Source organism: Acidimicrobiia bacterium (assembly GCA_036396535.1).
Classification (GTDB): Bacteria; Actinomycetota; Acidimicrobiia; order Spongiisociales; family UBA5794; genus DASWKR01.
Genome location: DASWKR010000051.1, coordinates 1 through 108,592, shown reverse-complemented (window position 1 = coordinate 108,592; position 108,592 = coordinate 1). Strand labels below are relative to the sequence as shown.

The window sequence follows — 108,592 nt, the reverse complement described above, 5'->3', positions numbered from 1 at the left end:
GCCGCCGTTACCCAGGCGAGGTTGCTCGTAGCGGTCGGCGACTAAAGGGCCATCACCAAAGGTCAGCCGGTTTTCCACTATCGAGCATACGAATCGGCAGAAAGACAGCCGTCAACGTGCGGTCGCTGCAGAACTGCTGTGATCTGGGTCTGCTGGGTACGGATTGCTCTACTCGCTGCCGCCCATCACGGGCTGTTGTTGGTCATCGACGTTGGCTTTTTCGACCGTGTCGCTATCCAGACTCGCTGCGCCTCCTTGAATCCTTTCAGGGAGATCTCACCTCTCGGCTGGAACTCGAACTCCTTGCCAACCGCAAGCTGACGGACGCTGTCGGACACGATTACTTCCCCGGCTCTCCTGAGATTCCGGCACCACGCGGGTCGAATCTCACCACGCGGAAATACCTGGCGAGCTCAAGATAGAACGCCGCCATCGACGGAACAGTCCACTCCAATTCGGCATGGCTGAGACTTCTGTTATGGGCGAGGAGAAGGGGAGGGCCGGAGCCAATCTCCCAGAACCCGATGTCGACACCATCTTTTGAGGTGGTGAATCGCACGGTGGGTCGGGCGAGCGTCACGAACGAAGTCTACCGGGAATTCCTTTCGTCGGCTCGTGGGCGATCAGCAAGATCGGCCTATTCGGCCATGTCCATGATCAGAGATGATCCCTCCACCCCTATCCCTCCCCACCAGGGGCGATCACACGCGCTCGTACCCCTCACCAGAACCGGCTCTGTAAGCCATGAGGGGTGACGGAGACCAGTGGAGGAGTGAGCCCCGGGAGAGCCGATCTCGGTGTCCGCAGCGCCCGGCCTGACGGCGACCTCTGGACGGACCCGAAATCGGGTAGAAATCCCTGGTGGGCGAGGGGGGACTTGAACCCCCACGATCTTGCGATCGCAGGAACCTGAATCCGGTCACGCCCGTGCTAAGAGGTATCAGGCTGTAGTGAAAAGTCCGTGTTTACGGGCATTCTTGCCAGTTCGGGGTCCGGCTCGTATCAGGCTCTGTCGGCCCCTGTTAGCCCGTTGGGTTGCAGTTTGGCTGCAGTCGAAGTCGGTTCGAGCGCGCCCAGGACCGTCGGCCGTGGGACGAGCAACGTGTTCTGGCGAAGGTCGACCTCGAGTCACTCATCGCCGACGAGCACAGTGACACGAAGGCGAGCAGACTCCTCACGAAGAGTGGCGAGGATCACCTTCCAACACAACCCTGCACGGGCAGCACCCCGCTATTGACACATGGGTGGTTTGCCACCAGATACGGGTGTTGGTTCCGCGCCAGAATCTCAGGCGAGAAGAGACGGGACGCCGCTTGGAGATCTACGGATCAGAAGGTTGGGGGTTCGAGTCCTTCAGGGCGTGCCGTCGAAACCCTTGTGTGGCAAGGGATTCTGTCGGATTGGAGCTAGTGAACCTTCTGACGGTGAGTCATCCCGTGTCGCCGCGTCTCGATGACTCACCACTTGAGCCGCCCGGTTGGTGGATCAACTCTGTTTAGTGAGCGTGAGATCGGTTGTCATGACGACCGCCCCGTCAGCGTGCTCGATCACGCGGGCGACGATTCGATCGGGCCCTTCGAAGTCGACGGTGATCTCTTCTGTGATCTCGCCGAGTCCGTGCGTTCCCTTGTAGCGAACTTTGAGCTGATCATCACGGGTCCAATCTCCCAAGTGGTCCCTGATCGCGTACTTGTTGGCGCTGAACATGTGGATCTGTCCTCCGACAGTGTCGAATCTGATCAGCTCGCTCTCCTCGAAGGTATCCATTCCTTCGATATAGGTGTCCATGATCCCGGAGATGCCCCACCCGTCGATGGCTGGCTCGAATCTCCATCTTCCGAAGACTGCGGCCTGGGATTCTCTGTTTCGCAGTGTTCCCTCGACCCTCCATTGTCCGAGGAAGGCCGTCAGTCTTCTTGCCTCTTCCGGACGATGGTCGTTGGCAGCGGTCGTCACACGCCTCACTCTGCTTTCTGGGCGGTGTAGTACAGATTGAGGAAGTCGCCGTCGATCCGGTTGGTCTCGACTTTGGTGAAGCCTGCCTCGGCCAGTTTGCTTCGGGCCAACTGTTCGCCCCAGGCGGTACCGAGTCCTTCCCCTCCGTAGGCGAGGGAGACGGTGAGACAATGGAAGACCGAGAAGGCAAAGATAGAGGGGGCAAACAGGTTGCCCACATTGTCTTCGAGGTTCGTCGAGAAGTTGATGTCGCCCATGAGAAACACGCCGTTGGGGTTGAGTGCGTCTGCGATCGATCGGAGCGCCGCGGTCGGATTTGCTTGGTCATGGATCGTGTCGAAGGCGGTGATCAGGTCGTATCGGCCGGTGGTGCCGGCGGTGTCTTCGAGGTCGAAGCCCACGTTGGTGAGTTCCCAACTCTCTGCTTCCGCTATGGCGAGGTCGATACCTTCTTGGGAGATGTCGGTCCCCCGGAACGAACTCTCCGGGAACGCACGAGCCATGACGTTGATTGCGTGACCCGCTCCGGTTCCCACATCGAGGACACGGATCCCGTCGTCGAGTCGCTCCACCAATCCGGGGACCAGGGGGAGGATCCCTTCGACAAGCGCGGCGTCGTAGACGCGGGCGGTCTCCTCTCGTTGCAATGACTGGAATCGTTGGTACGACGTGTAGGGGACGCCACCGCCTTCGCGGAACACCCGGACGATCTCGTTCTCGATCTCGCCCATCATCGAGATGTACTGGGTGAAGAAGCCGATGTTGTCTGGCCCCGCGGCAGTGGTGGTAAAAGCAGCGTGTTCGGGAGGAAGTGCGTAGCGGCCTGTGTCAGGGTCGTAGTGGACGACCTCGGTGACCACCATGCCGCCGAGCCATTCTCGAACATAGCGCTCGTCAAGGGCGGCGGCGCGGGCGATCTCTTCGCTGGTTGACGGCGGAAGCTCGGCCATGGAATCGAACAGGCCCGTGCGGTGCCCAATGCTCGTGAGGAGTGACAGGGACGCTCCGTCCACGGCTTGCAGCAGTTTCTTGGCGAATGCTTCTGCTTCTGCCTGATCGAGTTCCATCTCCACTCCTGTCGTTGAAAGGGTTACGTCTCGGCTGGCTGCCTGGTCGCATCGCCGAACGTACGAGATATGGCCCGGTTCGGCATCGGTGCTGACACGCAGATCCGTAATTACCACACGCAAACTGGACTACGTGATCCCGTGGGTGTGGGCGTAGGCGGCGGCGGCAACACGACCGGATCGGCCGCAGACGCCAATCTTGGCGTAGATGTTGGAGACGTGTCGTTCAACCGTTCGTACCGAAACGAACAAATCCTCGGCCATCTCCGAATTCGACTTCCCGGCAGCCAGCAGACGGAGAATCTCCACCTCGCGGCTAGTTAGGTCTTCGAAACCGGCAGGAGGTTCCCGGAGACCTGAGAGAACATGAGCCGCTCGAGCAACATCAGCAGCAGCTCCCAAACGTGAAGCTCCCTCCCTCGCGACTTCGGCATCGCGACCTGCAGCTTCAGGATGGCCCATCAGGATCAAGGTTTCGGCCAGCTCGAGCCGAGTTCGGACCACCTCATGAGCCGCCCCGCCGGCGTCCAACAGTGCTATCGCTTCCTCAAAAGCCCGCCGGGCCCCGTCCAGCTCGCCCGAAGCCCGTGTCGCCACTCCGCTGGCGGCACGAGCGGCGCCCTCGACCGCATCTGTTGAGATGGCTGCGCCGATGTCGGCGAGCTCGCCGGCAGCCCTCATGGCCGGCTCCTGCTCGCCCAGGCTGGCTCGGGCTCGAACCAGGATCTCGAGGGCTTCGATGCGTTCCATCGGGTCATCCATCGACACGGCCAGGAGATACCGCTCCGCCATGTCGGCAGCAGCCTGGGGATCCCCGCGGTCGAGGTCGAGGGCAGCTCTCGCGGTCAGGACCAAATGCCGGACGCCGCTCCGATACGGCTCACGTTCAGCATGGCGTAGCAGTTCGTCTGCTTCCTCGAAGTTGCCCTGCCGTCGTTTCAGCGACGACAGCTGAACCAGGGCCATGGCTGCGGTCAGGGGACGATTCGTCGTGTCCTCCACAAGCGAAGCCAATTCATGTTCGGCTTCGACCCATTCGCCTCTCCAGATCAGAACGTTGGCGTACTGGGTCCGTGCGAATACGGCAAAATCCTCCCTCCCCATGTCGGTGGCGAGAGCCACCACGTGTCGTGCCCATTGCGCCACCCGCTCGAAGTCACGAACCCGCTCACAGGCCGTGATCAGGAAGCAGTAAGTCTGGACGGCCCCGTGCCGATGGAGTTCTCCGGCGACGGCCGCAGCCGTGGCCTCGTCAAGCAGCCGCATCCCCTCCCTCATATCCTCCTGGCTTACCCGAATCAGGCCCAACTGCGCTTTCGCCATGATCTCGACGCTCTCATCTCCGAGCCGTTGCGCCGGCGCCAACGCTGCTTCCGCCAAGCACCGTGCCTTAGGTGGGTCTTTGTCATATGCGAGCGCAAGGTAAGCCTCCATGCCCGCAAGGATCACCAAAGCCGGGTGGTCGGGTTCGGTCTTCAGCCTGTGACGAGCTCGCTGTAGCCATCCGGATGCGACCGCGGGCTCACCCCGGTAATCCAGGAACAGTTCGGCCAGCCAGACAGCGGCATTGGCGGCGTCGACGCTCGCTTCGCTCTCGACGTAGGCGCGGTAGGCACGTTGCATCGAGGTGATCGCAGCATCGATGTCATCCAACCAACGAGAGGCCGTCGCCGACCCTGCCAGCGCCTCGGCGCTCTCTGTCGTGCCCATCGCTTCCTCAAACGCCTGCCTAGCCTCCTCCCACCGGCCCTTCTCCAATAGCGTGTTGCCTCGGGTCACGAGATCCGCGGTCATGGCGAGAAGCCTACGAGGGAGGCGCCGAGGTTGCTCGGGACAGTGATCCCGTGACGACAACAGCCGGCGCGAGAGTGCCCTGGAGGGGCTGAGTGGGAACGGTTTTCCTCCTCCACCCTCCCATTGGAGTTGGGCTGAGTGTGCTGACTCCGAGGTCCGGGACGAACCACCGGCATGGCCTTACGATCTGGCAGGAGGGCCGGGACCAAGGCCCCGAAGCTATCGAAGCAGCGAACCAGCCCGCGAAAAGCGAGGAACAAGTCGTGCTGGCACCGCTCCCGGTATCGGTTGCGGGTGGCTCTCACGGGTCACAGCATGCAGCATGCGATAGGCAAGCTGCGAGGTGGGCGCGTTGCCGGAACGAACGAACAGTCACGACCCATTCAGCCAGCCACGGAACAGAGCGACCTCGACGGGACTTTCGCTTGGTTTCAGGCTTGAGCAGAGGAGTGAGCCGAGTCCGTAGGAGCAAAGGATCAGCACTTGGCCCATGCGACGGCGGTGGGAGCCAAGTTGGGAGCCATTCTCTGTGGACCCGACCGGACACCCATGGACGCCGGTGGACTCGACAGCCCATCGCTGCAGGCTCTGCGGACCCCTGTGGACACCCATGGACACCGCTTGGAGATCTATGGATCAGAAGGTTGGGGGCCGAACACACCGAACTCGCCGAGTCACCTCCGAGCGTGCCAATGAGACCCTGCTGAAGCGGGGGTCACAGGTCCACCTCCCCACCCTTACCGGCTGACCGTCTGGGCCAGGTTCGCCCCGAAGAGAGCCTTCAGGGTCGAACGTAGGGTAGAGGGATGCGACCGGCTCACCGGAGGAGTTCAGCGGCGAGAAGTGGCGCGGTGTTCGCGGCGATCTTCCTGGCGTCCTGCAGCAACGCCGGCAGCCCGGAAACAACCGATGCGGCGACGTCCGCAACCGGAAGACATGAGACACCGTCCACCACGGCCACGACCACCACCACGACGTCGAGCTCGCCGGCCGTCCATCTCGCGGCTCGGCCCATGATCTGGTTCGCGCCGCATCCCGCGGTAGACCTACCCGGGTTCGTCAAGGGGTCGGACGACTACTTCGACCTCTTCGCTGCCGGGTCGGACTGGTCGTCGGCCGCCGACCAGTTACACGCCTTCAAGATCTACGACCAGATCGGGCTGGCCCGGGAGCCAACCAACGAGGAGTTCCTGCGGGTGATCGACGGCCTCCGCGACCGGGGCATTCCGCTCGCCATGGAGTTGGGGGCGTTGCCCCCGCACCCCGGTTTCGGCCCGATCGGTGCCGCTGGCGAGTGCGGCGAAGGCATCGAAGGGTTCGCCGGCGTGGTGGCGGTGCAGACCGTGCAGCGGATCGCGGATCTCGGAGGCTCGGTTGCCCTGGTCGCCTTCGACGAGCCGCTGGCCCACGGCCACTTCTACGAGGGCGAGAACGCCTGCTCCTGGTCGGTGGAGCGTGTCGCCGCGGAAGTCGCCGCCTTCGTGGCAATGCTCCGAGAAGTGGAGCCCGGAATCGTGGTCGGCGACATCGAGCCGGCGTGGGTGGGGCCGGAGATCAACGCCGACGATATCGCGGTGTGGTTGGACGCATACGAGGCGGCGGCCGGGGAGTCGTTGGGGTTCTTCCACCTCGACGTCGACTGGACCCGACCCGGCTGGCCCGAGGTGGCACGTGAGATCGAGGACGTGGTTCGGTCACGCAATGTCCCGTTCGGCATCATCTACAACGGCGGTGACGACACCGGTTCGGACGCCGAGTGGGTTCAGCTCAGCGCCGAGCGTGCGCACACCTATGAGCAGGAGTGGGGCGGCCTCCCCGATCACGTTGTCCTCCAGTCGTGGCAATTCCATCCGCAGCGGGTCTTGCCTGAAGACGATCCGGCCACCTTCACCGGCCTCATCGGCCGCTACCTGGGGCGCAGGACCGCCGTTGAGGCCGAGGTCGGCGAGGGCACGGTGAACGGCCGAGTGGTCACCATCCAGGGCGACCCAGTTCCGATGGCCTCCGTCTCCGTGACGGCACAACCCCTCGACGGAGCCCGCCAGATGTTGGTCATCGAAGGCGTGGTGCCGGAGGGTGCCGAGCTTGGCGAGGTGGGGATCCGCATCAACACCGAGGGGGCAGGACCGGGCCCCGCCGACCTGCGGATCTACCAGGTCGGCTACACGGAAGCCGATGAGCCGGGCAACCGGGTGTCAGATCCCGACTTCGGGTACCTCGCTCAGTTCGATATCGACGGTGTCGACGTCGTCGCCAGCGACACCGGTGACGGCACGATGTTGAGGCTGGCAGCCGACCCGGACGCAGAGATCAACCTCGGCAGCGAGCGCTTTGCTGTGAATCCCGGTGCCCAGTACCGGTTCATTGTCGAAGCCGCCGTCCCCGAGGGATCCGCGGGCGCCGGTTATGCCGGCGTCGTCTTCCTTGCCGGCGCAGAGCTGGAGCGCCACACCGTCCCGCTAGCGCCAGTAGCCGAGACGGTCGGCACGGTCACGGCCGACGAGGAGGGGCGCTTTCGGGTCGCGGTATCCGACCTGGCGCCGGGCCGTCACCGCATTGTCGCCTCCTACTCCGGTGACCTCAGATCGTGGCCCTCCACCACGAACCTCGTGCTGACACGATGACTCCGGATCGCACCAGCCTCACATGTTCGACACCTGATGGACACCAGGGCGCATGGCCAGCATGTGCGCGATGGAGATGCTGCGTGCATCCAGTTCTCGTCCGCTAATCCAGCTGAGCATGCCCAGACCTGCCCAACCCATTCCGGCGGCGATGATCAGGGCGCCGAAAAGTGCGGTGATCCGGGGTACGTCGTCGGGTCCGACAGGGACTCCGTTGGCGTAGAGGACGGCACCGAAGAACCAAAGGACTCCTGCTCACCGGGGCAGGACACCGGCATGCCACGTGACGATGGCGAGGATCAAGCGCCCGGTGAGCCAGAGAACACCCCCGATCGGTCCCAGCGTGGGCTCGGGGATGGCTGCGGTCCAACCGCCGATCACGTACCCGATGAAGATGGCCACACCGAAGAACGTCAACAGGAAGCCGACCAGACCCCAGACCCCGACCCGACCCGCTTGGACCAGGTAGATGTTGACGAGACCCAACAGCATGAGGATGTGAGCCGGGACCGCGAGCCATCGGGACACCTCCACGCCACCCAGCATCGGCTCGCCCAGGAACATCTCCGACGCCCACGCCATGAGGAACAGGCCGGCGCCGAGAACGGTGAGGGCACCACCGACCGCCTGCAGCGCGTTCGAGCTCACCGGACGGAGCCCTCACCTGTCGACCCTCGAGCTGCTGTGGCAAGCGCGCCAGCGGCGATCACTCCGGCCCCGATGTATGTGCCTCCAAGTACACCATCGCCGCTTGACAGGGAGACCGCCGCCGCACTCAACAGGGTCGCTGGGAAGAGCCAGAGGGCCTTGGCCGCCCACGGGTCGCGTCGTAGCGGTCCCGACACGGCTGCCGCCCACCGGATGTTGCGGCTAGCTGGGCATCACGCCCGACAAGAGGTTGGAGCCGGAGGGTCGGCTTCGGCTGCCGGTGACCACCCGGGAACCTGCTGTCCTCGGCGCGCCGCGGCCGGCGCAGGTTAGAGTCGCGGGGCGAATACGGCCTCGCCGACAGTGATTTCCCAACATGAACCGGGGATGCGAGTGGCTGTCACCCTGCAACACGAGACGGCGATCGCCGCCGAGCCCGAGGCGGTATGGGAGGCGCTGGTCGACGTCGATCGCTGGCCGGAGTGGAACCCGACCCTGTCCTGGGCCGACAAGCCGCTCGTGGAGGGCGATTGGGTCAAGATGGTGCTGCATCTGGGGAAGCGCCGGATGAACATGCACCAGCTCATGGTGACCGTCGACCCGCCGCGCATACTGGCTTGGCGGTCGCGCAACCTGCTGCCCGGGCTGATGGACGTCGATCGCGTCTTCAGAATCGAGATGAAGGCCGATGCAGGCGTCGTGCTCGTGCAGACCGAGACGGCCCATGGCCTGGCACCGGTGGTGATGCCGTTCCTGAGGAGGAAGATCGTCGACGGCTACGTTGCGTTGGGCGAGGCGCTCCGCCGACGGCTGGAGCAACCGTCTGCACCCGGAGCCGTGGGCAGCGGCCCGGACCCATGACCGACATGAAGCCGGCGGGCAAGACCGCGTGGCGCAGAGCCATCAACCAGCACGAGACGTTCGTCCACGACTCGATCGACTCCCTCTTCTACGACTGGGACCGGATTGGCGACCCGGGCGGTCCTCCCCGCTCGCCGCTCAAGTTCTACGTACCCCGGACCACCGACGACGTGGTGAGGTGCGTCCGCGAGTGCGTCCAGTTGGGCCAGGTCCTCACGGTGCGCAGCAAGGGTCACTCCAGCAACGACCTGGTCACTCCCGAGAGCGGTGCCGTGCTGCTCACCGAGAAGCTCTACGGGGTGCTCGAGGTGGACCAGCAGGCGATGACGGCGACCGTCTATGCGGGCACCCCGTCGGCCGACGTCGACGAGCACCTCGCCCCGTTCGGCCTGGGGTTGCCCGTCATCGGCGACCACGCCCATATCACCGTTGGGGGTTTCGCCTCGGTGGGTGGCATCACCCCGTCCTCGTTCCGATACGGGCTCTTCGCCGACACGGTGCAGCGCCTCGAGTACGTCGACTGGTCCGGCGGCGTCCACACCGTCGACCGGGGCGACGGTGCCGACGAGCTTCATCGTCTCCTCCTCGGCCTGGGCCGCCATGGTGTGATCACCAAGGTGACCGTCACCATCATGAGGATCGACAAACACTCGACGTATTGGCGCAACGACGACACCCGCTATGACGACCTGGACTCGTTCATCGTCGCCTCACGCGACCTCTGCGCCGCTCCGCCCGACGACGCCAGGTTCATGAGAGGGATGTGGGTCGACTTCCCGAGGGGGTCGGGCAAGAGCCTCGAGCTGGGGACGTTCTCGGTCTATCGCGACGCCGACCCCTCGCCGGCCCGGCGTTCGATCGAGTCCGTCGCCTACGGGAGCCTCCATCGCCTCGGTTGGCTGGCGGGGCGGCTGCCCCGGCGGGTCGACGAGCTCGTCAAGATGGCGGGCATGGCCGGCGTGGTGAGGGCTCCGAAGTACGCCACCGTGAAGAACGCCGAGTTGTTCACCGAGAAGATCCTGGATGCTACCGTCGGCGACCCGCAGCGGTTCCTGGTCGTGCTCGCGCCCATGCAGGTGTACGAGGAGATGGTCCGGCGGATGTGGGATGTCGTCACCGACTACCGGGAGCGCTACCGGTGCTTCACGTTCATCACCCTCTACGTCAAAGGCATCACATCGGCGTACCTCGCGCAGGGTGATCCCGAGCGGGAGCACTGGGCGGAGTTGCTCTTCTACGTCGGAGTCGACCCCGACCTGCTCACCGAGTCCCTGCTGCGCCAGATCGTCGGCGACCTCGACCAGGCCTGCATCGAGACCGGCTCGTACCGCTACATGCACACCCGCACCGGCCGTGATCCCGAGCGGTTGGCGAAGATCGACCCCAATGCCCCCTACAACGGGGGACGCTCGGTACATCCGGCCGACCGCACCAGGAGTGACGCCGATGCGTGAGATCCCGATGTACACCCTGGAGGGCGTGAAGGACGCCGACGTCACCACCCACTGGTTCCAAACCGAGGACGGGCTGGGCCTCTCCTTCCTACGCTTCAACCGCGGGCCGGCGGACGAAGCCGTGGTCATCATCCACGGGCTGACTACCTCGACCGACATGTTCATCATGCCCGAGCACGAGAACCTGGTCACCCACCTGCTCGACCGGGGTTACAACGACGTGTGGTGCCTCGACAACCGCATGAGCAACCGCCACTCGTACAACCTGTTCAAGCACCGTTGGACGCTCGACGACGTGGCCCTCTACGACTATCCGCCGGCTCTGGCGACGGTGCGCGACCACGTCGGCGACCGTCCGATTCACGTGATCAGCCACTGCCTCGGTGCGACGTCGTTCTCCATGAGCCTGTTCGCCGGATTGGTCGACGTCACCAGCCTCGTCGTCAACAGCGTCTCGATCACCCCGCGGGTGCCGACGTGGTCGCGCCTCAAGCTCACCTTCGCCCCGGCCATGGTCGACCACGTGCTCGGCTTCCCCTACCTCAACCCTCGCTGGAGCGAGGATCCCGGGTTCACCCGGGGAGAGCTGTTCTCCCGAGTCGTGTCCTTCTTCCACCGTGAATGCGACGTCCCCGCCTGCCACATGCTGTCGATGATGTGGGGCACTGGCTGGCCGGCGCTCTATCACCACGAGAACCTGGCTGACGTGACCCATCGCCGCGGCGCCGATCTCTACGGCGCCACCTCCATGAACTACTACCGCCACGTCGGCAAGATGCTGAGGGCCGGTCAGGCCGTGAAGTATGCGGTGGGCGATCCGACCTACGACCGGCTCCCCAACAACTACTTCCGCGACGCTCCGGACGTCACCACCCCGATCCTCTTCATGACCGGTGACGAGAACCGGGTGTTCAGCGACTCCAACGTCGTCGCCTTCGAGCGGCTCGACCGCATCGTCCCCGGGCTCCACGAGCTTTCCGTGATCCCGGGCTACGGTCATCAGGATCCGTTCATGGGCAAGAACGTGGCGCACGACATCTTTCCACTCATCATCGAGTTCCTCGACCGTCACAGGGACGGGAGCGTGCGCCGGTCGGTCAGGGGGCCGGTTACCGCCTGAGCGGCTCCAGCCGGATCGGCGGCTCGATCAGCTTGGGGTCGGGAGGATCGGTCTTGGGGACGAACCACGGGGCGTGGTCGTCGCCGTCGGGGGCGAACTGCCAGCGAACCACCTTCTGGATCCGTACCGGGTGGAGGGTGAGGCTGCCGTCGGTGGCGATGTGCATCCGGACGAAGTTGTTGTAGCCCTCGATGTGCTGGGCGGCGAACACCTCGTTGATGTTGCAGCGGAAGTGGTCGGCCACGAGGAGGTAGATGGCCACGAGCCACGAGCCGAGCAACCCGCCGACGGTCCCGAGGACGAGGGTCACGCCGAGGAGGAGCAGGCCGTCTCCGAGGTCGGCGAACAGTCGTGCCGCTGCCAGGATCGTCGCCAAGACGAGCATGAGATGGGCGACGCCGTGCCCGGCGCCGAAGGCCCAGCGCTTCACCTGCTGGGGTGACTGGTTGAAGGCGGCGAGGCCGGCGATGAGGCCGATCGCCATCACGAAGCCGACCGGGCGGGCGAAGAGCCCGCTCACCAGTGAGCTCCAGTGCACGCTGCGCAGCAGGTCGGCGAAGCCTTCGGCGCCGACCCGGAGGCCGAGGATGACGCTCCAGCCGACGATCAGGTAGGTGAGGGCGACGAGACCCCAGAACGATCCGTTCTGGAACGGCAGGCGCAGAACCCCGATGCGGAGACGCCGCGACGTCGCCTTGGCGGGATACGCCTTGGCGAGCTTGTACTTGGTGGGCGCCGACTTCTCCATGTCGGTCGAATCCGGGGGAGGGACCTCGATCGACTCGGGGAGCTGGTGGGTGGCGGCCAGGTAGGCGCCCCCGCCACCCGACGTGATCCGCTGTGAATCCCCTTCGGCGGCCGCGTACCGGGCGTAGTGGTGCTTGTCGCCGGCGATCACGAGCCGAATGGCGGCACCCCGGGGCTTCACGATCTCGCGTTCGAGGAGGTCGATGTTCTCGTACGCGTCGGGCTCGCCGGTGTTGGCGTCGACCCAGCTCGGTGTCGCCGCACACACAATGACCGAGTCGCCCGGCTGCAGTTGGCTCCCCACCCTCTCGCGGAAGTACAGGAGCTGCGACGGGTCGAGGTACGACTCGAACTGGATGTCGATGCCGCACAACCACCATCGATGGGGCAGCTGGAGCGCGAAATAGCTGCGTCGCTGGCGCGTTTGCCACCCGCCGATGGCTTCCCCTTGGCAGAACACCCGGAGGAACGCGGTCAGCCCGTCGTACCAGTCGTGGTTGCCGGGGATGGCGAAGAGGTCGGGCGCCCGCCCGTTGACGGCAGGTAGCGCTGCCCGGTAGGGCCCGATCAGGCGGTTGCGGTAGTTGCGATAGTCGGCGCTCGGATACACCTGGTCGCCACCCATCACGAGCACGTCGCCGCGCCGCGTCCGATACGAGGGTCCCTCGGGCGAGGCGAGGTCGATCTCGGGCGAGGCGAGCACCGAGGCCACCGTAATCGTGGCGTCGAATCCGTCGGCGACGTCGGCGACGTAGTCGATCCAGAGATCCTCGCGACTCGAGTAGTCGAGCGCGTCGCCGAGCGGCCAGACACCTTGCAGCTCCCGCTTGTCGGCATAGGCCCCGAAGACCGACGAGAGCATCACACGCAGCGCCGCGCTCAGCAGCTCCCCGGGCGACAGCCACTCGACCATCGGCTGGGGTACGAAGCCCAGGTCGCTGGGACGATCGGATGCGGGGCGGCGAGGAGCCGTCACGACGTCCCCCGGTCGTCCGCCCCCTCCATCGGTGGCCCGTAGACGTCCCACAGCTCTCCGAGGAAGAGACGCCCGAACGCCGTGAGCGCTCCCATCCTGGCTCCGGCGCCGGGACCGGACACGCGGAACGTGGTGAGCTGCTGGGCGAAGTCGAGCAAGTGGATCCTCAGTACGCCCGTCGCCACCACCTCGGCGTCGTCGTCGTCCTCGGGGCGGATGCGGCCTTGCAGGACCTTCACGTAGAGCGTCGAGGTGTCCGACCAAGTGTCGAAGCCGGGGTCGTCGCGCACTGTCTTGAATCCCGTGAGGGTCAGGGGGTTGCCGACGCTGTCTGCGAACCACAGGCGATACAGCATCCGGCTCACGCCGGGGTCGGCGGCGTCGACGAACAGGTTGAACACGCCGGACTCGATTGACAATCGGCCTCCCAGCATCTCGCACTGCACCCACCCGGAGGCGCTTCCCTCGTGCTCGGCCTCGGCGACGAATCGTTCGACGTCGACGAGCTCGATGGTGAGGCGGAACATGAGGAAGTTGTCGTCGTCCTCGCCGCGGCGGGCCCCTTCCTCGAAGGGGAGGTCGCCGAGCGACACGTGTCCCTTCATCTCCTCGGTGAACGAGAGCGTCGTGGTCTCGGTGTTGGTCGGTGCCTGGTCGGACTCGATGGCCGTCACCCTAGGCGGAGCCGGTTCGGTTGCCACGGTATGGCGGTGTGGCGGAGCGGCTCGCTCGTCGGTCTCGAGGATCCGTTCGGCGGCCCGGTCGGCGAAGGCGGCGATCGTGAGCGACGGGTTCGCCCCGACCGGCCCCGGCATGGCCGCACCGTCCACCACGTGGAGCCCGGGATACGCGAACGACTGGCCGTACTCGTCGACGACGCCCTCGCCAACGTGGCGACCCATCGGAGCACCTCCGACTGGATGAACGGTGATGACGCGCTTGAATCGCCACAGCAGGTTGTCGCGGTGCTCGGCTCCGAGCGCACCCGCGATGTCCCGCATCGTGGCGCGCATCCGCTCGAAGAACTCGCGAGAGGTCTCCATGTCCCAGTCGACCTGGAGGTGGCCGCGCCGCATCGAGAGCCGCCCGTCGGGGATGTCGCGGCCCATGCCGAGAAGCGGCATCGAGGTCGAAGACAGCGCGGCGTCGCCGATCACCTGGGTGATCTCGGCGGAGAGATCGCTGTCGGGATCGCGGCCGAGTCGCGCCTTGACCCTCCGCCAGCCGAAGCCGGCCAGCCGGCGCAGGGTGGACGGCGTGGTCTGCGTCTCGAGGATCCATTCCACGAAGGTCGGGAATCCGGCGTCCTCGACGTAGTAACCCCGTCCATCGCCGCCGTCGACCGCGTCGGGTACCCGAATGGCCGAGGTGATGACGGGGCCGCGGGCGGCATCGAGGATGCGGGGCGTCCTGCCATCCTTGGCACGCATGGCCAGCGTAAGGAGGTCGCCGTTGCCGGAGAACCGGGTGCCGAGAGCCTCCCCGAGCGCCGGGAAGTTGCTCCGGTTGCGCAGCAGCAGGTATGGCGTGGCGACGGCGCCTGCAGCCAAGATCAGGCGGTCTGCTGTCAACGCGACGTGCGGCAGCTTCGACACGTTGGTCTTGCGGCCCTCGTGCTCGGGACCGAACGCCACGTACTCGATGTCGTAGCCGCGTTCGTCACGGGGCCGGATCCGTCTGACCTCGCTGCGGGTCCGGATATCCGCTCCGGCGGTGGCAGCCGACGACAGGTAGGTGTGGTCGAGGGTGTTCTTCGCTCCATCGTTGCAGCCGATGTCGCACTCGCCGCAGAGGCGGCAGGTGCGGCGGGACATCCCGTGGAGGTTGGGGTAGTCGAGGTCGGCGACGGCGACACCGGGGCGGGCGACGCCGTCTGCCGGCGCGAAGCTCACGGCCAGGTTGGGCAGGTGCACCTCCATGCCCAGCCGTTCGGCGGCAATCCGCATCGCGACCGTCTTGGGGGCGTCCCGGTACGGGAACGGCGTGGCTCCCAGCATCTGCTCCACGCGGTCGTAGTGGGGCTCGAGGTCGTCGCGGCCGATCGGCCAGTGCTCGAAGCCGCTCCCGAAGGGGTCTTCCTTCACGAACCAGCGCTCGTCTTTGCGGATCAGCACGTTGGCGTAGATGAGGGAGCCTCCTCCGAGCCCGCTCGACACCAGCGCTTCCACGTCCCTGAACGACCACAGGTGAAACATGCCGTGGAGCCCGGCCGCGGGATCCCAGAAGTTGGCCCCCATGTCGCGTGGTGTTCTCGGGAACGATCCAGGGGGATAGGCCTTCCCCCGTTCCAGCACGCAGACCCGCTTGCCGCCGCGAGCGAGGCGCTCCGCCGCGACGGATCCGCCGAATCCGGATCCGACCACGACGATGTCGAAGTGCTCTGCCGCCATACGCCGCTCCTCTGTCACCACCGAGCCGGGGTGGCCCGTTCGTCGAAAACTCGGTGACGGTGTGGGGACCCGGCGGTGGAGATCGTACCGGTCGCCCTGCCGCCGCGACGGCCCGGGAGACCTTTGTCGACTCCGTGGGTCGCCTGCCGGACGGCTTCCGCCTCGACCCCATACACGCCGGTCCATCGGTGCGTCTGTTCCGGTGTGATGCTCGACCAGGAGCGGGCACCCGGGGGCCAACGAGTCGGGCCGCGCTCCCGGCTGCGCGAGCGGATGGCGGTGACGATCCGGTCGTCGCCTCAGGCCTCGGTGCCCGGGGCCGTAGACTCGGCAAGTTGTGAGAGTGTTCGTGGCCGGAGCGACGGGCGTGATCGGGTCACGACTGGTGCCGTTGCTGGTAGAGGCGGACCACGAGGTCATCGGTATGACTCGATCTCGCTCCAAAGTGGCAGCGTTGATCGAGGTCGGCGCCGAGCCGGTCGTTTGCGACGTGTTCGACGCCGCGGGACTCGCCGCAGCCGTGGCGCGGGCCCAACCCGACGTCGTCATGCACCAACTAACCGACCTCCCCGACGACTTCGCCCGCTTCGAGGATTTCGCGACATCGCACAACCGGATCCGGCGGGTAGGCACCCGCAATCTGGTCGCCGCGGCGCTCGCCGTCGACGTTTCCCGTTTCATCGCGCAGAGCGTCGCCTGGGCGCTCCCCGGCGATGGGGGCGCCGCCGTGGAGGAGCTCGAGAAGGCGGTCCTCAGCTATCCAGGGGTCGTGCTGCGGTATGGGCAGTTCTACGGGCCGGGAACGTACCACCCCGCCCGCCCGCCCGACCCGCCGCGGATCCACGTGGACGAGGCGGCCCGGCGCACGGTGGCCTCTCTGGATGCGGTGCCCGGCGTCTTTGCGATCGTCGACGACTGACCGACAGGAGCCACGATGAGAAAGCCTCACTCCCGCAAGCGGTACCGCGCCATATGGAAGATCCACCGATGGGTGTGGGATGCCACCGGCGGCCGACTCGGCAGGCGGGCGGTGGGCATGTCTGTCCTCGAGCTGGTGACCACGGGGCACAAGTCCGGTGAGCGAAGGCGGGTCCTGCTCAACTACTTGACGACGCCCGACGGGCCGGCCGTGGTCGGCAGCAACGTCGGCGACGACTCGGACCCGGCCTGGGCCAAGAACCTGCGTGCTCACCTCGAGGCCGACGTCCGCGAGGCGGGCCGGTGGCACCGGGTGAGGGCCCGTCAGGTCGACGGCGAGGACTACGAGCGCCTGTTCGGCGAGTTCGTGAAGGTCCAGCCCGACTACGGCGAGTACCGGTCGAGGACCGATCGCCACATCCCGGTCTTCGTGCTCGAGGCCGAACCAGGAGCTCGCGAGTCGGCGTAGCCGTTCATGGCGATCTCACCGATCGGAACTTCGGCGGCGGCGGGAACAAGAGGCCGACTCGTGGCAACGGTGCCACCCATGTTGAACTTCCCCTGAACGAACGGGATGTCCACCTTGTTTCTCTTGTTCAGGGACATGAAGGTGTCGGGGATGCTGTCCGGCGTCTGCCCTTCGCCTATGTCCGCGATGCTCAGGCTGGGCTGCGCGCCCTCGGCCTCGGTCACCGCCAGTGTGATCTTGCGTGCGTACTCGCGGACTTGGGTGTCGAGCCAGTTCGCGACCCTGCCGGTGTGATCGGCCTGCGGGTTTGGAGCCTGCTCCTCGAAGCGAGCGACTGCCTCGCGAATGCTGGTCGGCGCGTCGGGACCCTTGGGATCGTTGCCGGCGGCATAGCACAGGTCCGTCAATACCGAGTCAATAGCGTTGATGAACTTCTCCGCGAGGGCGGCGATGGATCTCTCTGCTGGTTCCCGATCGTCGACCAGTTGGCTTCGTTGTCCCCGATGTAGCGCCATAGGCTGGAGTCTTCCCAGTATCCGCATCGCTTCAGCAGGCTGATCACCTCGGCCTCGGAGTCGGCGGTGATGAGCCCGCGGCACAGCTCTTCGTTCGTCATACCGGCCTCACCGGTGCTGTGGATGGTCATTTGCCGCTTGGTGGCCGGCTCGGGTGGCCTCGCGGGGTTCGATCGTGGGCGCGCTGTCGGGGCGGCCCCGAACGCCCTGCGACGGTCCGCCGGTCGGCCACGCTGGCTGCAATCCTCATCGCCGGAGGTGTGGGTGCGCTCTTCGCGGCCGGGCCCGTTGCCGACGACCGGGCCGTCTACTGGCGCAGTGTTGGACTGTTCGTTGGCGGAACGGCGACAGTCATTGTGGGGGTCCTGCTCTCAGCCCCGATGGGGATCCGTCCGTTGGCCTCGTTGGCAGGCGTGCTTCGGATCGCCCCTCGCATCGCGGTTCGCGACCTGGCGCGATACCAGGCGCGGTCGGCAGCGGCACTGGCCGCCATCACTCTGGCCCTGGGCATTCCGATTGCCATCGTCGTCGCCGCCACCGCCGCACAGCACACAGCCGAGGCCGGCAACCTTGCCGACAACCAGCTTCTCATCAGGGGAGACTTCGACGGTCCTTCGTGCCTGAACCCGCCCAGCTCGACCCCATGCGATCCCAGGTCGATCGCATCGCCGCGATCTTCGACGGTGCCGTCGTGACCGAACTCGACGTGGCTCTCGATCCAGGCTTTGAATACGAAGCTACGTCGGACGGTCGCATCGCCGTCACCTTGGTAAAGCGGATGGGCGACGGTTGGGTTGACCTGAGCCTGCCGTATGTGGCGACACCGAGGTTGCTCGCCCCATACGGAGTCGACCTCGACGCCCTCGACTCGGCGACCGAGTTCATGTCGGTCGAGTCCGGAGAACTCGCCATCCTTGGTGTCGCCCAGCCGGCGGACGCGCCTCGACGGAAGGTCGAGCCCATGATGACTGCCGAGACCATCGACCGGCGCTACACGTCCGCACCGGGAACCTTCGTCACTCCTGAAGCGCTGCGCCGACGCGGCTGGCTGACGGCGCCGTCCGGTCGTTGGCTCATCGAGTCCGACGCTCCACTCACCATCGACGAGCTCGCGTCGACCCGTGACCTGGCGGCCGGTGCCGGACTCACCATCGAGACCCGTGACCACCAGGCCGGTCTCGCCGGGCTGCGTACGGGGCGACGGCCGTCGGCATGGTTCTCGCGCTTGGGGTGTTCGCCATGACAGTCGGGCTGATCCGCGGTGAAGCGGCGGGCGACCTTCAGATCCTGGCTGCAACGGGGGGGACGAGCACGTTGCGACGAGCGGTGACCGCCACAACGGCCGGTGCTTTGGCGGCTCTCGGCGTAACCCTCGGCGGGGCAGCAGCTTTCATCGTCCTCGGCGCCGGGTACCTCGACGACATCGGCACCCTCGCCCGGCTGCCGGTTCTCCACCTCCTGCTCATTGTCATCGGCACGCCCTCTGCGGCGGCGCTCGGCGGTTGGCTGCTCGCCGGACGTGAACCACCCGTGATGAGCCGACAGCCGATTGGCTGACCCGCCTCCCCTGGTTTGGACGCCCCTCGGGCTGAATCCGCAGATGATGGTGTGGCGGGCGGGTCCACCGCCGTCCATCGAAGTGCACACGCAATGGCTCCCAACATGGCTCCCAGGCTCTGCACTCCGGTTGCGGGTTTCGTCGAGTCACACCAGTCGCCTGGTCACCTGGCGTGATTCGTCATTGAACTTGCCGAGCTGGATCCGGCCGGGTATATGTGTCGGCGGGCTGGTCGCCGTGGGCGCCGATTTTGGAGTCGTAGATCAAGCGAAACAAGCAGCGTTGGGCCGAAGACTCCCTGGTCGTACGTCCCGCAGAGGGGTGTGGACCTCTACCAGGCTGGATACCCCCATCGACGGGACGCTCCCTCACCGGGCGGCGAGGATCCTCCGTCCCGCCGGCTCTTTGCCGGCCGGGCACCGCGGGACTAGGTGACCGTCGAGAACCGATGATCTCTCAACCCGTCGGCCGGGACCGGCGCTTCGCTGTCGATGAGCCTCAACCTGAGCTCAAAAACGCTGTGCCCGTGGCGGTGGTCATATCGGAGATCACCACCCATCAACACCGCCAACTGTCGGGACACTGCCAGCCCGAGGCCGATCGATCCGGTCACCGGACTGTCGGTGGTGAGGGTCGTGTAGGGCTCGAAGATCGCCTCGCGTTGAGTCTCTGGGATCGGATCTCCATCGTCCAACACCCTGACCACCGCTCTGGCACCCTCTGCGGCCAACTCGACACTGATGTGTTCTCCGCCATGACGGTCGGCATTGGTCAACAGGTTCCTGATGATCTGCCGAACCCGCCCCGGGTCTCCCCAAGCCTCGAGCCTGTGGCCGGTCACCCGGACCGAGCTCAGCGGTGAGGTGAGCCCTTCGAAGACCTGACGCAGTTGTGCTCCGAGATCGATCGGCTTGTCGGCGATGGTCAATTCTCCGATCTCGGCCCTGGCGGCGACCAGCAGATCCTCGACGATGGCGGTCACCTCGTTGCCCTGGTTGAGAATCAGCGAGTTGTACTCACGTCTCTCGGACTCGTCCAGGCTCATGTCTTCCGACCCCAGCAGCGCGGCAAAGCCCACGATTGCGGCCAGAGGGGTGCGCAGCTCATGGCTGACTGTTCCGATGAACCGGTCTTTCGCCAACATCAGGTCTTCGAGGAACTGAAGACGTCGCCAGGCAGCTCGGGATCGGAAGAAGCCGACAGCGGCCACGGCGCCGGCGCCGGCGGCGAGCGGCAGGATGACCGTCAACAGGGTCTGTGAGCGCTCGATCCGTTCGACTGCGTCGGCCAGACCCCGGGACGTCTGATCACGAAGGTCCTCTACTACCACCCTCAGTTCGGTCTCGACGAGCTGGGTGTCGTTGTGGTAGAGCGACATTGCGTCCTCTGCCCCGTGAGCGGCAGCATTGAGGCGGGTCAAGGACGCAAGGAAGGTGGTGTGGGCCTCGATCGCATCATCGGCCCTCACCCTCTCCTCGGCTGTCCCTTCAGAGCGGATTCTCGAGGCGGAGGCGGCAAACGCCTCGGCAGCCGCTACCACATCGGGATGATCAGAGAGGTCCGACCCACTAGACGCAGCGTGATCGTCTGAGTCAACCCCCATCTCCGAGCCGTGCTGTCCTTCTCCGGTCATGCCCTCCATGTCGTTCTCCATGCCATCCATCGCATCGGAGCCGGGAAGACCCGCCACGAACAGGGCCGCAGCCTCCGACTCAACGCGGACAGCAGACTGCATGTCCGATATCAGAAGGGCGCGCTCTGCCTCCGCTTTGACGGCGGAAGACGCCGAGGCGTTGGCCACCACCGTGACAGTGGCGACCGTCCCACTAACGGCGATCACCGCTAGGAGTAGCGATCGCAACCAGGCAGGCGTAGGTGATCTTTCCCTCGACTTCACCTTCGCATGATCGGCAGTTGTCAACGGCGCCTTGAACCTCTCTGCTCTCCCCCGCTCACGGCCTGAGGCCCTGTGCTCGAGCGATTTAGAACCCGGGGCGTTGGATCAGCAGGTGTCTCCGTCTATGAGCCAAGTTGGGAGCCATCCGAGCTCAGCCTCCAGCGCACTCTCGCCAGAGGTATCAGCCGTCTGGCCAGGCGCCGCGGGTAGCAGAACGTGGATGCGATGAAGGCGCGGAGCTGCGTCTTCAGAAAGCTCCAGACGGCTTGGAGTCCGAGGAACCTGTGGGCGTCTCACTGGTCACACGTCGCCTGCACGCTGAAGGCCTGGAGAGGCGTGCCGGCGGGAATCGGCGCGAACAGCGTCAGGCTGGGGTCGGGCGGATCGTTGAGGTAGGCGGTGCCGGTCGCGCTGAGCGTCGACCCGTCGAACGCGAGATCGTCGATCGTGCCGGTCGGGACGTCGAGCCAGGTCAGCATCCAGGCGTGCGGCGTGCCGTTGAGGAAGACGGTCACCGTCAGGCGCTCGACTCCGGTCTCGCCGGCGGCAGCGGCGGAGTACTCGAAGGCCAACTCGTAGAGGTCGTCGCCTACACGGAGACCGCCCTGCGCGAAGAACGTGCCCTCGGCGACGGCGCACTCCCAGGTCGCGGCAGGATCGTTCATGTCGAGCGTCAGGTCGCCCACCGTCACCATGCTCCCTCCGTCGCCCGAGACCACGGTGGGTCCCGGGGTGGTCGCCTGAACGAGGAAGGAGTGGTAGGCGAACGCCGGCTCGCCGGTGACCACGACGTCGAACACGCAAGCCGCCACCAGATCCTCTCGCGTCACTCCCACCTCATCACAGAGGCGTTCCGCTTCCGTTCGTTCGAACTCGGGAAAGTCGGCAACGGTCACCAAGCTCTGCGGGAAGCCTTCGATCAGGAAGCTCTCCGTGCTCTCGCCGGGTCCGTAGTGGAGCAGTGACTCCTCCTGGGTGATACGCCACGAGTCGACGTAGGTGGCATGGAAGACCTCGAAATTGAGACGAATATCAGCCTCGAGCTGCATCCCGTCGCGGGTGACGAGGTCGTTGTCCGGGTTGCGGTCGGGTGACCCGAACATCCCGACCGACGAGACCGCCGACGGGCGTATCGCCACGATGAGGTTGTCTCTCTTCCCCGCCATGTCGGTTACCTCGACGACGGTCCCGTCGACGGTCACTATGGTCCAGTGGCCGGGGCTCCGCACCAGCTCGGCAGCACCGAGGTCGAACGGCCTGCCTCGCTCGAGAGCGGTCTCGGTCCCGTCGATCCAGGTCTCACCGATGGGGTGCATCGACACGGTGTGTCCACCGACTCCCACGGCGGCGGCCGTGACGACCGATGCCCCCTGGGAGCCCTCCGCGGGCTCGAGCCGCATCTGGACCTGGACGGTGCCGTTGTCGAATACCCAGAACTCCCCGACGCTCTGGTTGTTGTAGGCGAGGGCGTCGAACGTGGCGACGTGGACGTCGCCGAAGGTGGTGCCGGTCGTGGGCGGCTCAGGGGGCGCGGGCTCGAAGCATGACACACCTCCGGGAGGCACGTCCGCCGGGGGCTCGTCGCCGAAGAGGTTGGACGGCAGGTCGCCCTCCTCACCTCCACCTATGTTGATCTCGTCGACCTTGATGCCGCCCTCCGCATTGCGGCGGTTCAACTCCGCAGCGAGATCGAAGCAGGCCTCGAGACCCCCGAACATCACGGCGGTAACCAGATATGCCTCAGGTGTGACGACGAGGGCGCAGCCTCCCTCCACTGGGGCAAAGCACAGCACCTTCTCGCCGGTGGTCGGGTCCGTCGCCTTGTAGCGCGGATCGTCGAGCATGTCGGCCAGTTCTTCCACGGTCTCCTTGTAGGCCGCATCCGCGCCGGCCACGAAGGCTCGGTCGAGAAGGGTCTGCTTCATGTCTCGCGACAGGAGCTCCGACCCTTCGACGACCGTCAACGAGTCGTCCACTACGATCGAGGCTCCATCGCCGCCGAGGATCCTCATGAGGCCGCCGTTCCAGCGGTAGGCGAACAGCTCGTAGGGCGTCATCCCTCGTTCGCGTTCCGGTACGCCCGGGATGGTCTGGCCGAAGATCGCCACCGACATGAGCGGGTCGCCGATCTCCAGTTGGTCGACGAACCCGAGGTCGAATCCGCTGCGATCCCCGGGCTGAGGTGGGTGTAGTGACTCGACGGGTCGGCGGTGACCAACTCGATGAGCAAGGCATTGCCGGCGTTCGGCATGGTCCGCAGGATCTCGACGAGCCCTCCGTCGCCGCTGCCGGTCGCGCCGGATAGGGCAGCCGCCCTGATCTCGTCGAAGGCCTCCTCGGTGAGCCCGAACAGGCCGAAGTCGAGCGAGACGCTCGGGAGGGGATCACCCTCCGAGTCGACCACGTGACCCGTGAGGCTGTTGACCGGGGAGAGCGTGAATCCACCTGCCAGCTCGGTTGCTGCGTCCGCCCCGGAGGCGGCTTCATCGAGCACCTCGGCGTAGAAGCTCTCCGGGCCGTCGTCCGCCAGGCGCGCCAGGTCGATGTGGACGACGAAATCCTGCACGGCCTGGGTGCCGAAGGCGGCGTCGATCAGGTCGCCCGGCGCGGCACCGTCGGAGGCGATGGCAGCCGGCGCAGTAGTGGTCGTGGCGAGTGTGTCGTCGTCGCTCGTGCATGCTGCCGCGACGATCGACCCGATGAGGATCATCGAAAGCAGGCGCCTGCTCACGGGTGTCGCACGCCCTTGCACCGCGGGAACCTATCGCTCAGACCGTCGGTGCCGCCTACTCATTGGGTGGTGGCCGACTACTCATCCTCATGGGCGGGACCACGCCGTTTCCCGTAGGGTCTGGTCGTGAAGTGGCCGCTGGTTGGGCGCGAGTCCGATCTCGCTCAATCTCTGGGCCTGATCGAGTCCGGCACCGGGATTGCCCTTCTGGGCACCGCCGGTGTCGGCAAGAGCCGTCTCCTCCACGAGTTGGGAGATCGGGCTGAGAGAGCCGGGAAGACCCTGGTCCGCACCGTGGCCGCGGCTTCCACCAGATCGATCCCCTTCGCTCCCTTCGTAGAGCTCCTCCCCGGCGCGCCGACCCAGGATCGGCTGATGTTGCTGGGTCGTGCCCTCGATTCGCTCCAAGAGCGAAGTTCGGCGCGTGGTCTCGTGCTCGCCGTCGACGACGCCCACCACCTCGACGCCGAGTCCCTCGCCTTCCTGATCAGCGCGGTGTCCTCGGGGGCGGCGACCATCTGCCTGACGGCGCGCACGGGTGCGGTCATGGAGGCCGACCTCGTCGGTCTTTGGACCAACGGGGTGATCGCGCGAATCGACGTCGAGGCACTCGACCGGGATCGGGCCCGAGCGCTCACCGAGGCGAGGCTGGGCCCCATCGACGCCGGCCTCGAAGAGCAGCTGTGGGAGCTCGCGGCGGGCAACCCACTCGTTCTGCACGAGCTCATCGAGGGTTCGGTGGGGCGGACCCTGAGCCGAAGCGAGGATGGCACGTGGATCCAGTCGGGTGCCCTGGCACAGTCGACGCGCCTGGCGGACCTCGTCACGTCCCGACTCGAGGCGCTCCCCGACGGTTTGCGACCGGCGATGGAGATGGTCGCCGTCGGTGCTCCGCTTCCCCTGGCCATGGTGGCGTCGGTGGCCGGTGAGGCGCTGGCCCAGTTGGAGGACCGCGGGCTCGTCGCCATCATCGACGGTACCGCCGGCGTACCCACGGTGATCCCGGACCACCCGTTGTACGGGGAGATCCTGAAGGCGAACACGGGAAGCGCTCGGCTGCGTGCCGTGCATCGTGCGCTCGTCGAGGCGAGCATGACCGCTGCGGGGCCCTCCGACCCGCTCCGCGTGGCCGTGTGGCAACGTGACACCGGGGAGATCGTCTCAGCTGAGGTGGCCATCGCCGGAGGCGTGGAGGCCTTGGTGCGTCACGATCCCGCTCTAGCCGAGGAGTTGGTGCGGCCGCTGGGATCCGATGACGATCGAGCCGCACTCGTGCTCGGTCGCTCGCTGAGCTACCAACAGCGGTTCACCGAGGCCGAGGAGGTGCTCCGGGGGCGTGATCCCGACGACAAGACCTTCCTTGGGGAGATCGCGTCGGCCAGAGCGCAGAACCTCGGCTTCGGACTGGGCCGCATAGCCGACGCCCGCGACCTGCTGGCCGAGGTCACGTCGCGCGTCGACGACGACCAGCTCCGGGCGCGGCTGAACAACGAGCGGGCCATGATCTCGGCGATTCGGGGAGACTTCGGTGACTCCATGTCCGCCTCGGCAGCGGTGCTGAGGGACGGCGCCAGCGGCGCCGTCCCTCAAGCGGCTGCGTACGTGACGCTCACCGTGGCCCAAGCCATGGTCGGCGACTGTGACGGGCTCGATGAGATCGTGGACGGGGCCGTCGCCCTGGCCGCCGGCGTGAAGGAGCGCCTTCCCTTCGCCGAGGATCAGATCCAGGTCATGCACCTCGTGAGCCTGCTCAGCGCAGGACGGATCGCCGAGGCGATGTCGCTCGCCGAGGGGGCATTGAGCCGCGGTGACCGGGGAACCGCCATGATGCTCACCTGGCTCTCGGCGTCCGGGCTGAGCCTCGACCTCGCCGGTCTCCTGGCCACCGGTGCCCGCAATGCCCGCCTCGGCCTCGAGGCGTATACCGAAGCCGATCCGTTCGGGCTCGAGCCGCAGATCCGGGGATTGCTCGCCTTGGAGCTGGGCCAGATGGGAGATCCACAAGCCGCTCGACCGGTTGCCGGCCTGGAGCTGGCGGTTCCTGCCCCCCGTCTCGCCGTCTGGGTCGGGCGAGGGAGCGCCTGGGCGGCGGTGGTCGCAGGGGACCGGGAGCGGGCGCAGGACATCCTCATCGACGCAGGGGAGAACGCAGTGGAGGGCGAACATTTCGCCTGGGCGACCCTGTGCTTTCACGACGTGGTGAGGCTCGGATCGCCGGAGCGGGTGATCGATCACCTGACGGCCTTGCCCCGCATGCCCGGCGCTGTCCTACTGGCGACCATGCGTCGCCACTGTGAGGCGTTGGTGGCGTCGGACGAATTGCAGCTGGCGTCGATCGCGGCGGAGTTCGCCGGCATGGGCGCCGTTCTCCTGGCGGCGGAGGCGTGGGGGCAGGCGGCCGGCCTGGTGATCGACGATCAACCATCACTCGCGGCCCGCTATGAGCTGCGCTCCCGTGTCTCGGAGTCGAGCTGCGAGGCCGCCGCCACCCCCGGATTGCTGGAGAGGCCGCAGGTGCTCACCCACCGAGAGGCCGAGATCGCGCTCGCGGCGACGGGCATGACCAGCGCAGAGATCGCCGAGTCGCGGTTCATCTCGGTGCGGACGGTCGACAACCACCTGAGATCGGTGTACCGCAAGCTCGATGTCGCCGGCCGGGAGGAGCTGGCCGGGGTCCTCGCTCCAGGCGAGGGCATGTGAACGACCACTCCTAGCTCGTGGATGTGAGGCCCGCCTCTAGCCAGGAGCCGACCGATGACGGGCATCGCCCAAGTCCCGCGTTCGTCGCAGCGGCGGATGATGGTGGTGCGTCGAAGCCGAGGTGGTCGAGCCAGGCTGATTCAAGCGTGGCCTCGAGATTGGCGACGTCCCTGGTATCGGCGTCGAACAGCACGCTGCCTCCGACGGCAGGGTCTCGACGTTGGTGAACCCGAGTTTCTCGCGACGCGCCGGAGATTCTCCTTGCGAGTGTTTGGGTTCATGGGGGCGATGCCCCGGCGCAGGACCGCGTACGCTCTGAAGGCGATGCGGCGAACGCGGCTGGAGAGGTTGGCCACGGCGATGGCCGACCGCGCCAGGTGGGTGCCTGGCGGGAACCTGGCGGCGAGGGACCGCCGGGTGCTGGACAGGGCGGCGCCCATCAGGCCGTCCACTTCGGGATGGCAGCAGCAGCTCACCCGGCGTCTGCACTGGGGCCACCAGTTCTGATCGGTGCCCACCGAGGGCATCGCTCCCGGCATCACTCGCCGCCCGGCGGTGCCGGTGGGCTCTCGGTGGAGATGTGCCCGTCGTACGTACACTCGGCGGCATGCCGACCACCCAGTACGCCGTCAGCGGGGGCTGGAACATCGCGTACCAGGTCTTTGGTGAGGGCGAACGGAACCTGGTCTATGTCCCCGGTTGGGTGTCGAATCTCGAGCTGATGTGGGACGACCCCGTGCTCGCCTCCATCCTGCGCCGGCTGGGGACGTTCGCGACCGTAGTCACGTTCGACAAGAGGGGCACCGGCATGTCCGATCGCGTCCCCATGACCCAACTCCCCAGCCTTGAGGACCGGGTGGACGACGTGCGCGCCGTGATGGACGCCGCCGGGGTCGAGAAGGCGACGCTCCTCGGCCACTCCGAAGGCGGCAACATGTGCTGTTTCTTCGCTGCCACGTTCCCCCAACGCGCGGAGGGGCTCATCCTCGTGAGCACGTATGCGAAGCGCATTTGGTCCGAGGACTACCCGTGGGCCCCGAAGCCTGACCGGCGGGAGGACGAGATCCGCATGACGGAGGAGCACTGGGGCGATCCGGATAGCCTTCCGGGGCTCATACTCGGCCCCAGGGTGGACGACCCGGACTTCCGAGCATGGTTGGCGCGCTACTTCCGCCTCTCGGCAACGCCCAGGGCGGCGGCCCAGTTGTTGCGGATGAACACGGAGGTGGACACCCGAGCGGTGCTGCCGCTGATCCACGTTCCGACGTTGTGCCTTTACCGGGCCGAAGACGAGGACGTGCGCATCGAGGAAGGGCGGTACATCGCCGGTCAGATCCCCGACGCCAAGCTCGTGGAGATGCCGGGAAAAGCCCATCTGTTCTGGGCCGACGACCCGACGCCGATCGTGGACGAGATCGAAGAGTTCATGACCGGGTTTCGGGCGTCGGCGCTTCCGGAGCGGGTGCTGTCGACGGTGATGTTCACCGACATCGTCGGCTCCACGGAGCTCGCCTCGCGTCTCGGCGACCGGAAGTGGCGCGCCCTGCTCGAGCGGCACCAGCAGGTCATCCGCGAGGAGCTGGCTCGATGGCGGGGTGTGGAGAGGGGTACCGCCGGCGACGGGTTCATCGCCACCTTCGACGGGCCGGCCCGGGCCGTCCGGGCCGCATTGGCGATCGCGGCCGCGGTGAGGCCATTGGGATTAGAGGTCCGCGCCGGGGTTCACGCCGGCGAGGTGGAGCTGGTCGGGGATGACGTGGCGGGTGTCGCGGTGCACATCGGCGCCCGCATCGCCGCACTCGCAGGGGGTGGCCAGGTATTGGTCTCGAGGACGGTTCGCGATCTGGTGGCGGGTTCGGAGCTCGATTTCGAGGACCGTGGTCTCCACCGTCTCAAGGGCCTTCCCGACGAGTGGCAGGTGTACGAGGCCTCATCACAGGACCCCTCGTCCGGCGGCTGATCGTTCGCCAGCGACGCAGCGAGGGCCCGTCCACCCTTTGCCGGTCCTCATGACGCGCGCCCAATGAGTAGGTCGCCAGGTCCGTATGAGTAGGTCGGTGAGGCGGCCGGTGGCATATGGTCACGAGGAGCGGGTCCGGCCTCGTGGGTTCGGCGGCTCATCGAGGCCTGTTGTCCGATCCGCGGGGAGGCAGAGCGTGCGGGCGAGAATTGCTGTGATGGCGGCCGTGCTGGCGCTCGTGGCCGCGGCCTGTGGAGACGCCGGCGGAGCCGGCGACATCGAGGACGCCGGGTCGACGACCACCTCTGCCCCCGCCGACGGCGGATCGGATCAGGGCGACGGTGGCGCGGGCGACGACCAGGGAGATCGTGACGGGGGGAACGACGGTGGGGGCACCGACGACGTGGGGGGCGGCGATGGGGGTGACGATCCCGGGATCGGCTTCCCGGCGGGTGGATCCGGCACCTTCGTCGTCGACGGCGACACCTTCGAGGGGGTTCCGGTGGGACGGTGCGAGCCGTTCAGCTTCGGCGGTCCCCCGCACGAAGACGATCTGTCGCTGTTTGCCCTCGTGGGGAGCATGGAGGGTCTCAACGTCGATCTCTCCAACGACGAGGGATTCGCGGCGAGCGGCGACGGGATGATCAACTACGAGAAGCAGACCGTGACCGTGGACTACTCGCGTTCGGGCGAAGGGGATGTGGAGCAGTTCAGCGCCCTAGCGGCCAACGACCAGGACGGCGCCTGGTACCTGGGCGGAGCGCCGAACCCCGGCGAGACGAAGACCCCCATGGATTCGGTTCCGTTCGCACGTGAGGGCGATCGGATCAGCGGGACGTTGATCCTGGAACAGGACTGGCCGGAAGGGGCCACCGGGACCGTCGAGGTGAGCTACGACCTCGAGGTCCCGTCCGAGATCATCGACTGCTAGTGCCGCTTCGCCTCACGCGTCGCCTGCGTCCCTACCAGGGCTTCGGCTCTGCTCGTGCGGCCTTCCGGCCGCGCTAATTGACCTGGTCGAAGCGGCAAGTCGCTCCGCCCGGTACGAGGGGGCCGGCGCAAGGGCCGCCCCCTTGTGCAGCCCCACCAAGCATGCGAACGTTTCTGGTCACCGCACTAGCTGTAGAGCAATGCCGGACCGGATCCAACCGATCGGCCAATTGGCTCGCAGCGGCGTCCGTGGTCGTGCTGGTCCTGTCCTCCTGCGGTGGTGACGACGGAGGCGAGGCACGCGACGCGGACCTCGTGGGAATGCTCCGCCGGGGTTCAGCTCGACGTCGACGAGGGAGCGGCCACCGTGATTCCTGCCAGCTCTGCAGCCTCTCTCAGGCGCTCGTCATAGGCCACGATGCCCGCCAGATCCGGCCCCAGGGTCATGGCCGCGGCTAGGTGGAGGGCGTCGAGTGACCGGAGGTCCGCAGGTGCGAGCCGGCCGGCGCGGTCAAAGGTGTCGGCGTCGATGCTGACGATGTCGCTCTCGGCGAGCAGCCGGTCGGTCCGCGCCGGGGCGCGACCTCCGGCTCGGGCAGCGGCCCGTCGGAGTTCCGTTCGGTGGAGGTCCGAAATGATCCAGCGCCTGGGCGCCAGCCACCTTCGCAGGTGCCCGGTCTCGGGCTCCGGGCGCACGAACTTGGCCAAAGCCGAGGTGTCGAGATACCAGATCGCCATCTAACGCTCGCCGGCCCGTAGGTCCGCCAGGGCATTCGTCACGGATGGCCCCTCGTCAGGAGGTAGGTCGGCGTCGAGCGCGGTGAGCACGTCGACCAGGTTGCGCCCAGAGCCCGGCGCGATCCTTCCCTCGGCGACCAGGCTGGAGTACCCGGAGCTCTCCCCAACCGGTGAGAGGCGTGCGACCGGCCGCCCTCGGTCGGTCACCACGAACGTCTCGCCTGCCTTCACCCGAGCGAGCCATCGGCTTGCGTACCGCCGGAGCTCACGAATCCCGATGGTCTCCATGTGCGACATGGTAGCACATTCGCGTTCAGGTCCGAGAGCCGGGCGTCGTCGAGGGCTGCCCGGCGCCCCACACCCACCGGCCACTTCACCCGAGAGAACCCACCCGAGTCGGTGTGACGAATGAGTAGGTGGCGGTACGTCGATGAGTAGGGACGATCACGGGGTGTGTTCGTACGCTCCGGAGCGGGGCTTGCGAGCGGTTCGTGATGCTCACGGGAGCCGTCACGATGGGCCGTGGAAAGGGGCGTTGCTGGCATGAGACGATGGACTGCCCTCGCGCTCGGCACCTTGGCGATGGTGGCCGCATGCGGTGGATCGCCCGAGGCGGGGACGCCCGACAGCAGGAATGGCGACGAGCCGTCGCAAACTCCAACCACAAGCGTCGCCGGCACCGGGGAATCGGCCGCCGACACCGGGGATACCACGGACGACATCCCTGTCTCCGGTCTCGGCCAGGCGAGCGTCACAATGGACGGAGAGACCTTCCACTTCGGACAAACCTCATTCCCGTCGCTCCGGTGCGACCCCGACATGTTCGGTGTGTTCTGGGTGGTGCTTGGCCAGGTCGACGAGCAGGGAAACGAAGTGGGAGACGGGGGGATACTGCAACTCGTCCTCGTGGGAGAAGGGTCCGATTTTGACCAACAGGGACAAGTGTCCCAGGCCACGTTCGACCTCCCGACCCGGGAGCAGTCCTGGATCGCCGACCCCGAAGAGATCGCGCTGGGCGCATTGGAGTCCGGCAGTAGCCAGGTCGATGAGTTCACGGTCGACGGCAACACGGTGACCGGCCGGGCGACGTTCTTCGAGCGGGAGACATGGTTCGCCTGGTCGGCCGGTACCGCAGAGGATTACCTGGTCGCCGCAGCCACGTTCGAGGCGAACTGCTTCGGTTGAACCGAGATGACGCCGTATGTTCTCGAGAGGCCGCTGACTCGCCGCATCGCCTTGCTCTCGACGCTGGGTCGTCGAGCCCACTTCGATCCCCTCCGGGACGCTGTGCGAAGCCCTGTGACGAGCGGACTCCGTCGCAGGCCGGATGAACGCCTCCGTCTCGAGTCCTGCCTGGCGCATGGTCGTTCGGTCAGGTCTTGGAGATCACTCAGACCGTTCTCCCCCCCGCCGCACGGCTGGGCCGGTCATGCCGGGGCGATGTTGTGGTTGCGGCGGAAGACGTTGTCCGGGTCGTAGCGCCGCTTCACTCCGACGAGGCGATCCCACGTCGGCTTGGGATAGGCCAGGCGGAGGCGATCCTCCCCCTCGTCGGCGAGGAAGCCGACATACGCCGCCTCCTCGCCACGCTGCAACTCGGAGGCAAAGTCCACGACCCACTGGGTACGGGCCGGCACCTCGGTGGGGTCGGTGTAGAAGGCGGCCACCGATGCCATATACGGCCGCCGGCGGTGGGCGAAGGCCGTGGCGTCCTCCGGCACTCGAGCCATCGCTCCTCCGAGAACCCTGAGCTGCGCCACCCGCATCGGGGCATCCGACTCGACGATGCGGGTGAGGATGGCGTCGACCGACCCGGCGTCGATGTCGTCGACGAACATGGTGCGGCCGACGGCCGTGGGGTGGAAGTCGGGCTCCTCGGGGAAGAACATCTCCGGGTAGGTGATGGGGCGCACCATGTCGGCCAGCGGCTCGGTTACGTCACGGAACGGGGCGAGCCGGGCCTCGGCACCGGCGACCGGCCCCGCATCGCAGATGATGCCCAGGAGCACCAGTCGCCCGTGAACCTCCTCGGGGAGGAACGGCATCGGCGGCGCCATCATCACGTTGGCGATGGTGGTGACGTCGTCGGGAGCAGCGGCAGCGGCGGCCAGGAAGCCGGAGACGGTCTCCGGAGTGGCGGGGAGGATGAGGAGGCCCCCTGTCACCGTGGGAAGCTCGTGGAGTCGGTAGTGGAACCGGGTGGCTACCCCGAAGTTGCCCCCGCCGCCGCGAATGGCCCAGAAGAGGTCGGGATGGTGCTCGGCGTCTACATGGAGGATGCTCCCGTCCGCCGTGACGATCTCGGCGCCGAGGAGGTCGTCGATGGTCATCCCGTTGCGTCTGGCGAGGAAGCCGATGCCGCCGGCCAGGGTGATGCCTCCGATGCCAACCGACCCGGTGTCCCCGAACCCGGTCACCAGGCCGTGGGCGCCGACCGCCTCCGTGTACTCACCGGCGGTGAGGCCCGCCTCCGCCCAGGCGGTGCGGCCCTGCGGATCGATGTCGAGGCGCTTCATGGCCGCCAGGTCGAGGACGATGCCACCGTCGCTCAGGCCGTGGCCGGCCAGGCTGTGGCCACCGCTGCGCACCGCCAACTCGGTCCCCGATCCGGCGACCGTGGTGACCACCCCCGGCACCTCGGCGGCGTTGGCGGGTCGGACGACCGCTGCCGGCCGCTGATCGAAGCCGCCGTAGAAGGTGGTGCGGCCCGTTTCATAGTCGGGGTCGTCGGGTAGATGGATCGCCCCCGGTGCCCGGGAGCGCAGTTCGCTGATGGTGGCGTCGACGGTGGTCATTGTTTGTCTCCTCGTGATGGAAGACTGAACATTAGATATCTATCAATTTGAGACCAAATCGTATGACATCGAAGGTAGCATCGGTTTGTGGCAACGGAATCCGAAGCACCCATCGGTCGCCACCTGCACTGGGTAGCCCGCATCGTGCAGAAGGCGTTCAACGACGCGCTCACCGAGGCCGGGGGCAGTCAACCCACCTGGCTGATCCTCCTCATGGCAAAGCGGGAGGCCTTCCACACCCAGCAGGAGCTTGCCCAGGCGGTCGGCATCGAGGGACCGACCCTCACATACCACCTCGACGCCTTGGAGGCACAAAGGCTCATCACCCGCACGCGGGAGCCGGCGGACCGGCGCGCCATCCAGGTGTCGTTGACCCCGGCCGGTGAGGCGCTCTTCGACCGACTCTTCGAGGCGGCCGCCGCATTCGACCGTCGCCTCCGACGAGGGGTCTCCGAAGGGGAGATCGCCACGGTGCGCGCCACCCTCACCCGGTTCGCCGAGAACGCCCGAGAGCAGTAGCCGGACACTCACGGCCGCCCATGGACACCGCATGGGGCTCTGTTGATCACAAGTCGGCGAGGGCGACGAGGCACTCCTGGCTCGGGCAACGTTCACGTCAAAGTGCCCGCAGCATCGATTGGTCCCGCTCAGGTCAGGCGGGTGCCCGATCGCAGCCGGCGCGTTCATCGCCTGGTACGGGCGACCGTGCTCTCATCCGGCGCTTCCGCCCTCAACGCCGACCCGGCCACGCGGTGGATCGACACCTGTCTGGGCAGCCGCCAGGTTCGTCGGCGCCCGTCCCGCCCCGCCGGCCGCCGCCCGCAGCGATCGGCGTCGTCGCCGCTGTTGCCTTCGGGTGCCGACCTCACGACGCGAGGCTCGCGCCGTCACCGCCGATGAGCCGGACGAACGAGGCGGGGGAGAACACCACCTCGGGTGCTCTCCCCCGCTCGATACGTTCGACGTCTGTCAGCCCTTGAAGGGGAAGGACGTCTCCTGGGTCTGGGGATTGAGGTGCCCCAGCTTCTTGGCGCCGGCCGTGACGTTGCTGCTCAGGTTCCACACGATCAGGCCCCTGGTGATGTCGGACTCGTAGATCCGCCCGTCGTACCAGTAGGTCGACCAATCTCCACCGAGCACGATCGCCGTGTCGCTCAGCGGAGCCGGGTCGGCGTACGCCACCTCGGTGACGTTGGCCGGGTCGGTGAAGTCGAGCACGCTGATTCCCGACTGGTAGTTGCCGGACACCAGCACGTACCGCTTGTCCGTGGGCACCACGTTGTAGTTGTGCCATGAGCAGTTCTCGGTCGCCGTCTGCGGCCGGGCGTGCACGAACGTGCCCAAGGGGTCGCCGCTGCGAGCCTCGTAGAAGAAGATCGTGCGGTTCACCTCCGGGCTGGTGGCCTGGCACTGCGCTTGGCCGCCCCCTCCGGGCTCGTGCCCGAAGATCAGGACCTCGCCGTCCCACGTGAACGATGCCGAGTGCCCGATCGACACCCCGGCCACGGACCGTGAGTACAGGATCTCGGGATCCTCCAGCGACCCGCCGTCGGCGGGATCCAGGCTCCAGACGCTGAACCCGTTGCCGCCGGCACACGCCGCCAGGTTGGCGGAGCCGAGGATCACCCCGGTGTCGTGGCACGCCCGGGCTGGCGGAGCCGGGTTGCTGCTCACCGTTCCGGCGGCGGGCAGACCGGCCTTGATGGTGTTGGCGTCGTCGAGCGACACCATCACCGCCGGGATCGTGATCGTGGGGTCGGTGCCACCCAGGTTTATGGGAGCCCCCGCCACGTTGTTGGCGACGATCACACCAATGGCGCCGGCCGCCTGGGCGTTGCCCACCTTCTGGGTGAAGGTGCAGGCGCCCCGGTCGACGAGGGCGATCGATCCGGCGAGGAACCCGACCAGCGGATCGCACCCCAGGGTGGGAGCCGCACTCCCGTCATCCACGACGACGATGTCGCCGCTGATGCCGGCGGCGTCGGGCGCCGGACCGAAGGCGGCGGACGTGGCCTGATAGCTGCCGGCAGCCGGGGACGGAGAATCGACGGTGACCAGGTTGGGCAACGTGCCCGGGGTGCCCGACGGCTCGAACCGCAGGTACGAAGCCGAGGCGGGGTCGCCGAGGGGTACCTCGATGATGTCGATCCCCTGGCAGGCGGTACTCGACGAGCTGCTGTAGACCAGGAGCCGGTCGTTGGCCGGGTCGGGGACGCCGGTGGCGGTGTGCGAACCGCACGGCGTCGCCACGAAGGCGAGCCCCACCGGGGCGGCAGGGTCGCTCACGTCGAAGACGTGGACGCCCTCTTCGCCGGCCGGGGTGAACACGCCACCGCAGTCACGGCCGCCCGACGGGGTTGCCGAGTTCCACGAGCGGACCAGGATGTCGTCCCAGACGACGACGTCGCCCTGGTTGCCGGTGGACACGCCCTGGACGCAGTCGTCGAAGTTGGTCACCTCCACCGGATTGTCCGGTTCGGTGATGTCGATCACCCGGAAGCCTTCGTAGGTTCCCTGGTAGGCGGTCTTGCCCCAGAACGCCAGGTCGGAGTTGAAGAGCCCCGCTCCGGGCCCCGACGGCGGTACCACCCGGGCGGTGTAGCCCATCGGGTGCATGTTCTGGGTGTAGTCGAACGTGGCCACGGCGTCTTCGACGGGTTCGGCGGCCGCGACGCCGGGTTGCGTCCACAAGGCGACGGCGGCCAGCACGACGACCAGTCTTCGCGTGCGCATGTCTTCTCCTCTTGGGGGTTCGATGAGCGCGGAGCCTGCCCAGTGTCACCAGGCTTGGGCGACGGAGGCTTTCCGTAAGCCTGCGGGTCGTTGGCGTCCACACCCTGCAGTGGCACCGGACCCCTTGGCGGTGCCGCTCACAAGCCTATGTGAACGATTGCGAGGTGGCTGGGCGGATTTTCCCACTCTGACCGCGAAACCGGGCCATCCGGCGTGGGCAAGATCAGCTTGCTGCGACTGTGCGCCCGCCTAAACGTCATCGACCGCGGTCGGATCCTCGATCGGGGTCAGGACGTCGCCCCCCTCGACCCGCTCGTGTTGCGGCGCCGGGTGGGCATCGTGTTCCAGACCCCGCGGTTGCTCCCCCACTCAGTACAGGACACCTGACGTTGGCCTCACCCGAGGCGCGGGTCCGGGCTCGACCTGGCCGGTTGACGGGTCATGGACCTGGTGTTCCTCTCAGGCGATCTGGGTTTGGTGGAGGATCGCGTCGGTGATGCGCTGTGCGTCCTCATCGATGCCGAGAATGACACCGGACTTGCGTTTTGAGAGCCACGGAAACCCGACGAAATAGATACCAGGGACATCGCTGATACCGTTGCTGTGTACCGGTCTTCCGGTGTCGTCGGTGACGGGGAGGTCAATCCAGGAGAAGTCCGCCGTGAACCCGGTGGACCAAACGATCGCAGCGACGTTCGCCTCCTCGAGGTTCAATGTGGTGAGAAAGTCCACGTCCTCGTGAGGTGGCAGTGGCACGTCGGCAGGATCGGGCACCCTGCCGACGACGCCGGGGCTCGTCTCCTCGATGTGAGCGTCGATCTTGTCGCTCATCTCCTTGGAGCGAGCGTCGGCATTCCGGATGTACTCGATGACGCGGTCATCGGTGATGAGTTCGCCTCCAACAACATCTTCGAGACGCCCCATCAAGCGGGCACCACTTCGGGCGAGTTGTTGATAGCTGACGCTGTGACCCCGCGGCCCGACGCCCGAGACCAGCGGGTTGATCGCCTTCAACGTTGCCGGATCGTCTACGTCGTCCGTTGCGACGTCCCACATCCCCATCTCGAGCCACCAGTCCATGAAGTCTCGTCCCCGGTAGCTTCGAGGGACACGGGGCGCGCTGCTGATCGAGAAATACACGATGCGGCCTGCATCGAGGAGGTCTTCCACGATCTGGCCGCCTGATTGACCACCTCCGACCACGACAACGGCCCCGGCGGGCAGTAGGTCCGGCGACCGGTACGTCCCGGTGTGCAGCTGGACGACGTTGTCGGGGATCTTCGAACTGATCGGAGGAATGCGAGGCGACTGCAGGATCCCGGACGCAACGACCACCGAGTCGGCGAGGTAGGCCACGGTCTCGCCGTCGCCTCGCCCGGTAACCAGATAGCGCCCGTGATCGCGAGCCGGACCGACACCCGTCACCGTCACGCCGGTGCGAACCGGCAGGTCGAACCGATCCACATACTCTTCGAACGATTCGGCCAACTCCACATGCGTCATGAAACCAAACGGATCAGGCCCGGCGTATTCCGCTCCCGGAAGCCCATTCATCCAATTCGGGGTGTTCAGACAGAAGCTGTCCCACCGCTGTGAACGCCAAGTCTCCCCCACCCGGCCCTGTTCCAGCACAAGGACGTCAACGCCAGACTCGACAAGGTGATATGCGACGCCGAGACCTGCCTGACCCCCGCCGACAACCACCACGTCAACCCGAACTCGCGTCACCATCGACACCCTTCATAGAACACGTCGGCCCTAATCGGTTCCTGGATCGACGGTTGACGAGTCCCGGGGGCCACGTCATGGACCTCCAACACTACTCAGGCATCGCCACTGTGCCTCATCGCCCTGGTCGGCGTCCTTGGCTCGGTCAGCGTCCAATCCCGGATCGAAGCGACGATGTTGCCGTCCGCCCCGGGTCAGGGCCGACGCTGATGCGGGATTCGCGGGAGGATCCGGGGTCACACCTGTGACGCGCTCAAGCTGTGCCTGTTTGTCACGAAGATGAGAAACGGCAACAGCGCCGCGATCAGACCGGCGCCGACAAAGAACGTGGTCCTGATGCTGGTGGCCGAGGCGATGAGCCCTCCGAGGGCCGTTGCCACCGGGAAAGCTCCTTTTCGCCCATTGCTCTCATGTCGTAGTGCGGGGCACCGGCGCCCCTTGCGTCGCGGGGAGCGCGGTCCACAGCGCCACGGCGAGGGCCAGGTAACCGGCGGCCGCCGGGCCGAGATGGAAGAAAATCAACGCCGACACGAACATCGCCACATAGGTGATCGTCTTGGCGCCGGAGCGTCTCAAGGCGAGCCCGGCGGCGAGTGCCACGATCAGCCACATGCCCTGGCCGAGGACACCGAGCAGCGACATTGTGCCCCCGACGGCGCCGCTGTCGAACAGCGCATCGGCCGCCGTCATCTCGCCTTCCCCGGAGAGGATCCCGGTGGCGATGCCAGCGACGGCGTCGAAGGCCGAGAACCACGCCGCCCAGGCCACGATGCTGATCCTTGCGACGAGCGCCCAGGCACCGGAGATGCCGTCGAGGACGTGGAGCACTCCGATGGCGACGAACGGAGCAATGAACAGCTGCAGGTAGTGGATGCCGAGCCAGCGGGCGTTGCTGGTACCGGTGTAGGAGGACGGGTGGAAGAGCACGGCCACTCCCCACACCGCGGCGAGGACGACCGCCAAGAGGACCAAGACCCTCCTGCCGTAGCCGCCGTCCGAACTCGCGTTTCCGGTCATGACCGACCTCCAGGACTTGCGCCGCAATGGTCCGCAGCGACCGTCGCACCCTAGGGCTCCGGTCTCGGGCGATGCGGTGGTGGCCGACGGTCGTGTAGCGTCGGTGCGCATGGAGATCCCACAGTCGGTTCGCGATCTGGTCGCAACCGGCCCATTGGGGCACCTGGTCACGCTCGACCCTGACGGCACTCCGCACGTGACCCTGGTGTGGGCCGGTTTCGACGGTGACGAGTTGGTATTCGCCACGTTCCCCGACCAGCACAAGCTGGAGAGCATCCGCCGCGACTCCAGGGTCGTCGTCTCATTCCAGGCCAAAGAGAGCTCGAGCGGTGCGCTCCACCCCTACGCCGTGATCACGGGCCGGGGGCGTGTCACGGCCGGCGGGGCCCTCGAGTGGATGGATCACCTCGCCCATTTCTACGTCGGTCCCGGCGAGAAGTTCCCGATGCGCGACGTGCCGGCCGGCTTCGTGGTCCGGGTCAGCGTCGACCGGATCTACGGCGTAGGCCCTTGGGGCCACGACTTCTGAGACCGCCGCCATCCAATCGATCGATCGCTCCGTGGGCGGTCCACCAGCCACCGGGACCGTGATCCGTAGAAAGCGCGTGGTAAGGGTTGACTTACGGTAAGTGATTCCTTACTGTCCTCATCATGAGCGGCGAACAGTTCGAGGCGCTGGCGGCACCCACGAGGCGCCGGATCTACCAACTGCTCCTTGACCGGCCCCGGTCGGTGGGAGAGCTGGCCGAGCAGCTGCCCGTGAGTCGGCCGGCAGTGTCACAGCACCTCAAGGTGCTCGTGGACGCTCGGCTCGCCCGAGTCACCACGGTGGGCAACCGCCACGTCTACTCGGTGGACGCGGAGGGGATGGCCGCCCTCCGCGCCGCCGTCGACGAGATGTGGGACACCGCCATGGGTCGGTTCGCCGGCTTCGTTGAGAGAGAGATGGAGGATGCGATGGAGATGGTTCAGATCGAGCCGGTCGTCAAGACGATCACGGTGCAGGGGGAACCCGGTGTGGTCTTCGAGCTGTTCACGAGTCGGATCGATGAGTGGTGGCCGAAGCAGACCCACTCCGTGGGCGGCAGCGACGCCGATCGAGTGGCGGTCGAACCCGGACAGGGTGGGCGCATCTACGAGGTGACCCGCGATGGTGTCGAGCACGACTGGGGCGAGATCACGGCCTGGCAGCCGGCGGCGCGGCTTGCGCTGACCTGGCACCCGGGCATGGCTGCCTCACAGTCGACCCACCTCGAGATCACGTTCCGAGCGACGGCCGAGGGGACCGAGGTGACGTTGGTTCACGACGGGTGGGAGGCCCGTGGCCCCAGCGGGCCCGCCCTGCGCGATGAGTACGACACCGGCTGGGATGTGGTCCTGCGTCAGATCCCCGGACCGACTCCGGCGTGACGTGAGAGGGTGGGCTCCCCGGCGTGACCGGGGAGCCCACCCGGCACTGCTTCGCCATGCACGATCAGCGGGCTCTGGGACGTGTTCTGGGAAGGCCGCTGACCGGCACTCAGAACCGGTGGCGGGTGTGAGTGAATGTGACCTCGCCGTAAGCGAGGACCATGGTGGTGCGGCGGAGCACACGACGTCTGCGCCGACCTCGTGGTGGAAGGATCCCCCGTCCTGCACCTGCCATCTCCCGAACCCGGTGCCTATGCTCCGCGTACCCACGGCGGAACGAGGAGACCAGATGGAGTACATACTCCATCACGACGTGAAGCCGACCCGCAGCGCGGAACGAGCCCGGCCTCGGCAGGCGGGCGCTCTACCAGGGCGCGGGCGAGGTGAACAGCCTCCCGGGCACGTGACGACGAGCCGATCCTTCGTGCCAGCATCAGAGCCGTGGCAGAGGTACGACGTCGGACCACGGTCCGAATGATCGACGATCAAAGGAGAATCCGATTCCCAAGTATGTGAGCTTGTTCAAGTACACCGGGGCGATCGAAGGTGGTGGCCCGGAGCGGTTCGGCAAAGCGCAGGAGATCGTCGCAGCCGAGAGCTGTGAGATCCTTGCGGTCTATGGCCTTCTGGGCGCCCACGACGTTTTGGCTGTCGTCGAGTGTCCGGACAACCGAGCTGCGATGAAGGTCGCGGCAAAAATAGGCAATCTGATCGGCGCCAAGTCCGAAACGATGCCCGCAGTGGATCGGGACGAATTCCTCGAGCTGTTGACCGAGCTGTAGTTCCATCGTCGACCGCAATCGAACGATGGCGCAGAGCAGGCCGGAGAGCGGTGACGGGATGGGCAACGTGACGATCCGACCGGCCTACGGCATGTGGCCCCAGTACAACCGGCGCCTCCGCGGCGTCGTTGCGGCGATGACCGATGAGGAGCTGGCGATTCGGGCGTCGCCCGAGCGTTGGCCGATCTGGGCGACTGTGGGCCACACCGCCTGCCAGCGAGTGTTCTGGCTGTGCGACTTCGCCGGGGAGCCCGGCGCCGAGACCACGCCGTTCACCGACGCCGCCCACAACTGCCCCGGGGACGACGACCTCGACCACCCGCTCGACGCCGATGAGCTCATCGAGGCTCTGAACTCGTCTTTCCGCATCGTCGAGAAGTGTCTGGACAGATGGACCGTGGGCATGCTCGCCGAAGAGCTCCGTCGCGAGGACTACGGCGAGGACTGGGTGCACACCCGCGGCTCGGTCATCCAGCGGGTCTTCAGCCATGACGTCTACCACTGCGGCGAGCTGTCGCAGACTCTGGGGATCGCCGGTCTTCCGCAGATCGACCTCTGGGACTGACGGACCCGGGTGACGTCGAGGGGCATCGCCGAACCCAACCCGAGGCAGGCCGACCCGGAGGAGCCGTGTCACATCACCCTCGAGTGGTTGTCCCGCTTGCCGTCGCGCCGGAGGCCGGACCGACCACCAGGTAGGTGGGCACCCTCCCCAGGCCTCGGAGCTCGACGGGACCGCACGGCTCGAAGACAAACCGGCCGTTCACCATGAGGCGGGTCTGCTCACTGACGTGGACCCGCCCGGCCACCCCGCTCTGCTCCAACCTCGCGGCTATGTTGACCGTGTCTCCCCATACGTCGTAAGCGAACTTCCGACTGCCGATGACACCACCGGCTGCCGGGCCCGAATGGACGCCGACGCGCAGCGATACCTCGGGCCAGTCGCCCGCCGCACCGGCGGCCACCATCGCCAGTGCCAGATCGACGACCCGCTCGGCGTGGTCCGTGAGGGGCTCCGGCAGGCCTCCCACCGCCATGTAGGCGTCGCCGATGGTCTTGATTTTCTCCAGGCCGCGGGCGGTGACGAGATCGTCGAAGTGCGAGTACAGCCCACTCAGCATGGCAATCACCTCAGAGGGGGACAGACGGGCGGAGAGCGGCGTGAACCCGACGATGTCGGCGAAGACGATCGAGACGGAAGGGAAGCTGTCGGCGATCGGGAACTCGCCTCCCTTGAGACGCTCCGAGACGGATGCGGGAAGGATGTTGAGGAGGAGCCGGTCGGAGGTGCGGCGCTCCTCGTCGATCGCTTCGGCCTGGTCGACGATCACGAGCTGCTGGTACCACACACGGCGCCGGTCGTGCTCGAGCAGGCGCAGGGCGAGGAGCGTGCCGACCGCAGCCAGCACGAAGAAGAAGCTGTCGACCACGAGGCTGCCATCGCCGTCGAACGCCGCTACCGCGACGAAGAACCCGGCGGCGATGATGACGGTGCGGAGGGCGGCGAAGACGAACCGGGTTCGGGAGACGAAGCCGAAGACGAACAGGATCATGATCCCGGCCACCGCGTACCCCTCGAAGAAGTCGGCAACCCTTGCCAGCCCGATGATGACCAGGCCGTTCGCCGCGGTGAGCAACGACGCGACGAGGTGCTGCCGGTTCAATGTGGCCGCCCAGCGACCCAACAGCAAGCACAGCGTGCTGACTGCAGCCATCGAACCACCGACGGCGATGGTGAGACCGAACGACAGGTCGGTGCCGAGCGGGACGAGCACGCTCGCCGCCAGCCAGGCAACGATCGATGCGGCGCAGATGATTCGATAGCCGCCGGCGGCGACCGCACCCTCCTCGACCTGGTACCGATGCTCGAGCTCGGCGTCGAGGAATCCGACGGTCAAGGGGTGGAGGGCACCGCGATCGATCAATCCCACCATACGGCCAGCCTACCGGTCGTGCTGAACAGGTCTTCGAGTCGGGGTCCGACGCGGTCGAGATCGGGCATGGGCACGCATGCGCTGCAGGGACAGGCGGTCGCCTGGCTGACGTCCCGCCCGACGGCGGAACCCGAAGGAGCAGCGCTCGACGGAGTCCAACGGGAGTGACCCATCCAGCTTGCCCGCCGGCGCGGCCCGTCTGCGTCTCGACCTGCCGATACACTCTCGGCCGGCATGCAGGGTTCGTCGACACCGATCACCGTCGTCTTCACCGACATCGAAGGAAGTACCAGGCTCTGGGATGGCCAGGGCGACGCGATGAGGGTGGCCCATGCCCGACACAACCAAATCCTGACCGAGACCGTCGGCCGTTTCGACGGACGGGTGGTCAAGGACAAGGGTGATGGGTTCATGTTCGTCTTCGACGACCCGACCAGGGCGGTTGAGGCGTCGTCGGCGATCCAACGTGCGCTTCACGAGGAAGACTGGCCGGGGGGAGTGGGGCAACTCCTGGTGCGGATAGCCCTCAGCACCGGTGTGGTGGAGAGCCGGGACGGCGACTTCTACGGGCCGGATGTGAATCGGGCGGCACGTCTCGAGGCGATGGCGCATGGTGGCCAGGTGCTCCTCTCGGAGTCGACCCGTGCCCTCGTCCAAGGACGCCTCCCCGACGAGCTGGGCTTCATCGATCTCGGGCGGCAGCAGTTGCGGGGGATCACTCGTGAGGAACGTGTGTTCCAACTGGTGATCCCGGGTCTGCCCGACAACTTCCCGCCGCCGCGAAGCGCCAAGACCCGCGGTCGGCCCCTCCCCACCTTCAACACCGGCTTCTTCGGCCGAGGGCCGGACGTGGATCGGCTCGCCGGGATGCTCGAGGATGGAGCCCGCCTGGTCACGTTGCACGGGGCCGGCGGGATCGGCAAGACCAGGCTGGCTGTCGAGACCGCCCGGCGCTTCGAGACCGCGATGCCCGGCGGCATCTACTTCGCCGACCTGGCCCCTGTCTCCGGTCCCGACGGGGTCGCCCTCGCCTTTGCCGAATCGGTCGGCATCCATCCCGAGGGAACCGCCGACATCGTGGACCTCGTGGCTGAAGGGCTGACTACGTCGACCTTGGTCGTCGTCGACAATTTCGAGCACGTGGTCGACGCCAGCCCCGTGATCGCCCGACTCCTCGCCTGCTGTCCGGACCTCCGTCTCATAGCCACCAGCCGCACCCCGCTCGGAATCGCCGCCGAGCGGATCTGTCGGATCTCTCCCCTGCCCGTCGCCGGTGACGACGAGGCGAGCCCGGCCGTCGCCATGTTCATCGACCGGGCCTCGGTGCAGGGCATCACCCTCACGGACTCGGATGAACCGCTGGTCCGGTCGATCTGTCGCCGTCTCGACGGGCTCCCCCTCGCCATCGAACTGGTTGCGGCAAGGACGAGGATGCTCAGTCTGGCGGACCTCGACCGCATGCTCTCTCGCTCCCTCGACGCTCTGGGCACCGCGGGAGCGGACGCCCCGGAGCGTCATCGCACGATCCGCAGCACCATCGACTGGAGCCTTCAGGCCACCAAGCCGAGCCAGCAGTCGGTGTTCGCCCGTCTGTCTGCCCTGCCGGCCGGGGCCTCCCTGGCCATGTTGGAGCAGGTCTGCGCCGTCGGGCAGGAGGGCTCGCTGCTCGAGGACATCGAGGCCCTCGTCGACACCTCACTGGTCCACGCCATCACCGACCTCCCCGGTGGGACACGATTCCGGCAACTCTCGTTGTTGCGCGAGTACGGCGCTGAGCTGCTCGAGGCTGCCGGTGAGACGGGATCCACGCGCGACCGCCTCGTCGACTCCTACGTGGGCAACGCTCCATCGATGCGTCGCCGCCTCGAGACTTCGGGTGATGCCGACGCCGAGATCGTGGTCGATCACGCCAACCTCATCGCGGCCATGGAGTGGACCATCGAGAGCGGCCGGGCGGCCGACATGGCCGACGTGCTCCTCGATATCTGGATCTACTGGTACAACGGCGATCGGCTGTCTGATCTCGTTAGCTGGCTGCAGCGGGTAGACAGCAGGGCGGAGGGCCCGGCACTCGACTGGCTGGTCGGCTTCACGTCGATCCAGCGGGGCGACACGGCGGTGGCCGCCGAGAGGGTGCGGGCCGCTCTCGACGGGTTCCGGCAGCGCGGCAACGAGCACGGGGAGGCTTTGGCCGCCACATTCCTCGCCGGCGTTCTCGAGGACCCCGGTGAAGCACGAACCTTGCTCGACCGGGCGCTGGTCATCTTCGAGCGTCTCGACGACCCGGTGGGTCGGCTGGTGGCGATGCTCTCTGTGAGCTTCATCGACGGGCAGATCGGTGACTTCGACTCGCTGATCCGCCTCCGGGAGGAAACCCTCGCCGAAGCGGAGCGCCACGACTACGGCCTCCTCATCGCCTGGATGCGATGGAACCTCGGTCTCGCCTATCTGATGGTGGGTCGCCTCGAAGATGCGGCCGTCGCCTTTGGCGAGGCGTTCGAGTTCATGGTCGGTGCCCGCTACCAAGAGGGAATCGCCTCGTGTTCTCACTGCATCGGGTCCCTCGAGGTCGCACGGGGCCGGACTGAGAGCGGGGTCGTCCTGATCGCCGCATCCGAGGCTGCCTTCGAGCGGCTGGGCTTGGCCTTCTGGTTCGAAGACATCCAACAGGCGGAGGTTGCGGTCGAGGCTGCCAGAGCCCATCTCGGCGGCGAAGCGTTCGAGGCGGTTCACAGTGACGGCCGTCGGATCGGTATGGCCGAGCTCATCGAGTCGACCCGGACCGCCCTGGCCGGCGCAAGGGGCTGAGAGCGCCGCCCCGAGAGCGCGCCGGCCGTGCGGGAGACGCAGGCGGATCGGTCGCTCGACAAGAGGTCATGGCGTCGCGGAGGCAGAGATCTGCATCGACGCCACGACCAGGTCGATCAGAAGCCGGACGAGTGCCTGGCGACGGTGTCGTCGTGCTGCGAGTGCTGGTCTTGACGCGACAGGAGTTGCTGAGCCGCGGGTGGCACGACTGAGATCGTCCCACCGGGGCCCGCGGAGCTCTCCGCCGCCGACCAGTCGTCGAAGATCACCACCGCCACGAAGTCGACTTCGGTACTCGCAGTGGCTCGGCGCCACAGTATGTCCCCGCCTCTCAGCCTGGGGACAACTGCGGCGATGATGCTTGGAACGATGGTCGTGCCGAGTCGCCGTCGTAGACGTCGGCGTTGCCGGCCGTGGTCCACTCGTGCGAGATGTGAACGATCATTGACGGCCTCCTCGACCGTTCCCTCGTGTATACTGAGTATGATACTTGGTATACCGACGAGGAAGAGGTCATGAGTGTTCGTCACGCGCTGCTGGCCGTACTGAGCGAAGGACCGATGTACGGCCTGCGGCTGCAGCAGGAATTCGAGTCGAGAACCGGTGAAGTGTGGCCATTGAACGTCGGGCAGGTGTACACGACGCTGCAGCGGCTCGAGCGCGACGGCCTCGTCGAGGGCGACGACGACGCAGGCGAAGGTCCGCAGAAGGCTTATGCCATCACCCCGTCGGGTCGCCGCGGGCTCGACGAGTGGCTCCGCACCCCGCCGGGGACGGAGCCTCCGCCGCGTGACGAGTTGGTGATCAAGGTCTCGGTGGCGCTGCGGGTTCCGGGGATCGACGTCCACGAGGTCATCCAGGCCCACCGCCGGCACTCGGTGGAGACGATGCAGCGATACACCAGAGTCAAGGCGCAAGCAACCGACGACGACGTGGGGCTGGCCCTCGTGGTGGATGCCGAACTGTTTCGGCTGGAAGGGGTGGTGCGGTGGCTGGACGCCGCCGACGCTCGACTCAGCCGGCGCCCGACCGTTGGAGTCGTGCCCGATGGGGTCGAGCGCGTCGGTCCACAGCCGGCCCGGGCAGGTGGGCGATGACCGCGTTGCTCGAGCTACGCAAGGTCTCCAAGATCTACGGATCGGGGGCCGCCGAAGTGCAGGCGCTCCGCGACATCGATCTGTCAGTCGAGCCGGGCGAGTTGGTCGCCGTGATGGGGCCGAGTGGGTCCGGCAAGAGCACCCTGCTGACCATCGCCGGAAGCCTCGAAGATGCAACCAGTGGCGAAGTGGTGGTCGGTGGATCGGACGTCTCGGAGCTGGCGCTCGACGCCCGGGCGAGGCTGCGGCGCCGCTCGATCGGATATGTCTTTCAGGACTTCAACCTGCTCGGCGGGCTGACCGCTCTGGAGAACGTCACGATGCCGCTCGAGCTCGACGGCATGAGAGCGCGCCGTGCCCGCGCCGCCGGCATGCTCGGGCTTGAAGCTCTCGGCGTTGCCGACAAGGCGGAACGGTTTCCCGACGATCTGTCCGGCGGCGAGCGCCAGAGGGTGGCGATCGCCCGGGCAGTGGTCGGGGACCGCCAGCTCTTGCTTGCCGACGAGCCGACCGGTGCCCTCGACTCGGTCAGCGGCGAGGCCGTCATGCGCTTGGTGCGAGCCACATGCCAGGGTGGCGTGGCCGGCGTAGTCGTGACCCATGACGCCCAACTGGCGTCGTGGGCCGATCGGGTCGTCTTCCTGCGCGACGGACGAGTCGTCGACCAGACCACGCCGCCGTCCGGTCCGGACTCGCTGCTGGCATCGGGTCTCGGTTGATGGGCACGGCCGGGGCCGACGCGACCGGATCGGCCGGTGACACTGGTGGTGCCGCCCGGCGGGCGCTGATTCGCTGGGCGTTGCGCATGTTCCGTCAGGAGTGGCGACAGCAGGTGCTCGTGTTGTCGCTGCTCACACTGGCGGTGGCCGCCGCCGTCGGGGTGGGGACCGCTGGCTACAACCTCGCTCCGGTAGCGGGAAACGCCGAGTTCGGCACCGGCAACCACTTCTTCAGCTTCGACGGCCCCGACAGTCAGGCGCTCGTTGCCAACGCAGCAGCCGCCGAGGATTGGTTCGGGACGGTCGACGTCATCGGTCACATCCCCGTCTCCGTACCGGGGCGGTTCGAGCTCCTCGAGTACCGCGTTCAGGATCCGACCGGCGCCTACGGCGCGCCACTACTGACCGTGGTGGAGGGGCGCTACCCCGGCGACGGAGCCGAGCTGGCGGTCACCGACGAGGTGGCCGACGAGTACACAGCCGGAATCGGCGCCGCGTTCGACTTGGACGGGACCACGCGGACGGTGGTCGGCATCGTCGAGAACCCGAGCGACCTGGACGACGAGTTCGTCTTGATAGCGCCCACCGTCGACGTCGAGTTGGGCTCGATCACGATCTTGGTCGACGCCGACGAGGACGCGGTGCTCTCCTTCCGGCCGCCGGGTGGCGGTGACAGGAAGATCTCGTCGCGGGGAGGCCCCGGTGTTGCGATAGCCGTCGCGGTCGGCCTGCTCGGCGTCACGACCGTTGCCCTGTTGCTGGTAGGCCTGCTGGCATCGGCAGGTTTCATGGTCATCGCGCAGCGCCGGCGGCGCCAGCTCGGCATGTTGGCGGCGATCGGGGCAACCGAGCGTCATCTTCGGCTGGCCCTGGTGGCGAACGGTGCCGTGGTAGGCGCCGTTGCCGCGGTGGCGGGGACGGCGATTGGCGTCGCGGGATGGATCGCGGCGCAGCCGCGGCTCGAGGCCGCCGTCGGATACCGCGTAGCCCGCTTCGACTTGCCCTGGTCGCTGATCGCGACCGTCATGGTCTTGGGTGTGCTGTCCGCCACCGGAGCCGCGTGGTGGCCGGCCCGGATGGCGTCCCGGGGTTCGATCGTGCACGCGCTGTCGGGGCGACCGGAGCGACCGCAGGCGATCCAACGGTCGGCCGCGCTGGCCGGGATCCTCGTTTCGTCAGGTGTCGTCGCCCTTTCCATGGCGGGCCCGGTAGCCGACGACAGAGCAGTCCATTGGGGCGACGTCGGTCTGGTAGCTGGCGGCACCGTGGCAGTCGTCGTGGGTGTCCTGCTGGCAAGCCCGCTGGCGATCCGTGCCTTGGCGTCGCAGGCCGCTCCCTTCCCGATCGCAGCTCGGGTGGCGCTGCGCGACCTGGCGCGATACCAGTCACGGTCGGCGGCGGCGCTGGCCGCCATCACGCTGGCTCTGGGTATTCCGATTGCGATCGTCGTCGCCGCGACCGCGGCACAACACACCGCCGAAGCCGGCAACCTCGCCGACAACCAGCTCCTTGTTCGCACGGCCGACTTCGACGGACCATTCATCCCAGACGCCGCGCACCTCGCCGTCCTCGAAGCAAGCGTCGACGACCTCGTCGAATCACTCGACGAATCCAGCGCCATCGCGTTGAATGTCGCCGTCGATCCGACCATCGAGAACGACTCGACCTTCGTCGGCCGCATTGCAGCCACAATCGCCAGGAGGATCGACGACGGGTGGGGAGATCTGTCGCTCCTGTACGTCGCCTCGCCCCAGATACTCGCACTGCACGGGCTCGACGTGGGCGCCCTCGACCCCGAGACGGATATCGTGACCAGCGAGTCCGGCGAGCTGAGCATCCTGGGCAAGGCACGACCCGGCACCGAGATGGAGAGGATCGAGATCCTCACCGGTGTCGCCGCCCTTTCCTCCACCTACACGTCGCTGCCCGGCACGTTCATCATCCCCGAGGCCCTGGGCAGGCTCGGCCTGGAAGCAGTCGGATCGGGCCGGTGGCTCATCGAGTCAGGCCACGCTCTCACCAGCGAAGAGCTGATGGCGTCGCGTGACCTGGCGGCCGGCGGCGGACTCACCATCGAGACCCGCGACCACCAGACCGGTCTGGCCAGGCTGCGTTCGGGAGCGACGGCCATCGGGATGCTCCTCGCCCTTGGGGTGCTTGCGATGACCGTCGGGCTGATCCGCAGCGAGGCGGCCGGCGACCTCCGGATCCTGACGGCGACCGGGGCGACGAGCACGATTCGACGAGCCGTGACCGCCACCACGGCCGGCGCCTTGGCGGCCCTAGGCGTCGCCCTCGGCGGAGCCGCCTCCTTCATCGTCCTCGGCGCCGGATACCTCGACGCCGTCGACACCCTCGTCCGGCTACCGGTCCTCCATCTCGTGCTCATCGCTGCCGGCACGCCCACGGCCGCGGCGCTCGCAGGCTGGCTCCTGGCCGGCCGCGAACCGCCGGTGGTCAGCCGGAAGCCGGTCGGATGAAGGTGGTCGCGTCGTGATCGCCGTCCCTGCGCGGATTCGTCGATCGAGAAGCCGTGAAGCGACTCCGCTTCACGCGCCCCGATGGGCCGCCGCCGGTCGTGACGCCGCTGTGGAAGTGCGGCCCGGCGAGTAGGGCCGTTGAGCCGCGGGTGGCACCCGACCCGGCAGCGCCCGTGCCGAATCGGGGGTCTCCGTAGACTCAGCGCGATCGAGCCGAGGAGGACGCAAACGTCTGATGCTCTTGGAGCCCGCGACGACGGGCAAGCCCCGCGCCCGGGATGGCTGGGACGCCTGCCCGGCTGGGTCGGACGGCTTGCTGATGTCGGTATCCATGAAGAGGACTCCGAGCAAGAGCGGCTCAAGAAGGCCGCCCTCACGTTGGTGGTCGTGCTCATCGCCGTGCTCAGCGTGGTATGGGTCGGCACGTATGCGCTGCTCGGGCTCTACGTGTCGATGGGGATCCCGTTCGCCTACCAGATCGTCGCCATCGTCAGCTTGACCCTGTTGTCCAGAGGTGGCGACTTCGACCGGTTCGTCCGGCTACATTTCGTCCTCTGGCTCACCCTGCCGCCTCTGCTTCAGGTCAGCCTCGGTGGATTCGTGGCATCGAGTGGTGTGATCCTCTGGGCTCTCGTTGCCGCCCTCGGAGCCTTGATCTTCACTCGCCATCCCATTCGGTGGTTCGTCGCCTACACGCTGGTGGTCATCCTGTCAGGGATCGCCGAGCCCCTCCTCGATCCAGCCCCGATTCCGGCGGTGCTCAACCTGGTCTTCTTCGTGGTCAACATCGGAACGGTCTCCGGAGTCGTCTACTTCGTCCTGCGCTACTTCATGGGAGGCCTGGCGACGGAGCGCGACCGCTCCGAGCGCCTCTTGCTGAACGTGCTGCCCGCATCGACCGCCAGGCGGCTCAAAGCCGGCGAGGGGCGGATTGCCGACCGCGTCGAAGAGGTGGCGGTGCTCTTCGCAGACGTCGTCGACTTCACACCGATCTCCGAGAGCTTGTCACCCGAGGAGATCGTTGAGATGCTGGACGATCTGTTCTCTGCGTTCGACGCCCTCGCCGACCGCTGGGGACTGGAGAAGATCAAGACCATCGGCGATGCGTATATGGCGGTCAGCGGTGTGCCGGTCCCGGTGCCCGACCCCGCCGGGGCGGCCGCCCGGATGGCGATCGAGATGGTCGAGCAGGCGCCACGGGTGCGTGAGTCGCTGGTCTTGCGTGTCGGGATGGATGTGGGGCCGGTCACTGCGGGCGTCATCGGGAAGCGCAAGTTCGCGTATGACCTGTGGGGCGACACGGTCAACACGGCGAGCCGTATGCAGTCCCACGGTGTTCCCGGGAGGATCCAGGTGACCCAACGTGCCTTCGAGCTTCTGCGTGACCGCTTCGCGTTCGAGCCCCGCGGCCCGATCGAGGTCAAGGGTAAGGGTGTCTTGCAGGCCTATCTGATGCTCGGGCCCAAGGTCGGCGACGGGCACGGGACAGAAGCCGTGCTCCAGTCGCAGCGCGGCCCGTGACTGGAAGTCACAACCCTGCGACGCTCGCTCAACATTTCCGCTCTTGGCGTCCCCGGCACGCTCCCGGCGGAGCGGAGGGTTCAAGGAGGCGGCGCATCGGGCCGGCACGTGCGACCGGGGTCGTTGTGGTCGTTAGCGTGTATGTTCCTGAGCGATAGCGCGGTTGCCGATGGAGGCCGAAAGAGATCATGGATGACGAGCGGTCGAAGGCCAAACGGGAGCGTGACGAGCGCCTGAACGAACGGGCTCGGAACGACCAAGAGAGGCTGGCCGAGCGTGCCGGCCATGAAGAAGAGCGCCTGATCGGTCGCGCCCGCGACGACGAAGAGCGAGCGGCCGAGCGTGACCGCCTCCATTCGGGGGAGGCGCTGGAGCGTGAGGCGGCGGACCGGGCGCGCCGCGACGAGCGTGAGGCGGCCGACCGGGCACGCCGAGCCGAGCGCGAGCTGGCGACCCAGGCGCGCCGGGCGGAGCGCGAGGTGACAGATCGGGCTCGCCGCGAAGCGCGCGAAGCGGCCGATCAGGAACGGCGCGACGCCAGGCAAGCCTGACCGTCGAGAATCCGGCGTCAGTGCCGGCCGGTGATCGGCGCCAGGCTGGCCGACCGGGCCGACGGTGACCCTGCGAACCCCATCTCCGGAGCAGTGACGCGCCCGCTAAGGGAGGCGTCCAATCACTGTCCACGGGCGAGCGCGGCGTATTGTGATGGGCAGCAACAGGAAGGTGCGAGGATGAGAAAGACCGCCTTCATCGCTTCGATCGTGATCGGCGCGCTGCTCATCGTCGGAGGGATCGCGACCTGGGTCGTGGTGAGCAACACGCTCGACGAACAGGAGATCACGGTCGCCGACGATGCATCGTGTCTCGGCGGTGACGAGGTGAACGGGCCGTTCAGCGCGTACTGCCAGGCCAAGGTCATCGATAAGCACGCCCTCGAGGCCACCGGCGGCCTGCACTACTCCGAGCTCGAGCGAGATGACCCGCTGCGTGCGACCGCGGCGAGCGCGGCATTCCTGCAGGCCTCACTGTTCACCTCGGTGGTGGCGTTTGGGGTGGCCGGAATGGCGATCCTCACCGGGATCTTGTTCATACTCATCGGTTTGGGTATCAGGGACGTCGCGGGGCGAGCCGGCCGCGGCATGTAGCGAGATTCGAAGACCGAGCTCGTCAGCGGAGGAGGCTCCGTCGAGATCGCCCGGATCGCTGGGACCCGCCAGGAGACAACCAGACGCAGCTCGACGTGGCTTCGATCGGGTCCGCGGTGACGCTGATGGCGTGAGACGGCCGGACGACCGACTCGACCGAAGGCGCGCCGGCCGAAGGCGTTGATGTGGGGGCGTCGGGCGCGAGCTCAGGGTGTGCGATGCCGACGAGGGTCGGCGATCACTTCGGCGGCAGGTTCTCGGCGAATGCGACGCCCTGGTCGATCCACGAGGCGAGGTCGGCGTCGGAGGCGATCCCCTCGGGCGAGACGACGATCCAGCCGCGCATCGGCCTGGCGGACAGATCGAACATCCGGGCGCCCGGTCGAGCCACTGCCTCGTCGTGGGCTTCCTTGCCGACTCTGACCATGAGGTCGTCGGCGCTGACGCCAACGGCCATGTTCCCGTTCACCAAGAAGGCGATCCCGCCGAACATCTCCTTCTCGGACAGGCCCTTCATGGCCCCGAGGTGGGCGCGGATGTCGTCCGCCAGACCCTGGTTGTACGCCATGGCCGAGATGCTACGCCTGGTCACCACCGGCATCGTCGCATCCGCGGCGCCGGCATCGCGTGGTAAACGGGCACCGTCGTGGATGTGGCCGTCAAGACGGCGTTGCATGTCGACCCCGAGGCGGCACGAGTACGTCAAGCACCGTTGTCAGCCGAGCGTTGGTGCGTTACATCGATCTCATGGGTCCGGCGAGGTCACCGCATGGCGGCGGGCTGGCGACGGCCATCGTGGTCGGGGCATCGACGGTGTCTGTCGTCGCTGTTTCGTCGGGCCATCCAGCCGTGGCCGAAGTGGTCGGAGGAGGACTCGTCACGGCTGTCGCGGCCCGCTTGGCAGCGAGCTTGGCTCACCGCGTAGTCGAAGAGACCGAACCCGCTCTGGCGTTGCGGTGGGACTTGCTCCTCGTTCTCTCCATTCTGGCCGGCCTTGCCGGCGTTGCCGTCATGGCGCTGGCCCTTCGGTGAGTCGACCGACGTCATTTCCGTGTCAGGGTCGTTCCGAGATGCGCTAGCAACGCGTTAACGCCGGACGACTGAGAACCCGGAGGCGACAACACTTGGAAACGCGCCGTCCGATTCGGGCGGCGTGTTCTGTTTCTCGGAGCCGGATTGCGTCCAGCGCGAGAGCGCCTCGCAACGAGAGGAAGACCGTTGACAGGTCGATCCAACGTGAGTCTCAAGCGGAGACTCTTCGGCAGGCCCTTCGCCACCTTCGAAGAGCACCAACAGTTGCTTCCCAAACGGCTGGCGCTCCCCGTGTTCGCATCCGATCCGCTCTCCTCCGTGGCGTACGCGACCGAGGAGGCGATGCTCGTGCTGGCGCTCGCCGGCACGGCTGCCTTCAGCGCGTTGGCGCCCTTGTCGCTGGCAATCGCGATCCTTCTGTTCATCGTGATCGTCTCGTACCGGCAGACGATCAAGGCGTACCCCGACGGTGGTGGAGCCTTCATCGTCTCGAACGACAACCTCGGCATCCGGACCGGGACGGTTGCGGCGTCTGCCCTCCTCACCGACTATGTGCTGACCGTTTCCGTATCCGTTGCGGCCGGTGTCGCCGCCATCACCTCGGCCGCCCCCGACCTCATCCCATGGCGCGTCGAGATTGCTCTCCTCTTCGTGCTCCTGTTGACCATCGCCAACTTGCGCGGGGTCAAGGAGGCTTCGACCATCTTCGCTGCTCCCACCTATCTGTTCGTGGCGACCGTCGGGGTCATGCTCTTCGTAGGATTCGCGGCCTGCCTCGACGGCGAATGTCCGAACGCCATCTCGTCCGGGGCCGCCTTAGAGCCGGAAGTTGGCGCCCTCGGGATCTTTCTGGTCCTCCGGGCGTTCGCCTCGGGCTCGACCGCCCTCACCGGCGTCGAGGCGATCGCCAACGGGGTGCAGGCATTCCGCGAGCCGAAGGCACACAACGCGGCGACGACGCTCGGGATCATGGGCGTCATCTCGATCTCGATGTTCTTGGGGATCTCGACGCTGGCCCGATGGTTCGACGTACGGATCTCCGAGGGCACGATCGACCAGTACGGGACCGTTGTCTCGCAGATCGGCCGCGCCGTCTTCAACGAGGGAGCCGGCTTCTACGCCCTGCAGGTGTTCACGGCGGCCATCCTCATACTGGCCGCCAACACGGCGTACCAGGACTTTCCGCGACTTTCGGCGATCCTCGCGCGGCACAAGCTGATGCCTCGGCAGTACCTCAATCGAGGCGATCGCCTCGTCTTCTCGAATGGGGTCGTGACGCTTGCGGTGATGGCGTCGATCCTGCTCGTCGTGTTCGACGCGGAAGTGAGCCGCCTCATCCAGCTCTACGTGGTGGGCGTCTTCACCGCCTTCACTCTCAGCCAGGCAGGCATGGTGCGACATTGGGTGAGAACCAGGGAGCCGCAGTGGAGGCGGTCGGTGATCATCAACTCGGTCGGGGCGTTCACCACCGGCGTCGTTCTGATCGTCGTGGCGACCGTGAAGTTCGTGCATGGGGCATGGATCGTCATCCTCATCGTGCCCACCCTCGTGGCCCTGATGTTGACCATCCGCCGGCACTACATGAGCGTGGCGACCCAGCTCAGGCAGGTCCCAGTCACCGCAGAGTCCCGTCCGACGAGGCTCATCGTGCTCGTCGCCCACCACGACGAGGGAACCGACCGTGCCCTGCGCTACGCGGAGCTCATCAACTCTGAGGCGCTGAGCTGCGTCCACGCCGAGGAGCCCCGGTCGGACGACCTCGTGTACGCATGGGACTCCGCCCATCCCGGCTACGCGCTCGAGATCATCCCTGGGGAGCGCGATTCCATCTCGAAAAGGGTCGTCGAGCGGGTCCGCCTCGAACGAGACGCCCACCCCGACACCATCATCACTGTGATCCTCGCCGACAGAGTACGGATCCGCTCGATCCTCGCCCCGTTCGCCCACCGGCACAGTCTGGCGATCAAGTCCCGACTGCTCTTCGAGCCGGGTGTCGTCGTCACCGACCTCAACGTGTTGCGACGGTCGCGACGGAGCCGCTTGGTCCAGATCCCCATCGGACGCATCGAACAGGTGGTTCTCATCTCCGACTTGACGAGGCCGATCAGGGAGACCCTGGCATACGCTCAGCGTCTCGGTCCACCGGTCACGGCGATTCACATCGACGTGGATGCGGACCAGAGACAGAGGCTGGAGAGTCAGTGGCAGGATGCCGGCTACCAGATACCTCTGGTCATCGTCGCCAGCCCGTACCGCAGCATCGTCGACCCGCTCGTTCGGTACGTTCGCGAACGGAGACGTGCCGCGGTGCCCGGAACGTTGATAACGGCGGTCATCCCGGAGTTCGTCGTGCCAGGTCGAGTTCCGCAGCTTCTCCACAACCAGACGGGCCTCGCCATCAAGGCAACCCTCGCCGGGGAGGCGGGGATCGCGGTGACCAGCGTTCCTTACCACCTGCGCAGCAACGGCGATCTGCGCACCGTCGAGCGTGCCGGGCCCGACGCCGACACGCCGGACGGGTAGGCGTCCGGAATCTCGATGAACATCACGGCCCGCTAAGTCCCGGTGAAGTCGGCGAACCGGCGCGCAAGGAACCCGTCAAACCCATTGCATGTGTCCGTGCCCTGTGGACCATGTGAACGTCGCCGGCATCCAGCCGGCCGGGTGGGAGTCTGGAGTGCCGGACGTTGCATTCATCGTCATCGGGTTGACGTTCTTCGCACTGTGCGTGGCCTATGTGAGGGGCCTCGATCGGATCGTTCGGGCCGTCGAGGACCACGAGGCGCGTCCCGACGACTCGTCACTTTGAGCGCCGAGAACATCGTCGGCCTCGTCCTCGGCGTGGTGCTGGCCGGGTACCTCCTCGCGGCGCTGCTGTTTCCCGAGAAGTTCTGACATGTCGTTGACAGCCTGGGCTGGGCTCGTTGCATTGATCGCGGCCGTGGTCGTCGGCGCGGTGCCCCTGGGTCGCTACATGGCTCGTGTGTACGGCGGCGGAACGAGCCCGGGGGACCGTCTGTTCGACCCCCTCGAGCGGCTCATCTACCGAGTGTGTCGAATCGATGCTGCCCGGGAGCAGCGCTGGACGGCATACGCGTACTCGGTGCTCGCATTCAGCGCAGTGTCCTTCCTGACGCTCTACGCCCTGCAGCGGCTCCAGGGCTCGCTTCCCCTCAACCCGACGAAGGCGCCGGCGGTCGTCCCCCACATCTCGTTCAACGCCGCAGTCAGCTTTATGACGAACACCAACTGGCAGTCGTATGGCGGCGAGACGACGATGAGCCACCTCACGCAGATGACCGGCCTTGCCGTACAGAACTTCGCGTCGGCAGCCGCGGGAATGGCGGTGATGGCGGCCTTCATTCGGGGACTGGTCAGACGGCGCGCCTCGACCCTGGGCAACTTCTGGGTCGACCTCACACGAACCACCGTTCGCATCCTGCTCCCGCTCTCGTTTGTCCTCGCCATCCTCCTCGTCGGTCAAGGCGTCATCCAGAACCTGAACGGCTACACCGAGGTGACGACGGTCGAGGGAGCCGGCCAGTCGATTCCGGGCGGGCCCGTGGCGAGCCAAGTCGCCATCAAGCAGCTCGGAACCAACGGAGGCGGGTTCTTCAATGCCAACTCGTCACACCCGTTCGAGAATCCGACACCTCTCAGCAACATGATCGAAAACTGGGCGATCCTCGTCGTCCCATTCGCCCTCGCCCTCGCCTTCGGCCACTTGGTCGACGATCGACGCCAGGGATGGGCTGTTTTCGCCGTCATGTTCCTCGTCTGGGTGGCGATGGCGGTCTCGGTGATGCAACTGGAGACCAACGGCAACCCTCGTCTCGAGGCGCTGGGTGTGGCTCAGACCGCAGCGGCCGACCAGGGCGGCGGCAGCATGGAGGGCAAGGAGGTTCGCTTCGGTTCGGCGGCATGCGGGTTGTGGGCGGCGAGCACCACCGGAACGTCCAACGGCTCGATCGACTGCACGCACGACAGCATGACGGCGTTCGGCGGCGGGCTCGCTCTCATGCACATTCTGTTGGGTGAGGTGAGCCCCGGCGGAGTCGGGGTTGGGCTCAATGGTCTACTCGTCTTCGCCATCCTCGCGGTGTTCCTGGCAGGCCTCATGGTCGGGCGGACGCCCGAGTACCTCGGCAAGAAGATCCAAGCCGCCGAGATGAAGATGGTCGCCCTCTACATACTGGCGATGCCCGTCGCCCTCCTCACATTCGCCGCCGCCTCCGTGATGCTGGAAGGCGCTCTCGCCTCCCGAGCGAACCCCGGCCCCCACGGGTTGTCCGAGATTCTGTACGCCTACGCCTCGGGAGCCAACAACAACGGATCGGCTTTCGCCGGACTCGACTCTGCGACTGCCTGGTACGACACGACGATTGGGCTGTCGATGCTCGTCGGCCGCTTCTTCCTCATCATGCCGGTGCTCGGCATCGCCGCCACCATGGCGAGCAAGCAAGTGGCGCCTGCCACGGCGGGGACCTTTCCGACCCACACCCCCCTCTTCTGTGGTCTCATCGTTGGAGTGGTGGTCGTCGTGGCGGGCCTCACCTTCTTCCCGGCGCTGGCCCTCGGACCGATCGTCGAGCACCTCTCGCTATGAGGGAGATGCCGGCGACCACGAGGCACACAGGGCGCGTCACGAGACGCTCCGTCCTCGATCTGTCGATCCTGGGCGGCGCCGTCGCAGGCAGCTTCAGGAAGCTCGACCCCCGAGTGCAGGCCCGCAACCCGGTGATGTTCGTCGTGCTGGTCGGCAGCGTCCTGACGACGGCTCTCTTCATCCGACGCTACGGAGAGGGCGAAGGCGGGGACGACGTCTTCGCCGGACTCGTGACTGCCTGGCTGTGGTTCACGTTGCTGTTCGCCAACCTCGCCGAGGCCATGGCGGAAGGCAGGGGCAAAGCTCAGGCCGAGAACTTGCGGAGGACTCGCTCGACAACGATGGCCAACCGCCGCCATCCGGACGGTCACGTGGATCAGCTCCCGTCGTCGCAGCTCGAGGTAGACGACGTCGTAGTCGTATCAGCTGGGGAGCTCATCCCATCGGATGGCGAGATCATCGAGGGGATCGCATCGGTCGACGAGTCAGCCATCACAGGCGAGTCGGCACCCGTCATCCGCGAGGCAGGCGGCGACAGGTCGGCCGTCACCGGAGGGACACGTCTGTTGTCGGACAAGATCGTCGTCCGGATAACGGCCCGCCCCGGCGAGACCTTCCTCGACAGGATGATCGCGCTCGTGGAAGGCGCCAGCCGGCAGAAGACACCGAACGAGATCGCCCTCAACATACTCCTGGCGGCGCTCACCATCGTTTTCCTGCTCGTCACGGTGACGCTGCAGCCCCTCGCCATCTATTCCGGCGCAGAACAGGACGTCATCGTCCTGGTTGCTCTGCTGGTCACCCTGATCCCGACGACCATCGGCGCCCTGCTGTCTGCCATCGGCATCGCAGGGATGGATCGACTGGTGCAGCACAACGTGTTGGCCCTCTCCGGGAGGGCGGTCGAGGCAGCCGGTGACTGCTCGACGCTCCTGCTCGACAAGACCGGCACCATCACACTCGGCAACAGGCAGGCTGCGGAGTTTCTCCCACTGCCGGATGTGACCGAGGAACGCCTCGCTGCGGCCGCCCAGCTGGCGAGCCTCGCCGACGAGACGCCCGAGGGCCGGTCGATAGTCGTGCTGGCGAAGAGACGGTTCAATCTGCGAGAGCGAGACGTCTCGCACGCCGACCTCGTCGCATTCAGCGCTCAAACCAGGATGAGCGGTGTGGACATCGACGGCCGTCCTGTGCGCAAGGGAGCGGCCGATGCGGTCAAGCGATGGGTGGCCGAGCGAGGTGGGCAGATTCCTGGAGCGCTCGATGCCCTCGTCGAAGGCGTCGCCACCGGCGGAGGAACTCCGCTTGTCGTCGTAGACGGCGACGACGTGCTCGGGGTGATCCATCTCAAGGACGTGGTCAAGGAAGGGATTCGCAGCCGTTTCGACCAGCTCCGTTCGATGGGGATCCGCACGGTGATGATCACGGGCGACAACCCGCTCACGGCGCGCGCCATCGCAGATGAGGCAGGTGTCGATGACTTCCTCGCCGAGGCAACGCCAGAGCAGAAGATGGCCCTCATCCGGCGTGAGCAGGCAGGTGGTCGGCTGGTCGCGATGACCGGCGACGGGACGAACGATGCCCCTGCTCTTGCTCAGGCCGACGTCGGTGTGGCGATGAACACTGGAACGCAAGCTGCGAAGGAAGCCGGGAACATGGTCGACCTCGACTCGAACCCGACCAAGCTCATCGAGATCGTCGAGATCGGCAAGCAACTCCTCATCACCCGGGGTGCGCTCACGACGTTCTCCATCTCGAATGACGTCGCAAAGTACTTCGCCATCATCCCGGCGATGTTCTCGGGGGTCTTCCCGGTGCTCGATCGACTCGACGTGATGAATCTCGCCACGCCACGCAGCGCCATCTTGTCGGCCGTCGTCTTCAACGCTCTGGTGATCGTCGCCCTCATACCGCTGGCTCTGCGCGGTGTGAGATTCCGCGCCGAGAGTGCCGTCGTGATGCTCAGACGCAACCTCGGCATCTACGCTCTCGGCGGTCTGATCACACCGTTCGTCGGAATCAAGCTCATCGACTCGATCATCCAAGGGCTGGGGATCGGGTTATGAGACGCCAGCTGATGCCGGCGCTGCGCATGCTCCTCGCCTTCACGATTCTGACGGGACTCGCCTACCCGCTCCTCGTCACAGGGGTCGCCCAGGTCGGCTTGGGTCATGATGCCGACGGCTCCTTGATCGACGACGATGCGGGACTCGTCGGATCCGGCCTGCTCGGGCAGGTCTTCTCCGAGCCGCAGTACTTCCACTCGCGACCGTCGGCAGCCGGTGGCGGCTACGACGGATCGGCGAGCTCGGGCAGCAATCTCGGCCCCTCCAGCCCAGAGCTGCTCGATTCGGTGGCCGAGCGCGTCTCGGAGTACCGATCGGTGAACGGGTTGGGCGCCGGGGTCCTCGTGCCGATCGATGCGGTCACCGCCTCCGCCTCGGGCCTCGACCCTCACATCTCATCGAGCAACGCCACCCTGCAAGCCGCCCGTGTCGCGGAGGCTCGCCGACTCGACGTAGAGGTCGTGCTCGATCTCATCCGTCGCAACACGGATTCCAGAGGCCTCGGTCTCTTGGGTGAGCCCGGCGTGAATGTGCTGCGACTGAATCTGGCGCTCGACGCGTTGTCATGATCACGTCACCGCTCACCCTGACGACATCTCCCGCCGGCACGGTCGAGCCGAGAAGTAGCGTTACGACGTGAAGCGCGGCAAGCTCAAGGTGTTCCTAGGGGCCGCTCCCGGTGTGGGCAAGACATACGCCATGCTGGAAGACGGACACCGTCTCAGAGGGCGAGGACGTGACGTCGTGGTCGGCTACGTCGAACCCCACGGTCGGGTCGACACCGCCGGCCTGATCGGCGATCTGGAGGTCATACCCAGGAGGCGGCTCGAGTACCGCGGATCCGACTTCGAGGAGATGGACCTGGATGCGGTGTTGTCCCGACGACCACAGGTGGCGCTGGTCGACGAGTTGGCGCACACCAACGTTCCCGGTTCGAGGCACGCCAAGCGCTGGCAAGACGTTGACGCGCTGCTCGACGCCGGCGTCGACGTCCTCTCGACCGTCAACATCCAGCATCTCGACTCGCTCAACGACGTGATCTTCGAGATCACCAACGTCCTGCAACGAGAGACGATCCCCGACGAGGTGGTGCGACGCGCCGACGAGATCGAGCTGGTCGATCTCACTCAGGAAGGCATTCGAGAGCGGTTGGCCGCCGGGAAGATCTATCCGGCTGAGAGCGTCGATGCGGCCCTTGCCAACTACTTCCGGCCCGGCAACCTCGGAGCGCTTCGGGAGCTCGCCTTGTCCTGGACGGCGGACCGTGTCGACGAAGCCGTTGCTGAGTACCGCGACCTGCACGGCATCGATCAGCCGTGGGAGACGAAGGAGAGGGTGGTCGTCGCCCTGGCCGGCGCCGTCGGAGGTGAAGCGGTCGTGAGGCGAGCCGCCCGCCTGGCGATGCGCTCCCGAGCAGACCTCGTCGGGGTGTACGTGCGCCCGACCGACGGCCTGGCCGAAGAGTCGAGCCCCGCCCTCCCAGCGCAGCGAGAGCTGCTGCAAGAGTTCGGCGGTCGATACCACGAGGTGGTCGGTGACGACGTAGGCACCTCCCTCGTCGCCTTCGCGCGGGAGGAGAATGCCACCCAGATCGTGATGGGGGCGTCGCGGCGATCGCGCCTCAACGAGCTGCTGCGAGGCTCGCCCATCGCCAGGGTGATCCGCAACTCAGATGCCGTCGACGTACACGTCATCTCATACGAAGGCGCCCGCCGGCCGAGCCGGCAACGCAGGCCGCCACGCCGGAAGTCGATCGGATCTGTACGGCGCGCCGGATCATGGGGGATCGCTTTCGTGGGGCTTCCTCTCCTCACGTTGATCCTTCTCGGCCGCCGTGAGCAGCTAGAGCTCCACAACGTCCTGCTCGTCTACCTGCTCGCCGCGGTGATCACGGGCGGGATCGGCGGCGCGCTGCCGGCCGTGGTGACCGCGGTCGCCGCCTTCCTGCTCGCCAACTGGTTCTTCACGCCGCCGGTTGAGACTTGGACCATCGCCAACCCGGACGATCTCTTCTCTCTCTTCGCCTTCCTGGCAGTGGCGCTCGCCGTCGGACTGCTCGTCGGCCACTCGAGTCGGCGCAGTGCTGATGCGACCCGGGCCAGGGCACAGGCCGAGGCGCTCGCCGCCACGACGACACTGAGGCATCCGGTCTTCCCCTCCGATCAGTACGCCCTGCTCAGGCGGGTGAGAGACGTTCTCTCGCTCGATGCGGTGAGCATCTTGCGGCGTGCCGGGGACGAATGGGAGACCCTCGCCTGGGACGGATCTGCGGAGCTCTCGTCTCCCCGGGCCGGCACCGAGGTGTTGGACGTCACCGACGACACCGTGCTCGTCATCCTCGACGGCAAGCTGACGGCCGATGATCGCATCGTGCTGAGGGCCTTCGCCGCGCAGATCTTCCAGGCCATCGAGAGGGCAGAGCTCGAGCGGGAGGCTGGGTCCGCCGAGTCCATGGCAGAGACCGACCGCCTGCGTACCGCGCTGCTCCGTGCCGTCTCCCACGACCTGCGAACTCCGCTGGCGACGATCAAGGCCTCGCTGACGAGCCTGGTGGAGACGGGGGTCGCGTGGACGGCAGACGAGGTCCGAGCATTCCTCGAGACCGCGTTGGACGAGACCGAGCGACTCAACCGCCTCGTAGGCCATCTCCTCGACGCCAGCCGGGTCCAGGTCGGTGCCGTCCACGTCTTTCTTCGACCGGTCGGGCTCGACGAGGTAGTCGCGTCGGCGATCTCCGGCCTCGGATCGGGTGGAGACCGGGTCGTCATCGACATCTCCGAAGCCCTCCCGGAGGTGCAGACCGACCCTGATCTCCTCGAGCGAGTAGTCGCCAATCTGGTCGAGAACGCCTTGGCGTGGTCGCCGCCGCGTGAGACGGTCCGGGTCGGCGCCGGCGTGGTGGGCGGCCGCATCGACCTCAGGATCAGCGACCGCGGCCCCGGCATACCACCCGACGCCCGCGACATGGCATTCCAACCCTTCCAGCGGATGGGCGACTCCCCCAATCGCGAGGGGGTCGGTCTCGGTCTGGCCGTCGCCCGTGGACTTGTAGAGGCGATGGGTAGCGAGCTCGTCATCGAGGACACTCCGGGCGGGGGGACGACGATGGTGATCGCGCTCGACGTCGCAGGGGGCATCGATGCGCCCCTCGCACCCGAGGTTGGGATGGCGCGTGGCTGACCCGGCGAGGATCCTCGTGGTCGATGACGAGCCGCAGATGGTGCGCGCCCTCGGCATCAATCTCAAGGCCTTGGGATACCGCGTGGACACGGCGGCCACAGGAGAGGATGCACTCCGCAGAGCGGCGGACCATCGACCGGATGCTGTGATCCTCGACCTCGGCCTCCCCGGCATCGACGGCATCGAGGTGATTCGAGGGCTGCGTGGGTGGACGCAGGTCCCGATCATCGTGCTCTCGGTGCGAGATGCCGAGCGAGAGAAGATCGTCGCCCTCGATGCCGGAGCGGATGACTACGTGACGAAGCCGTTCGGGATGGGAGAGCTGCTGGCGAGGCTTCGAGCAGCGCTGCGGAGGCAGGTCGGGCCGGATGAGGACGAGCCTCTCATCGAGACGGACGACTTCTCCATCGATCTCTCGGCCAAGCGCGTGACGACGGCTTCGGGCGAGGAGGTTCGGCTGACTCCGACCGAGTGGGGCATCGTCGAGATGCTGGTGCGCCATCGCGGGAAGCTGATCACTCAGACCCAGCTACTCAAGGAAGTGTGGGGTCCCCAGTACGGGGAGGAGACCAACTACCTCCGGGTGTTCATGGCGCAGCTCCGTCGGAAGCTCGAGCCCCAGCCGAGCGCTCCTCGGTACTTCATCACCGAGCCCGGTATGGGGTATCGCTTCGAGGTCCCGCCGGTTCCTTAGGGGTTGCGGCCATTGCGCGTCAGTGGTCCGTCAAGAGCACAGCGGCTCGCGTGAGCGCGGCGTATCGACCCCGATCCATGGCGGCATTGCCTGGTATCAAGGTGATCGGGCCACAAACGCCGTCTCGTCGAGGAGCGACCACGAAACCAGATGAGCTCATGGTCGGTTCTCGATACCGGATCGAAGGCTTCCGGCATGAGGTCCTCGTACCTGCCGCCCTCCCGGGCGAAGGACTCGCCCGAGCGTTCCCGGGCAAGGAGAGGGGACCGAGCACGCCGGGGCAGCTGCGCGTCACCTTGCTTCGCGACGGTGCCATCGAGGGGTCCGTCACGAGGGTCGCCTGACCAGGAGATGCGGATTGTCGTCGCAGGATGCGGGAGAGTCGGCGCAGCCCTTTCGGTGTTGCTCGCGGATCGCGGTCACGACGTCTCCGTGATCGACGTGCGGCAGGGCTCCTTCGATCGGCTCGGAACCGGATTCGCGGGCACAGCTCACGAAGGGCTCGCTTACGACGTTGCGGTGATGCGAAGCGCCGGCATCGAGTCTGCGGATGCCTTCGTCGCCACCACGCCTTCGGACAATGCGAACGCCGTTGCCGCCCTCATCGCGTCGCGGTGCTTCGGCGTCGCCACGGTCGTAGCCCGTCTCGCCGATCCGGCCCGGGAGGAGACATACCGGGTGCTCGGTGTGCCTTTCGTCGACCAGCCAGAGCTCATGTCGGACGCCATCGAGCACAGGCTCGGGACGCCGACAACAGGTGAACTCGGGCGACCACCGGCGGGGTAGCCGGCAGGAGCATCCTCCCGGGTCAGCGACCTCGGCCGGGGGACGTTGGTGGTGAGCCCGCGGAGCTGCGTCCCGCGCCGGAATCACCCGTCTCAGGTTCTCGAATTCCTCAGCTCACGTCTCAGGTCTCAGCCGGCAACGCCCAGCGCTCCTGAGCACCACAGGCTCCTCCTCTTTCGTGCCCGTCGGCCGGACATCGCTGACCGCGGCTGTGAAGCGTGTCCGGGTGCACCTATGGGAGGAGTTGTTCACGATGCGGGTGACTCGTCTGCGGATCGAGCACCACACGGTGAGGCCCTGTGGCGGCGACTCAGGTCACGAACGAACCTTGGAGCCGGCTCTCGCCGGCCCACGTCGTTGTTCGGCGCCAGACCTGACTGAGAAGCCTCGCCGACGGCTCGTCCTCGGCGATGATCGTGATCGAGTCGCTCAACCGTGCCAGGAAGCGATCGAGCCGGTCGGACAGTTCGGCCTCGACGACCTCGATTCCGAAGGGACCGGCGGCCAGGGGATCGAACAGGAGATCCTGGAACGCGGTCGCGACTCTGGCGTCCGGGGCGATGCCCAGGAGCTGCATACGATCGGCGACGATCGATGCCGACGCACCGAGAATCGTGTCGAGCATCTCGAGACGGTGCCGCAGTGGGCGACTCTCGACGTTCCATCTGAGATGGCGACTCTGGATCTGCAGGTCGATGAGGTCGACGAGAGTCAGCTGGAGCCGATAACCCGAAGCGACGATTTCGGAATCATCGAGGGCGCGATCGCGATCGGTACGGTGTGCGATCTGCTTCGTCCGCTCGGCTACGGCTGCCGGATGGTGGGTTCGCATGGGACCTCCGCTCGTCCGCCTCCGACCGTGTACCCCGATCTGGCAGCGATCAAACAGCTCCGACCGCCGGCGGAGTCGCGCCGAGCGCTCTCGCGGCTGCGGGGGCGCGGAGACGATCCGGCTGCTACCCCGTCCTGACCTGCCCGGTCGGTTGCTGGGAGTGCTCCACCCGGTAGCCGGACCGGGCGACTGCGCCAAATTCGGCAGGGGTAGCCGTGGCCAACGTCAACTGGAATGCAGTGCCGCCGGGGTGCGGTACGACAGTGAGGTCGCCGCCCATCAGGCGGGCGAGGAAGCGTGACACGGTCAGACCGAGTCCGATCGACGCCGGTTGGCTGGCATCGCTGCTGGCGTTGAAGTACGGCTCGAACAGGCGGTCCCTCACCTCGGCCGACATTCCCGGTCCGTCGTCGACCACCGTCACTGCGCCGACGCCATTCGACGTCTCGAGCTCGATCGAGATGGTGTCCCCCCCGTGCCGCAGGCCGTTCATCAGCAGGTTGCGGAGGATCTGGCGAATCCGCAAACGGTCGCCGCGCACCGTGAGATGTTCCGTCGGCTGGTGGATCCTGGCGCGGTCGTCCTCGCGTAGCCCGTGGATCACCGCCCCGAGCTCCTTGGTCATGTCGACGGGCTCGTCGACGACCGTCACTGCGTTGATGTCGGAGCGTGCCGCCACCATGAGGTCGTCGATGATCGCCGAGAGGTCCATCGCCTGCTCCGCGATGACTTTGGCGGCTTCCACGACCTCCGTCGTGTCGACGTCACCGGCTCGGTCTGCGAGCTCGCTGGCGTAGCCGAGCACCGCGGTGAGCGGAGTCCGCAGCTCGTGGCTCACACTTGCGATGAAGACGTCCTTGGCCTTGACGACGTTCTCGAGCCGTCCGAGCGCTGTCTGCAGCTCCTCCGTCCTCGCCTCCACCTCGGCCGCGAGCTCGAATCGGGAGTCGTAGAGGGCGCGGTGCAGGGAACGTAGACGAAGAAGGTGCCCGACGCGCAGCGTCATCTCGATGACGTCGATCGGCTTCGTGAGGAAGTCGTCCGCTCCGAGCCCGAGCGCCGTTCGCCTGGTCGCCGTGGTCGCGTCCGCCGTGACGACGAGCACAGGCAGGAAGGAGTCTTCGGGAACCGCGCCTCGTAGCGTGCCCACCAGGCGGAGCCCGTCGATCTCCGGCATCTGCAGGTCGGCGATCACCAGATCGATCGCAAGCGGGTCGACCTCGGCCAGGGCGGCCCGGGGGTCGGTGTACAGGAGCAGGTTGCGATAGCCGGCGGTGGTGAGGACCTGCTCGCACAGCGCGAGCGAGCCGGGGTCGTCGTCGACGACGAGCACCGTTGCATCCGTGAGCGACTGCATGGACCTCCTGATTCTCCCTGGATTCATCGTCCGGATGGCCGTTGTGGTTGAGCGCCGCATGACAAGCCGTCTCGGCAAGCGGCAGCCGTCATTTGGGAGGTTCTGCCTCAACCGCTTCGGCTGCCGTAGACTGACACATGACCAGAGCCGTCGCCGGCCGGGGGGTCACGGATGACACGCGGATGCCGCTGACGATGGTTGCATCGGGAGGCATCGACTATCGAGCCGTCGCTTCCAGTCACCCTGGGACTGGGGTGGTGGCGACTTCCGACGGGGTTTACCGATACGTGACGCCTGCCGGGGTTCGCACTCTCGGCCACGACGCTGCCGAGCTCCACGGCCGGGCTCGCGTCGATTTCGTCCATCCCGACGATCTCGGCGCCATCGCCGGTCGCAACGACGTGCCGGACCTGGGAAGCGTCGTCACGTCGATCTACCGGTTCCGGCGTGGCGACGGCTCGTACATGTGGATCGAGGACAGGTCACGACGCGTCGAGGGGTACGAGCAGCCCGTGTTCGTGTCGAGCCTCAGGACGGTCGAGGTCCGCGAGGAGCAGGCCCTGGATCCACGCCGCGGCTCTTCGATCGATCCGCTCACCGGCCTGGCGAGCCGGTCCCTGCTCATGGACAGGATGGCGAACGGCATTCGGCGGCTCCGCACGTCGACGGGAGTGCTAGCAGTCATCTGCATCGACCTCGACCGTTTCAGCATGGTGAACCTGTCGATGGGGCACGAGATCGGCGACCGGGTCCTCTTGAACACCGCAGCCAGGCTGACGGCCTGCATCACGATCGACGATACGCTCGCCCGCGTCGGTGGAGACGAGTTCGTGATGGTCGTCGAAGGCATCGAGGACGAGAGGGCGGCCGTGGCGCTATGTGAGCGGCTCCTGGCTGCCTGTCGGGTCCCGCACCGTTTTGGCTTCGAGGAGGTCGTGACGTCGGTGAGCGCCGGCATGACCGCAACAGTCGACTCGCGCTATGGCGCTGAAGAGCTGCTTCGCGAGGCCAACCTGGCGTTGTACCGGGCCAAGGAGCGTGGCAGGAACCGCTATGAGGTCTTCGACGAAGAGCTGAGGACGAAGGCCATCGGTCGCCTCGGGACCGAGCGAATGCTCCGATCGGCGATCGCCGAGCGGCGTGTCGTCGTCGAGTACCAGCCGATCGTCGACCTGGCGACCGGGCGCGTCGTGAGGACCGAGGCCTTGGTGCGGATCCGCGACCAAGAGACTCTCCTTCTGCCCGAATCGTTCCTCCAGGTCGCCGCGGAGACCGGACTGTTGCAGAGCATCGACGGCCTCGTCCGCGAATCGGTGGTGAAGCAGGCGGCGGCTTGGAACGAGCGCCTGGCGGGAAGCGGGTTCGGCGGGGTGGCGATAAACGTGACGGCGACGGATCTCGAGGAGCGAGGCTTCGCCGACTCGGTGACACGATTGCTGGCAGCGCGCAACGTGCCGGCCGCCAGCCTCCACCTCGAGATCACGGAGCACGCCCTCGTCGATGGCTCCAGCGCCGTCGTGGCCGCTCTCGGCGATCTGCGACGCGCCGGGATGATGGTCGGGCTCGACGACTTCGGGACCGGGTACTCCTCGCTCTCGTACCTGGGACGCCTCCCGGTCGATTTCGTGAAGATCGACAAGTCGTTCGTCGAGGACTTCGAGACCGCCGCGGACATGGCGGCGATCGTGCGCGCCATCATCGAGCTGGCGCACGCCCTCGGTATGTCGGTGATCGCGGAGGGAGTGGAGACCCGAGGTCAGCTTCGAGGGCTCGTGGGGCTGGCATGCGACTACGCCCAAGGATTCCTCTTCGCTCCATCGGGACCACCACAGATGGTCGACGCCCTCGTGTTCGCCGGAGATCATGCCAGTTCACTCGCAACGTGGGAGGCGACGTGAGCGTCAGTGACGCCGGGATGGATCCCGCCCTGTTCGCAGCCGTCGAGGCGGCCGGCATCTCCATCATCGAGTCGGCCCCCGACGCCTTCGTGATCGTCGACGACCACGGGATGATCGTTGTCGTCAACGCCCAAGCGGAGCGCCTGTTCGGCTACAAGCGCTCCGAGCTGATCGGCTCGCCCGTTGAGACCCTGATCCCCTTACGATTCGGCGAGACACACGTTTCCCATCGTTCTCTATTCGCAGCCGACCCCCACACTCGATCGATGGGGCTGGGCCTCGACCTGTTCGCGGTGCGCAAGGACGGCTCCGAGTTTCCGGTGGAGATCAGCCTCAGCCCGCTCGAGACGGACATGGGATCTCTGGTGGTGGCGGCCGTGCGCGACGTCACGGAGCGGAGACGCTCCGAGCAGCTCTTCCGCGGCTTGCTCGAGGCGGCTCCCGACGCGATCGTCATCGTCGACGACCAGGGACGGGTTGTGCTGATGAACGCTCAGAGCGAGAAAATGTTCGGCTACCCCCGTGATGAGCTGATCGGTCGGCCGGTCGAAACGCTCGTCCCCGACCGTTTCTCGGATGTTCACGTCGAGCACCGAACGAGGTTCATCTCGGATCCGAGCCCGCGGGCCATGGGCGTCGATCTCGAGCTGTTTGCACTGCGAAAGGACGGTTCGGAGTTCCCGGTCGAGATAAGCCTCAGCCCGCTCTACACCGAGTCGGGCCTGCTCGTCACGGCCGCGGTGCGAGACATCACGGAGCGCGCCAGAGCCAAGAAGGAGACTGAGCAGGCGAAGCAGGAGGCCGAGCGGGCCAACATGGCCAAGAGCGACTTCCTCTCACGAATGAGCCACGAGCTGCGAACGCCTCTCAACGCGATCCTCGGATTCGGGCAGCTCCTCGAGATGCAGCGCCTCAGCGTTCGCCAGGAGGAGGCGCTCCGCCAGATCATGAGGGCAGGGCGCCACCTGCTCGACCTCATCGACGAGGTGCTCGACATCTCGAGAATCGAGACGGGTCGCCTCGCGGTGTCACCCGAGGCGGTCGACGTCGATTCGGCCCTCTCAGAGGTGATCCAACTCGTTGCGCCGCTGGCCGGCGACCGGACGATCGGCTTCGAGGAGCGGTCGGGGTGCCGGAACCTCCACGTGCTGGCGGATCGGCAGCGTTTGCGCCAGGTCCTCCTCAATCTGATGTCGAACGCCGTCAAGTACAACCGTCCCGGGGGATCGGTCATCATCGACTGTGAGAGGCTCCCGGACCACAGGGTGAGGATCTCCATCAGCGACACCGGGGCCGGCATCGCCGAGTCGTTCGTCGACAGGATCTTTCTCCCGTTCGATCGGCTCGGTGTCGATGAGGCGTCGGTGCCCGGCACGGGGCTCGGCCTCGCCCTCACGAAGGGCCTCGTCGAGGCCATGGGCGGCACCATCACCCTCGAGAGCGTCGCCGGGGAGGGTTCGACATTCGCGTTCGATCTCCCCCTGGTGGACGGCCCCGAGGAAGGCCTCCACGACGCCCTCGAGGGTTCGGTCGAAGCCAAGGGGTCCCGACCTGCCGGGACGATTCTCTACATCGAGGACAACCTCTCGAACCTGCGGCTGATCGAGCGGGTCCTCGAGTACCGGCCGAACGTGAGGATGCTGTCTGCGATGCAAGGAAGCCTCGGCCTGGAACTCGCCCAGACCCATGCGCTGGACCTCGTGCTCCTCGATCTCCACCTGCCGGACATGAAGGGCGAGGAAGTGCTCGCTCGCCTGCGCAGCGATCCTGCCACGCGGGACGTCCCAATCGTCATCATCACAGCCGACGCCACACCCGGCCAAGTCCAGCGGCTCATCGCCTCGGGGGCGGCCGCCTATCTCACGAAGCCCCTCGACGTCCCGGGCTTCCTCGACGTGCTCGACGGCATCCTGGGAGCGTCCGGCTAGACCGCGCCGAGCATTGATGGGACCGGTTGGCGTGCGTTACCCCGAGGGAGCGACTCGCATGTACGGAACCCGGCCGTGGATCTTCTCACCGGCCTTTGATACCCGACACCGCTTCTCGAGAGGAGAGGTCTGGGCGGGATCTCGCAATCGCCGAGTGGATGCAGTGGTATCCGAGGACGCCTGCTACGACGAACGGCATGGCACCGAAGGAGGAGAGGAGTCTGTCCGTCAGTGTGGATAACCACCATGGCGGCTCGGTCCCAGCGAGAAGAAGGCTCTCGCCCACCAAGATCACTGCCGCAGGGATGCCGCCGATCAGTGGATGGAGATTCCTGAGGAGCACGACGGCGCCGATCGCCAGCCCCGACGCCACCAGCGCCATCGCGGCCCACCAGAGGTCGGCCCGCCCTCGGGTTGGATTCGTGGCACGAGCCAGGTCGGTTGCTCTTGGGAACACGATCCAGATCAAGGCCACCGTGACCCCCGTACCCGCGACGACGCGTAGCGCCCACCGAGTCGCGACGCCGCCGAGGACACGTCGCGCTCGACCTGCCTCGGCATCCCAAACCGCCTGAGATTCAGCCGACACGGGCTCGTCTCCGATGCTCCTGGCGCCGGTGGTCACTCGTCAACAGCTCCCAGATCCAAGTCCGCCATCGGTTTGCGTCCATTGCGACCTGATCCGCTCCTTGAAAGATATGCCAGATGAGTGCTCGAGTCAAGAACCGGCGGATCGTCTTGTGAGCCGGGGCCCGGCGACCATTCGCGGCTGTTCGCCGATACGATCCGCCACGACGGCGTCGTCCACTTCGCCGGTGAGCACGCCTCGACCGACCCCGGCTGGATCCACGGCGCCATCTCGTCGAGCCCGCGGGCAGTCGAAGAGATCGTGAGAGCGTGACGCCTTCCCACCTCGTACCCTCGGCAGCACCGACGGAGGACGTTCGCAGCATGAAGGGCGCATCGAAGCATCAACGGCGCACCGGCTGGGCACTCGTGGCGGGCCAGTTCGCGCTGCTCGCCGCGGTCGTCCTGGCGGCTCCCTTCGTCAGGTTCGACATGAGCCCGACGGTCCGAGGCGTCGGACTGGTGATCGCCGCGTTCGGCGTGCTGCTCGCCGTCTGGGCGGCGCGCCACCTCGGCGATGGGCTCACCGCCACGCCATTGCCGAACGGCAAGGTGGAGTTGGTCACGACCGGCCCGTATCGGTTCATGCGCCATCCGATGTACAGCGCCGTCGCGCTCCAGGCGGGAGGCGGCGCGCTCGCACTCGGCTCGTTCGCCTCCCTCGGCGCCTGCGGATGCCTCGTCGTCCTCCTCGCCTTCAAAGCGCGCTGGGAGGAGGCGAGGCTCGTGGAGGCCTTCCCCGGGTATGCCGGATACCGTGAGGTGACTCCCTCCTTCCTTCCCCGGCTGGGCGCTGGGCATTGAGCGCTGGGAGTTGAACGCGCCGTAGAGTCCCGACTCGACGACCGCTGCGTCGCGGTGGGAGGAGCGGCATGACGATTGTGCGCTGGGGCGTGTTGAGCACTGCCGGCATAGGTATGCGGAAGGTGACCCCGGCGATCCAACGCGCCGGCAACTGTGAAGTCGTCGCCATCGCCTCCAGGGACGCATCGGCGGCGGAGTCTGCCGCAGCCGAGCTCGGAATCGCGTCGTTCTACGGTTCGTACGAGGCGCTGCTCGCCGCCGACGACGTCGACGCGGTGTACATCCCCTTGCCGAACGATATGCACGCCGAATGGACGATCAAAGCAGCCGCCTCCGGCAAGCACGTGCTGTGCGAGAAGCCGCTGGCAATGAGCGCGGCACAGGCGGCCGAGATGGTGGATGCGTGCGAGACCGCCGGCGTGAAGCTGATGGAGGCGTTCATGTACCGGCACCACCCGAGTTGGGTCGAGGCGGTGCGACTCGTCGCCGACGGAGCAGTGGGACGCCCCCAGGCAGTGCAGACTTGGTTCAGCTACCACAACGACGACGCGGCCAACATCCGCAACCGGCTCGAGCACGGAGGCGGGGCGCTCATGGACATCGGCTGCTACTGCATCAACCTGTCCCGGCTGCTCTTCGGCGCCGAGCCCGACGTCGTCGAGTCGATCGTGAGGCGGGACCCCGTGATGGGCGTCGACGTCGTCACGTCTGTCATCCTCGCCTTCCCAGACGGAGGCCAATCGGCCTTCACGTGCTCGATCCGTGCCGAGGACTACCAGCGGGTGTACATCTTCGGCACGCAGGGCCGCATCGAGATCGAGATCCCGTTCAACATCCCTCCCGACCGCCCCACCCGGGTCTTCGTGTCGGCAGGGGGCGACCCCCCGGTTGCGCCCTCGACGGAGACCGTGACGTTCCCTCCCGCCGACGCCTACGCGATCGAAGCCGAGAAGTTCGCCCAGGCGATCCTCGACGGCGCAGAGGTGCCTGTGTCACCCATGGACGCGGTGGCGAACATGCGTGTGATCGATCGGATTCTCGAGGGCTGAGGACGGGCGCTCAGCCGTGGAGCTCCTCGAGCTCCTTGCGAGTGACCTCCCCGGGGAGCTTGCCGATGATGATCATCGCGAGCACCTCGTCGATGGTGACGTCGTCCTTGTCGACCGTGCCGACGAGCTTGCCCTGCAGCATGACGCTGATGCGATCGGCCAGGTCGAACACGTCGTGGATGTCGTGGCTGATGAGGAAGATGCCGATCCCTTCCTGCTTGAGCTGCCTGATGAGGTCGGCGACCTGGGCGGTCTCTGCGGGGCCGAGCGCCGCGGTCGGCTCGTCCATGATCAGGATCCTGGCGTTGAAGTGCACGGCTCTGGCGATTGCCACCGACTGGCGCTGACCTCCGGAGAGCGAGCTCACCGACGCCTTGAAATTGGTGAACTTGGGGTTCAGCCTGCCCATCACCTTGCGCGTGGCGTCTTCCATCGCCGAGTCATCGAGCGTCTTCCATGGCGTGGTCAGCTCCCGACCGAGGAACATGTTGCCCGGGGTGTCGATGTTGTCCGCCAGGGCGAGGGTCTGGTAGATCGTCTCGATACCGAGCGCCTTGGCGTCCCTCGGAGTCGCGATGTTGACCGGCTCCCCGTCGATGAGGATCGCGCCCGAATCGGCGCGGTGGGCGCCGGAGAGCGTCTTGATGAGCGTCGTCTTCCCCGCCCCGTTTCCGCCGACCAGGGCTACGACCTCGCCGGGGTAGAGGTTCACCGTCACGTCGTCGACGGCGTGCACGCCTCCGAAGGCGACGTCGATGCGGCGCAACTCGACGAGTGGCGGCTCCACGTGCTCCGCCGACGACGGTTGAGTCATGTCGTCATCCTGCGCCGGTAGACGGTGTCGATGCCGACTGCGATCACGAGGACGATGCCGACGATGATGTCCTGGTAGGCGGCTTCGATCCGGATGAGCACCATGCCCGATTGCAGCGACTGCATGACCAGCGCCCCGAGCACGGCGCCCGGGATGGTGCCGATCCCGCCGCTGAACGAGGTGCCGCCGATGACCGCCGCGGCGATGACGTACAGCTCGGCGAGGGTCCCGAGTCCCGTGGTCGCCGCGTTGAGGCGAGCCACCTGCACGACGGCGGCGATTCCGACCAGGATCCCCATGACCATGAACGTCCGCACCACCATCCACCGCGTGTTGATGCCGCCGAGTTCGGCAGCCTCCGGGTTCCCTCCGATGGCGAAGACATATCGCCCGAACTTCGTCCGGTTGGCGAAGAAGGTCATCGCCATCGCCACCCCGAGCGTGATGAGGACCGGGACCGCGATTCCGAAGGCGATGTCGGTTCGCCCTTCGGCGAGCCCTGCCGGCTTGAAGTAGTGATTGAGGACGTAGACGCTCGCCAGGATGACGCCGCAGCCGGAGGCGCCCATCGTGACCTCGGCCCACATCGGGCGCAACGGAAACCCGAAGCGCCGCCTCTGGCGGCGGGCGCTGACCAGCATGGCGATGGCGCCGAGGCAGCCCAGGATGGCGACCAGCCAACTCGCTCGGGACCCAATCGAGCCCCGCGCCCCACCGCCGAGGATCTGGAACGTGCCGTCCATGGGAGCGATCGTTCGCCCGCTCGCCATGGCCCACGCCACACCGCGCCACATGAGGAGGCCACCGAGCGTCACGATGAACGATGGGACGCCTGCGTAAGCGACGACGAAGCCCTGGAATCCGCCTACGAGGGCCCCGAGGGCGATGGCGACGACGACGGCGATGATCCAGATGGCCCAGTGGTTGAAGCCGAGCCAGTCCGGGAGGATCTCGGACTGGAGGATGGCGATTGCCATGCCGACCATCCCGAGCATCGATCCCACCGAAAGATCGATGTTGCGTGACACGATGACCAGGACCATCCCCGTGGCCATGATCGCCACGACTGCGGTCTGAACCGAGAGGTTCCAGAGGTTGCGGGCGGTGAGGAACGTCCCCCCCGAGAAGATGTTGAAGATCACCCAGATGACGGCGAGCGCAACGATCATCCCGAGCAGCCGGGTGTCGACCTCGGTGGCCCTGAGCAGCCTTCCCGCCAGGTTTCGCCGAGGCCGAGAAGGTGCAGCGGGCTCCGCAGCTCTCTCGGCCACCCGTGTGTCGCTCACCGACGCCCTCCTCCTGGTCTGACGCGCGCCGCGCCCCCGAGAGACCCGAGGGCGCGGCGACTTTCGATCAAGAGGCGTTCAGCTCCGGATCAGGGGCACACGCCCACGGTCCCTGACGCGACATTCTGGCAGAGCTCGTCGACGCTGATCCAGCCGGCATCGACCACCAGGTTCAGGTTGTCACTGGTGATCGGTATCGGAGTCAGCAGGATCGACGTCATGGCGTTGCCGCCCGGAGAGTCGAAGATGATCGTGCTCGGGACATCGCCGAGGGCGCTGCCCTGCGCCAGTGCGATGGCCGCCTCACCGGCCGCCTTGCCGAGCTCGCGCGCATCCTTCCACACCGAGACGGCCTGGGTGCCGAGAGCCACCCGATTCAGGGCCGGGAAGTCGGCGTCCTGACCGGACACCGGCACCGAGCCGGCCAGCCCGACGGCCTCGAGCGCCGCCACCACACCGGTGGCCATTCCGTCGTTCTCGGAGAGAACGGCGTCGATCGCGTTGTCCTCCTGGGTCAGGAACTGCTCCATCTCCGTCTGGGCGAGGGCCGTGTCCCAGTTGTCGGTGTAGGTCTCGCAGCAGATCGTGATGTCGCCTGCGGCGACGGCCTCACCGATGACGTCCTCGAATCCGGCACGGAGGAAGTCGGCGTTGGCGTCTGCCTGGTTGCCCTTGATGATGGCGTACGTGCCGGTCGGCACGAGGTCGAAGATCACCCGCGCCTCGGCGCGGCCCACCTCGACGTTGTCGAACGTCACGTAGAGCGCACCCGCGTTTTCGATGAGCCTGTCGTAAGCCACGACCGGGATGCCCTGGTCGAGGGCGCTCTGGACCGCCGGCAGAATCGCCGTTCCGTCCTGGGCGAGGATGATCAAGGCGTCGGCACCTTGCGTTATCAGGTTCTCCACGTCGGCGAGCTGCTGGTCGGCTGACGAGCCGGCGTCCGTCGAGATGTAGCTGGCGCCGACGGCGGCGAGCGCCTCCTGGATGGCCGGCTCGTCGAAGTTCGCCCAGCGGGGCTCGTTGAAGTTGTTCCACGAGACACCGATGACGAGGTCCTCGCCGGCGGTCGTTGTGGCGCCGTCGGCGGCGGTGGTCGTGGCGCCGTCTGCGGCGGTGGTGGTCGTATCACCGTCGCCGCACGCAGCGACGAGAATTGCGATGGCCGCCAACACGACCATCAATCGTCGGTTCAACACCCTGGTTCCTCCTCAGCGAATGGCGCTCCGATCGGGAGCGCATCAAATGCGTTGTCTGTCGCGATCGCGACCGGTCTCGTGGCGAACATCCCTCACTTCACGCTCAGCTCTTCGTGCCGCGCCACGAGCACCGAGCGAGCATACCTTGCATATGTTCATCCCTGCAACAAAACCCACGGGCCCGCACAGTGCATCAACAACCCATTGGCGGTACGACACCGGACGCTCTCCCCGATGGTCGTCAGCTGCCGTGCCTGTATCCAGCCGGAGGTGCTCTGTTTATAGTGGAACCCCCAACAAAACCGTAGCGAGGCAAGGTGAACCGAACCGGCAGTAGGAACCTCGGGGACCGGCGCGCCCGCGGCGTTGCCGCAGACGAACTGAGACGGCACAACCTCGGTCTGGTCCTCGAGCGACTCCATCTGGCGGGACCGTTGACGCGTTCCGACCTGACGACGGCGACTGGTCTGAATCGTTCGACCATCGCCGACCTGATCGGAGAGCTCGCTGCGCTCAATCTCGTCGAAGAGCTCCCTGGTGCTGCCAGCTCGGGCCCGGGACGCCCCTCGCCCCTCGCCCGCGTCAGGCCGGAAGGAGCGATCGCGCTGGCCGTCGAGCTGGCAGTCGACTCCATCGCGGTGGCGACGGTCGGCCTCGGGGGACACGTCTACAACCGGGTGCGGGTCGCCCGCCCGCGGGAGCGATTCTCGCCGCAGGAGACGGTTCAGGACGTCGCCAAGCTCGCGGAGCCGCTGCTGGCTGCTCTTCCGGTCGACCATGCGCTCGCAGGTGTGACCGTCGCCGTCGTGGGGATCACGCGGCGTTCGGACGGGTTCGTCCAACTGGCGCCGAACCTCGGCTGGCACGGCGTTGCCCTCGCCGACATGCTGGCGAGCGAACTGCAGCTCGGGGTCTCGGTCCACGTAGCGAACGACGCCGATCTCGGCGCCCTCGGTGAGCATCGCCGCGGGGCGGACACCGCGGTTCGCCACCTCGTCTACGTAGTCGGGGAGGTCGGGATCGGCAGCGGCGTGATTCTCAACGGTCAGCCGATGCTCGGAGCCGCCGGGTACGCAGGAGAGGCGGGCCACATGCTCGTCAATCCCAACGGTCGCAAGTGCCGCTGCGGGGCGATCGGCTGCTGGGAGACCGAGGCGGGTGAGGCCGCCCTGCTGAGGAACGCGGGCATGCGCGTCGGCGCCACCGGGCTCGGCGTCGTGGACGGCATCGTCGAGCGCGCCGTCGCCGGCGACGAGGCGACGCTGCGTGCCGTCGCAGAAGTCGGTCGCTGGCTCGGTATCGGGATCGGCAACCTCGTCAATCTGTTCAATCCCGAGCTCGTGGTCCTCGGTGGCCTCTACAACCGCCTCTTCCCTTTCCTCGAGGATGCCGTGGCCGAAGGGCTCGCAACGAGGGTCCTCGAAGCCCCCGGCGACATGGCGACCATCACCTGCGGCGCCCTCGGGCTCGACGCATCCCTCGTGGGAGCTGCCGAGCTTGCGCTGTCTGCGATCGTCTCCGATCCTGCCGGTGCGGTGCCGGGAACGACCCGCAAGCCTGCGACGGCGTGACCCGGGTCGGCCACGCCATGCGATGGAACGGCGCACGTACGACGAGGAAGCGACCGCCTCGGCGTCCCGCCGATCGGTGACGGGTGAGAGCATGAGCAGAGTTCGAGGCCTCGCGTGGCTCATCGCAGGCGTCATCACGGGGATCGCCACCTCCACGGCGGCCGTGACACTCGTGATCGGCGGTGCACGGCCGGCCGGTGGAGAGCTCGGCGCACCGCGCTTCGTGGAAGAGGCGAATGCAGCCGGAATCGTGCACCGCTACGACGGAGGCTTCCCGTTCTTCGTCGGTGGAGGGGTTGCGGTGTTCGACTGCGACGACGACGGCATGCCGGACGTGTATCTCGCCGGCGGCGAGAACGAGGCGGCCCTGTATCGCAATGTCTCTGCCGCAGCATCGGCGCTCCGTTTCGAGCGGGTGTCGAGCGCCGAGACCGACCTGGTCGATGTGGCAGGGGTGTACCCGATCGACGTCGACTCGGACGGGCAGACGGACCTGGCGGTGCTACGCGTCGGTGAGAACGTGATGTTGCGCGGGACCGGAGGGTGCAGGTTCGAGCCTGCCAACGATGAGTGGGGAATCGACGGCGGCAACCTCTGGACGGCAGCCTTCAGCGCCAAGTGGGAAGGATCGGCGTCGCTTCCGACACTTGCCTTCGGGAACTACGCCGGGCTCGACGAGACGCGCAGGAGGGCTGTCGGGTGCTCCGACAACTCGCTGGTGCGACCGGCCGGGGCTGTCTATGCCGCTCCGATCCCGCTGGCACCCGGCTATTGCACGCTGTCGATCCTCTTCAGCGACTGGGACCGATCCGGCAGGGTCGACCTGAGGATGACCAACGACCGTCACTACTACACCGGAGGCGAGGAGCAGCTGTGGCGGGTCGCCGCCGGCGAGACCCCGCGCCGGTACACGGAAGAGGAGGGATGGCAGCCGATGCAGATCTGGGGGATGGGCATCGCCAGCCAGGATCTCACCGGCGACGGTCTCCCCGAGGTCTTCCTCACGAGCCAGGGCGACAACAGGCTCCAGACTCTCTCGGTTGGGCCGGGGCGACCCGAGTACCAGGACATCGCCTTCGAGCGAGCGGCGACCGCTCATCGGCCCTTCACCGGGGGTGACGTGCTGCCGTCGACCGCCTGGCATGCCGAGTTCGAGGACGTCAACAACGACGGGCTCATGGACCTGTTCGTCTCGAAAGGGAACGTCGACTCGATGACGGAGTACGCCGCCAACGACCCGAGCAATCTGCTCCTGGGGAGATCGGACGGCACGTTCGTCGAAGGGGCCGAGGATGCGGGAATCGTGAGCTTCGCCAGGGGGCGAGGCGCCGCCGTCGTCGACCTCAACCTCGACGGCCTTCTCGACATCGTGGAGGTCAACCGGCGGGCCGGCGTCAAGCTGTGGCGCAACGTCGGTGCCGGCACGGGTGACGCGCCCGTGCCGATGGGCGAGTGGCTGGCGCTGCGCCTCCGCCAGTCCGGGCCGAACGGCGATGCGATCGGCTCGTGGATCGAGGTACGGACCGAAGCCGCAACCATCGAACACGAGGTGACGATCGGGGGCGGGCACGCTGGTGGGCAACTCGGCTGGCAGCACTTCGGGCTCGATGCGGCCCGAGCCGCTGAGGTCCGCGTCACGTGGCCCGACGGGACCCGCGGATCGTGGCAGCCCGTAGCCTCAGGGGGGTTCTACACCGTCGCGCCCGGTGAGTCTCCTGTACCTTTCGTTCCCGCAGGCTGAGGAGGAGGGTGGTGGCGAAGGCTCGGTTGTCCGAGGTCGCCCTGCCGGACTTCGGCATGTCCGAGGCTGCCCCGCAGATCCCCGCCGAGATGTACGCCGATCGTGTCGACCGGCTGCGCACCCGCATGGAGGACGGCGGCTACGACGTCTTGGTGGTGTACGCCGACCGGGAGCACAGCGCCAACCTGTCGTACCTGACGGGATTCGACCCCCGTTTCGAAGAAGCTCTCCTCGTGGTCGGATCGACGTCGGAGCCCGCCATCCTCGTGGGGAACGAGTGCTTCGGTCTCGCCGGATCGGCGCCTCTGCCGCTGCGCCGCCACTTGTTCCAGGACTTCAGCCTCCCGGGCCAGCCGCGGGATCGCTCCCGCCCGCTCGCCGCCATCCTCGGCGACGAGGGGATCGCCGCAGGGTCCAGGGTCGGCGTGATCGGGTGGAAGACGTATGCGAACCGTTCGCAGCTCGACGTCCCGTCGTACCTGGCCGACGAGCTGAGAGGGCTCACCGGCCGGGCCGGGTCGGTGGTGAACACGGCGGGCATCCTCATCGACGCAGCAGATGGGCTCCGGGTCGTCAACGAGGTGGACCAGCTGGCGGCGTTCGAGCATTCCGCGTGCCGGACATCCGAGGGAGTTCGACGGCTGTTGTTCGAGCTGGAGCCCGGCATGCGTGAGCGAGAAGCGGTGCGGCTCCTCGGTTGGTCGGGCGACCCGCTGTCGTGCCACCTCATGCTCACCGCCGGTCCGCGGGCCTCGCTCGGCCTCCTCAGCCCCGGAGATCGGCAGATCGAACGAGGCGACCCGTTCACTGTGGCCTTCGGGATCTGGGGAGCCCTCAACTGCCGGGCCGGGTTCGTCGCCGAGGGCCCGGCCGATCTCCCATCCGAGGTCGAGGACTACGTGGACAGGCTGGTCGCCCCCTACTTCGCGGCCATCGTGGAGTGGTACGAGGCGATCCACGTCGGCCAGCAGGGCGGAGTGCTCAACGAGATCATCGAACGACACCTCGGAGATCCGTTCTTCGGGATCTTCCTGAACCCGGGCCACCAGATACACCTCGACGAGTGGGTCAACTCGCCGGTCGGGCCCGCCTCCGCCGTCGAGCTCAGATCTGGGATGGCGCTCCAGGTCGACGTCATCCCTGCGACGGGGACGGCGTACTTCACCACCAACATCGAGGACGGCATCGCCATCGCCGACGAGGCGCTGCGCGGTGAGCTCGCCGCTCGCTACCCGGAAGCGTGGGCGCGCATCGAGGGGAGGAGGAGGTTCATGCGCGATTCGTTGGGGATCGACCTCCACGCGGACGTCCTGCCGTTCTCGAACATTCCCGCCTTCCTCCCGCCTTTCCTGCTGCGGCCCGACCTGGCGATGACCGTTTGAGGTCCGATCAGCCGAGCGGGACTGTCGCCACTATGAGCCAGCGATCGTCGCCCGACCGGCGCAGGATGAACGTGGTGGCGAACGGGTGCTCCGTGGCTACGCCCGCGTCGGATAGCGCGACGGTCCCACGAGCGTCGAAGGCCAGGCTCGGTCCAGCTTGGGCACCCTCGCTGAAGACCACACGCAGGTGGAGCGACTCGAAGGTGTAGCGCGCAACCTGGCGATTTGTGTCGATCGACTCCTCCATCTCGGCGAGACGCTCGCCGAAGTCGGCTCCCCTGAGCATGGCGGCGTCGCCGTGCTCGACGGCTTGCGCCTCGATCTCGAGGTTCTCGGCGAGCATCGATGCGAGTCCTCGCGCTCCCTCGCTCCCCAGGCCGCCGGCGAGTGCCGCCACACCCTCGTCGATCGTGACGGCCGGCAACGCGGTGGGGTTGATCCGGACTTCGATGTCAGGCGGGTCGAGGCGCGCCAGCGCCTGGGCCGGCACCCGCGCCGGGCCGCCTGCCAAGACGATGACCGTCCCGAGCCCGAAGACGAGCACGCCGATGGCGAAGCCGCCTCCGAACATGCTCGGGGCGGTCTGCGCGCCCACTGTGACGCGCCGCAGCCTCCCGGCGGGCCGTGCCGCGAGAGTCGGCGCCGCGGCCTTGTCTCGGTCCATCAGGTATCGCAGCGGGCTCATGACCGCCAGCCCGACCAGCAGCCCGACCTTGGCGCCGAACTCGGTCGTCTGGGGTGCGATCAGGAGGGTGGCGACGATGGCGACGAGCACGCCGAAAACGATCCGTGGTGATGCTCCGGTCGGAATCGTCTTCGGGTCGGTGATCATGAAGAACAGGAAGATGAGCACCTCCGGGGACGTCGCCACCACCCACCAGAAATGAGCGCCGCACACGGGTTCGAGGGCCCACTCCGCCACGAAGCAGTGCCCCGAGGCGGCCAGCAGGCCGGTGCCTGCAACGAGGGTCCCCCAGAATGCGACCGCCATGGCCAGCAGGTGCAGCCGGGCGGTGATGACGAGCCCGCCAATTATGACGAGCAGGTACGCCATAGCCATCGACCACGTGAGCGGGGCCCACCAGAAGTCGAGGGGGGCGACGCGGTCGCTCCCGATCACGAGAAACGCCACCACGAGGCCGATGTTCGACGGGTTGAAGACGTGTGAGCCGCGGTGGCGGATGACGTACTTCGTGAGCAGCGATGCACCCGCTACCAGCGCGAAGAGGTGCCATCCGTGCCACGTCCAGTGGTCACCTCTCGGTGTGTCGAGCACCCTGAAGATGAGCGCAACGCCGCTGCCGGTGAGCATGGCGCTGGCCGGCCAGACGACTCGGGACGTCGTACGGAGCGCCCAGGCGACCTCGATGAGGGCGCACGTCACGATGGCTGCCAGGATCTGCGGAACCGAGATACGGAAACCAAGGGCCGTCTGTCCGAGCACGTGGATCGAGATGATCACCGCCGCCAGGTGCAGCCTCGGGTCCCGAGCATTCGGCAGCACGACCGGATATGCCCTGGAACCGAGTCGCAGCATTGGAGTGTTCGCGGTCGTCAACGGTGTCCGTTCGCCGAGCGGTGTGACGGCAACCGTAGCCCCGCCCGCCTCTGAGGCGACCCGGGCGGCGCCTCGCCACCGTGCCCCAGGTCCGCAAGACTGGAACGATGGAAGACGCTGCTTCGTGGGGGCTGAACGCTGTCGAGCGTGTCGAGCTCGGCCCCATGTCCGTAACGGTGGCGCTCGACTCCGGTCCCCGCATCCTGGCGTACTCGAAGCCCGGGTGCCGTCAGCTCTTCGCCTGCCTCCCGTCGGAAGATCTCTTCCACCCATGGCTGGGGCGCTACCGGTTCCTCGGGGGCCACAGGCTATGGCGCGCTCCAGAGGTGCCCGCCGCCACGTACGTGCCGGACGACGGCGCCGTGGTCGTCGAGGCCGGGAGCCGCCACCTGAGTGTCACGGGCCGACCCGATCCCGACGGGCTCGTCAAGAAGATCGTGCTCACGCAGGCCGGTGACGACACCGTCGTCGACCACGTGCTGCGCAACGCGGGAGACGCCACCCTCCGGCTGGCGCCGTGGGCCATCACGCAGCTCATGCCGGGAGGCACGGCGATACTGCCGCAGCCGGCCATCCCGTCGGGGGACGACGCCCTCCAGCCCCATCGGCAGCTCGTGTTGTGGTCGTACAGCGACCCGGCCTCGCCGGACGTCGAGGTGGGGCAGAGCGAGATCGCGGTCAATGCGAGCGCCGACCCCGAGCCGTTCAAGATCGGACAGCCAAATCAGCGGGGCTGGCTCGCCTACCGACTCGGTGACACGGCCTTCGTGAAATGGGGCCCGGTTCACGAGGCATCGGCGAGCTACGTCGACATGGGCGCCTCGGCACAGGTGTACCGCAACGCCCGGTTCATCGAGCTCGAGACGCTCGGTCCTGTCGTGGACCTCGCCCCGGGAGGCGAGTCACGCCACAGGGAGGTTTGGCGACTCCTCTCGCTCGACGGCTCCCCATGGCGCGACGTCGTACGGAGCCTCGAGGCGGTCCCGGAGGCCATGAAACAGTGAGCCACTACCTCGGCATCGACGTCTCGACAACGGCGACGAAGGCGCTCCTTGCCGACGAAGACGGCGACGTCCTGGCCGTCGGAAGATCCGAGTACGAATACGAGACACCGCACCCGCTGTGGGCCGAGCAGTCACCTCACCTGTGGTGGGATGCAGCCGTGGAGGCGATCGGCGCCGCCATGTCCGCCGCCGGCGTGGCGGGCGATGACGTCGCCGCGGTCGGCCTCACGGGCCAGATGCACGGGCTGGCGATGCTCGACTCGGCCGGCGATGCGGTCCGCCCGGCGATCCTGTGGAACGATCAGCGTACGCAGGCGGAATGCGACGAGATGCGGGAGCGGGTCGGCCGCGACCGCCTCATCGCAACGACGGGCAACGATGCGCTCACAGGCTTCACGGCCCCCAAGATCCTCTGGGTGCGCAACCACGAGCCGCAGCATTACGAGCGAACCGCCCACGCCCTGCTCCCCAAGGACTTCGTCAGGCTCAGGCTCACCGGCGAGTACGCGACCGACAAGGCGGGGGCGTCCGGGACGATCCTGTTCGACCTTGCCGACCGCGACTGGTCGCTCGCCGTGCTCGCCGCCCTCGATATCCCGCGACGATGGCTTCCACCCACGCACGAGGGTCCCGAAGTGACCGGCACGGTCTCGAGCGAGGCCGCCGCCGTCACCGGCCTGCGCACCGGCACGCCGGTCGTGGCGGGTGGAGGGGACCAGGCGGCCAACGGCGTCGGCGTCGGCGCGGTCGCCCCGGGTGTCGTCGCCATGAGCCTCGGCACGAGTGGCGTCGTGTTCACGCCGACGGATTGGCCGGCGATCGAGCCGGAGGGCAGGCTTCACGCCTTTTGCCATGCCGTCCCGGGGACCTGGCACCTGATGGGAGTGATGCTCTCCGCCGCTGGGAGCCTCCGCTGGTTTCGCGACACGCTGGCTCCGGGGATGCCATATTCGCGTCTCGACGAGCTCGCCTCGTCGGTTCCTGCCGGGGCCGCCGGGCTCGTGTTCCTCCCATACCTGACCGGCGAGCGAACACCTCACCCCGACCCGACGGCGAGGGGAGCGCTCGTCGGGCTGACGGTGCGACACGGGCTCGGACACGCCGCCAGATCCGTTCTCGAAGGGGTCGCCTTCGGGCTGCGGGATGCCGTGGAGCTCACAGCCGCCTCGGTCGATCTCGGCGAGGTGAGGGTGGCGGGAGGTGGTGCGCAGAGTCCCGTTTGGCTCCAGATCATCGCCGACGTCATCGACCGACCGGTCCGCGCCGTCGGCACCGCAGAAGCGGCGGCCCACGGTGCTGCTCTGCTGGCCGCGGTCGGCGACGGCGCCTTCTCGACGGTCGCCGAGGCATGTGATGCCGCCGTTGACGTCGGCGCCGCCATCGAGCCGGGTAGGCAGGCCGCCGACTACGACGACGTCTACGGCGTCTACCGCGAGCTCTACCCGCTCCTCCGTGACACGTTCTCGCGCCTGGCGGCCGTCGAAGGTGACTGATGGGTGGACGAGCAGCTCGAGTAGTGGCTGTGCATGGCGCGAGAGGTCGGCCGGCAGCGCGCGTGACTGTGGGTCGTCCCTTGTCGATACTGCGGGTATCTCCGGAAGCCACTCGGTGTCTCGTCGTCGCTGGTGGCCGCCGGGATCGGCGCCGCCTATGGAGGGACCTCGTGGGAATTCGCATCTACGGTGCGCTGGAGGTGACGATCGGCGCCGCCGTTCGCCGCGTCCCAGGTGCCAAAGAGCGCGCCGTGCTGGCCTACCTGGCGACCCGGCCCGGCGAGGTGGTTCGTAGCGATCGGCTCGTCGACGATCTCTGGGAAGACTCGGATGCCGACCAGGCGCTGCGGTCGCTCCGCGTGCGCATCTCGAACCTGCGGAGTCTCCTGGTAGGCAGCGGAGTCACCATCGACGGCGTGCCGGGTGGCTATTGGCTGAACGCCCCCGCGGAGGCGATCGACCTCACCTGCTACCACGAGATGGTGAGGAGCGCGGCGACGCTCGAGTCGCGGGATCGGCTCGACCTGCTCGGCGCCGCCGCACAGATCCGGCGCGCCGCCCCCCTCCCGGAGTTCCACTATGCCGACTTCGCCGAGGCTGCGATCCGAGCAGACGAGGAGGTGTCGACGGCGGCCACGCTGATGCGGGCAGAAGCCCTCGTCGACCTCGGCAGGCCCGACGAAGCCGTCGTCGACCTGAGAAGGACCCTCGAATCCGATCCGACGAACGAGGCGGTGGTTCGCGAGATGATGAGGGCGCTCGCCGCCTCCGGGAGGATGGTCGAGGCCCTCGACGAATACGGCAGGCTCGCCGCCGCCCTCGCCGAGCGCGGCCTCGAGCCGAGCGACGAGACGCGACGCGCCGAGGAGTCGGTGCTCATCGGAGGCTCGGTGACCCCTCCGGCGAGCACGCTCCCTGCGTTGCCCGCCATGATCGGCCGTGACGACGAGCTGGCCGACCTCGTCGCTCTCGTGCGCGCTCGCCGTTTCGTGACCGTGCTGGGTGCGGCAGGAATTGGGAAGACGACACTCGCGGTGGCTGCGGCACGCTCGATCGGTACCTCGGCGCGGACCGAGTTCGTCGACCTGTCGGTCTTCGAGAGTGCCGCCGCCGCAGCTCCGGCGATGGCGGGAGCCACGGGAGCCGCCTTCACCGGCGAGACCTGGCGCGCACCAGAGCTGCTCGACCAGAGCCCAGGCGTGATCGTCCTGGACAACTGCGAGCACATGCTCCCTCAGATCGGGCCGATGATCGAGCGTCTCGTCGCCGTGCTGCCGGCGACCAGGGTGATCGCCACGAGTCGTATCCCCCTGGGCGTCCCGACAGAGCAGCGTTTCGTGCTGGGACCGCTGCGCCTACCCGAGGAGGGCGCTCCGCCGCACGAAGCGCTGGCATCCCCCGCGGTCGGTCTCTTCCTCAGACGAGCTGCCGCCATCGGGGTCACGCCTGTGGAGACGGACGAGACCGTCGAAGCCATCGCCGAGCTGTGCCGCGCCCTCGATGGAATCCCGCTCGCTATCGAACTGGCCGCCATGAAGACGACCGTCATGTCGCCCCAACAGATACTCATGCGCATCGACGAGCGCCTCGGATTCCTCGCCGACGGCGCCGGCGGACGTCCACCGCATCAGCGAAGCCTGGAGGCGGCGTTGGCGTGGTCGGTCGATCTCTTGTCCGGCGAGGCGAAGGACCTGTTCGGCAGTCTCTCCGTGTTCCGTGGCTCGTTCGATCTGGCGGCTGTCGAGGCGGTCGCCACGGCGGTCGCCGAGGCGGTCGCCGCGGCGCCTGCCGCGAGCATCGTCTCCGCGCTCGCCGAGCTCGCCGATCACTCGTTGCTGGTGACGCAACCCGGCGACCCGCCCCGGTACCGGCTGCTGGAGACGGTCAGGGTCGCAGCCGCTCGCCTGTTGGACCACGAGAGCAGCCGCGCCCTCGTCGAGGCGTACTCGGCGCACTTTCAGGGTGTCGCGGCCCGGGTGCACGCCGCCACGCCGGGTGAGCAGATGTTCGCGGTGCTCCAGAACGTCGATGCCGACGGGGCGAACCTGTCGAACGCCATCGAGTCGGTGATGCTCGAGCGGCCGGAAGTTGCCGCCGCGATCCTCGCCGACGGGTGGCGCTGGTGGCACGTGCGGGGAAGGTGGGCAGAAGGCCAGGTGGTCGCCGACCGACTGGCGGCGCACGCCATGCCCGCCGATCGAGTCGCACGACTGCACTTCCTCGACAGGATCACGCGACTCAAGCTGTTCGCCGACCGAGAGGGCCTCGAGGAGCTCCTCGACGACAAGGATGCTCTCGCCGGCTCGATCGGGCAGCGGGCGGACAACGCGGTGCGGGCATTGTTGCTCCGCGAGAACGGAGCATTGGACGAAGCCGCCGCTCTCCACCGGGCGATGGTCGACGATGAGATCGCCAGAGGCGTCTCCGCACGAGCGACGCTGGCGAACCTGGCAGTCATCCTCATCCTCCAGCGGAACATGGCCGAGGCTCGCGCAGCCGTCGAGGGAGCCATCGAGCAGGCACGGCTGCACGGCGAGGCGACCCTCGACACGTCGATGGTCACTCTTGCCGAGATCGAGTTGGCGGACGGCAACGCTTCCGAGGCGTCGGCGATCGCCACAGCCTGGCTGGGGGCTGCCACGAGCGAAGGAGGCGACGCCGGCTTCGCGGCGATGGCACGTCACATCATCGGTCAGAGCGCACTGCGCCTCGGGGATCTCCACGGCGCACGTGAGCAGATTGCCGAGCTGCTCCGCATCAACGTGAAGCTCGGCGACGAGTACTTCGGGTTCACCCTGTGCCTGGCCGCCGCGTACGCAGTGGCCATCGGCGAGATCGCATCGGCTACGAGGCTTGCTGCCGGCGCCAGGCGCCTCACGGCCGAGCGCTCATTGCGCCCTTACCTCGCCGACCTGCTTGCCGAGGTGGACGCGGCGGCGACGGCGGCGGGCCTCGACCCGGCCGGCCCGGGCGGACCCGGCCTCGACATCCGGGCTCTCCTTCGGCTTGGGTTCTCCGTTGTCGCCTGACAAGGCGTTCAACACGATCCCTGCGTACGGTCCGACGTAGCGCATCGTTCCTCCCGTTCGAGCAATGGGGCCAGCTTGGGGGGAGCGATTACCGAACGATTACCACCCAATCGGGGCGTCGGTACACCAACGCGCCGTTGCGGTGTGTCACCGGGCCGTGCTCGTCGTTCGTCCGTATCGATGACAGGGCGGCGACGGGAGGTCTGCGGTGGCAACGCTGGTGGTACGAGGGAGCAGGCTGCGGCTGGGTGCGTTGCCTGCCGTGGCGGCGGGCGTCGGCGTCGGGTTCACGTGGGGAGTCGTCGCCCGCGTCTGGATGCGGCTCATCTCCGAGGATCCGGAGTTCTCGTGGTCCGGGACGATCTACATCGTCGCCGTTCCGACGCTGATCGGCCTGTTCATGGGTGTGGCCTACCACGCCAGGCGAGCACCATGGCGCAGCTGGGCGAGGCGGGCGGCTGCAATCGCCGCCGGGGTGGTGGTCCTCCCGCTCGGCCTCGGCGCAGGCATCCTCACGCTTCCAACGATCGTTCTAGGGGGCGTCGTCATCCGCGGGATCCCCGAGTCGCGGTCGTGGCGCCTCGTCGCGGTGCTCCTGCCGGTGGCGGCGTCGCCTGCCGTCAGAGGCTTTGAGGGCTTCGGATTGCTCGGCATCGCGATCCTGATGGTGGTGCTCGCAGTCGCCGCCGCCGCCATCGTCTCGCGGCGCTTCGCAGGGATCCTGGTTGCAAGCTTTGCGGTCCTGCCCGTGGTGGCCGTCGTCGCCACGGTCGTCGATGCCGACATCGCATTGTGGCGAAAGGGCCTCGGCTCGCTCGTCTACTTGCCTCTCGTCGCCATCGGCGCGGTCGCCTTCGGTTCTATCGTGCTCGCCAAGGACCGGACGGCCGCTCGATGATGGTCGGGGCGCGACCGCTCACACCTGAGGTGGTCACGCCAGGCCGAAGAACTTGAGGTCGAACGTGGCGTCTTTGCTGTCCTTGGCATCCTGGTGGAGCTCGACGGCGACCACGTTCTTGCCCTTACGCAACCTGTCGGCAGGAACCGTGTAGACGTACCACTTCCGCTCGCTCTTCCCCTTGACGGTCGAGGATGCCTTCGTCTTGTGCTTGATCTTCCCGCCCGGCATGTTGCTGCGGGCGATCTCCTCGCCGTTGAGGTAGACGACGGCACCGTCGTCTCGCCGGATCTTGACTCGCACCTTCTGCGTCCGGACGTGGTCGAGGTCCGAGACCTGGAACTCGCGGCGGAAGTACGTCGTCACCGTGCCGTTGCTCGTCACCGTCGACTCGTCGCCGTCCCCGTACCCGAGCTCTGCCGATCCGGCATCCCACGACGAGTCGTCGAAGGCCTTTTTCTTCCACTTGCCATCCTTGTCGCCGTCGTCGTCGTATCGCCACGTCGAACCCTTGGTGACGAACTTGGACGGCGCAACGAGCGAGGCGCGCAGCCCGGCGTCGAAGCTGATGTCGGAACTGCCCGCACTCACCTGGTGGATCTCGACGGCAAGCACGTTCCAGCCGGAGTCGAGCAGAGACGGGTCGAGTGTGTACGTCGTGAATGCCGTCTCGTTGGCGGCGTTGGCCGAGGCGGTCGTGCTCGACGTGATCGTCCCACCTGGCATGTTCTGCCGGACGACCTCGGTTCCGTTCAGATAGACCACGGCTCCGTCGTCGACGACGATGTCGACCTCGAGCGCCAATACGGTTTGCCCGCCGCCCAAGTTGAACGTCCGTCGGAAATACGTCGTGATGTGGTGGTTGCCCGAAGGTCCTGCCGACACGACCGTTGCCTCGTCGCCGTCGCCGTATCCGAGCTCGGAGGGTCCTTGCGACCAGGACGAGTGGTCGAAGCCGACGTCACGCCATGAGGCGCCGAGGCTTGCACCCGTGTCGAGGTAGCGCCACGAGTTCCCAGACGCGATGAGCCCCGTGGTGGTAGGCGGAGGCGTCGCCGCGGTGAGCTTGGCGACCTTGCCCTCGACGGCGTAGATGGTCTCGGCGTTGACCTCGTACTGGTACACGGTGTCGGCTTGAAGGCCTGTGTCGGTGAAGGTCGTCTGGCCGAACAACTCGGCCCGCTGCACACCGTTGCGCTTGACGATGTACGTGAACGGGACGCTGTGCGTTATGGCGTTCCAGTCGAGCGTCAGCGACGATCCCGTTGCCGCTGCCACGTGCAGGTTGGCCGGCTTGGCGGGCGGGGTCTCGTCGTGGGGCACCTCGGAGAAGCGGGCGAAGCCGACGGCAGGATGGTGCGACGCCGAGTTGATGTCGCCCCCGATCCAGAGATGATCCCCGTCGAAGTCGAACGTCCACACTCCGAGGCCCCCGCCGATCCCCGGGGTGAAGGTCGTGCCGTCGATCGAGAGGTCGTCGAGGTCGACGGTGGCCACCCACCTCGCCGACCTGCCTCCGAACTCCTCGGTGAAGTGTCCGCCGTAATACGCCTTGTTGCCGATGACCCTCACTTCCTGCACGTCGCCGTCGGCGAAGAACGACCTCTCCTGCGAGCCGTTCGAAGCCCGGTAGACGACTCCGCGTCCCCCCGGGCCACCCTGGGCTGCGTAGACGCGATCGCCGTGCGTGTCGAGGGCGAACGACTCGTAGCCGGGACTGGCGCTGAACGATCCCACGTCGTTGCCGCTCGAAGCGTCGAACGCCTCGATGAAGCCCCGGAAGACCCATCCGCTCGACGGTCCCGACTGGAAGGTGTAGCCCCCTCCTGCGTAGAGCCGCGAGCCGTCCGGTGACAGCGCCATGCTCTTGACGGGATCGTTCGACGAGAGGTCGGCTTCCCACGAGCGGACGGTGCCCGACGCGGACACCTTGGCGAGGCGGTCGCGGTTCATCCCGCCGACCCGGCCGAAGTAGCCGCCGAGAAAGACGTCGCCTGAGCCCTCGACGACGATGGCCGTCACCGGTCCGAACTGGACCGTCGTCCACGGAACCACGTTGCCGTTGCTCGGGTTGAGCGCCGCGGCGTTGGCGACGCTCTCCCCGTCGATGGTCGTGAAGTTGCCTCCGATGTAGAGGCGTGACCCGTCCGGAGCAGCCCCGAGCGTCCTGACCTGGTCGTTGAGGACCGGATCGAACGACTGGATGATCTCGCCTGTGCTGGCGTCGACGGCCGCCAGGTACCTCTGGTCGATCACCGGCCCGTTGTTCGTCTCACGCAGGCCGGTGAACGATCCTGCGATGTAGACCCTGTTGCCGATCCGAATGGTGTCGCGGACGAGCCCGGCAGTCGTCGTCATCGACGGGATGACGTCGTGGATGTCGATGAACTCCGGGAGGGGCGGTCCTTCCGCCGATGCGGCCTGGGGTGCCAGAGGAACGAGTGCGAGTGACAGGACGAGCAACGCAAGGCTCGTCCGGAGCCGCGACCAAGACATTCCTACCGAACCCCCATTTTGGACCGTGCTGCGGTAGCGCGTGCTGCTGGCAGGTTCTGCGACGTCCCACCCCACCTGGACGGAGAGTAGCGCCGAGCGCGCGCAGTGTCAGTTTCGGCCTAGCGCATAGTGAGCCAGGCACGGCACGGTCACCGGCCGAGAGTGGGCCGGGCCGGGCGCATCATTGTGTCTCAGGCGGGTGCCTCGGCGAGCGGCGCCAGCGTGCCGAGCGACTCGGCGACGACGACGGCGTTGTCCCCTCGCTCGAGGTGGAAGTCCGTTCCCGGGTTCACGAACGTTCGGCCGTTGCGGTTGACGGCGAGCAGCGTCGCTTGATGGTCGGATCTCATCCGTGCCGACAGCTGGTCGATGTCGAAGCCGACGTACTCGTCGGGGAGCTGCACCCGGTACAGCTCCGAGCCCTCTCCGCCGGAGACGATGTCGGTCACGAGGTCCGTGAGGCCCGGGTAGAGAGACGAGCGGGCGAGGAGATGAGATGCGAGGCGCGACGTGACGAGTGTCTCGTCCACGTTCGCCCTCTTGAAGTGGTCGACGTGGGAGGGGTTGTTCACCTCGGCGATCGTGCGAACGGCCGGTGCGATCGCCTCGATCGCCAGGATGACGAGGATCGACCGCATGTCCGATTCGTCGGACGAGTCCCTTGGGCAGACGATCGCCGACTTGGCGTGCTCGATCCCGGCTCGTTTGAGGTCGTCGGAGCTCGTCGTGTCGCCGCGAACGAAGTACACCTTGCTGTCCTCGGCAGGATTGCGCTCCGAGTCGTGCAGGACGACGACACTCGCCTCGTAGTCGTCCGAGCGGAGCTCCTCCACGAGCTCGCGCGCCGTGCCGTTCCATCCACAGATGACGACGTGGCCTTCGTAGCCGGCTGCGCCCATGCCTTGTCCCTCCTTGAGTAGGAAATCGATGACGAACCCGACGAGGGCACCCGTCATCGTGGCGACGATGCCCACTCCGAACAGGACGAGGAGCCAGCTCATGAACCAGCCGGCCCAGGATGTCACGTATGAGGAGTCTCCCTGTCCCATGACGGTGGTGACCGCCCAGTAGAACGTCTCGCCGAAGGCGCGCAGGCTCGGCTCCTGCTCGATGACCATGACGACGATGGCGGCGACGGCCACGACGACAGCCAGCCCTGCGAACAGCGAGATGAAGAAGCTCTTGTCGAGGTTGCGGGCGACCCGTCTCAGGTGCCAGTTGATCCTCTGGATGAGCGGACTCGCGAAGAGGCTTCTCAGCCGTGTCACGCTTCCTCCCTGCTCACGTCCCGCTGCGCTCGTGTGGAACGCAGAAGCTACCGGCAGATACCCATGCCTCGCCACCGGGCGGTTTGACGCCTGGGGGCGCCGGGTATAGGCCGTCGGTCGAATGCAAGGAGAGAACATGGGCTTCGCACCCGCCGGTATGAAACCCGACGTGGCAGAGCGACTTGCCGAGGTGCTCCAGTCGCGTCTCGACTCGCTCATCGATCTCGGCCTCACGTTGAAGCACGTCCACTGGAACGTCGTCGGGCCGGGCTTCATCGGCGTGCACCAGATGCTCGACGATCACGTCGACGGCGTGCGTCTCGCGTCGGACGCGGTGGCGGAACGCATCGCAGCCCTCGGTGGCATCCCGAATGGGCTGGCGGGAGGCCTCGTCGACAGAAGGACCTGGGACGACTACCCGGTCGGGCGCGCCACGGTGCAAGCGCATCTCGGTGCGCTGGACATGGCGTACGACGGTGTGATCGGCGGCCATCGCGATGCGATCACCGAGACGGAGGCGCTCGACGTGGTCACGAACGACTTGCTTATCGGCCAGGCGGCGACCCTCGAGCAGTACCAGTGGCTCGTTCGTGCCCACTTGGAGAACACGTCGGGTGAGCTCGCGACCCACGGCGCCGACACGGCGCTCGTTGCGGCTGCCCAGGCTGCGGCTGCGGATCCGCTGCAATGACCCCCCGATCGCCTTACCAGGACGCCGGCGATCGGCGATCGCCCAATCAGGACGCCGGTGATCGGCCGACGCCCCCCGAGCCGATCACTCGACTGTCCGAAGTCCGTTCCGACCACAACGTCGTCGCCGCCGTCGACGGGTCGGAGAGCGCCAGGACCATGATCCTGCACCTCGAAAGGCTCGGGATCGATTCTGACCACATCTCGCTCCTGGGCGCTCAGCCGGTGCAGGAGGCCGCAGACAACCCACTCACGGGTGTCACTCGCCCCTTCGCCGCCAGGACGGCCATCGGCGCCATCGTCGGCGGCGCCGTCGGGGCGGCGATCGGGGTGGTGGCCGGGCTCATGTTCCCGTTCCTCGGCTCGGCGTTGACGGCCGCACTGCTCGCCCCGGCGGGGGCGATGGCCGGGGCGGTCACCGCCGCGATCGCCTCGATGGCCGGGTCCGACGCATGGAACGACTCGTTCGCCATCGACGAGAAAGCCAACGTCGTCGTCGGCGTGCACACCCGCGACGTCGCCGAGGCGGACCACGCCTACGAGTTGATGGTCGAGCTCGAGCCGCTGGCGGTGAATCGCTTCTGACGCTGGGATCCGCGCCGCGTCGGTGTCACCCGTGGATGGGGAGGCTCGCAAGCTGCGACACGAGCTGCCCTCCCGCCTCCCCGAGGGCATCGAACACCGGCTCGGCCCCGCTTGTCGTGTCGGCCTCGATCGCCTCGCGAGCCGTTCGCCCCGCGTCCGTGAGCGCTGCCGGCTCGCCGGCGACCCAGCCGCGCCCCTCGAGGGCATCGAGGCCGGCGCTCCCGTGCGGCTCGTCGTGCCACAGCGCAGTCAATGTGACGATCTGCGCCGGTGACAGGTCACGCGAGCGCCACGCATCGACGTGGGCTTGGGCGCGGACGTAGCGAAGCGTCACGAGGCGATGGTGGAGGCGGAGGCACGGCTCCTCCGGATCAGGCAGTGTGCGATGGGCGGCCGCCACCGGGTAGTCGTCGGTCACGGCTGCGACCGCGGGGGCTGCGAGATGCCACGCCGCGATTACCACGTCGTGCGCATCGGCCCACATGTCGTGTGCGACGGAGCCGCGCAGCGAGATCACGGTCTCGAGCACCGTGCGGGCGGCGTCGTCCGGTCGGTAGATCCCGCCGACGACGGTGACGTGCCCTCGCTCCTCGAGGTCTGCGAAGAGCGAGGCGACGGTACCTGGAGGCAGATAGGGGAAGCGTCGCTCTGCCAGCTCGGGGGTCAGGGTGCCTCCCAGCAGGAAGTCGGCGAACTGGATGAGCGGGCCGAGAGCGTCGAGCCCGACCCGGCGCGCCGCTCGGTGCAGCTCGCCGGCGTAGCGCGGCTCGATGGCCTGGTTGACGCCGAGGACGAGCCTGTCGATCTCAGGTGCGATCAGCCGAGCGGTGTCCATGCGGGCACGTTACCCAAGGGCCTGCCGGCCGGGCGAGGCGGGTCGCACGAGACGCCACAATGATGACATGCCGACGATCGAGGAGCTCGCCGCCGATCCGCACGGGGCCCACGCCGCTCTCCGGCAGGTTGGGCCTGTCGTGCCCGTCGCCTCGCTCGGCGGCTGGCTCGTGACGACGCACGCCGCAGCAGCAGCCGTCCTGAGGGACGAGGAGACGTTCACGGTCGACGACCTACGGTTCTCGACCGCCCAGGTGATCGGGAAGTCGATGCTCTCACTCGACGGTGCCGAGCACGCCAGACACCGGTCGCCATTCGCCCGAGGGTTCGGCCGCAGGGCGCTCGAGGAGTTGTACCAGGGGAGGATCGAGCGGACGGCGACCCGGCTCGTCACAGACATCGCCCCGGCGGGATCCGCAGAGATGCGCACCTCTCTCGCTTCCCCGCTCGCCGTCGATTCGGCGGCGACGGTGCTCGGGTTGCGGGACGTCGATCACGCCGAATTGCGGAGCTGGTACGACGCCATCGTCGCTGCCGTCGACGAGATCTCGGCCGGGCGGGAAGCCGGCGGCTCCGGTCGGGTCGCTTTCGAGGCGCTCTCAGTCGCCGTGACCTCGGCGGGCTCAGGGGCGGCGCTCCAGGAGGCGCGCGCCGTCCTCACACCGGCGGAGCTGGCTTCGAACGCGGCGGTGGTGCTGTTCGGTGCGATCGAGACCGGCGAGGGGATGATCGCCAACCTCCTGTGGCACGTGTTCGGCAACGAGGCCATTGCGCGCGCCGCCAGAACGGACGGGTCCCTCGTGAGCAGATCGGTCGAGGAGTCACTGCGGCTCGAGCCCGCCGCCGGGCGCGTCGATCGATATGCGACGCGGGACACGACCGTCGGTGACGCCAGGATCGCCTCGGGGGACCTCGTGATCGTCTCTCTCGCCGCCGCCAATCGCGATCCGGACGTCTTCCCGGATCCCGACCGATTCGATCCGGATCGTGCGAACGTCCGAGACCATCTCGCATTCGCGGTCGGTCCGCACGCCTGCCCGGGGGCCCATCTCGCCCGCTTCGAGGCTGAGGCGGCGCTCGGCGCAGTGTTGGCGGGCGTGCCGGATGCCCGACTCGTTGGTGGGCGATCCGAGGCCCCGACCGGCCTGGTGTTTCGCAAAGCCAAGCGAGTGACCCTCGAGTGGGGCTCGCCGGAGACACGGCAGCATCATCCCGAGCCGTGAGTGTGGTTCGGGGCGGCCGGCCGGCTCCGACGCGCCCAGGCACCAGGCGGCGGCGGCCGCTTTGATAGCCTGGCTCACCGCGCATCGTCGATGAGGAGTGGCGCCATGGACACGAGGGCACGCGTGGTGATCGTCGGGGGTGGCATCGTCGGTGCCGCCGTGGCGTATCACCTCACCGTCATCCACGGATGGCGCGACGTGGTCCTCATCGACAAGGGCCCCCTTCCGTACAACGACGGCTCGACCTCACACGCTCCGGGCGGCGTCGTGGCCGTCGGCCACAACAAGCTCCTCACCGACATGGCCCATTACTCGTCCGACTTGTACGCCACCCTCGATCCGATCGACGACGAACACCTGGTGTACCAGCGTCTCGGCGGGATCGAGCTGGCGAGAACCGACCCTCGACTCGCCGACCTCGTCAGGCTCCACGGCGAGTGCTCAGGATGGGGATACTCGACTCGCATCCTGTCGCCGGCCGAGACGGTCGAGATGATCCCCTTCCTCGACCCGTCGGCCTTCGTCGGGTCGTTGTTCGCCGATGCCAGCGCCATCGTCCGCGGGTATCACGTCGTGGGGGATCTGCTCGCCAAGGCGGCCACCGGCGGCGCCATGACGTGGTACCCCGGCACACCCTTCGTCGGGATCGAGATCGTCGACGGGGCGGTGAGCGCGGTCGTCACCGGCAATCCGGAGGTCGGGACGATCGAGTGCGAATCGGTCGTCATGGCGGCCAACATCTGGTCTCCCGCCCTCACCGAGCAGTTCGGCCTCCGGATCCCCTTGATGGCCTTCGAGCACCAGTACGCGATCACGCCGCCGCTTCCCGAGTGGGAGCACCTGGCGACGGGCGCCCTCGCCGACGAGGCCTCGTACCCACTGTTACGTGACGTCGACACTGCGATGTACTACCGCAAGCATTGGGACCGGCTCGGCATCGGAAGCTACGCCCATGCCCCTCGCCCGGTGCGCTCGGCGGATGTCGGCAAGACCGCCATGCGTGATTTCACCCCCGGGGACTTCGCCGACCCGTGGAAGACCGCGTTGGAACTCGTCCCCGTGCTGCGCGACAAGGAGCCCGTGTTCGAGAAGGCGTACAACGGGATGTTCGCCTTCTCCGTCGACGGCATGCCCATCATCGGGGAGTCGGCGCACATCAGGGGTCTCTGGTCGGCGAACGCAGCCTGGATCACCCACGCCGGGGGCGTTGCCAAGTCTGTCGCCGAGTGGATGGTGGACGGCGACACCGAGTGGGACATGCGCTCCTGCCATCTGTACCGCTTCCCCGAGCACGCCCTGACAGAGGCCTACGTCGGCGCAGTCACCAGGAAGAACTACCGCGAGATCTACGACATCGTCCACCCCAAGCAGCCGATCACCGAGCCGCGCAACGTGCGCCTGACGGCGTTCCATGCTCGGCACGTCGAGGCACGGGCCGTATTCACGGCGTTCGCCGGCCTCGAGTTGCCGAACTGGTACGAGTCGAACTCGGCCCTCGTCGATGTTGCCGACAATCGCGATCGCATCCCCCGCCGATCAGGGTGGGGCGCCGCCTACTGGTCGCCGATCCAGGGCGCCGAGCATCTGGCGATGCGCCAGGCCGCAGGGATGATGGATCTCACGGGGCTTTCGATCATCGAAGTGGACGGCCCCGGGGCCGTCGCCCTCGTCGATCGCCTTTGCACGAATCGTGTCGACGGTCCGGTCGGTCGGGTGGCGTACACGTGCTGGCTGACGGAGCGCGGCGGTGTCAAGAGAGACCTCACGGTTGCCAATATGGGCGCCGACCGCTACTGGATGTTCGTCGGGGAGGGCACTCTCCCGATCGACCTCGCATGGGTGCGTGGTTTGTCCGGAGCCGACGTCTCCGTGCGCGACATCTCGGGCGCCTACTCGGCCGTCGGGCTCTGGGGTCCGGGCGCCCGGGACATTCTCGCCGGAGTGACGAACGCCGACCTCTCCGACGCGGCGTTCCCGTACTTCACGGGACGCTGGATCGACGTCGGGATGGCCCGGTGTTACGCCATGCGGATCTCCTACGTCGGCGAGCTCGGCTGGGAGATCCACATCCCCGTCGATTCGAGTCTCGAGGTCTGGGACGCTCTCAACGACGCCGGGGAGGGCCGTGGCCTCGTACTGTGCGGTCTGGGAGCCATGGACTCGCTTCGCCTCGAGAAGGGGTACCGCCTGTGGGGGGTCGACGTCCACACCGAGTACGACCCGTACGAGGCGGGTCTCGGCTGGACGGTCAAGCTCGGCAAGGGCGACTTCATCGGCCGGGACGCCGCCGCTGCTGCGCATGGTCGCCCGGCGCAGAAAGTGCTGTCGTGCCTGACGCTCACCGATCCGCGAGCGACGCTGATGGGGTACGAGCCGGTGCTCGACGGGGAGCGGGTCGTCGGTCACGTGACGTCCTCGAACTTCGGCTACAGCGTCGGCCTCCAGATCGCCTACGCCTACCTGCCGCCGTCCCTGGCGGTTCAGGGGAAGGGGCTGGCCATCGAGTACTTCGGCGAGAGGTATGACGCCACGGTCGCACACGATCCGTTGTGGGATCCCGACATGAGCCGGATGCGATCGGCATGACGGAAGGGCGCCGCTCGGGCCGCATGAAGCGCTTGGCGGGACGAGCCGAGGCGATCGGCGAATGGATCGCCCAACCTCGGATGAGGATCCCGTACTACGACCTCGTCGGACCTGAGCAGCTCGACCTCGTCCACGACATGTCGATGCGGATCCTCGAGGAAGCGGGCTTGGCCTTCTACGACGACGAGTCGCTGTCGATCCTCCGTGAGCACGGAGCAGCGGTCGGGGACGACAGCGTCGTCCGGTTCGACAGAGGTTTGATCGAGGAGTACGTCTCCCATGCCCCTGCCGAGTTCATGCACACGGCCAGGAACCCGGTCAAGAGCATCGTCATCGGCGGAGACCACATCGCTTTCGCGCCTGCGGCAGGACCGCCGTTCGTGCTCGACCCGGTGGACGGGAGGAGACAGGCGACCCTCGATGACCTGGTCAACTTCATCAAGCTGACGATGGTCTCGCCGTACCTGCATTCTCAAGGCACGGAGATCGTCGTGCCGAACGACGTCCCGTTCCACGAACGGGCGCTCGACATCACATATGCCCACATCAAGCACGGGGACATGCCGATCATGGGGCACTACCCGATCGGCCTTGCAGCCGAGGACAGCCTCGAGATGGCCCGGATCCTGTTCGGCTCTGCCGCCATGGAGACCACCCACGTCATGCACTGCACGGTCAACGTGTCGAGCCCGAGGCGGCTCGACGGCCGCATGCTCGGGACGCTCAAGGCGTACGCCGGGGCCAACCAGATCGTGATGATGACCCCGTTCATCCTCGCCGGAGCGATGGGACCGGCGACGATCCTCGGGACGGTCGCCCAAGCGAATGCCGAGGCCCTCGCCGGCATCGCCTTCACACAGATGGTCCGCAAGGGGGCGCCGTCGATCTTCGGGCCGTTTCTCGCCGTCATCGACCTGCAGAGCGGCTCGCCTGTGTTCGGGGCTGCCGAGAGCACTCTGGCCCAGTTCGTCCTCGCCCAGCTGGCGAGGCGTTACCGACTCCCGTTCAGGGCGGCCGGCACCTACGTCAGCTCGAAGATCGCAGACTCTCAGGCGGGGTACGAGGGGGCCATGTCGATGCTGCCGTCGATGCTGTGCGGGCCGAACTATGTCCTCCACGCGGCGGGCTGGCTCGAGAACGGGCTCACGACCGGCTACGCCAAGTTCATGCTCGACTGCGAGCTCCTCGGCGTGCTCCAGCGCCTCGCCGCCGGCATCGACTGGGACGAGGACGAATGGGCGATGGACTCGATCCTCGCCGTCCCCCCTGGCGGCCACCACCTGGGGACGGAGCATACGTTCAGCCGGTTCCGGACCGCCTTTCACAGGACACCCCTCTTCGACGCCGAGTCGTTCGAGACCTGGAGCCTCAAGGGGGGCCTGGACGCCACCACTCGCGCCTCGGGTGCGCTCGCCGAGGCCTTCGGCCGGTACGAGCCGCCTCCGCTCGACGAGGCGATCGACGAGGAGTTGGGCGACTACATGGAGCGCCGGAGGGGTCAGATCGACCCGGCGGCCTTCCAGTGACCCAGCGGGCCTTCACGCTCGACGGGCGATCCGTGGCGTTCATGGAGGGTGACACGCTCCTCGACGCCATGCTGCGCGCCGGGGAGCTGCCGATGGCCGGGGGATGCCTGTGTTTCGGCGGCGACTGCCCGCACTGTGTCGCAACGGTCGAAGGGGTCTCGTACGTGCGGACGTGCCAGACACCTGCCGAGGAGGGGATCGTCGTGTCGAGGCATCCGGTCGAGGGAGATCCTCCGCTGCCTCCCGGCGTCGACTCCCACGCCGCCTCGGCGACGAACCGGCACGTCGACGTCGTGGTGGTGGGAGCCGGCGAGTCGGGGAGGGCGGCGGCCGCCGAGGCGAGTGCGGCCGGTCGGCGAGTTGCGGTGCTCGACGCCGCTGCCGGTGAGGAGGTCATCGGGATCTATGCCGGACCGATGGTCGTCGCCCGCACTCCACGCGGCATGCTGAACGTGCATTGCCGGTCCGTCGTGGTGGCCGCCGGTGCCGCGGAGATCCAGCCGGTGTGTCCGGGGAGCGACCTGGCCGGCATCGTCACCGGGCGCGCCGCCGAGCGCATGGCGACCCGCCAGATCGAGATGGGCAGGGTCTTCGCCGTCGGATCACCCCCCGCCGGCGTCGCCGCCGCCGTCGACGACGGCGAGCTCGTCCGCTTCGAGGGCGAGGCAGGGAGGGTGACCGCCGTCGTGGTTCGCCGTCCGGACGGCACCGAGGTGAGCCACGAGTGCGACACGGCGGCTGTCGGGCTCGGGCTCCAGCCGCGCGACGCTTTGTTCCGCATGGCCCGTGACCTCGACGTTCGTCTCGTCGGCGAGGCCGCCGAGGAGGCGACGATCCCGCCGTGCCCGCGTGCCGGATTGGTGTGTCCGTGTGCCGGAGTGACGGTCGACGACCTCGATTCCGTTTGGCAGCGCGGGTTTCGCGAGATGGAGCTCGTCAAGCGAGCGACGCTCGCCGGGACGGGAACCTGCCAGGGCGCCGCCTGCCTCCCGCACCTCCGCAGCTTCCTGGCCGATCGCGGCGCCGAGCTGCCGCCACCATTCACGGCCAGGCCGGTGACCCGCCAAGTGACCTTCGGGGAGGTGTCGGCGGGGTGGCACCTCCCCGCCGTGCCGCGCACCGCGCTCGACGCCGAGCACCGAGCGCTCGGCGCCCACATGGACAGGGTGGGCGGCTGGTGGCGCCCGTGGCACTACGGCGATGTCGACGCCGAGTACCACGCAGTGCGCCATGCCGTGTCCGTGGGCGACGTCAGCACGCTCGGCAAGATGATCGTTACCGGACCGGGCGCCGCCGAGCTCGTAGAGCGCTTGTACCCGACCAGGGTCGCCGACCTTGCCCCGGGGCGCGCTCGATACGTCCTCATGCTCAACGAGCGGGGCTACGTCGCGGACGACGGGCTCGTCTGCCGGGAGGACGAGACCAGGTTCATATTGACGTTCACGTCCGGAGGATCGACGTGGGCCGAGATGTGGGTCCGTGATTGGGCGGCGTCCTGGGGCCTCGACGTCCGGATCATGAACACCACGACGAGCCTGGGCGCCGTCAACGTGACCGGTCCCGGGGCGCGTGACCTGCTCGCACTCGCCGGCGTCGCCGAGCCGCCCGGCTACATGCGGCACGCCGCCGCCGAGGTGGCGGGAGTGCCGTGCCGCATCTTCCGCCTCAGCTTCACGGGTGAGCTCTCGTACGAGCTGCATCATCCTGCGGAGCGCTCAGCCGAGCTGTGGCGAGCGCTGCTCGGCTTGGGACGGGGGCTCGGCATCGCTCCGCACGGTGTCGCCGCGTTGCTGCGGCTCCGGCTCGAGAAGGGCCACGTCATCGTGGGCCAAGACACCGACTTCGACTCGACGCCGCGTCGCCTCGGGCTGCCGTGGGCCGTCAAGACGGACAAGCCGGATTTCATCGGCAAGCAGGCCGTGTTGCGGACGGACGCCATCCCGCTCGACAAGCAGCTCGTCGGCTTCGAGATGGACGGCGAAGCACCGCTCGAGGGAGCCGTGATCCGCGTCGGCGACGCCTATGCCGGGTACGTGACGTCGAGCACGGCCTCGCCGGTCCTCGGCAGAGCGGTGATGCTCGGATGGCTTCGACTGTTCGACGGTGCCCTGCCGGACGCCGTCACGATCGATGGACGCCCGGCGAGGCGGGCCTCGCTTCCTTTCTACGACCCGGAGGGTGCTCGTGCCAGGGGTTGAGCGCCTGGCGGGGATCAGGGTCGTCGCTGAACCGGCCGCCCTCGACGCCGCCCGGTTCGAGGGTGCTGTGGCGGTTCTGCGGATAGCCGCAGACGAGGCGTACGCCGTCGGCGCCTCGGGTGTCGAGCTCGATGACGCCTCCGCAATCGTCACGGTCGAGGCGTCTCTCAGCGGCATTTGGCTCGCGGTCCGTGACGCCGAGTCGTGGCTCGAGCGGGAGTGCTCCTGGGAGCTGCCGACCGAGCGCCCCGCCTTCGCTCAAGGCATGGTCGCCGGCATCGCGACGAAGCTCTGGCTCGAGCACGACCGGGTCCTCGTCGTCTTCCCGGCGACGATGGCGGCCGACGCCGAGGAGCGGCTGGCGTGAACGAGTTCATCGAGGCGAAGGTGGCGCTCACGTGGCACGACCCGAGGCCGGTGTACGACGTAGTCATCATCGGGGGTGGCGGACACGGGCTGGCCACCGCCTATTACCTGGCGACGAGGCACGGCATATCCAACATCGCCGTTCTGGAGCGCAGCTACATCGGCGGCGGCAACAGCGGCCGGAACACGACGGTCATCCGGGCCAACTACGGGATTCCCGAAGCCGTCGCCTTCTACCAGCACAGCCTCGACCTGTACGCCTCACTCGAGCAGGAGACCGGGCGCTGGCTGATGCACTCGACGAAGGGTCTGCTGTGGCTCGTCCACACCGAGGCGGGCCTGCGAGCCGAGCGCGCCAGAGCGGCGGTCAACAGGGCTTTCGGCGCCGAGACCCACTTCGTGGAGCCTGGCGACATCGCCCGCATCGCCCCTGAGGTGGACCTGAAGGCGGGAGGGGGGAAGTACCCCGTGATCGGAGGGTCGTATCACGTCAAGGGGGCAACCGCCCGCCACGACCGGGTGGTGTGGGCACTCGCCGAGGGCGCCATCAACCATGGGGTCCACGTCATCCAGCGCATCGAAGTCACGGGCCTGCAGGTGGCCGCAGGCAGGGTCGTCGGCGTGGAGACGAACCGGGGGAGCATCGCGGCCGGCACGGTGGTCTCCGCGGTCGGCGGCCACGTCTCGGGGCTCGCTGCCATGGCGGGGATCCGCCTCCCCATCAGGAGCCATCCACTGCAGGCGTTCGTCACGAACCACTACGCGAGGAGCTTCGACCCGATCGTCGCCTCGACCGACTTGCTCTTCTACGCCTCGCAGACGGCGAGGGGAGAGATGCTGATCGGCGCCGAGATAGACAGGCAGCCGAGCTACTCGTACCGGTCGGGCCACCACTTCCTGAGCTCGTGCGCCCACCGGGCGATGGTGCTCCTGCCGTTCCTGCGGGACCTGCGGGTCCTCCGGCAATGGACGGGGATCTGCGACATGTCGCCCGACTACTCGCCGATCATGGGCCGAACCGGGGTCGACGGTTTCCTCGTCACGACGGGGTGGGGCACGTGGGGCTTCAAGGCGATCCCGGCGGGAGGCGAGCAGCTGGCGAAGCTCATCGCAACCGGTGCAGTGCCAGAGCTGATCGCACCGTTTGCACTCGACCGCTTCGCAGCCGACAGGACCATGGCGGATCGGGGCTCGGCGGGGACCCACTGATGAGCATTCGCATCCCGTGTGACCATTGCGGAGAGCGTCCTATCGAGGAGTACCTCTACGGCGAGATCTTCGACGTGCCGGACACCATCACCGACCCACTCGAGCGCGATCTCGACCGGGCCTTCATGCACGGCAACGTGGAGGGCCCCGTGACGGAGGCTTGGTTCCATCTCTTCGGTTGCCGTCGCTGGGTCCGGGTCACGAGGGACACCCGCAGCGACGACGTGCTCGGGTAGCTCGGCGACATCACGATTCGTTCACGTCGGCTTATGCCGCCGTTCAACGTCGTTCGATAGGGTGACGGTGTGCGCGGTGCATGACGAGGAGGAGATGATGGTGACGAGAAGCAGGAGAGTGTGGATCGTGCTGGCGGTGACATCGCTGCTGGCCGCCATGCTCGTGCAGGCTCCCGCAGCCATCGCGGGGCGCTCCAGAGGCCATTCCGGTCCCACCGTTCGGTTTGCGACCTACAACGCCTCTCTCAACCGGGGCGCGGCAGGGGCACTGGCGGCCGAGCTTGCGACGCCGGGGAGCCCGCAGCCGGACGCGGTCGCAGAGATCATTCAGCGGGCCCGTCCCGACGTGGTGCTCGTCAACGAGTTCGACTTCGATCCGGCCGCCCTCGAGCTCTTCCAGGAGAACTACCTGGAGGTGGCGCACGGCACCGCGGCGCCCATCCGGTACCGCTACAGCTTCATCGCCCCGTCGAACACCGGGGTGTTCTCCGGTTTCGACTATGACAACAGTGGGGCGGCGGGCGACTTCGTCCCTGGGGACTCGTACGGCTTCGGCTTCTTCCCCGGCCAGTTCGGCATGGCGGTGCTCTCGAAGTACCCCATCGACCATCTCGAGGCGAGGACGTTCCAGCTCTTCAAGTGGAAGGACATGCCCGGAGCACTGCTGCCCGACGACCCGGGGACCGCAGCTCCGGGGGACTGGTACACGCCGGGCCCCGAGCTCGATTCGTTCCGGCTCTCATCGAAGAGCCACTGGGACCTGCCCATCAGAATCGGCGGGAAGACCGTGCACTTTCTCGTGAGCCATCCGACGCCTCCCGTCTTCGACGACCCTCCGACGTTCCCGGAGGGTGTCGACTTCAACGGCAAGCGCAACCACGACGAGATCCGGTTCTGGGCCGACTACGTGAGTCCCCACAGAGGCCGGTACATCTACGACGACGCAGGCAGGAGGGGCGGCTTGCGTCCCGGCGCACTGTTCGTGATCGCCGGGGACCAGAACTCGGATCCGCTCGATGGCGACAGCATCCCCGGTTCGGCGCAGCTGCTCATCGAGCATCCACTCATCAACACCAAGGTGACCCCGTCGAGCCCTGGAGGGCCCGAGCAGTCGGCACTGCAGGGTGGGGCGAACCTGACGCATCTGAGCGACCCGGCATTCGACACCGCCGACTTCTCGGATACCGCGCCGGGAAACCTGCGAGCGGATTACGTGCTGCCACGGCGGAACATGAAGATCGCCGCCGCGGCGGTGTTCTGGCCGCTGATGAGCGATCCGCTGTTCGCGCTCGTCGGCGCATCCGACCACCGGCTCGTTTGGATCGACGTGCGGTTGCACCACAGCCATCGTCACCACTGACGGTCGGGCACCCGGCGAGCGGTGAAGGCAGTCCGCCGCCACCGCCGCCGGTGGCGCGGCGTCGACAAGCACAATCCCTCTGTACCGCGTCATCGAGGTCGACCCTTCGGACGAACAGGGCACTCTCGCAGCCGCTCCCGGTCATTTCGGGCACGTCACGCTCCAGACCACTGCAGAATCCGACACCCTGTCGTCGCCGCGGGCGACCGAGCCGCAGAGGCACACGTTCGTTGCTCCCAGGCTTGCGGCAACCTCTATGAGTTCGGCAGCGTGGGCCTTGACATGCGCCATCCTTGGAGACGCGGTCACGTCACCATGGTTGCAGAGCCTGACCAGGACCCGATCTGCTAGACAGTTAACGAAAGTTACAGTAAGCTTAGTTAGCGATGCTGCAACTTAGTCAACGACCCCTCACCGGCTCCGACGCCGATCGTGCGCTGTTCACCAACCGACACAGTGAGCTCGAGCGTCTCGAACAGGCCGCCAAGCTCGATTTCAACGTACTTCTCCTCGGCGAGCGGGGGAGCGGAGTCACCTCAGTGATGCAACAGCATCTTCGCCGTCTCCGCGAACAGGGCCGGGCCGCCTTCTACGTGTCTGCTGTGAGAGCCGAGAGCCTAGCTGAGGTGCTCGATGCGATCCGCATCGGCGTGCTTGGGCGTCGGCAGGGTTACACGGCGGAAGAGCCTGGTGAACTGGACATGGACGCTTTGATGGGTCGCCCGCGGATGCCGAAGACCGAGCCTCGCACCCTCCACTTCGCAGGTGATCCGGATCCGCTGGCGAACCTTCGCTTTGTCGGCGCCACGTTGCTCGAAGCTCAGGAGTCGTCCGAGAAGTCGATGGTGCTCCTCGATGATGTGAGAGACTCCGCCCTCGTCCACAGTCTCTTCGGCCGCTACCGAGACGAAGTGTGGGAGGTCCCCATCAGGTGGGTGGTCGCCGGTCAGACCTCGCGCCGCAGCCACTATCTCGAGCCGCCCGCTGACGCGTTCTTCGACACCGAAGTCACCCTCGAGCCACTAGGCGAGACCGCCGCCGGGCATTTGGTCAGCACCCGCCTTCGGGGTGCAGCACCAGCAGATGACGATGCCGCCAACCGGATCAGGGCCCAGCTCACCGAGATCATCGAACGTGGCGGCGGGAACCCGCGCCGCCTACTCGCCGCAGCACGGGACGCCACGCTACGCACACCCGAGGAGACGGCCGCCACCGACGTCGTGTTCGCTGCCGCTGAAGCGCTTGGCATCTCGGAACTGGCTGCCGTACGGCACCTCCACACAAACGGGCCGACCAGCGCCTCGGACCCTGAGCTCCTCGAGGATCTCGGAATCGGCCGAGCCCGAGCCACACAGGTATTTCGCCACCTCGAGGAGAACGGGCTCGTGGTGGCCACTAACGACAAGAGCGGAGTGGGACGGCCCCGCAAGATGTACGCCATCAAGACGTCGATCGAGGAGCCAGCGACATGAGCAACCAGGTGCTGCTCGATCTCCAGGCGGCGCATGCCTTCGATGCCGCACCCCTACGCCACGACCTCGGCATCTATCACGTACCCTTTGGCGAACTCACCGACGTCGATTCTCCCGAGGACCGACTTCGGGGGGTCGCCGACCGAGGTGAGCGCACCGTCGTTGTCGGCCGGCCCGGATCCGGCAAGTCCAGCCTCATCGAACACGTCCTGGGCCCCACCGCAGAACGCGTCGCCCCGATCCTGGTGCCCGTCTCAGGAGAGCCGTCCGATCTCGCCGGCAACGTACAAGGCGTCGCCGGACTCATCATCCAAACCATTGTCGATCACAGCCACCTCCCCGAAAGAGACCGCACCTCTGCGCTGAAAAGCGCCGCATCGACACGCTCCATCCAGCCCTCGACAAGAACCAACCGCCTCACGGTCGGAGGAGCCTGGATGGGAGCAGAGCTCAAAGCGGCTATCGACCAGCAAGTCCCGCCGACCCTGGAGCTGCCACGCACAGCACAGGCCAGCCTCGAAGTCGTCGACCAGCTCCTCACACTCATCCAGGGCGACGACCTGATGCCAGTCCTTGTGTTCGATGACACAGACCGATGGTTCCGAGGCGACGACCAGCACGAGCGCACCGCCCAAGCCTTCTTCTCCAGAGTCCTCCCCGAACTGAGGGAACGACCGGCGGGGTTGGTCGTCTCGATGCAGTCCTCCTACCTCGACGATGACACACTGTCTGGTGACCTCCGCGCCACCTTCGAGACTCGCATCGACATTCCCGCCCTGACCTCTACCGATGCACTCTCCCGCGTCCTGCAGTCCAGAGTCGTCGCCCACGCAGGCGACGTCGCCCTGAGCGAAGTCATAGACCAGGCCGCGGTCGACCGCCTTTACAACCTCTATCACACAGATTTCGCCGGTGCCCTCCGTGACGTGATCCGCACCGCCCACGTCGCCCTGACCGAAGCCTGCAATATCCGGTTTCCCACCGTCACCGTCGAACTGATCGACCAGGCGGCCGCCTGGTGAGGCGAGTGAGGGCGGCGCAGCCCGCAACCGGCGAGAAGGAAGGCGGCTACGCACGTGGCGGACCATCGCGCCAAGTCGAATGATCCGCTCGCTGCCCTCCGACGCATCTGCCTGTCGCTTCCGGAGACGACCGAGCGGCTCAGCCACGGGGAGCCGACCTGGTTCGTGCGAGACAAGAAGGTCTTCGTCACGTATGCGAACCGGCATCACGACGACCGGATCGCCTTCTGGTGCGCCGCCCATGACGGTGTGCAGGAGTCGCGCCTCGCCGAAGATCCCGATCGGTTCTTTCGGCCGCCGTACGTCGGGCATCGCGGGTGGCTAGGGGTCTACGTCGACGGGCCGGTCGACTGGGCTGACGTCGAGGACCTCGTCGAGGAGGCGTATCGAATCGTCGCCCCGGCTCGCTTGGCGGCGTCGCTCGACGACGAGAGCTGACTCCGGGGGCGGAGCAACGTTGGTCGG

Annotated in this window: 94 protein-coding genes; 63 read left to right on the top strand and 31 right to left on the bottom strand. The window is 67.2% G+C overall.

Annotated features, from left to right (window positions below):
- Positions 1-1,485: 1,485 nt before the first annotated feature.
- The 4 genes from VGC47_09150 to VGC47_09135 all read right to left on the bottom strand — a co-directional run bounded on the left by VGC47_09150 (position 1,486) and on the right by VGC47_09135 (position 5,832).
- Positions 1,486-1,956, bottom strand: coding sequence for a hypothetical protein (locus tag VGC47_09150; protein HEX9855468.1), 471 nt, complete (start codon positions 1,954-1,956; stop codon positions 1,486-1,488).
- A gap of 5 nt (positions 1,957-1,961) precedes the next feature.
- On the bottom strand, positions 1,962-3,023 hold the full coding sequence (locus VGC47_09145) for a class I SAM-dependent methyltransferase (GenBank protein ID HEX9855467.1): 1,062 nt from the start codon (positions 3,021-3,023) through the stop codon (positions 1,962-1,964).
- A 129-nt stretch (positions 3,024-3,152) separates the two neighbouring features.
- Positions 3,153-4,817, bottom strand: a complete 1,665-nt coding sequence (locus tag VGC47_09140) for a LuxR C-terminal-related transcriptional regulator (protein HEX9855466.1) — start codon at positions 4,815-4,817, stop codon at positions 3,153-3,155.
- 817 nt (positions 4,818-5,634) lie between these two features.
- Positions 5,635-5,832, bottom strand: a complete 198-nt coding sequence (locus tag VGC47_09135; GenBank protein ID HEX9855465.1) for a hypothetical protein — start codon at positions 5,830-5,832, stop codon at positions 5,635-5,637.
- On the opposite strand from VGC47_09135, the gene VGC47_09130 reads away from it, so the two are divergent.
- A complete protein-coding gene (locus tag VGC47_09130) occupies positions 5,831-7,441 on the top strand; it encodes an Ig-like domain-containing protein (GenBank protein ID HEX9855464.1) in 1,611 nt (536 codons plus the stop codon). The two genes, VGC47_09135 and VGC47_09130, sit on opposite strands and share 2 nt — an antisense overlap.
- A gap of 255 nt (positions 7,442-7,696) precedes the next feature.
- Here VGC47_09130 and VGC47_09125 read toward each other — a convergent pair whose 3' ends face one another.
- Positions 7,697-8,089 (bottom strand): hypothetical protein, encoded by a 393-nt coding sequence (locus tag VGC47_09125; GenBank protein ID HEX9855463.1) that lies wholly within the window; start codon positions 8,087-8,089, stop codon positions 7,697-7,699.
- A gap of 393 nt (positions 8,090-8,482) precedes the next feature.
- Between VGC47_09125 and VGC47_09120 the strand changes: the two genes are divergently transcribed.
- Genes VGC47_09120 through VGC47_09110 form a run of 3 tightly spaced genes read left to right on the top strand, consistent with a single transcriptional unit; the run spans position 8,483 to position 11,524 of the window.
- Positions 8,483-8,950, top strand: a complete 468-nt coding sequence (locus VGC47_09120) for an SRPBCC domain-containing protein (protein HEX9855462.1) — start codon at positions 8,483-8,485, stop codon at positions 8,948-8,950.
- On the top strand, positions 8,947-10,404 hold the full coding sequence (locus VGC47_09115; protein ID HEX9855461.1) for an FAD-dependent oxidoreductase: 1,458 nt from the start codon (positions 8,947-8,949) through the stop codon (positions 10,402-10,404). The genes VGC47_09120 and VGC47_09115 overlap by 4 nt, the downstream gene beginning before the upstream one ends.
- Entirely contained in the window at positions 10,397-11,524 is a 1,128-nt protein-coding gene (locus tag VGC47_09110) for an alpha/beta fold hydrolase (GenBank protein HEX9855460.1), read from the top strand. The genes VGC47_09115 and VGC47_09110 overlap by 8 nt, the downstream gene beginning before the upstream one ends.
- Here the strand turns inward: VGC47_09110 and VGC47_09105 are convergent.
- Both VGC47_09105 and VGC47_09100 read right to left on the bottom strand, forming a co-directional pair.
- Positions 11,514-13,247: a metallophosphoesterase gene (locus VGC47_09105; GenBank protein ID HEX9855459.1), complete on the bottom strand. Its 1,734-nt coding sequence runs from the start codon at positions 13,245-13,247 to the stop codon at positions 11,514-11,516. The genes VGC47_09110 and VGC47_09105 overlap by 11 nt on opposite strands.
- The gene (locus VGC47_09100; GenBank protein ID HEX9855458.1) at positions 13,244-15,637 is read right to left on the bottom strand and encodes a GMC family oxidoreductase; all 2,394 of its coding nucleotides are present in this window, start codon (positions 15,635-15,637) and stop codon (positions 13,244-13,246) included. The genes VGC47_09105 and VGC47_09100 overlap by 4 nt, the downstream gene beginning before the upstream one ends.
- A 337-nt stretch (positions 15,638-15,974) precedes the next feature.
- Here VGC47_09100 and VGC47_09095 point away from each other — a divergent pair, with 337 nt between their 5' ends.
- Positions 15,975-16,556, top strand: a complete 582-nt coding sequence (locus tag VGC47_09095) for an NAD(P)-dependent oxidoreductase (GenBank protein ID HEX9855457.1) — start codon at positions 15,975-15,977, stop codon at positions 16,554-16,556.
- 15 nt (positions 16,557-16,571) lie between these two features.
- Positions 16,572-17,024, top strand: a complete 453-nt coding sequence (locus tag VGC47_09090; GenBank protein HEX9855456.1) for a nitroreductase/quinone reductase family protein — start codon at positions 16,572-16,574, stop codon at positions 17,022-17,024.
- Here VGC47_09090 and VGC47_09085 read toward each other — a convergent pair.
- The gene (locus tag VGC47_09085) at positions 16,940-17,539 is read right to left on the bottom strand and encodes a hypothetical protein (protein HEX9855455.1); all 600 of its coding nucleotides are present in this window, start codon (positions 17,537-17,539) and stop codon (positions 16,940-16,942) included. The genes VGC47_09090 and VGC47_09085 overlap by 85 nt on opposite strands.
- Before the next feature lie 395 nt (positions 17,540-17,934).
- Between VGC47_09085 and VGC47_09080 the strand changes: the two genes are divergently transcribed.
- The 3 genes from VGC47_09080 to VGC47_09070 are packed head-to-tail and all read left to right on the top strand — an operon-like array spanning position 17,935 to position 19,096.
- Entirely contained in the window at positions 17,935-18,234 is a 300-nt protein-coding gene (locus tag VGC47_09080; protein HEX9855454.1) for a hypothetical protein, read from the top strand.
- Positions 18,231-18,782 (top strand): hypothetical protein, encoded by a 552-nt coding sequence (locus VGC47_09075; protein ID HEX9855453.1) that lies wholly within the window; start codon positions 18,231-18,233, stop codon positions 18,780-18,782. Before VGC47_09080 ends, VGC47_09075 begins: the two co-directional genes overlap by 4 nt.
- Entirely contained in the window at positions 18,779-19,096 is a 318-nt protein-coding gene (locus VGC47_09070; protein ID HEX9855452.1) for a hypothetical protein, read from the top strand. The genes VGC47_09075 and VGC47_09070 overlap by 4 nt, the downstream gene beginning before the upstream one ends.
- 428 nt (positions 19,097-19,524) lie before the next feature.
- On the opposite strand, the gene VGC47_09065 is transcribed toward VGC47_09070, so the two are convergent.
- The 3 genes from VGC47_09065 to VGC47_09055 all read right to left on the bottom strand — a co-directional run bounded on the left by VGC47_09065 (position 19,525) and on the right by VGC47_09055 (position 23,725).
- The gene (locus VGC47_09065; GenBank protein HEX9855451.1) at positions 19,525-20,937 is read right to left on the bottom strand and encodes a HAMP domain-containing sensor histidine kinase; all 1,413 of its coding nucleotides are present in this window, start codon (positions 20,935-20,937) and stop codon (positions 19,525-19,527) included.
- A gap of 350 nt (positions 20,938-21,287) precedes the next feature.
- Positions 21,288-23,051, bottom strand: coding sequence for a VWD domain-containing protein (locus VGC47_09060; GenBank protein HEX9855450.1), 1,764 nt, complete (start codon positions 23,049-23,051; stop codon positions 21,288-21,290).
- Positions 23,048-23,725, bottom strand: a complete 678-nt coding sequence (locus VGC47_09055) for a hypothetical protein (protein HEX9855449.1) — start codon at positions 23,723-23,725, stop codon at positions 23,048-23,050. The genes VGC47_09060 and VGC47_09055 overlap by 4 nt, the downstream gene beginning before the upstream one ends.
- A 126-nt stretch (positions 23,726-23,851) precedes the next feature.
- On the opposite strand from VGC47_09055, the gene VGC47_09050 reads away from it, so the two are divergent.
- The 4 genes from VGC47_09050 to VGC47_09035 all read left to right on the top strand — a co-directional run bounded on the left by VGC47_09050 (position 23,852) and on the right by VGC47_09035 (position 29,316).
- Positions 23,852-26,425 (top strand): LuxR C-terminal-related transcriptional regulator, encoded by a 2,574-nt coding sequence (locus tag VGC47_09050; protein HEX9855448.1) that lies wholly within the window; start codon positions 23,852-23,854, stop codon positions 26,423-26,425.
- Between the two features lie 324 nt (positions 26,426-26,749).
- On the top strand, positions 26,750-26,932 hold the full coding sequence (locus tag VGC47_09045; GenBank protein ID HEX9855447.1) for a hypothetical protein: 183 nt from the start codon (positions 26,750-26,752) through the stop codon (positions 26,930-26,932).
- 100 nt (positions 26,933-27,032) lie between these two features.
- Positions 27,033-28,385 carry an adenylate/guanylate cyclase domain-containing protein gene (locus tag VGC47_09040; GenBank protein ID HEX9855446.1) on the top strand — a complete coding sequence of 451 codons (1,353 nt, stop codon included), beginning with the start codon at positions 27,033-27,035 and terminating at the stop codon, positions 28,383-28,385.
- Positions 28,386-28,602: 217 nt separating this feature from the next.
- Positions 28,603-29,316 carry a hypothetical protein gene (locus VGC47_09035; GenBank protein ID HEX9855445.1) on the top strand — a complete coding sequence of 238 codons (714 nt, stop codon included), beginning with the start codon at positions 28,603-28,605 and terminating at the stop codon, positions 29,314-29,316.
- A 335-nt stretch (positions 29,317-29,651) separates the two neighbouring features.
- Here the strand turns inward: VGC47_09035 and VGC47_09030 are convergent, their stop codons facing one another.
- Both VGC47_09030 and VGC47_09025 read right to left on the bottom strand, forming a co-directional pair.
- Positions 29,652-30,053, bottom strand: coding sequence for a type II toxin-antitoxin system VapC family toxin (locus VGC47_09030; protein HEX9855444.1), 402 nt, complete (start codon positions 30,051-30,053; stop codon positions 29,652-29,654).
- The gene (locus VGC47_09025) at positions 30,054-30,341 is read right to left on the bottom strand and encodes a type II toxin-antitoxin system prevent-host-death family antitoxin (protein HEX9855443.1); all 288 of its coding nucleotides are present in this window, start codon (positions 30,339-30,341) and stop codon (positions 30,054-30,056) included.
- 255 nt (positions 30,342-30,596) lie between these two features.
- Here VGC47_09025 and VGC47_09020 point away from each other — a divergent pair, with 255 nt between their 5' ends.
- Entirely contained in the window at positions 30,597-31,238 is a 642-nt protein-coding gene (locus VGC47_09020) for a hypothetical protein (protein ID HEX9855442.1), read from the top strand.
- A gap of 242 nt (positions 31,239-31,480) precedes the next feature.
- Here VGC47_09020 and VGC47_09015 read toward each other — a convergent pair whose 3' ends face one another.
- A complete protein-coding gene (locus VGC47_09015) occupies positions 31,481-32,848 on the bottom strand; it encodes an FAD-binding oxidoreductase (GenBank protein ID HEX9855441.1) in 1,368 nt (455 codons plus the stop codon).
- Between the two features lie 87 nt (positions 32,849-32,935).
- On the opposite strand from VGC47_09015, the gene VGC47_09010 reads away from it, so the two are divergent.
- On the top strand, positions 32,936-33,367 hold the full coding sequence (locus tag VGC47_09010) for a MarR family transcriptional regulator (GenBank protein ID HEX9855440.1): 432 nt from the start codon (positions 32,936-32,938) through the stop codon (positions 33,365-33,367).
- Positions 33,368-33,817: 450 nt separating this feature from the next.
- Here the strand turns inward: VGC47_09010 and VGC47_09005 are convergent, their stop codons facing one another.
- Positions 33,818-35,581, bottom strand: a complete 1,764-nt coding sequence (locus tag VGC47_09005; protein HEX9855439.1) for a PA domain-containing protein — start codon at positions 35,579-35,581, stop codon at positions 33,818-33,820.
- A gap of 213 nt (positions 35,582-35,794) precedes the next feature.
- Here VGC47_09005 and VGC47_09000 point away from each other — a divergent pair, with 213 nt between their 5' ends.
- Complete coding sequence (locus tag VGC47_09000) at positions 35,795-35,968, top strand: hypothetical protein (GenBank protein ID HEX9855438.1); 174 nt, start codon at positions 35,795-35,797, stop codon at positions 35,966-35,968.
- A 72-nt stretch (positions 35,969-36,040) separates the two neighbouring features.
- Here the strand turns inward: VGC47_09000 and VGC47_08995 are convergent, their stop codons facing one another.
- The 3 genes from VGC47_08995 to VGC47_08985 all read right to left on the bottom strand — a co-directional run bounded on the left by VGC47_08995 (position 36,041) and on the right by VGC47_08985 (position 38,326).
- On the bottom strand, positions 36,041-36,661 hold the full coding sequence (locus VGC47_08995) for a hypothetical protein (GenBank protein ID HEX9855437.1): 621 nt from the start codon (positions 36,659-36,661) through the stop codon (positions 36,041-36,043).
- 884 nt (positions 36,662-37,545) lie between these two features.
- The gene (locus VGC47_08990; GenBank protein HEX9855436.1) at positions 37,546-37,689 is read right to left on the bottom strand and encodes a hypothetical protein; all 144 of its coding nucleotides are present in this window, start codon (positions 37,687-37,689) and stop codon (positions 37,546-37,548) included.
- 28 nt (positions 37,690-37,717) lie between these two features.
- A complete protein-coding gene (locus tag VGC47_08985) occupies positions 37,718-38,326 on the bottom strand; it encodes a hypothetical protein (protein HEX9855435.1) in 609 nt (202 codons plus the stop codon).
- Between the two features lie 109 nt (positions 38,327-38,435).
- Between VGC47_08985 and VGC47_08980 the strand changes: the two genes are divergently transcribed.
- From VGC47_08980 to VGC47_08965, 4 genes are all read left to right on the top strand, one after another.
- Complete coding sequence (locus VGC47_08980; GenBank protein ID HEX9855434.1) at positions 38,436-38,855, top strand: PPOX class F420-dependent oxidoreductase; 420 nt, start codon at positions 38,436-38,438, stop codon at positions 38,853-38,855.
- A 122-nt stretch (positions 38,856-38,977) separates the two neighbouring features.
- Positions 38,978-39,736 carry a metalloregulator ArsR/SmtB family transcription factor gene (locus VGC47_08975; GenBank protein HEX9855433.1) on the top strand — a complete coding sequence of 253 codons (759 nt, stop codon included), beginning with the start codon at positions 38,978-38,980 and terminating at the stop codon, positions 39,734-39,736.
- A 518-nt stretch (positions 39,737-40,254) separates the two neighbouring features.
- Complete coding sequence (locus VGC47_08970; GenBank protein ID HEX9855432.1) at positions 40,255-40,518, top strand: GYD domain-containing protein; 264 nt, start codon at positions 40,255-40,257, stop codon at positions 40,516-40,518.
- A 67-nt stretch (positions 40,519-40,585) separates the two neighbouring features.
- Entirely contained in the window at positions 40,586-41,083 is a 498-nt protein-coding gene (locus tag VGC47_08965) for a DinB family protein (GenBank protein ID HEX9855431.1), read from the top strand.
- A 73-nt stretch (positions 41,084-41,156) separates the two neighbouring features.
- On the opposite strand, the gene VGC47_08960 is transcribed toward VGC47_08965, so the two are convergent.
- Positions 41,157-42,452 (bottom strand): adenylate/guanylate cyclase domain-containing protein, encoded by a 1,296-nt coding sequence (locus VGC47_08960; protein ID HEX9855430.1) that lies wholly within the window; start codon positions 42,450-42,452, stop codon positions 41,157-41,159.
- Positions 42,453-42,686: 234 nt separating this feature from the next.
- On the opposite strand from VGC47_08960, the gene VGC47_08955 reads away from it, so the two are divergent.
- Positions 42,687-45,260 carry an adenylate/guanylate cyclase domain-containing protein gene (locus VGC47_08955; GenBank protein ID HEX9855429.1) on the top strand — a complete coding sequence of 858 codons (2,574 nt, stop codon included), beginning with the start codon at positions 42,687-42,689 and terminating at the stop codon, positions 45,258-45,260.
- Between the two features lie 116 nt (positions 45,261-45,376).
- Here the strand turns inward: VGC47_08955 and VGC47_08950 are convergent, their stop codons facing one another.
- On the bottom strand, positions 45,377-45,538 hold the full coding sequence (locus tag VGC47_08950; protein ID HEX9855428.1) for a hypothetical protein: 162 nt from the start codon (positions 45,536-45,538) through the stop codon (positions 45,377-45,379).
- A gap of 237 nt (positions 45,539-45,775) precedes the next feature.
- Between VGC47_08950 and VGC47_08945 the strand changes: the two genes are divergently transcribed.
- The 6 genes from VGC47_08945 to VGC47_08920 all read left to right on the top strand — a co-directional run bounded on the left by VGC47_08945 (position 45,776) and on the right by VGC47_08920 (position 52,222).
- Positions 45,776-46,357 carry a PadR family transcriptional regulator gene (locus VGC47_08945; protein HEX9855427.1) on the top strand — a complete coding sequence of 194 codons (582 nt, stop codon included), beginning with the start codon at positions 45,776-45,778 and terminating at the stop codon, positions 46,355-46,357.
- Positions 46,354-47,076, top strand: a complete 723-nt coding sequence (locus VGC47_08940) for an ABC transporter ATP-binding protein (GenBank protein ID HEX9855426.1) — start codon at positions 46,354-46,356, stop codon at positions 47,074-47,076. The genes VGC47_08945 and VGC47_08940 overlap by 4 nt, the downstream gene beginning before the upstream one ends.
- The gene (locus VGC47_08935) at positions 47,076-49,556 is read left to right on the top strand and encodes an ABC transporter permease (GenBank protein ID HEX9855425.1); all 2,481 of its coding nucleotides are present in this window, start codon (positions 47,076-47,078) and stop codon (positions 49,554-49,556) included. The genes VGC47_08940 and VGC47_08935 overlap by 1 nt, the downstream gene beginning before the upstream one ends.
- 381 nt (positions 49,557-49,937) lie before the next feature.
- Complete coding sequence (locus VGC47_08930) at positions 49,938-51,077, top strand: adenylate/guanylate cyclase domain-containing protein (protein ID HEX9855424.1); 1,140 nt, start codon at positions 49,938-49,940, stop codon at positions 51,075-51,077.
- Between the two features lie 188 nt (positions 51,078-51,265).
- Complete coding sequence (locus tag VGC47_08925; protein HEX9855423.1) at positions 51,266-51,628, top strand: hypothetical protein; 363 nt, start codon at positions 51,266-51,268, stop codon at positions 51,626-51,628.
- 180 nt (positions 51,629-51,808) lie between these two features.
- Entirely contained in the window at positions 51,809-52,222 is a 414-nt protein-coding gene (locus tag VGC47_08920) for an aromatic ring-opening dioxygenase LigA (protein HEX9855422.1), read from the top strand.
- Positions 52,223-52,460: 238 nt separating this feature from the next.
- On the opposite strand, the gene VGC47_08915 is transcribed toward VGC47_08920, so the two are convergent.
- Entirely contained in the window at positions 52,461-52,814 is a 354-nt protein-coding gene (locus VGC47_08915) for a TfoX/Sxy family protein (protein ID HEX9855421.1), read from the bottom strand.
- Between the two features lie 137 nt (positions 52,815-52,951).
- Between VGC47_08915 and VGC47_08910 the strand changes: the two genes are divergently transcribed.
- The 11 genes from VGC47_08910 (at position 52,952) to VGC47_08860 (ending at position 64,586) form a co-directional block, all read left to right on the top strand.
- Positions 52,952-53,254 (top strand): hypothetical protein, encoded by a 303-nt coding sequence (locus tag VGC47_08910; protein HEX9855420.1) that lies wholly within the window; start codon positions 52,952-52,954, stop codon positions 53,252-53,254.
- Between the two features lie 186 nt (positions 53,255-53,440).
- Positions 53,441-55,777 carry an APC family permease gene (locus tag VGC47_08905; GenBank protein HEX9855419.1) on the top strand — a complete coding sequence of 779 codons (2,337 nt, stop codon included), beginning with the start codon at positions 53,441-53,443 and terminating at the stop codon, positions 55,775-55,777.
- 103 nt (positions 55,778-55,880) lie between these two features.
- Positions 55,881-56,063, top strand: a complete 183-nt coding sequence (locus tag VGC47_08900) for a hypothetical protein (protein ID HEX9855418.1) — start codon at positions 55,881-55,883, stop codon at positions 56,061-56,063.
- The gene (gene kdpF, locus VGC47_08895; protein ID HEX9855417.1) at positions 56,060-56,149 is read left to right on the top strand and encodes a K(+)-transporting ATPase subunit F; all 90 of its coding nucleotides are present in this window, start codon (positions 56,060-56,062) and stop codon (positions 56,147-56,149) included. Before VGC47_08900 ends, kdpF begins: the two co-directional genes overlap by 4 nt.
- 1 nt (position 56,150) lies before the next feature.
- On the top strand, positions 56,151-57,860 hold the full coding sequence (kdpA, locus tag VGC47_08890) for a potassium-transporting ATPase subunit KdpA (protein HEX9855416.1): 1,710 nt from the start codon (positions 56,151-56,153) through the stop codon (positions 57,858-57,860).
- Positions 57,861-57,865: 5 nt separating this feature from the next.
- A complete protein-coding gene (kdpB, locus tag VGC47_08885; GenBank protein ID HEX9855415.1) occupies positions 57,866-59,926 on the top strand; it encodes a potassium-transporting ATPase subunit KdpB in 2,061 nt (686 codons plus the stop codon).
- On the top strand, positions 59,923-60,495 hold the full coding sequence (gene kdpC / locus VGC47_08880; GenBank protein ID HEX9855414.1) for a K(+)-transporting ATPase subunit C: 573 nt from the start codon (positions 59,923-59,925) through the stop codon (positions 60,493-60,495). Before kdpB ends, kdpC begins: the two co-directional genes overlap by 4 nt.
- A 67-nt stretch (positions 60,496-60,562) precedes the next feature.
- On the top strand, positions 60,563-63,106 hold the full coding sequence (locus VGC47_08875) for an ATP-binding protein (protein ID HEX9855413.1): 2,544 nt from the start codon (positions 60,563-60,565) through the stop codon (positions 63,104-63,106).
- Entirely contained in the window at positions 63,099-63,800 is a 702-nt protein-coding gene (locus tag VGC47_08870; GenBank protein ID HEX9855412.1) for a response regulator, read from the top strand. Before VGC47_08875 ends, VGC47_08870 begins: the two co-directional genes overlap by 8 nt.
- Before the next feature lie 158 nt (positions 63,801-63,958).
- Positions 63,959-64,144: a hypothetical protein gene (locus VGC47_08865; protein HEX9855411.1), complete on the top strand. Its 186-nt coding sequence runs from the start codon at positions 63,959-63,961 to the stop codon at positions 64,142-64,144.
- Between the two features lie 7 nt (positions 64,145-64,151).
- Positions 64,152-64,586: a TrkA family potassium uptake protein gene (locus tag VGC47_08860; protein ID HEX9855410.1), complete on the top strand. Its 435-nt coding sequence runs from the start codon at positions 64,152-64,154 to the stop codon at positions 64,584-64,586.
- Between the two features lie 310 nt (positions 64,587-64,896).
- Here VGC47_08860 and VGC47_08855 read toward each other — a convergent pair whose 3' ends face one another.
- Together VGC47_08855 and VGC47_08850 are read right to left on the bottom strand one after the other, a co-directional pair.
- Complete coding sequence (locus tag VGC47_08855) at positions 64,897-65,418, bottom strand: hypothetical protein (GenBank protein ID HEX9855409.1); 522 nt, start codon at positions 65,416-65,418, stop codon at positions 64,897-64,899.
- A 124-nt stretch (positions 65,419-65,542) separates the two neighbouring features.
- Positions 65,543-66,775: a hybrid sensor histidine kinase/response regulator gene (locus VGC47_08850; protein HEX9855408.1), complete on the bottom strand. Its 1,233-nt coding sequence runs from the start codon at positions 66,773-66,775 to the stop codon at positions 65,543-65,545.
- Positions 66,776-66,912: 137 nt separating this feature from the next.
- Here VGC47_08850 and VGC47_08845 point away from each other — a divergent pair, with 137 nt between their 5' ends.
- Positions 66,913-68,673 (top strand): bifunctional diguanylate cyclase/phosphodiesterase, encoded by a 1,761-nt coding sequence (locus VGC47_08845; GenBank protein ID HEX9855407.1) that lies wholly within the window; start codon positions 66,913-66,915, stop codon positions 68,671-68,673.
- Positions 68,670-70,601 carry a PAS domain S-box protein gene (locus tag VGC47_08840; protein ID HEX9855406.1) on the top strand — a complete coding sequence of 644 codons (1,932 nt, stop codon included), beginning with the start codon at positions 68,670-68,672 and terminating at the stop codon, positions 70,599-70,601. Before VGC47_08845 ends, VGC47_08840 begins: the two co-directional genes overlap by 4 nt.
- An 85-nt stretch (positions 70,602-70,686) precedes the next feature.
- Here VGC47_08840 and VGC47_08835 read toward each other — a convergent pair whose 3' ends face one another.
- Positions 70,687-71,226, bottom strand: coding sequence for a hypothetical protein (locus VGC47_08835; protein ID HEX9855405.1), 540 nt, complete (start codon positions 71,224-71,226; stop codon positions 70,687-70,689).
- A gap of 84 nt (positions 71,227-71,310) precedes the next feature.
- Between VGC47_08835 and VGC47_08830 the strand changes: the two genes are divergently transcribed.
- The 3 genes from VGC47_08830 (at position 71,311) to VGC47_08820 (ending at position 73,081) form a co-directional block, all read left to right on the top strand.
- Entirely contained in the window at positions 71,311-71,502 is a 192-nt protein-coding gene (locus tag VGC47_08830) for an FAD-dependent oxidoreductase (GenBank protein HEX9855404.1), read from the top strand.
- A 50-nt stretch (positions 71,503-71,552) separates the two neighbouring features.
- Positions 71,553-72,032: an isoprenylcysteine carboxylmethyltransferase family protein gene (locus tag VGC47_08825; protein HEX9855403.1), complete on the top strand. Its 480-nt coding sequence runs from the start codon at positions 71,553-71,555 to the stop codon at positions 72,030-72,032.
- A 68-nt stretch (positions 72,033-72,100) separates the two neighbouring features.
- A complete protein-coding gene (locus VGC47_08820) occupies positions 72,101-73,081 on the top strand; it encodes a Gfo/Idh/MocA family oxidoreductase (protein HEX9855402.1) in 981 nt (326 codons plus the stop codon).
- Positions 73,082-73,091: 10 nt separating this feature from the next.
- On the opposite strand, the gene VGC47_08815 is transcribed toward VGC47_08820, so the two are convergent.
- The 3 genes from VGC47_08815 to VGC47_08805 all read right to left on the bottom strand — a co-directional run bounded on the left by VGC47_08815 (position 73,092) and on the right by VGC47_08805 (position 76,377).
- Positions 73,092-73,895, bottom strand: a complete 804-nt coding sequence (locus tag VGC47_08815; protein ID HEX9855401.1) for an ATP-binding cassette domain-containing protein — start codon at positions 73,893-73,895, stop codon at positions 73,092-73,094.
- Positions 73,892-75,115 (bottom strand): sugar ABC transporter permease, encoded by a 1,224-nt coding sequence (locus VGC47_08810; GenBank protein ID HEX9855400.1) that lies wholly within the window; start codon positions 75,113-75,115, stop codon positions 73,892-73,894. Before VGC47_08810 ends, VGC47_08815 begins: the two co-directional genes overlap by 4 nt.
- A 155-nt stretch (positions 75,116-75,270) precedes the next feature.
- Positions 75,271-76,377 carry a substrate-binding domain-containing protein gene (locus VGC47_08805; GenBank protein HEX9855399.1) on the bottom strand — a complete coding sequence of 369 codons (1,107 nt, stop codon included), beginning with the start codon at positions 76,375-76,377 and terminating at the stop codon, positions 75,271-75,273.
- A gap of 320 nt (positions 76,378-76,697) precedes the next feature.
- On the opposite strand from VGC47_08805, the gene VGC47_08800 reads away from it, so the two are divergent.
- The 3 genes from VGC47_08800 to VGC47_08790 all read left to right on the top strand — a co-directional run bounded on the left by VGC47_08800 (position 76,698) and on the right by VGC47_08790 (position 81,074).
- Positions 76,698-77,951 carry an ROK family protein gene (locus VGC47_08800; protein HEX9855398.1) on the top strand — a complete coding sequence of 418 codons (1,254 nt, stop codon included), beginning with the start codon at positions 76,698-76,700 and terminating at the stop codon, positions 77,949-77,951.
- A gap of 91 nt (positions 77,952-78,042) precedes the next feature.
- On the top strand, positions 78,043-79,692 hold the full coding sequence (locus tag VGC47_08795; GenBank protein HEX9855397.1) for a CRTAC1 family protein: 1,650 nt from the start codon (positions 78,043-78,045) through the stop codon (positions 79,690-79,692).
- 11 nt (positions 79,693-79,703) lie between these two features.
- Positions 79,704-81,074 (top strand): aminopeptidase P family N-terminal domain-containing protein, encoded by a 1,371-nt coding sequence (locus VGC47_08790; GenBank protein HEX9855396.1) that lies wholly within the window; start codon positions 79,704-79,706, stop codon positions 81,072-81,074.
- 7 nt (positions 81,075-81,081) lie between these two features.
- Here VGC47_08790 and VGC47_08785 read toward each other — a convergent pair whose 3' ends face one another.
- Positions 81,082-82,632 carry a hypothetical protein gene (locus tag VGC47_08785; protein ID HEX9855395.1) on the bottom strand — a complete coding sequence of 517 codons (1,551 nt, stop codon included), beginning with the start codon at positions 82,630-82,632 and terminating at the stop codon, positions 81,082-81,084.
- 107 nt (positions 82,633-82,739) lie between these two features.
- On the opposite strand from VGC47_08785, the gene VGC47_08780 reads away from it, so the two are divergent.
- The 4 genes from VGC47_08780 (at position 82,740) to VGC47_08765 (ending at position 89,056) form a co-directional block, all read left to right on the top strand.
- Positions 82,740-83,636: a hypothetical protein gene (locus VGC47_08780; GenBank protein HEX9855394.1), complete on the top strand. Its 897-nt coding sequence runs from the start codon at positions 82,740-82,742 to the stop codon at positions 83,634-83,636.
- A complete protein-coding gene (gene xylB, locus VGC47_08775; protein HEX9855393.1) occupies positions 83,633-85,129 on the top strand; it encodes a xylulokinase in 1,497 nt (498 codons plus the stop codon). Before VGC47_08780 ends, xylB begins: the two co-directional genes overlap by 4 nt.
- Before the next feature lie 170 nt (positions 85,130-85,299).
- Positions 85,300-88,158: a BTAD domain-containing putative transcriptional regulator gene (locus VGC47_08770; protein HEX9855392.1), complete on the top strand. Its 2,859-nt coding sequence runs from the start codon at positions 85,300-85,302 to the stop codon at positions 88,156-88,158.
- 208 nt (positions 88,159-88,366) lie between these two features.
- Entirely contained in the window at positions 88,367-89,056 is a 690-nt protein-coding gene (locus VGC47_08765) for a hypothetical protein (GenBank protein ID HEX9855391.1), read from the top strand.
- A 33-nt stretch (positions 89,057-89,089) separates the two neighbouring features.
- Here the strand turns inward: VGC47_08765 and VGC47_08760 are convergent, their stop codons facing one another.
- Positions 89,090-91,519, bottom strand: a complete 2,430-nt coding sequence (locus VGC47_08760) for a hypothetical protein (GenBank protein HEX9855390.1) — start codon at positions 91,517-91,519, stop codon at positions 89,090-89,092.
- 224 nt (positions 91,520-91,743) lie between these two features.
- Entirely contained in the window at positions 91,744-92,820 is a 1,077-nt protein-coding gene (locus VGC47_08755) for an NAD-binding protein (GenBank protein ID HEX9855389.1), read from the bottom strand.
- A 136-nt stretch (positions 92,821-92,956) separates the two neighbouring features.
- On the opposite strand from VGC47_08755, the gene VGC47_08750 reads away from it, so the two are divergent.
- Together VGC47_08750 and VGC47_08745 are read left to right on the top strand one after the other, a co-directional pair.
- Entirely contained in the window at positions 92,957-93,511 is a 555-nt protein-coding gene (locus VGC47_08750; protein HEX9855388.1) for a DNA starvation/stationary phase protection protein, read from the top strand.
- Entirely contained in the window at positions 93,508-94,095 is a 588-nt protein-coding gene (locus VGC47_08745; protein ID HEX9855387.1) for a hypothetical protein, read from the top strand. The genes VGC47_08750 and VGC47_08745 overlap by 4 nt, the downstream gene beginning before the upstream one ends.
- A gap of 25 nt (positions 94,096-94,120) precedes the next feature.
- Here VGC47_08745 and VGC47_08740 read toward each other — a convergent pair whose 3' ends face one another.
- Positions 94,121-94,930, bottom strand: coding sequence for a hypothetical protein (locus VGC47_08740; protein ID HEX9855386.1), 810 nt, complete (start codon positions 94,928-94,930; stop codon positions 94,121-94,123).
- A 67-nt stretch (positions 94,931-94,997) separates the two neighbouring features.
- On the opposite strand from VGC47_08740, the gene VGC47_08735 reads away from it, so the two are divergent.
- From VGC47_08735 to VGC47_08685, 11 genes are all read left to right on the top strand, one after another.
- Positions 94,998-96,152, top strand: a complete 1,155-nt coding sequence (locus VGC47_08735) for a cytochrome P450 (GenBank protein ID HEX9855385.1) — start codon at positions 94,998-95,000, stop codon at positions 96,150-96,152.
- 105 nt (positions 96,153-96,257) lie between these two features.
- Positions 96,258-98,738 (top strand): FAD-dependent oxidoreductase, encoded by a 2,481-nt coding sequence (locus tag VGC47_08730; GenBank protein ID HEX9855384.1) that lies wholly within the window; start codon positions 96,258-96,260, stop codon positions 98,736-98,738.
- Complete coding sequence (locus VGC47_08725; GenBank protein ID HEX9855383.1) at positions 98,735-100,264, top strand: trimethylamine methyltransferase family protein; 1,530 nt, start codon at positions 98,735-98,737, stop codon at positions 100,262-100,264. Before VGC47_08730 ends, VGC47_08725 begins: the two co-directional genes overlap by 4 nt.
- A complete protein-coding gene (locus VGC47_08720) occupies positions 100,261-102,462 on the top strand; it encodes a 2Fe-2S iron-sulfur cluster-binding protein (protein HEX9855382.1) in 2,202 nt (733 codons plus the stop codon). The genes VGC47_08725 and VGC47_08720 overlap by 4 nt, the downstream gene beginning before the upstream one ends.
- Positions 102,449-102,829, top strand: a complete 381-nt coding sequence (locus tag VGC47_08715; GenBank protein ID HEX9855381.1) for a hypothetical protein — start codon at positions 102,449-102,451, stop codon at positions 102,827-102,829. Before VGC47_08720 ends, VGC47_08715 begins: the two co-directional genes overlap by 14 nt.
- Complete coding sequence (locus VGC47_08710; GenBank protein ID HEX9855380.1) at positions 102,826-104,037, top strand: FAD-dependent oxidoreductase; 1,212 nt, start codon at positions 102,826-102,828, stop codon at positions 104,035-104,037. The genes VGC47_08715 and VGC47_08710 overlap by 4 nt, the downstream gene beginning before the upstream one ends.
- Positions 104,037-104,273: a sarcosine oxidase subunit delta gene (locus VGC47_08705; GenBank protein ID HEX9855379.1), complete on the top strand. Its 237-nt coding sequence runs from the start codon at positions 104,037-104,039 to the stop codon at positions 104,271-104,273. The genes VGC47_08710 and VGC47_08705 overlap by 1 nt, the downstream gene beginning before the upstream one ends.
- A gap of 157 nt (positions 104,274-104,430) precedes the next feature.
- Positions 104,431-105,633 carry an endonuclease/exonuclease/phosphatase family protein gene (locus tag VGC47_08700; protein HEX9855378.1) on the top strand — a complete coding sequence of 401 codons (1,203 nt, stop codon included), beginning with the start codon at positions 104,431-104,433 and terminating at the stop codon, positions 105,631-105,633.
- A gap of 386 nt (positions 105,634-106,019) precedes the next feature.
- Positions 106,020-107,105 carry a hypothetical protein gene (locus VGC47_08695; GenBank protein HEX9855377.1) on the top strand — a complete coding sequence of 362 codons (1,086 nt, stop codon included), beginning with the start codon at positions 106,020-106,022 and terminating at the stop codon, positions 107,103-107,105.
- Positions 107,106-107,113: 8 nt separating this feature from the next.
- On the top strand, positions 107,114-108,127 hold the full coding sequence (locus VGC47_08690; protein ID HEX9855376.1) for a hypothetical protein: 1,014 nt from the start codon (positions 107,114-107,116) through the stop codon (positions 108,125-108,127).
- 54 nt (positions 108,128-108,181) lie between these two features.
- Positions 108,182-108,565 carry an MmcQ/YjbR family DNA-binding protein gene (locus VGC47_08685; protein HEX9855375.1) on the top strand — a complete coding sequence of 128 codons (384 nt, stop codon included), beginning with the start codon at positions 108,182-108,184 and terminating at the stop codon, positions 108,563-108,565.
- Positions 108,566-108,592 lie beyond the last annotated feature (27 nt).

Coding starts and splice junctions, on each gene's coding strand:
- VGC47_08850 (HEX9855408.1), bottom strand. CDS start 66,775: ATGCAGTCGCTCACGGATGCAACGGTGCTCGTCGTCGACGACGACCCC.
- VGC47_09110 (HEX9855460.1), top strand. CDS start 10,397: ATGCGTGAGATCCCGATGTACACCCTGGAGGGCGTGAAGGACGCCGAC.
- VGC47_08860 (HEX9855410.1), top strand. CDS start 64,152: ATGCGGATTGTCGTCGCAGGATGCGGGAGAGTCGGCGCAGCCCTTTCG.
- VGC47_09005 (HEX9855439.1), bottom strand. CDS start 35,581: ATGCGCACGCGAAGACTGGTCGTCGTGCTGGCCGCCGTCGCCTTGTGG.
- VGC47_08985 (HEX9855435.1), bottom strand. CDS start 38,326: ATGACCGGAAACGCGAGTTCGGACGGCGGCTACGGCAGGAGGGTCTTG.
- VGC47_08935 (HEX9855425.1), top strand. CDS start 47,076: ATGGGCACGGCCGGGGCCGACGCGACCGGATCGGCCGGTGACACTGGT.
- VGC47_08865 (HEX9855411.1), top strand. CDS start 63,959: ATGGTCGGTTCTCGATACCGGATCGAAGGCTTCCGGCATGAGGTCCTC.
- VGC47_09130 (HEX9855464.1), top strand. CDS start 5,831: ATGATCTGGTTCGCGCCGCATCCCGCGGTAGACCTACCCGGGTTCGTC.
- VGC47_09085 (HEX9855455.1), bottom strand. CDS start 17,539: ATGGCGCTACATCGGGGACAACGAAGCCAACTGGTCGACGATCGGGAA.
- VGC47_08740 (HEX9855386.1), bottom strand. CDS start 94,930: ATGGACACCGCTCGGCTGATCGCACCTGAGATCGACAGGCTCGTCCTC.
- VGC47_08750 (HEX9855388.1), top strand. CDS start 92,957: ATGGGCTTCGCACCCGCCGGTATGAAACCCGACGTGGCAGAGCGACTT.
- VGC47_09145 (HEX9855467.1), bottom strand. CDS start 3,023: ATGGAACTCGATCAGGCAGAAGCAGAAGCATTCGCCAAGAAACTGCTG.
- kdpA (HEX9855416.1), top strand. CDS start 56,151: ATGTCGTTGACAGCCTGGGCTGGGCTCGTTGCATTGATCGCGGCCGTG.
- VGC47_08975 (HEX9855433.1), top strand. CDS start 38,978: ATGAGCGGCGAACAGTTCGAGGCGCTGGCGGCACCCACGAGGCGCCGG.
- VGC47_08960 (HEX9855430.1), bottom strand. CDS start 42,452: ATGGTGGGATTGATCGATCGCGGTGCCCTCCACCCCTTGACCGTCGGA.
- VGC47_09135 (HEX9855465.1), bottom strand. CDS start 5,832: ATGGGCCGAGCCGCGAGATGGACGGCCGGCGAGCTCGACGTCGTGGTG.
- VGC47_08705 (HEX9855379.1), top strand. CDS start 104,037: ATGAGCATTCGCATCCCGTGTGACCATTGCGGAGAGCGTCCTATCGAG.
- VGC47_08995 (HEX9855437.1), bottom strand. CDS start 36,661: ATGGACTGGTGGCTCGAGATGGGGATGTGGGACGTCGCAACGGACGAC.
- VGC47_08955 (HEX9855429.1), top strand. CDS start 42,687: ATGCAGGGTTCGTCGACACCGATCACCGTCGTCTTCACCGACATCGAA.
- VGC47_08730 (HEX9855384.1), top strand. CDS start 96,258: ATGGACACGAGGGCACGCGTGGTGATCGTCGGGGGTGGCATCGTCGGT.
- VGC47_08725 (HEX9855383.1), top strand. CDS start 98,735: ATGACGGAAGGGCGCCGCTCGGGCCGCATGAAGCGCTTGGCGGGACGA.
- VGC47_09100 (HEX9855458.1), bottom strand. CDS start 15,637: ATGGCGGCAGAGCACTTCGACATCGTCGTGGTCGGATCCGGATTCGGC.
- VGC47_09035 (HEX9855445.1), top strand. CDS start 28,603: ATGGCGGCCGTGCTGGCGCTCGTGGCCGCGGCCTGTGGAGACGCCGGC.
- VGC47_08920 (HEX9855422.1), top strand. CDS start 51,809: ATGAGAAAGACCGCCTTCATCGCTTCGATCGTGATCGGCGCGCTGCTC.
- VGC47_08940 (HEX9855426.1), top strand. CDS start 46,354: ATGACCGCGTTGCTCGAGCTACGCAAGGTCTCCAAGATCTACGGATCG.
- kdpC (HEX9855414.1), top strand. CDS start 59,923: ATGAGACGCCAGCTGATGCCGGCGCTGCGCATGCTCCTCGCCTTCACG.
- VGC47_08980 (HEX9855434.1), top strand. CDS start 38,436: ATGGAGATCCCACAGTCGGTTCGCGATCTGGTCGCAACCGGCCCATTG.
- VGC47_09040 (HEX9855446.1), top strand. CDS start 27,033: ATGCCGACCACCCAGTACGCCGTCAGCGGGGGCTGGAACATCGCGTAC.
- VGC47_08795 (HEX9855397.1), top strand. CDS start 78,043: ATGAGCAGAGTTCGAGGCCTCGCGTGGCTCATCGCAGGCGTCATCACG.
- kdpB (HEX9855415.1), top strand. CDS start 57,866: ATGCCGGCGACCACGAGGCACACAGGGCGCGTCACGAGACGCTCCGTC.
- VGC47_08700 (HEX9855378.1), top strand. CDS start 104,431: ATGCTCGTGCAGGCTCCCGCAGCCATCGCGGGGCGCTCCAGAGGCCAT.
- VGC47_08735 (HEX9855385.1), top strand. CDS start 94,998: ATGCCGACGATCGAGGAGCTCGCCGCCGATCCGCACGGGGCCCACGCC.
- VGC47_09020 (HEX9855442.1), top strand. CDS start 30,597: ATGAGACGATGGACTGCCCTCGCGCTCGGCACCTTGGCGATGGTGGCC.
- VGC47_09060 (HEX9855450.1), bottom strand. CDS start 23,051: ATGACGCCCTACGAGCTGTTCGCCTACCGCTGGAACGGCGGCCTCATG.
- VGC47_09090 (HEX9855456.1), top strand. CDS start 16,572: ATGAGAAAGCCTCACTCCCGCAAGCGGTACCGCGCCATATGGAAGATC.
- VGC47_09115 (HEX9855461.1), top strand. CDS start 8,947: ATGACCGACATGAAGCCGGCGGGCAAGACCGCGTGGCGCAGAGCCATC.
- VGC47_08825 (HEX9855403.1), top strand. CDS start 71,553: ATGAAGGGCGCATCGAAGCATCAACGGCGCACCGGCTGGGCACTCGTG.
- VGC47_08695 (HEX9855377.1), top strand. CDS start 106,020: ATGCTGCAACTTAGTCAACGACCCCTCACCGGCTCCGACGCCGATCGT.
- VGC47_08925 (HEX9855423.1), top strand. CDS start 51,266: ATGGATGACGAGCGGTCGAAGGCCAAACGGGAGCGTGACGAGCGCCTG.
- VGC47_08855 (HEX9855409.1), bottom strand. CDS start 65,418: ATGCGAACCCACCATCCGGCAGCCGTAGCCGAGCGGACGAAGCAGATC.
- VGC47_09070 (HEX9855452.1), top strand. CDS start 18,779: ATGACAGTCGGGCTGATCCGCGGTGAAGCGGCGGGCGACCTTCAGATC.
- VGC47_09015 (HEX9855441.1), bottom strand. CDS start 32,848: ATGACCACCGTCGACGCCACCATCAGCGAACTGCGCTCCCGGGCACCG.
- VGC47_08745 (HEX9855387.1), top strand. CDS start 93,508: ATGACCCCCCGATCGCCTTACCAGGACGCCGGCGATCGGCGATCGCCC.
- VGC47_08780 (HEX9855394.1), top strand. CDS start 82,740: ATGGAAGACGCTGCTTCGTGGGGGCTGAACGCTGTCGAGCGTGTCGAG.
- VGC47_08945 (HEX9855427.1), top strand. CDS start 45,776: ATGAGTGTTCGTCACGCGCTGCTGGCCGTACTGAGCGAAGGACCGATG.
- VGC47_09045 (HEX9855447.1), top strand. CDS start 26,750: ATGCGGCGAACGCGGCTGGAGAGGTTGGCCACGGCGATGGCCGACCGC.
- VGC47_08845 (HEX9855407.1), top strand. CDS start 66,913: ATGACCAGAGCCGTCGCCGGCCGGGGGGTCACGGATGACACGCGGATG.
- VGC47_08820 (HEX9855402.1), top strand. CDS start 72,101: ATGACGATTGTGCGCTGGGGCGTGTTGAGCACTGCCGGCATAGGTATG.
- VGC47_08815 (HEX9855401.1), bottom strand. CDS start 73,895: ATGACTCAACCGTCGTCGGCGGAGCACGTGGAGCCGCCACTCGTCGAG.
- VGC47_09030 (HEX9855444.1), bottom strand. CDS start 30,053: ATGGCGATCTGGTATCTCGACACCTCGGCTTTGGCCAAGTTCGTGCGC.
- VGC47_09025 (HEX9855443.1), bottom strand. CDS start 30,341: ATGGAGACCATCGGGATTCGTGAGCTCCGGCGGTACGCAAGCCGATGG.
- VGC47_09140 (HEX9855466.1), bottom strand. CDS start 4,817: ATGACCGCGGATCTCGTGACCCGAGGCAACACGCTATTGGAGAAGGGC.